This is a genomic window from Anoxybacillus sp. J5B_2022 (genome assembly GCF_026847645.1).
Lineage (GTDB): Bacteria > Bacillota > Bacilli > Bacillales > Anoxybacillaceae > Anoxybacteroides.
Genome location: NZ_JAPSMC010000004.1, coordinates 1 through 90,631, shown reverse-complemented (window position 1 = coordinate 90,631; position 90,631 = coordinate 1). Strand labels below are relative to the sequence as shown.

At 43.9% G+C, this 90,631-nt stretch carries 113 protein-coding genes, 1 tRNA gene and 1 pseudogene; 101 read left to right on the top strand and 14 right to left on the bottom strand.

Annotation, left to right across the window (positions count from 1 at the left end):
* The first annotated feature begins 5 nt into the window (after positions 1-5).
* From flgM to M4I42_RS02320, 10 genes and pseudogenes are all read left to right on the top strand, one after another.
* On the top strand, positions 6-269 hold the full coding sequence (gene flgM / locus M4I42_RS02365) for a flagellar biosynthesis anti-sigma factor FlgM (RefSeq protein WP_268850646.1): 264 nt from the start codon (positions 6-8) through the stop codon (positions 267-269).
* Between the two features lie 15 nt (positions 270-284).
* On the top strand, positions 285-752 hold the full coding sequence (locus M4I42_RS02360; RefSeq protein ID WP_268850637.1) for a flagellar protein FlgN: 468 nt from the start codon (positions 285-287) through the stop codon (positions 750-752).
* 11 nt (positions 753-763) lie between these two features.
* On the top strand, positions 764-2,302 hold the full coding sequence (gene flgK / locus M4I42_RS02355) for a flagellar hook-associated protein FlgK (RefSeq protein WP_268850636.1): 1,539 nt from the start codon (positions 764-766) through the stop codon (positions 2,300-2,302).
* A gap of 9 nt (positions 2,303-2,311) precedes the next feature.
* On the top strand, positions 2,312-3,196 hold the full coding sequence (flgL, locus tag M4I42_RS02350; protein WP_268850635.1) for a flagellar hook-associated protein FlgL: 885 nt from the start codon (positions 2,312-2,314) through the stop codon (positions 3,194-3,196).
* Positions 3,197-3,205: 9 nt separating this feature from the next.
* Positions 3,206-3,751: a DUF6470 family protein gene (locus tag M4I42_RS02345; protein ID WP_442864063.1), complete on the top strand. Its 546-nt coding sequence runs from the start codon at positions 3,206-3,208 to the stop codon at positions 3,749-3,751.
* A 19-nt stretch (positions 3,752-3,770) separates the two neighbouring features.
* Positions 3,771-4,205 carry a flagellar assembly protein FliW gene (gene fliW / locus M4I42_RS02340; RefSeq protein ID WP_268850633.1) on the top strand — a complete coding sequence of 145 codons (435 nt, stop codon included), beginning with the start codon at positions 3,771-3,773 and terminating at the stop codon, positions 4,203-4,205.
* A gap of 11 nt (positions 4,206-4,216) precedes the next feature.
* Positions 4,217-4,465: a carbon storage regulator CsrA gene (csrA, locus tag M4I42_RS02335; protein WP_268850632.1), complete on the top strand. Its 249-nt coding sequence runs from the start codon at positions 4,217-4,219 to the stop codon at positions 4,463-4,465.
* Positions 4,462-4,647, top strand: a complete 186-nt coding sequence (locus M4I42_RS02330) for a hypothetical protein (protein WP_183184084.1) — start codon at positions 4,462-4,464, stop codon at positions 4,645-4,647. Before csrA ends, M4I42_RS02330 begins: the two co-directional genes overlap by 4 nt.
* Positions 4,648-4,784: 137 nt before the next feature.
* Entirely contained in the window at positions 4,785-5,516 is a 732-nt protein-coding gene (locus tag M4I42_RS02325) for a flagellin N-terminal helical domain-containing protein (protein ID WP_268850631.1), read from the top strand.
* A gap of 351 nt (positions 5,517-5,867) precedes the next feature.
* A pseudogene (locus tag M4I42_RS02320) lies at positions 5,868-5,981 on the top strand (flagellin); the annotation flags it as partial.
* A 418-nt stretch (positions 5,982-6,399) separates the two neighbouring features.
* On the opposite strand, the gene M4I42_RS02315 reads toward M4I42_RS02320, so the two are convergent.
* Positions 6,400-7,329: an endonuclease gene (locus M4I42_RS02315; RefSeq protein ID WP_268850630.1), complete on the bottom strand. Its 930-nt coding sequence runs from the start codon at positions 7,327-7,329 to the stop codon at positions 6,400-6,402.
* Between the two features lie 327 nt (positions 7,330-7,656).
* On the opposite strand from M4I42_RS02315, the gene M4I42_RS02310 reads away from it, so the two are divergent.
* The 8 genes from M4I42_RS02310 to M4I42_RS02275 all read left to right on the top strand — a co-directional run bounded on the left by M4I42_RS02310 (position 7,657) and on the right by M4I42_RS02275 (position 12,459).
* Positions 7,657-8,127: a hypothetical protein gene (locus M4I42_RS02310; RefSeq protein WP_268850629.1), complete on the top strand. Its 471-nt coding sequence runs from the start codon at positions 7,657-7,659 to the stop codon at positions 8,125-8,127.
* Between the two features lie 91 nt (positions 8,128-8,218).
* Positions 8,219-8,623, top strand: coding sequence for a hypothetical protein (locus M4I42_RS02305; RefSeq protein WP_268850628.1), 405 nt, complete (start codon positions 8,219-8,221; stop codon positions 8,621-8,623).
* The gene (locus M4I42_RS02300; RefSeq protein ID WP_268850627.1) at positions 8,620-9,135 is read left to right on the top strand and encodes a hypothetical protein; all 516 of its coding nucleotides are present in this window, start codon (positions 8,620-8,622) and stop codon (positions 9,133-9,135) included. Before M4I42_RS02305 ends, M4I42_RS02300 begins: the two co-directional genes overlap by 4 nt.
* A gap of 126 nt (positions 9,136-9,261) precedes the next feature.
* Positions 9,262-9,636, top strand: a complete 375-nt coding sequence (gene flaG / locus M4I42_RS02295; protein ID WP_268850626.1) for a flagellar protein FlaG — start codon at positions 9,262-9,264, stop codon at positions 9,634-9,636.
* A gap of 12 nt (positions 9,637-9,648) precedes the next feature.
* Entirely contained in the window at positions 9,649-11,142 is a 1,494-nt protein-coding gene (locus M4I42_RS02290; RefSeq protein WP_268850645.1) for a flagellar hook-associated protein 2, read from the top strand.
* 163 nt (positions 11,143-11,305) lie between these two features.
* Positions 11,306-11,707 carry a flagellar export chaperone FliS gene (fliS, locus tag M4I42_RS02285; protein ID WP_268850625.1) on the top strand — a complete coding sequence of 134 codons (402 nt, stop codon included), beginning with the start codon at positions 11,306-11,308 and terminating at the stop codon, positions 11,705-11,707.
* Positions 11,707-12,060, top strand: coding sequence for a flagellar protein FliT (locus tag M4I42_RS02280; RefSeq protein WP_268850624.1), 354 nt, complete (start codon positions 11,707-11,709; stop codon positions 12,058-12,060). The genes fliS and M4I42_RS02280 overlap by 1 nt, the downstream gene beginning before the upstream one ends.
* Positions 12,061-12,069: 9 nt before the next feature.
* Positions 12,070-12,459, top strand: coding sequence for a hypothetical protein (locus M4I42_RS02275; protein ID WP_268850623.1), 390 nt, complete (start codon positions 12,070-12,072; stop codon positions 12,457-12,459).
* Between the two features lie 124 nt (positions 12,460-12,583).
* Here the strand turns inward: M4I42_RS02275 and M4I42_RS02270 are convergent, their stop codons facing one another.
* Positions 12,584-13,666 carry an HD-GYP domain-containing protein gene (locus M4I42_RS02270; RefSeq protein WP_268850622.1) on the bottom strand — a complete coding sequence of 361 codons (1,083 nt, stop codon included), beginning with the start codon at positions 13,664-13,666 and terminating at the stop codon, positions 12,584-12,586.
* Positions 13,667-13,851: 185 nt separating this feature from the next.
* On the opposite strand from M4I42_RS02270, the gene hpf reads away from it, so the two are divergent.
* From hpf to M4I42_RS02220, 10 genes are all read left to right on the top strand, one after another.
* A complete protein-coding gene (gene hpf, locus M4I42_RS02265; protein ID WP_268850621.1) occupies positions 13,852-14,400 on the top strand; it encodes a ribosome hibernation-promoting factor, HPF/YfiA family in 549 nt (182 codons plus the stop codon).
* A gap of 66 nt (positions 14,401-14,466) precedes the next feature.
* Positions 14,467-15,045: a hypothetical protein gene (locus tag M4I42_RS02260; protein ID WP_268850620.1), complete on the top strand. Its 579-nt coding sequence runs from the start codon at positions 14,467-14,469 to the stop codon at positions 15,043-15,045.
* Positions 15,046-15,179: 134 nt separating this feature from the next.
* On the top strand, positions 15,180-17,687 hold the full coding sequence (gene secA / locus M4I42_RS02255; protein ID WP_268850619.1) for a preprotein translocase subunit SecA: 2,508 nt from the start codon (positions 15,180-15,182) through the stop codon (positions 17,685-17,687).
* Between the two features lie 77 nt (positions 17,688-17,764).
* Positions 17,765-18,869 (top strand): peptide chain release factor 2 gene (gene prfB / locus M4I42_RS02250; protein WP_442864062.1). Its coding sequence is split into 2 segments (ribosomal slippage): positions 17,765-17,839 and positions 17,841-18,869, totalling 1,104 coding nucleotides; the frame shifts between segments, so codons are not numbered across the junction.
* A 124-nt stretch (positions 18,870-18,993) separates the two neighbouring features.
* Complete coding sequence (locus M4I42_RS02245; protein WP_268850618.1) at positions 18,994-19,857, top strand: YitT family protein; 864 nt, start codon at positions 18,994-18,996, stop codon at positions 19,855-19,857.
* A gap of 62 nt (positions 19,858-19,919) precedes the next feature.
* Positions 19,920-20,246 (top strand): cytochrome c551, encoded by a 327-nt coding sequence (gene cccB, locus M4I42_RS02240; protein ID WP_268850617.1) that lies wholly within the window; start codon positions 19,920-19,922, stop codon positions 20,244-20,246.
* Positions 20,247-20,409: 163 nt separating this feature from the next.
* Positions 20,410-21,096 (top strand): cell division ATP-binding protein FtsE, encoded by a 687-nt coding sequence (ftsE, locus tag M4I42_RS02235; RefSeq protein WP_268850616.1) that lies wholly within the window; start codon positions 20,410-20,412, stop codon positions 21,094-21,096.
* Entirely contained in the window at positions 21,086-21,979 is an 894-nt protein-coding gene (gene ftsX, locus M4I42_RS02230) for a permease-like cell division protein FtsX (RefSeq protein ID WP_268850615.1), read from the top strand. Before ftsE ends, ftsX begins: the two co-directional genes overlap by 11 nt.
* A gap of 38 nt (positions 21,980-22,017) precedes the next feature.
* A complete protein-coding gene (locus tag M4I42_RS02225; RefSeq protein WP_268850643.1) occupies positions 22,018-23,259 on the top strand; it encodes a murein hydrolase activator EnvC family protein in 1,242 nt (413 codons plus the stop codon).
* A 188-nt stretch (positions 23,260-23,447) separates the two neighbouring features.
* Positions 23,448-24,113 (top strand): phosphatase PAP2 family protein, encoded by a 666-nt coding sequence (locus M4I42_RS02220; protein ID WP_268850614.1) that lies wholly within the window; start codon positions 23,448-23,450, stop codon positions 24,111-24,113.
* Between the two features lie 347 nt (positions 24,114-24,460).
* On the opposite strand, the gene M4I42_RS02215 is transcribed toward M4I42_RS02220, so the two are convergent.
* Positions 24,461-25,219, bottom strand: a complete 759-nt coding sequence (locus tag M4I42_RS02215) for a COG4705 family protein (RefSeq protein WP_442864064.1) — start codon at positions 25,217-25,219, stop codon at positions 24,461-24,463.
* Between the two features lie 921 nt (positions 25,220-26,140).
* On the opposite strand from M4I42_RS02215, the gene M4I42_RS02205 reads away from it, so the two are divergent.
* On the top strand, positions 26,141-27,589 hold the full coding sequence (locus tag M4I42_RS02205; protein WP_268850613.1) for a S41 family peptidase: 1,449 nt from the start codon (positions 26,141-26,143) through the stop codon (positions 27,587-27,589).
* A gap of 53 nt (positions 27,590-27,642) precedes the next feature.
* Here M4I42_RS02205 and M4I42_RS02200 read toward each other — a convergent pair whose 3' ends face one another.
* From M4I42_RS02200 to M4I42_RS02190, 3 genes are all read right to left on the bottom strand, one after another.
* Positions 27,643-28,623, bottom strand: coding sequence for a glycosyltransferase family 2 protein (locus M4I42_RS02200; protein WP_268850612.1), 981 nt, complete (start codon positions 28,621-28,623; stop codon positions 27,643-27,645).
* 14 nt (positions 28,624-28,637) lie between these two features.
* Complete coding sequence (locus tag M4I42_RS02195) at positions 28,638-30,326, bottom strand: DUF6044 family protein (protein WP_268850611.1); 1,689 nt, start codon at positions 30,324-30,326, stop codon at positions 28,638-28,640.
* A gap of 164 nt (positions 30,327-30,490) precedes the next feature.
* A complete protein-coding gene (locus tag M4I42_RS02190; protein ID WP_183252885.1) occupies positions 30,491-30,991 on the bottom strand; it encodes a MerR family transcriptional regulator in 501 nt (166 codons plus the stop codon).
* A gap of 206 nt (positions 30,992-31,197) precedes the next feature.
* On the opposite strand from M4I42_RS02190, the gene M4I42_RS02185 reads away from it, so the two are divergent.
* From M4I42_RS02185 to M4I42_RS02045, 29 genes are all read left to right on the top strand, one after another.
* Positions 31,198-32,391: a PDZ domain-containing protein gene (locus M4I42_RS02185; protein WP_268850610.1), complete on the top strand. Its 1,194-nt coding sequence runs from the start codon at positions 31,198-31,200 to the stop codon at positions 32,389-32,391.
* Between the two features lie 16 nt (positions 32,392-32,407).
* Positions 32,408-32,629 (top strand): CsbA family protein, encoded by a 222-nt coding sequence (locus M4I42_RS02180; protein WP_268850609.1) that lies wholly within the window; start codon positions 32,408-32,410, stop codon positions 32,627-32,629.
* A gap of 128 nt (positions 32,630-32,757) precedes the next feature.
* The gene (gene uvrB / locus M4I42_RS02175) at positions 32,758-34,737 is read left to right on the top strand and encodes an excinuclease ABC subunit UvrB (RefSeq protein ID WP_268850608.1); all 1,980 of its coding nucleotides are present in this window, start codon (positions 32,758-32,760) and stop codon (positions 34,735-34,737) included.
* Positions 34,738-34,747: 10 nt separating this feature from the next.
* Positions 34,748-37,612, top strand: coding sequence for an excinuclease ABC subunit UvrA (gene uvrA / locus M4I42_RS02170; protein WP_268850607.1), 2,865 nt, complete (start codon positions 34,748-34,750; stop codon positions 37,610-37,612).
* A 79-nt stretch (positions 37,613-37,691) separates the two neighbouring features.
* Positions 37,692-38,021, top strand: coding sequence for a DUF4870 domain-containing protein (locus M4I42_RS02165; RefSeq protein WP_268850606.1), 330 nt, complete (start codon positions 37,692-37,694; stop codon positions 38,019-38,021).
* Positions 38,018-38,215 (top strand): PspC domain-containing protein, encoded by a 198-nt coding sequence (locus M4I42_RS02160; protein ID WP_268850605.1) that lies wholly within the window; start codon positions 38,018-38,020, stop codon positions 38,213-38,215. The genes M4I42_RS02165 and M4I42_RS02160 overlap by 4 nt, the downstream gene beginning before the upstream one ends.
* On the top strand, positions 38,212-38,556 hold the full coding sequence (locus M4I42_RS02155; RefSeq protein WP_268850604.1) for a phage holin family protein: 345 nt from the start codon (positions 38,212-38,214) through the stop codon (positions 38,554-38,556). The genes M4I42_RS02160 and M4I42_RS02155 overlap by 4 nt, the downstream gene beginning before the upstream one ends.
* An 85-nt stretch (positions 38,557-38,641) precedes the next feature.
* Positions 38,642-39,577 (top strand): HPr(Ser) kinase/phosphatase, encoded by a 936-nt coding sequence (gene hprK, locus M4I42_RS02150; RefSeq protein WP_268850603.1) that lies wholly within the window; start codon positions 38,642-38,644, stop codon positions 39,575-39,577.
* A gap of 17 nt (positions 39,578-39,594) precedes the next feature.
* The gene (gene lgt / locus M4I42_RS02145; RefSeq protein WP_268850602.1) at positions 39,595-40,404 is read left to right on the top strand and encodes a prolipoprotein diacylglyceryl transferase; all 810 of its coding nucleotides are present in this window, start codon (positions 39,595-39,597) and stop codon (positions 40,402-40,404) included.
* A 17-nt stretch (positions 40,405-40,421) separates the two neighbouring features.
* A complete protein-coding gene (locus tag M4I42_RS02140) occupies positions 40,422-41,357 on the top strand; it encodes a nucleoside recognition domain-containing protein (protein ID WP_268850601.1) in 936 nt (311 codons plus the stop codon).
* Complete coding sequence (gene ppaX, locus M4I42_RS02135; RefSeq protein WP_268850600.1) at positions 41,357-42,004, top strand: pyrophosphatase PpaX; 648 nt, start codon at positions 41,357-41,359, stop codon at positions 42,002-42,004. Before M4I42_RS02140 ends, ppaX begins: the two co-directional genes overlap by 1 nt.
* Positions 42,001-42,498, top strand: a complete 498-nt coding sequence (locus tag M4I42_RS02130; protein ID WP_268850599.1) for an acyltransferase — start codon at positions 42,001-42,003, stop codon at positions 42,496-42,498. Before ppaX ends, M4I42_RS02130 begins: the two co-directional genes overlap by 4 nt.
* Positions 42,499-42,903: 405 nt before the next feature.
* Entirely contained in the window at positions 42,904-43,314 is a 411-nt protein-coding gene (locus M4I42_RS02125; RefSeq protein WP_268850598.1) for a hypothetical protein, read from the top strand.
* A gap of 282 nt (positions 43,315-43,596) precedes the next feature.
* Positions 43,597-44,187 carry a VanZ family protein gene (locus M4I42_RS02120; protein ID WP_268850597.1) on the top strand — a complete coding sequence of 197 codons (591 nt, stop codon included), beginning with the start codon at positions 43,597-43,599 and terminating at the stop codon, positions 44,185-44,187.
* 331 nt (positions 44,188-44,518) lie between these two features.
* Positions 44,519-45,700 carry an ATP phosphoribosyltransferase regulatory subunit gene (locus M4I42_RS02115; protein ID WP_268850641.1) on the top strand — a complete coding sequence of 394 codons (1,182 nt, stop codon included), beginning with the start codon at positions 44,519-44,521 and terminating at the stop codon, positions 45,698-45,700.
* A gap of 3 nt (positions 45,701-45,703) precedes the next feature.
* The gene (hisG, locus tag M4I42_RS02110) at positions 45,704-46,339 is read left to right on the top strand and encodes an ATP phosphoribosyltransferase (RefSeq protein WP_183252913.1); all 636 of its coding nucleotides are present in this window, start codon (positions 45,704-45,706) and stop codon (positions 46,337-46,339) included.
* The gene (gene hisD / locus M4I42_RS02105) at positions 46,336-47,604 is read left to right on the top strand and encodes a histidinol dehydrogenase (RefSeq protein WP_268850596.1); all 1,269 of its coding nucleotides are present in this window, start codon (positions 46,336-46,338) and stop codon (positions 47,602-47,604) included. The genes hisG and hisD overlap by 4 nt, the downstream gene beginning before the upstream one ends.
* Positions 47,601-48,188, top strand: a complete 588-nt coding sequence (hisB, locus tag M4I42_RS02100) for an imidazoleglycerol-phosphate dehydratase HisB (RefSeq protein ID WP_268850595.1) — start codon at positions 47,601-47,603, stop codon at positions 48,186-48,188. Before hisD ends, hisB begins: the two co-directional genes overlap by 4 nt.
* The gene (hisH, locus tag M4I42_RS02095; RefSeq protein ID WP_268850594.1) at positions 48,189-48,824 is read left to right on the top strand and encodes an imidazole glycerol phosphate synthase subunit HisH; all 636 of its coding nucleotides are present in this window, start codon (positions 48,189-48,191) and stop codon (positions 48,822-48,824) included.
* A complete protein-coding gene (gene hisA, locus M4I42_RS02090) occupies positions 48,824-49,558 on the top strand; it encodes a 1-(5-phosphoribosyl)-5-[(5-phosphoribosylamino)methylideneamino]imidazole-4-carboxamide isomerase (protein ID WP_268850640.1) in 735 nt (244 codons plus the stop codon). Before hisH ends, hisA begins: the two co-directional genes overlap by 1 nt.
* Entirely contained in the window at positions 49,555-50,313 is a 759-nt protein-coding gene (hisF, locus tag M4I42_RS02085; RefSeq protein ID WP_268850593.1) for an imidazole glycerol phosphate synthase subunit HisF, read from the top strand. Before hisA ends, hisF begins: the two co-directional genes overlap by 4 nt.
* Positions 50,310-50,939 carry a bifunctional phosphoribosyl-AMP cyclohydrolase/phosphoribosyl-ATP diphosphatase HisIE gene (hisIE, locus tag M4I42_RS02080; protein WP_268850592.1) on the top strand — a complete coding sequence of 210 codons (630 nt, stop codon included), beginning with the start codon at positions 50,310-50,312 and terminating at the stop codon, positions 50,937-50,939. Before hisF ends, hisIE begins: the two co-directional genes overlap by 4 nt.
* Positions 50,940-51,065: 126 nt before the next feature.
* Complete coding sequence (locus M4I42_RS02075) at positions 51,066-52,529, top strand: tetratricopeptide repeat protein (RefSeq protein ID WP_268850591.1); 1,464 nt, start codon at positions 51,066-51,068, stop codon at positions 52,527-52,529.
* Positions 52,530-52,619: 90 nt separating this feature from the next.
* Complete coding sequence (gene trxB / locus M4I42_RS02070; protein WP_268850590.1) at positions 52,620-53,567, top strand: thioredoxin-disulfide reductase; 948 nt, start codon at positions 52,620-52,622, stop codon at positions 53,565-53,567.
* A 225-nt stretch (positions 53,568-53,792) separates the two neighbouring features.
* A complete protein-coding gene (locus M4I42_RS02065) occupies positions 53,793-54,251 on the top strand; it encodes an NUDIX hydrolase (RefSeq protein ID WP_328284578.1) in 459 nt (152 codons plus the stop codon).
* Positions 54,252-54,264: 13 nt separating this feature from the next.
* Complete coding sequence (gene rapZ, locus M4I42_RS02060; protein WP_268850589.1) at positions 54,265-55,158, top strand: RNase adapter RapZ; 894 nt, start codon at positions 54,265-54,267, stop codon at positions 55,156-55,158.
* Positions 55,155-56,117 carry a gluconeogenesis factor YvcK family protein gene (locus M4I42_RS02055; RefSeq protein WP_268850588.1) on the top strand — a complete coding sequence of 321 codons (963 nt, stop codon included), beginning with the start codon at positions 55,155-55,157 and terminating at the stop codon, positions 56,115-56,117. The genes rapZ and M4I42_RS02055 overlap by 4 nt, the downstream gene beginning before the upstream one ends.
* Positions 56,118-56,170: 53 nt before the next feature.
* A complete protein-coding gene (gene whiA / locus M4I42_RS02050; protein WP_268850587.1) occupies positions 56,171-57,124 on the top strand; it encodes a DNA-binding protein WhiA in 954 nt (317 codons plus the stop codon).
* A 15-nt stretch (positions 57,125-57,139) separates the two neighbouring features.
* The gene (locus M4I42_RS02045) at positions 57,140-57,397 is read left to right on the top strand and encodes an HPr family phosphocarrier protein (RefSeq protein ID WP_268850586.1); all 258 of its coding nucleotides are present in this window, start codon (positions 57,140-57,142) and stop codon (positions 57,395-57,397) included.
* A 172-nt stretch (positions 57,398-57,569) separates the two neighbouring features.
* Here M4I42_RS02045 and clpP read toward each other — a convergent pair whose 3' ends face one another.
* Positions 57,570-58,160 (bottom strand): ATP-dependent Clp endopeptidase proteolytic subunit ClpP, encoded by a 591-nt coding sequence (gene clpP, locus M4I42_RS02040; RefSeq protein WP_004892507.1) that lies wholly within the window; start codon positions 58,158-58,160, stop codon positions 57,570-57,572.
* Between the two features lie 222 nt (positions 58,161-58,382).
* Between clpP and M4I42_RS02035 the strand changes: the two genes are divergently transcribed.
* Positions 58,383-58,454 (top strand) — tRNA-Arg (locus tag M4I42_RS02035).
* 140 nt (positions 58,455-58,594) lie between these two features.
* Here the strand turns inward: M4I42_RS02035 and M4I42_RS02030 are convergent.
* From M4I42_RS02030 to M4I42_RS02005, 6 genes are all read right to left on the bottom strand, one after another.
* Positions 58,595-59,728 (bottom strand): tyrosine-type recombinase/integrase, encoded by a 1,134-nt coding sequence (locus tag M4I42_RS02030; protein WP_219986119.1) that lies wholly within the window; start codon positions 59,726-59,728, stop codon positions 58,595-58,597.
* Positions 59,729-59,786: 58 nt separating this feature from the next.
* Positions 59,787-60,299 carry an ImmA/IrrE family metallo-endopeptidase gene (locus M4I42_RS02025; protein WP_064214199.1) on the bottom strand — a complete coding sequence of 171 codons (513 nt, stop codon included), beginning with the start codon at positions 60,297-60,299 and terminating at the stop codon, positions 59,787-59,789.
* A 77-nt stretch (positions 60,300-60,376) separates the two neighbouring features.
* The gene (locus M4I42_RS02020) at positions 60,377-61,096 is read right to left on the bottom strand and encodes a DUF5131 family protein (RefSeq protein ID WP_064220770.1); all 720 of its coding nucleotides are present in this window, start codon (positions 61,094-61,096) and stop codon (positions 60,377-60,379) included.
* 52 nt (positions 61,097-61,148) lie between these two features.
* Positions 61,149-62,207: a three-Cys-motif partner protein TcmP gene (locus M4I42_RS02015; protein WP_268850585.1), complete on the bottom strand. Its 1,059-nt coding sequence runs from the start codon at positions 62,205-62,207 to the stop codon at positions 61,149-61,151.
* A 212-nt stretch (positions 62,208-62,419) separates the two neighbouring features.
* On the bottom strand, positions 62,420-63,022 hold the full coding sequence (locus tag M4I42_RS02010; protein ID WP_268850584.1) for an HIRAN domain-containing protein: 603 nt from the start codon (positions 63,020-63,022) through the stop codon (positions 62,420-62,422).
* A 23-nt stretch (positions 63,023-63,045) separates the two neighbouring features.
* Positions 63,046-63,462, bottom strand: coding sequence for a helix-turn-helix domain-containing protein (locus M4I42_RS02005; protein WP_268850583.1), 417 nt, complete (start codon positions 63,460-63,462; stop codon positions 63,046-63,048).
* Between the two features lie 173 nt (positions 63,463-63,635).
* Between M4I42_RS02005 and M4I42_RS02000 the strand changes: the two genes are divergently transcribed.
* From M4I42_RS02000 to M4I42_RS01990, 3 genes are all read left to right on the top strand, one after another.
* Positions 63,636-63,881 carry a helix-turn-helix transcriptional regulator gene (locus M4I42_RS02000; protein ID WP_019417157.1) on the top strand — a complete coding sequence of 82 codons (246 nt, stop codon included), beginning with the start codon at positions 63,636-63,638 and terminating at the stop codon, positions 63,879-63,881.
* A 51-nt stretch (positions 63,882-63,932) separates the two neighbouring features.
* Positions 63,933-64,097: a hypothetical protein gene (locus M4I42_RS01995; RefSeq protein ID WP_268850582.1), complete on the top strand. Its 165-nt coding sequence runs from the start codon at positions 63,933-63,935 to the stop codon at positions 64,095-64,097.
* Positions 64,098-64,264: 167 nt separating this feature from the next.
* Positions 64,265-64,561 (top strand): hypothetical protein, encoded by a 297-nt coding sequence (locus tag M4I42_RS01990; RefSeq protein WP_064214193.1) that lies wholly within the window; start codon positions 64,265-64,267, stop codon positions 64,559-64,561.
* Here M4I42_RS01990 and M4I42_RS01985 read toward each other — a convergent pair.
* Positions 64,558-64,923 carry a hypothetical protein gene (locus M4I42_RS01985; protein WP_064214192.1) on the bottom strand — a complete coding sequence of 122 codons (366 nt, stop codon included), beginning with the start codon at positions 64,921-64,923 and terminating at the stop codon, positions 64,558-64,560. The genes M4I42_RS01990 and M4I42_RS01985 overlap by 4 nt on opposite strands.
* Positions 64,924-65,065: 142 nt before the next feature.
* On the opposite strand from M4I42_RS01985, the gene M4I42_RS01980 reads away from it, so the two are divergent.
* The 39 genes from M4I42_RS01980 to M4I42_RS01785 all read left to right on the top strand — a co-directional run.
* The gene (locus tag M4I42_RS01980) at positions 65,066-65,332 is read left to right on the top strand and encodes a DUF771 domain-containing protein (RefSeq protein ID WP_328284577.1); all 267 of its coding nucleotides are present in this window, start codon (positions 65,066-65,068) and stop codon (positions 65,330-65,332) included.
* An 83-nt stretch (positions 65,333-65,415) separates the two neighbouring features.
* A complete protein-coding gene (locus M4I42_RS01975; RefSeq protein ID WP_268850581.1) occupies positions 65,416-65,937 on the top strand; it encodes a helix-turn-helix domain-containing protein in 522 nt (173 codons plus the stop codon).
* A gap of 15 nt (positions 65,938-65,952) precedes the next feature.
* A complete protein-coding gene (locus tag M4I42_RS01970; protein ID WP_268850580.1) occupies positions 65,953-66,177 on the top strand; it encodes a hypothetical protein in 225 nt (74 codons plus the stop codon).
* Positions 66,178-66,190: 13 nt separating this feature from the next.
* Positions 66,191-66,361 carry a hypothetical protein gene (locus M4I42_RS01965; RefSeq protein WP_192954086.1) on the top strand — a complete coding sequence of 57 codons (171 nt, stop codon included), beginning with the start codon at positions 66,191-66,193 and terminating at the stop codon, positions 66,359-66,361.
* Between the two features lie 267 nt (positions 66,362-66,628).
* A complete protein-coding gene (locus tag M4I42_RS01960; RefSeq protein ID WP_268850579.1) occupies positions 66,629-66,883 on the top strand; it encodes a hypothetical protein in 255 nt (84 codons plus the stop codon).
* A gap of 613 nt (positions 66,884-67,496) precedes the next feature.
* The gene (locus M4I42_RS01950) at positions 67,497-68,489 is read left to right on the top strand and encodes a DnaD domain-containing protein (protein ID WP_268850578.1); all 993 of its coding nucleotides are present in this window, start codon (positions 67,497-67,499) and stop codon (positions 68,487-68,489) included.
* A gap of 9 nt (positions 68,490-68,498) precedes the next feature.
* The gene (locus M4I42_RS01945) at positions 68,499-68,699 is read left to right on the top strand and encodes a hypothetical protein (protein WP_268850577.1); all 201 of its coding nucleotides are present in this window, start codon (positions 68,499-68,501) and stop codon (positions 68,697-68,699) included.
* 5 nt (positions 68,700-68,704) lie between these two features.
* Positions 68,705-68,848 (top strand): hypothetical protein, encoded by a 144-nt coding sequence (locus tag M4I42_RS01940; RefSeq protein WP_268850576.1) that lies wholly within the window; start codon positions 68,705-68,707, stop codon positions 68,846-68,848.
* The gene (locus M4I42_RS01935; protein WP_268850575.1) at positions 68,848-69,435 is read left to right on the top strand and encodes a dUTP diphosphatase; all 588 of its coding nucleotides are present in this window, start codon (positions 68,848-68,850) and stop codon (positions 69,433-69,435) included. The genes M4I42_RS01940 and M4I42_RS01935 overlap by 1 nt, the downstream gene beginning before the upstream one ends.
* A gap of 1 nt (position 69,436) precedes the next feature.
* Positions 69,437-69,697, top strand: a complete 261-nt coding sequence (locus M4I42_RS01930) for a hypothetical protein (protein ID WP_268850574.1) — start codon at positions 69,437-69,439, stop codon at positions 69,695-69,697.
* Positions 69,694-69,831: a hypothetical protein gene (locus tag M4I42_RS01925; RefSeq protein WP_268850573.1), complete on the top strand. Its 138-nt coding sequence runs from the start codon at positions 69,694-69,696 to the stop codon at positions 69,829-69,831. Before M4I42_RS01930 ends, M4I42_RS01925 begins: the two co-directional genes overlap by 4 nt.
* Positions 69,832-69,893: 62 nt before the next feature.
* Positions 69,894-70,103: an XtrA/YqaO family protein gene (locus M4I42_RS01920; RefSeq protein WP_064220528.1), complete on the top strand. Its 210-nt coding sequence runs from the start codon at positions 69,894-69,896 to the stop codon at positions 70,101-70,103.
* Positions 70,104-70,378: 275 nt separating this feature from the next.
* Complete coding sequence (locus tag M4I42_RS01915; RefSeq protein ID WP_268850572.1) at positions 70,379-70,585, top strand: hypothetical protein; 207 nt, start codon at positions 70,379-70,381, stop codon at positions 70,583-70,585.
* 83 nt (positions 70,586-70,668) lie between these two features.
* A complete protein-coding gene (locus M4I42_RS01910) occupies positions 70,669-71,397 on the top strand; it encodes a Rha family transcriptional regulator (protein ID WP_268850571.1) in 729 nt (242 codons plus the stop codon).
* A gap of 132 nt (positions 71,398-71,529) precedes the next feature.
* A complete protein-coding gene (locus tag M4I42_RS01905; RefSeq protein WP_035064609.1) occupies positions 71,530-71,724 on the top strand; it encodes a hypothetical protein in 195 nt (64 codons plus the stop codon).
* Positions 71,725-71,747: 23 nt separating this feature from the next.
* On the top strand, positions 71,748-72,191 hold the full coding sequence (locus tag M4I42_RS01900) for an ArpU family phage packaging/lysis transcriptional regulator (protein WP_268850570.1): 444 nt from the start codon (positions 71,748-71,750) through the stop codon (positions 72,189-72,191).
* The gene (locus M4I42_RS01895) at positions 72,188-72,730 is read left to right on the top strand and encodes a site-specific integrase (RefSeq protein WP_268850569.1); all 543 of its coding nucleotides are present in this window, start codon (positions 72,188-72,190) and stop codon (positions 72,728-72,730) included. Before M4I42_RS01900 ends, M4I42_RS01895 begins: the two co-directional genes overlap by 4 nt.
* Positions 72,731-72,881: 151 nt before the next feature.
* Positions 72,882-73,175, top strand: coding sequence for a hypothetical protein (locus M4I42_RS01890; RefSeq protein WP_268850568.1), 294 nt, complete (start codon positions 72,882-72,884; stop codon positions 73,173-73,175).
* 161 nt (positions 73,176-73,336) lie between these two features.
* Positions 73,337-73,660, top strand: coding sequence for a hypothetical protein (locus tag M4I42_RS01885; protein ID WP_268850567.1), 324 nt, complete (start codon positions 73,337-73,339; stop codon positions 73,658-73,660).
* Between the two features lie 130 nt (positions 73,661-73,790).
* Complete coding sequence (locus M4I42_RS01880; protein WP_021095446.1) at positions 73,791-74,288, top strand: hypothetical protein; 498 nt, start codon at positions 73,791-73,793, stop codon at positions 74,286-74,288.
* Positions 74,289-74,630: 342 nt separating this feature from the next.
* Entirely contained in the window at positions 74,631-74,777 is a 147-nt protein-coding gene (locus M4I42_RS01875; RefSeq protein ID WP_157667395.1) for a hypothetical protein, read from the top strand.
* On the top strand, positions 74,777-75,124 hold the full coding sequence (locus M4I42_RS01870) for an HNH endonuclease (RefSeq protein WP_081253696.1): 348 nt from the start codon (positions 74,777-74,779) through the stop codon (positions 75,122-75,124). Before M4I42_RS01875 ends, M4I42_RS01870 begins: the two co-directional genes overlap by 1 nt.
* A gap of 120 nt (positions 75,125-75,244) precedes the next feature.
* Positions 75,245-75,631, top strand: coding sequence for a phage terminase small subunit P27 family (locus M4I42_RS01865; RefSeq protein ID WP_268850566.1), 387 nt, complete (start codon positions 75,245-75,247; stop codon positions 75,629-75,631).
* Between the two features lie 6 nt (positions 75,632-75,637).
* Positions 75,638-77,365, top strand: a complete 1,728-nt coding sequence (locus M4I42_RS01860) for a terminase large subunit (RefSeq protein ID WP_268850565.1) — start codon at positions 75,638-75,640, stop codon at positions 77,363-77,365.
* Between the two features lie 15 nt (positions 77,366-77,380).
* Positions 77,381-78,541 carry a phage portal protein gene (locus M4I42_RS01855; protein ID WP_268850564.1) on the top strand — a complete coding sequence of 387 codons (1,161 nt, stop codon included), beginning with the start codon at positions 77,381-77,383 and terminating at the stop codon, positions 78,539-78,541.
* Positions 78,538-79,113: an HK97 family phage prohead protease gene (locus tag M4I42_RS01850; RefSeq protein WP_192952951.1), complete on the top strand. Its 576-nt coding sequence runs from the start codon at positions 78,538-78,540 to the stop codon at positions 79,111-79,113. Before M4I42_RS01855 ends, M4I42_RS01850 begins: the two co-directional genes overlap by 4 nt.
* Positions 79,110-80,387 (top strand): phage major capsid protein, encoded by a 1,278-nt coding sequence (locus M4I42_RS01845; protein WP_268850563.1) that lies wholly within the window; start codon positions 79,110-79,112, stop codon positions 80,385-80,387. Before M4I42_RS01850 ends, M4I42_RS01845 begins: the two co-directional genes overlap by 4 nt.
* 32 nt (positions 80,388-80,419) lie before the next feature.
* Positions 80,420-80,662, top strand: a complete 243-nt coding sequence (locus M4I42_RS01840; RefSeq protein WP_268850562.1) for a head-tail connector protein — start codon at positions 80,420-80,422, stop codon at positions 80,660-80,662.
* The gene (locus tag M4I42_RS01835) at positions 80,643-80,969 is read left to right on the top strand and encodes a phage head closure protein (RefSeq protein WP_268850561.1); all 327 of its coding nucleotides are present in this window, start codon (positions 80,643-80,645) and stop codon (positions 80,967-80,969) included. Before M4I42_RS01840 ends, M4I42_RS01835 begins: the two co-directional genes overlap by 20 nt.
* Positions 80,969-81,358, top strand: coding sequence for an HK97-gp10 family putative phage morphogenesis protein (locus M4I42_RS01830; RefSeq protein ID WP_044744871.1), 390 nt, complete (start codon positions 80,969-80,971; stop codon positions 81,356-81,358). The genes M4I42_RS01835 and M4I42_RS01830 overlap by 1 nt, the downstream gene beginning before the upstream one ends.
* A complete protein-coding gene (gp17, locus tag M4I42_RS01825) occupies positions 81,355-81,678 on the top strand; it encodes a tail completion protein gp17 (RefSeq protein ID WP_044744872.1) in 324 nt (107 codons plus the stop codon). The genes M4I42_RS01830 and gp17 overlap by 4 nt, the downstream gene beginning before the upstream one ends.
* Before the next feature lie 11 nt (positions 81,679-81,689).
* Entirely contained in the window at positions 81,690-82,259 is a 570-nt protein-coding gene (locus M4I42_RS01820; RefSeq protein WP_268850560.1) for a major tail protein, read from the top strand.
* A gap of 51 nt (positions 82,260-82,310) precedes the next feature.
* Positions 82,311-82,598, top strand: a complete 288-nt coding sequence (gpG, locus tag M4I42_RS01815; protein WP_268850559.1) for a phage tail assembly chaperone G — start codon at positions 82,311-82,313, stop codon at positions 82,596-82,598.
* Positions 82,599-82,609: 11 nt separating this feature from the next.
* On the top strand, positions 82,610-82,777 hold the full coding sequence (locus tag M4I42_RS01810; RefSeq protein ID WP_155732709.1) for a hypothetical protein: 168 nt from the start codon (positions 82,610-82,612) through the stop codon (positions 82,775-82,777).
* A 13-nt stretch (positions 82,778-82,790) separates the two neighbouring features.
* Positions 82,791-85,919, top strand: coding sequence for a phage tail tape measure protein (locus tag M4I42_RS01805; protein WP_268850558.1), 3,129 nt, complete (start codon positions 82,791-82,793; stop codon positions 85,917-85,919).
* A complete protein-coding gene (locus M4I42_RS01800; protein WP_268850557.1) occupies positions 85,916-86,698 on the top strand; it encodes a distal tail protein Dit in 783 nt (260 codons plus the stop codon). Before M4I42_RS01805 ends, M4I42_RS01800 begins: the two co-directional genes overlap by 4 nt.
* Positions 86,699-86,797: 99 nt before the next feature.
* Positions 86,798-87,460 carry a hypothetical protein gene (locus M4I42_RS01795; protein WP_268850556.1) on the top strand — a complete coding sequence of 221 codons (663 nt, stop codon included), beginning with the start codon at positions 86,798-86,800 and terminating at the stop codon, positions 87,458-87,460.
* Between the two features lie 61 nt (positions 87,461-87,521).
* Complete coding sequence (locus M4I42_RS01790) at positions 87,522-90,008, top strand: phage tail protein (protein WP_268850555.1); 2,487 nt, start codon at positions 87,522-87,524, stop codon at positions 90,006-90,008.
* A gap of 13 nt (positions 90,009-90,021) precedes the next feature.
* On the top strand, positions 90,022-90,631 hold a 610-nt coding region (locus tag M4I42_RS01785; protein ID WP_268850554.1), incomplete at its 3' end, for a hypothetical protein.

Below are 90,631 nucleotides of genomic sequence, written 5' to 3'. Positions count from 1 at the left end.
GCATGATGAACATTCATCGCATTGGCTCAACAAACGTCAATCCATATCAACGGCAAGTCAATAAAACCGAACAGGTGGCGAAATTAACCGGCAAAAAAGATAAAGTCGAAATTTCCCAAGCGGCAAAAGAACTGCAAGAAGCGTCCAAGTTAGAAGCTGCTCGCCAAGAAAAAATCGAACAGCTGAAACAACAAGTGCAAACTGGTACGTATACCATTGACGCAAAAGCAGTCGCTGACAGCGTCTGGAACTACTATTTCAACAAATAATTGGGGAGAAAAAAGATGACGTTTACCGAATTAGTTTCTCTCTTAGAAAAACAGGTCAAACTGCACAAAAGCCTTTACCAACTGGCGTTAAAGAAAACAGAAGCGTTAAAGAAACAAGACATCGACACGCTAACGGCATTAATGAACGACGAGCAAAAACATATTTTCGCGATTCAACAGCTGGAAAATAACCGATTGCGCCTCCTGCAACACCACGGTCTTATGGAAGCGACGATGACCAGTTGCATCGAGCGTGCGGAAGAGCCTGAGCGTTCGCGACTTGCCGAATTATACGACGAACTGTCTTCCGTAATAGCCAGCATGAAACAAGCGAACGACGTCAACCGGCAGCTGACCGAACAATCGCTCCAATTCATTTATTTAACGCTCGATATGCTAATGCCGCAAACGCAGCCAATCACTTACAGCAAAAACACGTACGACGAGCCATTGGACCGCTCGATGTTCGAGTCAAAGGCATAAGGGGGAGTATCATGCTTTCTACATTTGGAGGATTAGAAACGGTACGGCGCGGCATGACCGCTCAACAACAAGCGCTCTATGTTACAGGCCATAACATCGCCAATGCGAACACGCCTGGCTATTCGCGCCAGCGCGTCAATTTCGTCCAGACGCCGCCGTATCCGTACCCGTCCCAAAACCGCCCAGCCATTCCGGGCCAAATCGGAACGGGGGTCGAAGGCGGAACGGTACAGCGGATGCGCGAAGAATTTTTAGACGTGCAATACCGCGGTGAAAATATGAAATACGGCTATTGGAACACGCGCTCCGATGCGCTAAAAAAAATGGAAGAAATTATGAACGAACCGTCGGACGAAGGGCTAGCGAAAACGCTTGACCGTTTTTGGCAGTCGCTGCAAGACTTAGCGGTCAACCCGTCGAACTCTGGTGCCCGCTCAGTCGTTCGCCAGCGCGGCATCGCGGTTACGGAGACGTTTCATTATTTGTCCTCTTCATTAAAATCGATTCAAAACGATCTAAAAAATGAAATAGATGTCACCGTCCAAGCGATTAACTCGCTAGCGACCCAATTGAACAACTTGAACCAACAAATCGGCGAAACGGAAGTGCACGGCTATTTGCCAAACGACTTGTATGATGAACGCAATCGATTGTTAGACGAGTTGTCGCAATATGTGAATATTAAAGTAACGCCTGTATCCAGCGGCGGCAGTGCACTAAAAATTGCCGAAGGGCGGTTTACGGTGGAGCTTGTCGATAAAACGAGCGGCGCTACCATCGGAACGCTCGTCGATGCGAAAAACGGTACTGTGCAAAAATTCGATGTCCAATACAAAGACAACGTAACAAAAGAAGGACCAGTCGTGTCGTTTTCGCTCGGCAATCAGACGGTAAACTCCTTCATGAATATAAAAGAAAACGGCAAAATCGGGGCGCTCCTTTATTCATACGGATATAGCGAAGATGGCGGCACGACGGTGAACGGATTGTATCCGGAGATGCTGAACAATTTAAATGAGATGGCAAAAGCGTTTGCCGAAAAATTTAACGAAGTGCATGAAAGCGGCTGGAGTGTCGCTGAAATCAACAGTAACACGAAATTGGCGAGCAATCCGTTTTTTACGTTTGATGTGAATGATCCAGCCGGAACGCTCGATTTGGCGCAAAATATTAAAGATTCATTGGACTATATTGCCGCATCCAAAACAGGCCAGCTTGGCGACGGAAGCAATGCGACAGCGCTTGCGGAAGTGAAAAACACGACGATGTCCATCGCTGGCAGTACGACGACGATTCAAAACTTTTACGAAAGCGTCATCGGACAAATGGCGGTCAATGCGCAAGAAGCAAAACGGCTTGCGGATAATAGCGATACTCTTCGCCAGTCGGTCGATGAACGCCGCATGTCGGTCAGCTCCGTATCGCTTGGTGAAGAAATGACGAACATGATTAAATTCCAGCACGCCTATAACGCGTCGGCCCGCATGATTACGATGATTGACCAAATGCTAGACAAGATTATTAATAATATGGGGATAGTTGGAAGGTAGGTGGAATAAATGCGCGTAACCCAACTTATGCTTACGAACAATTCGTTGCGTAATGTAAGTAAAAGCTACGATCGGCTCGGCGTATATCAAGAACAATTATCGACTGGAAAAAAAATTCAACGTCCATCCGATGATCCGGTTGTGGCGATGAAAGGAATGTATTACCGTACAAGTTTAACGGAAATCGAACAATACCAACGGAACTTGTCCGAAGTTTATACGTGGATGGACAACTCCGAATCGGCGCTTGACCATACGACACAAGTATTGCAGCGCGTACGGGAACTTGTCGTGCAAGGGAAAAACGGCACGTTGACGCCGGAAGACCAGCAGGCGATCGCCCGCGAAATTGAGCAGCTGAAAAGCGATCTCGTGCAAACGGCGAACACGAAAGTAGCCGGAAAATATATTTTCAACGGAACAAACATCGCACAAGCACCCGTAACGGAGCAAACATCACCGAACGCACCACTTGTGCAAAACAATACGGATGATTTTACGGTAGAAGTGTCGAAAGGCATTAAATTAAAGGCGAACATTAATCCGAACAACGTATTTAGCCAAGAGTTGTTTAATACGTTACAACAACTCGAAAACACATTTAAAGGTACGTCTTCAGGAAATTTGGACAATTTATTAAAAGATTTGGACGATCGTATGAATAGCGTCCTCGCCGAACGTGCCGAGCTTGGCGCGCGCGTCAACCGGCTCGAGCTTGTCGAGCAGCGTCTTTCCACGCAGCAAGTCATCGCCCAACAAATGATTTCCGACAACGAAGACGCCGATATCGAAAAAGTCATTACCGACTTAAAAACGCAAGAAAGCGTCCATCGTGCGGCACTGTCCGTCGGGGCGCGCATCATTCAGCCGACGCTCGTTGACTTTTTACGTTAGGTGATGGCGATGAGACTCGAAATGCAAGCAACGTTCCCGCAGCTGGCGATTTCGATTGAGCGGGCGCAAATGGAAATACGTCAGCCGCCCGCGGACGTTTCGATCGAGCAGCCGCCGGCGCAACTAGAGATGAAAACAACGCCGCCGCGCTTGACGATCGATCAAACGGAAGCGTGGGCGGATATGGATTTAAAACATATTTTTCGTCGCATCGCCGAAGCAGCGCAAGAAGGGTATGAAAATTGGCTATCCTATTTAGAAACCGTATCGGCACAAGGCGATGAATTGATGCGCATCGAACAAGGCGGCGATGTGCTTGCGGCGCAGGCGCAGGCGAACAGCGAACCACCACCGCTGGAAGTGAACATTGGGCTTGTACCGCGGCCGTTCAGCGTGAAAATCGGCTTTGAACCGGGGCGTCTTGAGCTGAATTGGCAAACGTACGGCGCGCGCATTCATATCGAGCCGCGCCCTGCGCAAATCGACTACAAACCGGGTGCTGTCCATTTCGATTTAGCGCGGCACAACTCGTTGCGCATTGATGTCGTCACATAATGAATTGAGGGGTAAGCGTATGAATATTGCTACAAAATATCATGGAGAGGTCGACATTCACGAAGCGGACATCATTCGTTTCGAACAAGGTGTCCCCGGCTTTTTCAACGAAAAGCAGTTCGTCTTATTGCCGCTTGATGACACGCCGTTTGTCATTTTGCAGTCTGTTCAGACGCCGGAGCTTGGGTTTGTGATGATTGAACCGTTTTCGTATTTTCCGACGTACGAAATCGAGCTGGATGACGCAACGTGCGCACAGCTGTCGCTGAAAGCGGAAAAAGACGTTGCCGTATACGTCATTTTAACCGTCGCGGAGCCATTTGACGACACGACAGCAAACTTGCAGGCGCCTGTTGTCATTAACGTGTGCGAACGAATCGGAAAACAAGTCATTTTACTAAACAGCCCATACAAAACGAAACATCGGCTTTTTCCAGAAAAAGTGGCGAAATAGGGGGCGAGAACATGCTTGTGTTGACACGCAAATTGAAACAAGCGATCCAAATTGGCGATGACATCGAGATTACCGTTCTCGCCATCCAAGGCGACCAGGTGAAGCTTGGCATCCATGCGCCAAAACATATTGACATTCATCGAAAAGAAGTATACCTCGCCATCCAAACAGAAAATAGCGCCGCTTCGCATGCCTCCGTTTCGTCGCTAAAACAGCTGACGGAGCAATTAATGCAACGGAAAGGAGGGGAGCAAGCATGAGTGTAAGCATCGGTGGCGTCCAAATTCCAGGCGTCATCGCGCGCATCGTCGAAGACAACAAACAAATCGCCGAACAAGCGCTAAACGAAATCATTAACAAACACAAAGACGACCCTGCGCGCATCGTCAAAGAAATCCAACAGCCATCTCCATTTTCACAGTTTCTTGACATTAAAATCTAATTTTTTTACAAAAAACTATTAAACTTTTAACCAACCAAACCGATAATAAACGTGAGAGCAAGAAAGAAGGGCGGCCGACTTCTCTCTTGCCAGACAAACCACAAGGACGTGGACAACCATTCAAGGAGGAATGAACAATGAGAATCAACCACAACATCGCGGCGTTGAATACGTACCGCCAATTAGCAACAAACAACGTTAATACTTCGAAATCTATGGAAAAACTTTCTTCGGGTCTTCGCATTAATCGAGCAGGTGATGATGCGGCTGGACTTTCTATCTCTGAAAAAATGCGTGGACAAATTCGTGGATTAGAACAGGCTTCTAGAAATGCACAAGATGGTATCTCTATGATTCAAACAGCTGAAGGTGCTTTGAATGAAGTACACTCTATTATACAGCGTATGAGAGAATTAGCTGTTCAGTCTGCCAATGATACTAACGTTGCAGCTGATAGAACAGCATTGAAGGCTGAATATGATCAACTAGCAACAGAGATTGGTAGAATTAAGGATAATACGCAATTCAATACTCAGAAGTTGTTAGACGGTAGTGCTGGGGCAACAGTAAAGATTCAAGTAGGGGCTAACTCAAATGAAGAAATGACGCTTGATTTTACAACAGCAGGAATTGATTTAACAGCTGTGCAAACGGCTTTAGCTGGATATGATATCTCAACTCAAGCTGGTGCAGCTAGTGCAATCGATAATATAGAAACTCAATTAAGAACTGTATCAAGTGGTCGTTCTACTTTAGGTGCATGGCAAAACCGACTTGAACACACTATCAACAACCTTAATAATGCTGCAGAAAACTTAACAGCCGCAGAATCTCGTATCCGCGACGTAGATTATGCTTTAGCCGCTTAAGCGGTGACAAGCACAGTCGTCCTAACTGGAAACGGTTAGGAGTATGACCGGGTGAATTGCTGGAAACCCCTGAGAGCCTTTGACGCCACAACGAAGCTGGAAACGGCAAGCGTGACGGCTTAAAAAGTCAAAGGATTGGGCAACCGAGCAGCCAAGCTCCTGTGACGAAAGTCTGGAGAAGGTTCAACGACTAGGACATACCACCTAAGGCAAGCGCTATGGTGATGAAGTCCGTAGGGTGAGTAGGATGCTCCATCGTCCTACATCATTCGAAGTGCCCGGCCCCTACCTAGCGAAAAGCTAGCGGGTGAAGAGATAGTCTAGTCATTTGCGAAAGCAAATGTTCGCACGATGGCGAAAGAAATGATGGAGTTTACGAAAAACAACATTCTTTCTCAAGCAGCACAAGCAATGTTGGCTCAATCCAATCAAATGCCACAAGGGGTATTGCAATTACTTCGGTAATTTGATTGGAAGGGCGTCTTAGCTGGAAACGGCTAAGAGGATGACTGGGTGAATTGCTGGGAAGCCCTAAAGCTTTCCTCGCCACAACGAAGCTGGAAACGGCAAGCGTGACGGCTTGAAAAAAGGAAAGATGCAACAATGGGTAATCAGCAGCCAAGCTCCTGTGAGGAAACTCTGGAGAAGGTTCAACGACTAGGGCAGACCACCTAAGGCGAAAAGCTATGGTGATGAAGTCCGTAGGGGGAACCCCCGAAGTGCCCAGCCCTTCGCTAGCCAAATGGCTAGAAAGGTGAAGAGATAGTCTACACAACGATCGAAAGACGTTGCGGCATGGCAAGCCAACCAACAACCACAAGGAGTATTACAATTACTCCGCTAATAAAACGAAAAGAGGCCTTAGGTTTTCTAAGGTCTCTTTTTATATATTATGGATAGCGCACAGGTGTACAACTTGACTTATCGTTAGACCTGTTATTTGCCTACAAGCATTGATTAGTTCCATATGTTTTTGGGTTAGTTCAATTTGATAAGGTTTGGCTGTTGTTTTGTTTATTTTTAATATCGGAAATTGTTCTGCAAAAAATTTTTTGTACGTATGTTCATCTAATAGCTCGTTATATAAATCAGGAAGTTGCTCTAATATTGCGTGAATATCTTTAGTAGGTCGAGTAACATGGAGCATGGTTGGTAAGTAAATAGTCGTTCTCTTTTTAGCAGCTTCTTTTAAATTGGAAGGAATAGTAATTTTACGTTTCATACTTTTATGTACATATGGTTTAACTAAACGGATAAAATAAAAAATTTGCGGTTTATCGTAAAGAATAAGCCTGTTTTGTTTGTCTAAAGAAAAGTTTAAATTGTATTTTTGACTTATCAATTGAATTAGTTGCTCGTTCTCAGTTTTTGTAAATCCATCTGTTGACAAAATGACTTTTTTCACTTGATTGTTTTCGATTTTTAAATGTCCATCATCTTGATACCACCATGCCAAGCAAATAGGTGTAAATGAATAAGCTAAAAGTTCAAACGGAATGGTTTTGCGATCATTCGGATACCAAAATGATTTTAGTTGAGCGACTATTTTTGATTTTAATGATTGAATATAGTATTGTTCCGTAAAACCGTTTTTAACGCGATTGTCCAAGACTTTTCGATATTTTGGTTTGGAAAGAGGGAGATGTTTGTTTAGTTGTTCATAGCAATAAAAACACCATTCTTGATCATGAGTAGAATGAGCGAAGCGAAATCGTGGATGGCGATTTTTTTCTATACTAATATTTGCATCCCCAAGTAATTTTCCATTAATCATACTTAATGCTTCTATCGAAAGTTGTTGGAGTGTCCTCATGTTTTTATTCACCTCGAAAAAGAACGTTTGTTCTTATTTTAGTGTATATGAATAGATTTAGCAATTGATCTTGCTTGAAGGAGAATAGGGAGCAATAATTTTTATGTACCTTTGCTCAGTCTAATCTGTCTTTTGTCAAGCAGTAGTCATCATGAAATCCTTGATATAACAGCATTTTGGGCATTTCCATTTGCCTAAAATGGTCTCCAAACTGTCGAACTCAGGCTTTATAAACAAAATTTTCTGAAAAGTGTTTACAAAATGAAAATGAAGCGATACCATTAGATTAAACTAATAGTAAAAACTAATAATAAGAGGTGGATAAAAATGGCGCAAGTTTTTTCGCCGAGAAGAGCAATTTATATCCCTGCATCTGGGGGACATCCAAAAAATACAGAATACCGTGTAGCTTGGGGATTCGAACAATGGGGCGAATCTCCTGTGGCAGTAACAAAAGTTCAAATGGTTTACAATGGTCGAGTTGCAGGGATGTTAAGTCCTTCGTATCCAGACGACACTCTTGATGAGAAGGCAGTTATCTTTGCGTTAAAGTTGTTAAAAGAAGGGTGGGGGACTAGTTCGAAAAAAAGTAAGGATGTGCTTGTATTAGCACAAGTTGACTCTATTGAGCAGTTAGAAGGCGAGATAGAAAAAATGCAAGATGCCATTTATAATATGCATCTAGAAATATATACACCACCATCGGGAGTCTCCCCTATCGTGAGCGTTGTGTTCAAAGAAAAATTTCTTGTTGAAAAGTCTTTGTACGCATTATTGTTTAAGGTAGATGTATCATAACATCTATCTTAGCAATGCCTTATACACTTTAAACTATAAAGGGAGTTGAATGCAAATGTCCGATAAGTACGATTTTTTGCGAGACGATGACATGGAAGAAAAGCAAATGAATTGGACAGAAGTACGAGAACACTGGCTTCAAGACATAAACGCGTTATATGAAAAAGTAAAAGAATGGTTACAAGAACCGTTGGCTGAGCAATTAGTTTTGATTGGTTGGACGGAACATACGATTTCAGAAGAAGGATTAGGGACATATAAAGCACCTGGGTTAAAGATTTTTGCGAAAATGAAACAAATTGAATTTATTCCTGTCGGCAGATTGATTATCGGTGCACAAGGAAGGATCGATATTTTTACAGATAAAGGAGATTTGATGTTGTTAAAGACTGAAAATGAAGGGGAGTGGATCCTAAAAGAAAAAAAACGAGGTGGATTGCATGAAAAATGGGATGAGAAATCATTCCTTGAGATGATGAGGTGGGCAGTCGCATGACAACGGCTTTATCCAAAGTGATGGATTGGTATGAAGCGACTGCAGAAATGCAATTTTTAGCTCAGAGGCAATTGTTACTAAGAGGATCGATATTAAGCCCGAATAGTAAATTTATTGATTTATCACACCAAGAAATTTTTGAGAAAATGAAGCAAATAAAAATGGAACTTGATGATTTAGCTATCGTTTCACTCGTTTCTGTTTTTGAATCGCTCGTGCTAGAATATGTTACGCAAATGATTTCTTTTTCAAAAGAGAATGAAACATTAACAGCTTTTGAAGAAAATTGGATTCGTTATGCGAAAAATCAAGTGGAGAGAGGCAGATTTACAGATATTCTTGATTTATTCAAAGGAACGATTGATTCACAGTTGGTTGGTAACGTAAAGAAGGCATATCAATATCGAAATTGGGTAGCCCATGGAAAAAAAGGTGCCAAAAAAGAAAGTATGGATCCATTAACGGTGTATGATATGTTAAGAGCTTTTTTAGAAAACATGTGGCTAATTTAAAGTCCTCATAACTCTCATAAGCAACAACCCATTATTTTGACGGGTTGTTTTTCTTTGTCCCCTTCAAACTTCCTCTTCTTCATCCGATATAAACAATAGGAGTGTATTATAAAGGAGCGAAAAATGATGACGATTGACCGTATTTTTTCTCAACCTTCTTTTTCGTTTGTAGATATAAACAATCAAAAGGCTACGGATGTACCTTTGACGCAAAAGACGGAGGATCAGCCAAAAACAGACGTGCCAAAAGAAGCGAAAGATGAGGCAAAAGAGTTGCCAAAAGAACAGTTAGAGCACATTATTAAAGGGATGAATGAGTTTTTACAACCGAGCCAGACGTCGATTAAGTTTGAATTGCACGATGAGTTAAAGGAATATTATGTGCAAATTGTCGACGAGCGGACGAAAGAAGTCATTCGCGAAATTCCGCCGAAAAAACTGTTAGATATGTACGCAGCGATGATGGAATTTGTTGGGCTGATTGTCGATAAGAAAATTTAAGGACGGTGAACAATCATGAGCACAATGCGTATTAGTGGTTTGGCGAGCGGCATGGATATTGACAAACTCGTCAGTGATTTAATGAAAGCCGAGCGGATGCCGCTTGATAAACTAAAACAAAAAAAGCAAATTTTAGAATGGCAGCGGGATGATTATCGCTCGATGAATACGTTGCTTCAAGATTTAGATAGCTATATTTTTAATAATTTAACATTACAAAGCAATATGTTAAAAAAGAAGACAACGAGTTCGGATGAGAGTGTTGTTACGGCGACAGCAAATACTTCGGCAGCCAATATTAGCACCAATTTAACGGTTACGCAAGTCGCCACCGCAGCAACTTGGGTCTCTGCAGCTGCTTCTAGTTATACACCAAGCGGTACAGATACGACATTGAAAATTAACGTGACAAACGGTGACGGCACGAGACCAACAAACCCTGTAACGATTACGATCGCAGCGAATTCGTCGTTAGATGCTGTTATCTCTCAATTAAACAGCAATAGCGACCTTGGCATTACGGTGTTCCGCGATACACAGACAGGGAAAATTTCAATTACAAAAAAAGATACAGGAGCCTCAGCAAGTCTAATGATGTGGGACGCAACGACTGCTTCGTTTTTCCAAAGCCTCGGATTTACAGGAGTTACAGGTGGTGCAGAATTGACAGGAAAAACAGCGGGAAAGAATGCGCAATTTACGATTAACGGTCTTGCGACATCGCGTTCAACAAATACGTTTACGATTAATAATGTCACTTATACGCTCAAAAAAGCAGGAACCGCTTCTGTCACTACGACAAACGATACAGATGCGACGTTTAATGCGATCAAAGGCTTCGTCGACAAATATAACGAAATTATTAGTAAAATTAATGCGAAAATATCAGAAGAACGCTACCGCGACTATCAGCCGCTGACGGATGAACAAAAACAGGCGATGTCGGAGAAACAAGTCGAGCTTTGGGAAGAAAAAGCGAAAAGCGGGCTTCTCCGCCGCGATTCGATTTTATCTAGCGGCTTAAGCCAAATGCGGCTTGACGTCTATAGCAAAGTCAGCGACCCATCGATTAATACAAACTATGATACCCTTTCGGAAATCGGCATTACGACGTCGAGCAACTATTTAGAAAACGGCAAACTCATTATTAATGAAACAAAGTTGCGTGCGGCGATTGAAAACGATCCGAATTCGGTGTATCAGCTATTTAACGCGAACGGCACGACGTTTGATACGAAAGGCATCGCCCGCCGTCTGCGGGACACGATTAAAGGCACGATCGGGAAGATTGAACAAAAAGCCGGAAAAACGGTTTGGACGAACCAGCAGTTTTCGATTGGTCGCGATTTGAATCAAATCAATAGCCAAATCGATGCATTCAACGACCGCCTCAAGCAAATCGAAGACCGCTACTATCGGCAGTTTACGGCGATGGAGGAAGCGATTAATAAAGCGAATTCGCAAAGTGCGTACTTAATGAACGCCTTTGGCGGCGGAACGAAATAGTCAACCACCCACCACTTAAAGCCTCTGGCTTTGGAAGTGGGGGGCTTGTAAAAAGCCCTAACATTGTTAATCGAAAGTAGGAAGGGCGATTCCTCCCCGACTTTCGTTTTCGCTTAGAAGTCGTGGTCTCCTCGCCCGATTATGATGAAAAGGAGTGTTGCCAATGGCTACAAATAATCCATATCAATCGTATCAAGCCAATGCGGTGCAGACGGCATCGCCGGGTGAGTTAACGCTTATGCTTTATAACGGTTGTTTGAAATTTATTAAGATGGCGCGCAAAGCGATGGAGGAAAACAATGTCGAGGAGCGCCATACGAATTTGTTAAAGGCGCAAAAAATTATTCAAGAGCTCATGGTGACGCTCAACATGGACTATGAAGTGGCGAAGTCGATGATGACGATGTACGACTATATCTATCGCCGGTTAGTGGAAGCCAATATTAAAAGCGATGCGGCGATTTTGGACGAAGTCGAAGGGTATGTGACGGAATTCCGTGATACGTGGAAACAAGTCATTCAAATCAATCGTCAGCGGCAATATGCGCAAGGTGGGCAAGCGTAGTGAGCGTCGTAGCGGAATTATGGGAAGTGACGAAAACGTTAGTAGCGCTGCTCGAAAAGCCGGTTGCTAAAGAAGCGCGCGAGGAAACGATTGCGGCGGTCGAGCAGTGGCTTGAGCGTCGCGAGGAGTTAATCGCCCAGCTATCGCCACCGTATAGCGAAGAAGAGCAGCGGCTTGGGCAAGAGATCGTTGCGCTCAATCGAACGATTGGACAAAAGCTTACACAACTTAAGCAACAAATCCAGCAAGACTTAAGAGCGTTAAAGCAAAAAAAGAAAGCGAACGAAAATTATACGAATCCGTACCAAGAAACGTTTTCAATGGACGGGATGTTTTATGATAAAAAAAGGTAGGTTATGAATATGGTGAATTTAACTCCTGAGCAATTGGCAGTCGTCCGCCAATATGCGGCGCTGCTTGACACGATGGAAGAAGGATTTGCTTATGTGGTGGAAAGTTTTCGAAATTATGAGCGGACACAAGGCGATGTCGTATTAGCGGATATTTTTACGGCGCTTGGACAAATTGATATGACGAACCAGCAGTCGTTTACCTCCTTCTTTGCGGAAGATTCAGCGATCATGGCGGAAATTGAACGATTTTCCGCTGTCACGGACGAAGCATGGAAGCTAGACGGCAAATTGAACGACCAAAATGTAAAACAGTACATTGTTGAAAAGCATTTAGCCCCTGCGTTCGAAGCATGGAAAACAAGCATCTTACACCACTTGCGTTCATACGTCGAACAATAAGGAGAAAGGGTGTCCCAAAAGTAACAGGACACCCTTTTTTATAACCGCATATACGCACCAAATATTGCGTAAAACTTTGGAGAAAGATCTTTTAAGACAGCCTCTTTTTGCTCCCTGTAAGCAATCAAACCGCCCTTATAATCGTCACGTTCATTTCTTTCCGCAAGTCGATTTCGTACGGGCTTTTGAGTTCTTCGCCGTATGGGTTTTGGATGATGCGGACGAGCGGCCGGAGCGGAAAATCAGGGAAAACTTTAGCGACGACGCCGATGTAGCCGGTGTTGAGTACAACAGTTGTCGCCACTGGGTAAATCGCGACATGGGAAAGAAAGAGCTTAATGAGTTCGTAATCGAATAAAATGTTTCCGGCAGCCGATAAATATTCTGCTGCTTCGTGCGGCGAATATTGTTTCCGATGATAACGCGCCGATGTCAGCGCATCAAACACGTCAGCAATCGCGACGATTTTCGCGTATTCGTGCATCTCCTGTCCCTTGATCGCGCGCGGGTAACCGCTTCCGTCGTACCGCTCATGATGCTGTAGCGCACAATGGGCGGAGGCGAGTGAAACGTTGCCTTGATTTCGTAACATCTCAAAGCCGAGCACGGTGTGCTGATGGAGAGCCGCTCGTTCCTCCGGCGTTAAAAATCCTTTTCTCTTCCAAAGCGCCTCCGGAATTTGCGTCATGCCGATATCGAATAAAAGGGCGCCGACCCCAAGCTCAAACAATTGTTCCATCCGATACCCTTTGGCGAGGCCGATGACGGCCGCGATCGTCGCAACGTTGACGGCATGATGGAAAAAATATCCGTTGGAAACAACTAAATCGGATAAATTGATCATCAAGTCTTGTTTATTTAACACATCTTCCAATATTTGTTTAAAAATCTTTTCGTATGCTTTTCCTAAATTAAACGACGAAACGCGATTCATCAATGATTTTTCATTAATGAGCGACGTCATCGTTTCATATACTTTTTTTACAGCCTGCTTCCGGATTGTGGAGTTGAGCATCGGCCATGCCGTGATATCAAACGTATACCGGTCATCGATGTAAAGATATTGAATCCCTTTTTGCCTTAACGCGTGAATATACGGATCTGTCAATTTGACGCCTTTTGACAATAAAATCGCACCGTTCGCGCCAAAAATGTCGACAGCTAGTATATCGCCGCTTTTCGCTTCCGAGATGTGTAACTTGCGCATGGTCAAACACTCCGTATATAGTAAAATTGAACTAGAATAAACGAATGATTGCCTAAGTAAATATTACCACATAAACACCTTTGTTTCACAAAATTTTCAAAAAAACATTCGACGTTTGAAGAAGGATTTTGTAGGGTATTGTAGAATTATATATATAACCTTTTATTAAAGGAGGCATACAGCGTATGAAGTACAACATTCGCGGTGAAAACATTGAGGTGACCCAAGCATTGCGGGAGTATGTCGAGAAAAAAATCGGCAAATTAGAACGCTATTTTGAATCAACGGAAGGAGTAACAGTACACGTTAATTTAAAAGTATATAACGATAAACAAGCTAAAATTGAAGTAACAATCCCGATGCCGCAATTAGTGTTGCGCGCCGAAGAACGCCATGATGATATGTATGCGGCGATCGATTTAGTGACGGATAAATTAGAACGCCAAATCCGGAAACATAAAACGAAAGTCAACCGGAAATGGCGAGATAAAGAGGCGAAACATGTGTTTGCGCCAAACGACGTTTCGGCTGCGTCGGTAGAAACGGAAGAAGAAGAATTCGAGCTCGTGCGGACGAAGCGATTCAGCTTAAAGCCGATGGACAGCGAAGAAGCGATTTTGCAAATGAATATGCTTGGCCATAATTTTTTCGTCTTTACAAACGCCGAAACGAACCGTACGAACATCGTCTACCGCCGCAAAGACGGTCGGTACGGCTTAATTGAAACGAACTAACGCACACACCCTCTGTCGCTTTTCGACAGAGGGTGTTATACTACTATTGGAAGGAGGTGAGGGAGGATGGAGGCCATTTTGCGCGAAATTTTAGCGAAAGTGACGAATATTGAAAGTAGTTTTTCGTCTTTTCAAGAAGAAGTGCGCGACCGGTTCACCCAGATTGACAAGCGATTTGAGCAAATGGATGCCCGGTTTGCGGAGATTGATAAGCGGTTTGCGGAGATTGATAAGCGGTTTGCGGAGATTGATAAGCGGTTTGCGGAGATTGATAAGCGGTTTGCTCAGATTGACGAACGGTTTGCTCAGATTGACGAACGGTTTGCTCAGATCGACGAACGGTTTGCTCACATGGAAACTCGATTAGGTGCGCTTGAACAAGAGATGAAAGAGACAAATAAGCGCATTAGCCGTCTTGAGGCGGATATGCGTGACGTCAAGGCGCGGCTTGAGCACGTAGAAACGCAATTAGGCGAGGTAAAAGAAACGGTGCAGCGCCTAGAAATTCAACTAGCCGATGATGTACATGCATTATTGCAAAGCATTTATAGAAAGATCGATGAAAAAGGATTTGAAATCTATGCTCTTAACAAACGTCTGTTGCGAGTTGAAGCAACGATCGAGCAACTGCAATCTCAAGTGTAAACAATTCCAGCGAGAACGCTGGCTTTTCTTTTTTCCACTTTATCCCCACTCCTTTCCGCGTCTTAGTTGTCACCTATTCCTGTAAATGATATCATGTAAATTAGTGATTCTATATGAAATAAGGAGCGTTCAGTATGCTTGGAGTATTAAAAAAGGTGTTTGATCCGAACAAGCGCCAAATCCACCGGTTAGAAAAAATGGCAGAGCAAGTCGATGCGCTCGGTCCGGAAATGGCGAAGCTTTCCGATGAAGCGTTGCGCCAAAAAACAGAGGAATTTAAAGCGCGCTACCAACAAGGGGAATCGCTTGACGATTTATTAGTCGAAGCGTTTGCGGTTGTGCGCGAAGGGGCGAAGCGCGTCCTTGGCTTGTATCCATATAAAGTGCAAATTATGGGCGGTGTCGTCTTGCATGAAGGCAATATCGCTGAGATGAAAACAGGGGAAGGGAAAACGCTAACGGCGACGATGCCGGTCTATTTAAATGCGCTTACGGGAAAAGGCGTGCACGTTGTAACGGTGAACGAATACCTCGCTAGCCGCGACGCAACGGAAATGGGCCGGTTGTACGAATTTTTAGGCTTAACCGTTGGGCTGAACTTAACGGGCATGTCGCGCGAAGAAAAACAAGCGGCGTACAATGCCGATATTACGTACGGAACGAACAACGAATTTGGCTTTGACTATTTGCGCGACAACATGGTGCTTTATAAAGAGCATATGGTGCAGCGGCCGCTTCATTTTGCCGTCATCGACGAAGTCGACTCGATTTTAATTGACGAAGCGCGCACGCCGCTTATCATCTCCGGAACGGCGCAAAAATCGACGAAATTGTACATTCAAGCGAATGCGTTCGTTCGCACGTTGAAAAAAGACGTCGACTATACGTACGATGAAAAAACGAAAAGCGTACAGCTAACGGAAGAAGGAATTACAAAAGCGGAGCGGGCGTTTGGCATCGACAACTTGTTCGATTTGAAACATGTGACGTTGAACCACCACATTAACCAAGCGTTAAAAGCGCATGTGACGATGCACCGCGACGTTGACTATGTGGTCGAAGACGGAAAAGTCGTGATCGTTGACCCGTTTACCGGCCGCTTGATGCGTGGCCGCCGCTACAGCGACGGCTTGCATCAAGCGATTGAAGCGAAAGAAGGACTCGAAATTCAAAACGAGTCGATGACGCTCGCGACGATTACGTTCCAAAACTACTTCCGCATGTACGAAAAACTAGCCGGAATGACCGGTACGGCGAAGACGGAAGAGGAAGAGTTTCGTAACATTTACAACATGCAAGTTGTCGTTATTCCGACAAACCGGCCGGTTATTCGTGAAGACCGTCCAGACTTAATTTATAAAACGATGGAAGGAAAGTTCCGCGCCGTCGTGGAAGATATCGCGGAACGCCATGCGAAAGGGCAGCCGGTGCTCGTCGGGACGGTGGCGATTGAAACGTCTGAACTAATTTCCAACATGTTAAAGAAACGCGGCATTCCGCATAACGTATTAAACGCGAAAAACCATGCGAAAGAAGCGGAAATTATCGCGCAGGCAGGTCAAAAAGGCGCGGTGACGATTGCGACGAACATGGCCGGTCGCGGAACGGATATTAAACTAGGCGAAGGCGTGAAAGAATTGGGCGGGCTGGCCGTTATCGGCACGGAACGGCACGAAAGCCGCCGCATTGATAACCAATTGCGCGGCCGTTCTGGACGCCAAGGCGACCCAGGGGTGTCCCAGTTTTATTTATCGTTAGAAGACGAGCTTATGCGCCGCTTCGGTTCGGAAAACTTAATGGCGATGATGGACCGGTTAGGCATGGACGATTCGCAGCCGATTCAAAGCAAAATGGTGACAAAAGCGGTCGAATCGGCACAAAAACGGGTCGAAGGCAACAACTTCGATGCGCGTAAGCAGTTGTTGCAATATGACGACGTTTTGCGTGAGCAGCGCGAAATTATTTACCGCCAACGCTTTGAAGTGCTAGATTCAGAAAACTTGCGCGACATTGTCGAAAAAATGATTCAATCGGTCATTGAACGGGTCGTGAACGCGCATACGCCGAGTGAAGAAATGCCGGAAGATTGGGATTTAAAAGGAATTATCGACTATGTCAACGCGAACCTTTTACCGGAAGGCGATGTCACGGTCAATGACTTGCGCGGCAAAGAGCCGGAAGAAATGATCGAACTCATTTGGCAAAAAGTAAAAATGCGCTATGACGAAAAAGAGCAGCAAATTGCGCCAGAGCAAATGCGCGAATTTGAGCGCGTCATCGTGCTTCGCGCCGTCGATATGAAATGGATGGACCACATTGACGCGATGGAGCAACTGCGCCAAGGTATTCACTTGCGAGCGTACGGTCAAGTCGACCCACTTCGTGAATATCAAATGGAAGGGTATGCGATGTTTGAAGCGATGATCGCTTCCATCGAAGAGGAAGTAGCGAAATACATTATGAAAGCAGAAATTCACAGCAACCTTGAACGGCAAGAAGTCGCCAAAGGCGAGGTGGTTCATCCGAAAGAGGATGAAGGGGAAGTGAAGAAAAAGCCGGTGCGCAAAGCGATGGATATCGGACGAAACGACCCGTGCATTTGCGGTAGCGGCAAAAAGTATAAAAACTGTTGCGGACGATAAGTGAGGGATTTTCCCTCGCTTTCGTTATGTTGCGTTCGTCGTAACGTTTGAATACAATAATGCTTGAGGTGAAGGTCATGATTGATTTAGTAGAAGTGAAGCAAGAACTAGAAAAAATGGCTAAGCGATTAGCGGATATTAGGGGGTCTCTTTGACCTCGATGCGAAAGAGGCGCGCATTCAAGCGTTAGAAGAGCAGATGGCCGCACCAAGCTTTTGGGATGACCAAAAAGCGGCGCAAGCTGTCATTAGCGAAGCGAATGCGCTCAAAGACTTAGTAGGCGAGTTTCGCGCGCTTGAAGAGCGGTTTGAAAACTTAGAAGTCACTTATGAACTTGTCAAAGAAGAGCCGGATGAAGACTTGCAGCAGGAGCTTGTTGTGGAGGCAAAAAAGCTAGCGAAAGATTTTAGCGAATTTGAGCTTCAGCTGTTATTAAACGAGCCGTACGATAAAAACAATGCGATTTTAGAGCTGCATCCGGGAGCAGGCGGCACGGAATCGCAAGACTGGGGCTCGATGCTTTTACGCATGTATACAAGATGGGCGGAGAAAAAAGGGTTTAAAGTCGAAACGCTCGATTATTTGCCGGGCGAGGAAGCAGGCATTAAAAGTGTGACGCTTTTAATTAAAGGACATAACGCTTACGGCTATTTAAAGGCGGAAAAAGGAGTGCACCGGCTTGTGCGCATTTCGCCGTTCGATGCGTCGGGACGCCGTCATACGTCGTTCGTTTCGTGCGAAGTGATGCCAGAGTTTGACGATGATATTGAAGTGGAAATTCGTCCGGACGAAATTAAAGTTGATACGTACCGTTCAAGTGGAGCGGGCGGCCAACACGTCAATACGACCGACTCGGCTGTTCGCATTACCCATCTTCCAACCGGCATTGTCGTGACGTGCCAATCGGAGCGGTCGCAAATTAAAAACCGCGAAAAAGCGATGAATATGTTAAAAGCGAAGCTCTATCAGAAAAAAATAGAAGAGCAGCAAGCCGAACTTGCGGAAATTCGCGGCGAGCAAAAAGAAATCGGTTGGGGCAACCAAATTCGCTCGTACGTCTTCCATCCGTATTCGCTCGTCAAAGACCATCGCACGAACACGGAAGTCGGCAACGTCCAAGCGGTCATGGACGGCGAAATTGATGTGTTTATTGACGCCTATTTGCGCTCCAAATTAAAGTAAAGGGTGATCGTTTGATCGCCTTTTTCTTTTTTACTTTATTATAGTAAACCGTTATTGCGTTAATCGGATGGCATTTACTTGAAAAAAAGGGCATGCTATACTCACAAAGGAAGGTGGGGAAAGCATGGGAAAAAAGAGAGACAAAACGTTGCATCCAACAATTGAAACGATCATCGAATACGTATACATATTGATCGGTTCGGCGATTGTCGCGGTGGCCTTCAACCTATTTTTATTGCCTAACCGTGTCGCTTCCGGTGGGGTTAGCGGCCTTAGTACGATTTTGCACGCGACGCTTGGCTGGCAGCCGGCGTATGTGCAGTGGGCGTTTAACATTCCGTTGTTTATCGCGGGGGTCGTATTGCTCGGCCGGCAGTTTGGGGTAAAAACGCTCGTGGGAACGATCTTTTTACCGTTTGTCGTCTATTTGACAAAAGATGTCGAACCGGCGACGCACGATCCGTTACTCGGCTCGCTTTTTGGCGGCATTGGTGTCGGCATCGGCTTAGGCATCGTGTTTCGCGGCAAAGCCTCCACAGGAGGGACGGATTTGGCCGCGCAAATCATTCATAAATATATTGGGCTATCGCTTGGCACGTGCGTCATTCTCATCGACGGCTTCATCGTGCTCACCGCTGCGATCGTGTTTGATATTGAACGGGCGCTGTATGCGCTAATCGGTTTATTTGTGACGAGCAAAACGATTGATTTCGTCCAAGTCGGTTTCGGCTATTCAAAAATGGCGATGATTATTACGACGAAAGAAGAAGAAGTACGAGCAGCGATCTTGCATAAAATTAACCGCGGGGTGACGAAGCTGTCCGGCTTCGGCGGCTATACAGAACATGAGCGCCCGGTGCTGATGTGTGTCGTTGAGCAAACAGAGTTCACGAAATTGAAACAATTAGTGAAAAGCATTGATCCATCAGCGTTTGTCGTCGTTATGGACGCCGCGGAAGTGCTTGGCGAAGGATTTAAACGTGCGTAAAAAATGCAAAAATCGGTTATAATAGAAGCGTATGCAATTTTTTCGCAGGGGGGAGTTCATTCATGAAGGGAAAACTAGTTGGCCTATTCGTAGGCGCGTCACTTGTACTAGCTGCATGTAGTGGGGGGAATAGTGCGAGCGACAATAAAGACAACGGCGGAAGCTCAACTGCATCCGCAGCAGAGCAAATTTTCCAACAAAGCTGCGCCAGCTGCCACGGTCAAAACTTAGAAGGAAAAGTAGGACCGAACCTCCAAAAAGTCGGCAGCAAATACTCGAAGGACGAAATTAAACAAATTATTGAAAAAGGGCGCGGCGGCATGCCAGCTGGCGTCATTCAAGGCGATGACGTCGACAAAGTCGCGGAATGGCTAGCGTCCAAAAAATAAGCCACAAGCAATCCAGTGCCAACAGGTGCTGGATTGTTTTTATTTTGAAATATAAATGTAAACGAAAAATAAATCGAACCATGTTATAATAGGTCTTGTGGAATTTTGTATAAATAGCGCGAGGCAGCACGAAAAATGACAACTACAAAATAAGGTGATTAAAATGATCGAAATGAAAGATGTATATAAAACGTATCCGAACGGCGTCATTGCACTGAACGGCATTAGCGTCCGCATTAAGCAAGGAGAATTTGTGTACGTCGTCGGTCCGAGCGGTGCTGGGAAATCGACGTTTATTAAAATGATGTACCGCGAAGAAAAGCCAACGAGCGGCTCGATTATGATCAACGGGGTCAATCTTGCGAAAATGAAGGACAGCCGGGTGCCGCTTTTACGCCGTCATATTGGGGTAGTATTCCAAGACTTTAAATTGCTTCCTAAGCTAACGGTATATGAAAATGTAGCGTTTGCTTTGGAAGTAATTGAAGAATCGCCGAAAGTCATTAAAAAGAAAGTAATGGAAGTGCTCGATTTAGTTGGCTTAAAACATAAAGCCCGCTTTTATCCGAACGAGCTTTCCGGCGGCGAGCAGCAGCGCGTATCGATTGCCCGCTCGATTGTCAATTCGCCAAAAATCGTCATCGCCGACGAGCCGACAGGAAACTTAGACCCGGAAAACTCGTGGGGCATTATGGAACTGTTTGAAACGATTAACGATCGCGGCACGACGATTGTGATGGCGACGCATAACCGCGAAATTGTCAACACAATCAAAAAGCGCGTCATTGCGATTGAAAACGGAAAAATCGTCCGTGATGAGGCAAGGGGGGAATACGGCTATGAGAATTAATACCCTCCGCCGCCACATGCGGGAAAGCATCAAAAGCCTTGGCCGCAACGGCTGGATGACGTTTGCCTCCATTAGCGCCGTGACGGTGACGCTGTTGCTTGTCGGCGTGTTTCTCGTCATTATGATGAATATGAATCATTTTGCGAATAAAATCGAAAGCGATGTCGAAATTCGCGTCTATATTGACGTGACGGCAACTGATAAAGATAAGCAAGCGCTGAAAGCGCAAATCGAAGCCATTCCGGAAGTCAAAGATGTGGAATATTCATCGAAAGAGCAAGAGCTGCAAAACTTAATTAAAAGCTTTGGCGAAGAAGGAGCGTCTTTCCGCCTCTTTGAACAAGATAACCCGTTAAGCGATGTGTACGTCGTCAAAGCAGCGAAACCGACAGATACAGGCAAAGTGGCGAAAAAAATTGAAACGTTTAAGTTTGCCCATAAAGTGAAATACGGGCAAGGACAAGTAGAGAAGCTATTTAAAACGTTGCGCGTCGCACGAAATGTCGGGATTGGCTTAATTGTCGGTCTGTTGTTTACGGCGATGTTTTTAATCTCGAACACAATTAAAATTACGATTTTTGCGCGTCGGCGTGAAATTGAGATTATGAGATTAGTAGGAGCAACGAATGGGTTTATTCGCTGGCCGTTTTTCCTTGAAGGATTATGGCTTGGCATTATCGGTGCGATTGTGCCGATTGTGTTGATTTCGTTCGTGTACTATAACATGTACGAATTTTTAAAGCCAAAGGTAACTGTTCCGTTTTTGCAGCTTCTTCCGTTTGATCCGTTTATGTGGAAGATTAGCGCAGTTTTATTAGTGCTCGGTGCGTGCATCGGCGTATGGGGAAGCATGATGTCGGTTCGGAAATTTTTAAAAGTTTAGTAGAGGGAAAGGGGAATAAAGTCGTGAAGCAAAAGGTAATGTCGTTAGCGGTAGCGGCCGTGCTTGGTGTGACAAGCTTTTCGCCTTATGTGGCGGCTGCGGTGAGCAATCAAGAAATTCAACAGAAGCGAAATGCGATTAACAGCATTCAATCGAAACAGTCTTCTTTGCAAGGAAAAATGAGCAAAGCCGATCAACAAATTGAACAGTTACAGACACAGCAAGCGCAACTCGCGGAAGAAATGAAGAAGTTAGATATGGCCGTATCCGAAACGAGTGAAAAAATTGGTAATTTATCGCAAACGATCGATGACACGAAGCAAGACATTCAAGTGTTGAAGAAAGAAATTGCCGAAGTGCAAGCGCGTATTGAAAAACGAAACGAACTGTTGAAAGAGCGGGTTCGTTCGTTGCAGCAAAGCGGCGGGGTGATTAGCTATCTTGATGTATTATTAGGTTCGCAAAGCTTTGGCGACTTTATCGACCGCATTAGCGCGGTGACGACGATTTTTGAAGCGGACAAGCAAATTATTCAAGAACAAGAAGAAGATAAAGCGTTGAAAGAAAAGAAAGAAAACGAATTAACGTCGAAATTGACGACGCTGCAAAACGATTTGCAAGAGTTGGAACAATTAAAACAAACGTTGAACCGACAAATGGATGAAAAGGAACAGCTCATCGCGCAGTTAAAACAGCAGGAGCAACATATTAGTGAAGAAAAACTAGCATTGGCGGAGGAACAAGAATTGCTTGAAAAACAAGAAGCAGCGATTCGGGCGCAGCTTCAGCAATTGCTTGCGCAAAAGCAGCGAGAATCAGCGGGGCAACGTTCCTCAAGTGCAAGCAATCATTCTAGCGGCAATGTTCCGCAGGTGACAGACGGTGCGTTTATGCGTCCGGCGAACGGGCCGATTACATCCGGCTTCGGTCCGCGCGGTGGGGAATTCCATTACGGTGTTGATATCGGCAAACGGGCGGCGGAAGTGCCGGTCGTCGCGGCAGCCGACGGTTACGTGTTCCGTTCCTACTATTCTTCTAGTTATGGAAACGTCGTGTTTATTACTCATGTCATTGATGGGCAAGTATATACAACTGTCTATGCCCACTTAGAATCGCGGCTTGTCAGCGAAGGACAGACGGTAAGCAAAGGACAGATCATCGGTTACATGGGCAATACGGGCCAATCAGAAGGGTCGCACCTTCATTTTGAATTGCATCGTGGCCCGTGGAATGCCGCAAAATCGAACGCGGTGAATCCGTTAAGCTATATTAATTTTTAAATGTTGTAGAGACACAAAAAGAATAAAAATTAAAAATTAATAGTATAAAAATACACAATTTGTCTGGATCGCTATGATGGCAAGTTGTGTATTTTTTTTCAATAATGAATGATATAGTACACATGATGTTAGAGAACAGTAGCCTATATTAGATATGGAAAAGATGCTTAGAATAGAGGTGGAATCAAATGAACTTAAAACTTGAACTTACACGAGCTTTTTTCTTGAGTCTATTTTCAGCAATTATTTTCGGCTTGACGGCTTTTCTTGTCAGTGGTAGTCAGGTGGCCCATTTTGACGGCGCTATCATATCTTTCATTCAAAGATTTGAATCGCCTGCCTTAACTTCAGTGATGAAATTTTTTAGTTGGATCGGATCAGGACGAATCGTAACCATGATTTCGTTGATTGCCCTGTTTGTTCTATACAAAGCATGGAAGTATCGTTCTGAGTTGGTGTTATTTGTTACTGTCGTTGCGGGATCATCCATCTTGAATCAGCTGTTAAAAAGCCTGTTTCATCGTGCTCGTCCGAGTTTGCATCGCCTTGCTGAAGCGAGTGGATTTAGTTTTCCAAGTGGACATTCAATGGAGGCAGTTGCCTTATATGGTATTCTAGCGTTTCTTCTATGGCGTCGTATAGATCATCGTTTCGGAAGAGTTTTTCTTATTTTTATTAGTTTTTTCATGATTATGGGCATCGGTGTCAGTCGTATTTATTTAGGTGTCCATTATCCAAGTGACGTTATTGGCGGGTACTTTGCCAGCAGCTTTTGGCTCTTTGCAGCTATCTGGTTTTATCAGCGTTACAAGGAGAGGAATTTTGAGAAAACCCAGTTTGAAAAAACTCACTAATATATTTGCGTGTATTCATAAAAAATTAGCCGGCGTATTGATTAACTATAAAAAAACTGTTGACATCGCTTGATTCCTAGCTTTTCTGCCGTAGTCGGCTAAGCACAGCTTGCCGACTGGGAGTATTAGCATGCCCTCCTCGAATGAACGCTTTGCGGGCAAATTACATTTGCCCGCCGGCGTTCTTGTTCGAGGGAAGAGGCAGAAAAGCTCGTGTTCAGTCATATGATTCTGTATTTTTTGAGTAAAATAATGGATAATCAACATTTGTCATCTTTCTTGATTTTTAACATCAGTCAGTCTAAGAAAACAGATAGTAAGCCGGTTTGAAGCGAGCGGGCCCTCCTTTACTCTTCAGCTGAGCTCGGGAGCGGGATCTCGTCTTTTCTCGTCTTGGTCAGATAGATGACCAAGCTCAAGATCGTTATGAGGAAGACCGCACTGGTTCCTATCGTACCCAGACCAAGGCCACCCGCATGGCGAGGCTGTGACAGGTAGTCGCCAAGAGAGGCACCGAGAGGACGGGTCAAGATGTAGGCGATCCAGAAGGCCAGTACTGCATTCAGCTTGAAGAAGTAGTGAGCGATGGTGACCGCCCCGATCAGTGCAGCGAACATGAGCGCTGACTCCCAGTAACCTAAGTTGAGGCCCTCTGCTGTGAGATCACCGGCTGCAGTACCTAAGGCAAAGGTGAACAGGATAGCCGACCAGTAGAACGCTTCCCGCTTGACCGTGTAGATGGAGTGAATGGACAATGTCTTTTCACTCGCGTACCAAGCCGCAAAGGTCACCAACAGCGCGAAGGTGAAGATAGTAGTAGTAGTCTCAAGACTGACGCCGAGGTTGTCCACAAGGTTGTCAGAGATAAGTGTGCCGACAACGCTGATCAGCACGACTGCAAGCCAGTAGATCCCTGGTACGTACTTTCTTGATCTGAACTGGAAGAACAACGTGATGAGCAAGAGGCCACTCATGACAAAGGTCGTGTTGGTCAATCCCAAGTTCAAGTTTGCATTCAAGAAGTCTGCGGCCGTCTCGCCTACGGTGGTTGTCAGGATCTTGATGATCCAGAAGAAGATTGTGATTTTTGGCACCTTGTTCAACATCTGCCGATCTCGTAGTGGGGCGGCCGTAATTTCGTGAGAAATGGATCGATTTGTTGCCAATGAATTCATCTCCTTTTTGTTGTAATGAAACGAATCATGAATGTCTCCAAACCCATTCATGATTTGTTTTTATTCATTTGATGATTGTTAAAAGACCGAGACCTTACTTTGATATGCTAATATGCTTTAATGAAATTCACCTAGAAACCTAATTAAATTTAAATTAGAAGTCCATGAAAAAAACTTGTTTTTAAAGCCTTTGCTATGTATGGATTTGAGGATCGACCCATTTCAATTGTTTTTTATTGGTTAATCAACACACTTGAATGAACGTAATGTTAATGATTTTGGGAGTACTTATGGAAAAATCTCGTGTTTTCTCAAAATGTCCAAAAAAACTTCTATCGCTTTCGTATAAATCGACAATTTCTTTGGAATTTCCAATCGTAATCGTCGGCTTAATCAATGGATACCGTTTATGCAACTCCGCTATGATATCGGGAAGTATGTACTCATCGTACGTGTAGCTTGCTCCTGCTAGTTCAGATGCGCTTAGTTTGTTGGCGAAATTAGGCAGGGCGTTTCTACTCGTTCCTCTTAGTTTTATCCTAATGTATTGGATGAAGCGACGCAGATAGTTTATTTTATGGTGATGAGTGTTTTGGAGCTATGTGCTCGACAAACATATCGTAGTTCCTAACCGTGTCATAAACTTAGGGAAGAGGTGCTCTTTATACATAGTCATACTATACTTCCTAAGTAAAACATCCATATCAGTTGAGAAAATGGCCGCAACCGTGTAAACTGATATTGCGTACATGTGATCATACTTTGTACAAGCCATTCATATAATGATGATAAAAGGCATCGCACGGCACGTTGTGTGGTGCCTTTCCTTGCATGGTGTAGGGAGGAGAAAACATGAAGAAGCAAACGATAGCACTACTTATGGCTTTATCGATGTTGATCGGAGCGGGTGGAACGTATGCCGGCATGCAGTTTGCCGAGCGAAATGCGGACCGCACCTTCTCTATTCAATCCGAACAAGCAGCAAAAGAAACGACGAAAAGCGAGGAGGAAGAGTTAAAGAAAGTAGAACAAGCCTATAAACTCATCAAAAATCGGTACGTGCAAAAAGTGGATGACCAAAAGCTGGTTGAAGGCGCTATTCAAGGAATGATCAGCACGTTAAACGATCCGTATTCCGTCTACATGGATGAAAAAACGGCCTATCAATTTAACGAATCGTTAAATTCTTCGTTTGAAGGAATCGGCGCTGAGGTGAGCATGGTCAATGGAAAAGTGACGATTGTCGCACCGTTTAAAAACTCTCCGGCGGAAAAAGCAGGGTTAAAGCCAAACGATCAAATATTGAAAGTGGACGGTCAAAGTCTTGAAGGACTTGATTTGTATGAAGCCGTATTGAAAATTCGCGGAAAAAAAGGGACAACCGTTCGTTTAGACATTCTCCGTCCCGGTGTGAAAGATGTCATTAAAGTGAGCGTCGTTCGCGATGAAATTCCGATTGAAACCGTCTATGATTCGGTAAAAATGTACAACGGTAAAAAAGTGGGCTACTTAGAAATCACGTCGTTCTCGGAAAATACGGCCGAAGATTTTAAAAAGAAACTAGCGAAGTTAGAAGATGAAAAAATCGACGGGTTGATCATCGACGTGCGTGGTAATCCGGGCGGATATTTACAGAGCGTCGAAGAGATTTTGAAACAGTTCATTCCGAAAAATAAACCGTATGTGCAAATTGAAGAACGCAACGGCCATAAGCAGCAATTTTACTCCGATTTATCGGTGAAAAAACCGTATCCGATCGTCGTGCTCATTGATAAAGGAAGCGCTTCGGCATCGGAAATTTTAGCAGGTGCGATGAAAGAAGCGGGCGGTTACAAGCTTGTCGGTGAAACATCGTTCGGGAAAGGAACGGTGCAACAAGCGATCCCGATGGGAGATGGCAGCAACATTAAACTTACGCTTTATAAATGGTTGACTCCTGACGGACATTGGATTCATAAAAAAGGAATTAAACCGGATGTAACGGTACAGCAGCCGGAATACTTCCGCGCCACTCCGATTGATATCGACAAAGAGCTTGTATACGATATGAATAATGAACAAATTAAAAGTGCGCAACAAATGTTAAAAGGGCTCGGATTTGATCCAGGACGCGAAGACGGATATTTCAGCAAACAAACGGTCGCGGCTGTGAAGGAGTTTCAAAAAGCAAACAAGCTACCGATAACCGGAAAAATTGATAAACAAACGGCCGAATTGCTCGAAACAAAAGTGCTCCAAGCCGTTCGTGATGACAGCAACGACGCACAATTAAAAGCAGCGATGAAAGTATTGTTTCAATGAACAATAAAGGGCCTATCCAATCGGATAGAGCCCTTTGTTGCAAAAGAAAGCATTCATACGTTCACCCGTTCTTTCTGCTGCGTATTATTGTATAGATTTTCTTCAATCGTAAACCGTGGCCGACGCTTCACTTCTTGATAAATTTTACCGATATATTCTCCAATTAAACCCATACTCATTAATAAAAGCCCTCCGATCAACCAAATCGAGATCATCAACGATGTCCATCCTGATTGGGCATGTCCTAATAGTTTGACGATTAACGCATAAATGCCGGCGACACTGCTGAGAAGGAATGAAAGGAAGCCGATGAGCGTAATGAAACGAATCGGCGCCACGCTAAACGATGTCATTCCATCAAAGGCAAAGGCCAACATTTTTTTCAACGGGTATTTCGACTCGCCAGCGAAACGTTCTTTCCGATCGTAGAATACTTCCGTCGAGCGGAACCCGAGCAATGGAACGATTCCGCGCAAAAACACATTCGCTTCGCCGTAGCGGCTTAGTTCTTCTAAGGACCGTTTGCTCATTAAACGAAAATCGGCGTGGTTGTAAATAAGGTGAATTCCGATTTTTTTCATCAAACGGTAAAAACCTTGTGCAGTTGCCCGTTTGAAAAATGTATCGGTTTCCCGGCTGCGGCGTACACCGTACACAATATCGAAGCCTTCCCAATATTTCACGACAAACTCTCGAATGACGCGAACATCGTCTTGTAAATCCGCATCAATCGAAATGACGCAATCGGAATATTCTTTTGCTGCTTCAAGCCCAGCAAGAAGCGCCCGTTGATGTCCGAAATTGCGCGATAGTTTTACGCCGGTCACAAACGGGTTTTTTTTGCTCTCTTCCACAATGAGTGACCATGTTCGGTCACGGCTTCCATCGTCGACAAACAGAAGCTTGCTTTCCGGCGCAATAAGGTGTTCTGTTTGCAAATTTTGTAACACTGCTGTTAGTTGTCTTGCCGTTTCTTGAAACACATCTTCCTCGTTATAACATGGTACAACGATCGTTAACACCGGTTTTTTCACAAGATCTCCCCCCTTTACTCGACTTGATATAAATAAATTTTCCAGACAGATTGTGAGTCTTCAAACGTTTTCAGTAAGCGAAGATGGTTTTCTTTTGCATTCATAATTGGCACGGACGAAAAGAGGTAGCGTCCTCCCATTTTTTTAAATACGGCTGTATTCAATTCTAAATGGCGAATTTTTTTATGGGACGTTTTGCGAAAATCGTAATGTTTTCCTAACTCAGCCGAAAAAATGTATACGCGATTCCCCCAATGATCGAAGTAGTCTTTCAGCTCTGGACTTTTATCCAGTTCTTTTGCAATGATTTTGCGAAATTCATGTTTGTAAGACAACGGGTAAAAGTTGTTATACGTATCAAGCGTATAAAAGCCATTATATTGCGCAATGACCGGATGCAGCCCGATGCTGGCGACACGATAAGAACTTTGCGGTTTTCCAATATACTGTTTGATTTCACGAAACAAATGTTCGGCATAAAATTGTTTAAACGACGGAGTGCCGATGATTCGATAGCGAATTTCTTCGTTAAACGCCCCAAGCAGCACCGTTTGCAAAATAAGGGCAATAATGGCCATCTTCCGCCATTTTTCTTTTCGTTGCCAAAGAATTTGCAACGCTAACGCAAAATCTAAATAGATGACGAGCGGACGCAGAAAGTGAAAACGCGCAAAATTAAACGTATTTAACAACGCAAACCGCTCTTTCAACGGCTGCCATCCTTTATAAAACCAAAACGCATACCAGACCGATAAGACGAAATTCAAAATAAATAAAAATAAGAACCGTTTTTCCAGTGTTCCTTTTTGGTTTTTGATCACAAAAGCGAAAGCAATAAACAAAACAGGCAAAATGATAAAGGTGTGCAACGTCATCACATGAGTATGACCGAGCAAATAGTTTTTAAAGACAAGACGGATTGTATGCCAAAAGCTGAGTGTCGAAGAAACAAACTCGTTCCGACTTGTTGGTTCTTCCCCGAACAGCAAGGAATGAACAAGGCGATATTCAATCGCTAAAAACACGCCTGTCATGAATGCGATGCTACCGAGAAACGGAAAATTCCATTGCTTTTTGACAATCGCATCACGCAACCAAAGAAGAAACATCGCCGTTAAAAAGAAGAAAAAGCCAAGCACAAAACTTGCGTAAAATGGAAGAAGGGCAAGAACGAGCCATTCTTTCCATGATGCTTGCCGCCGCCGAATGGTTAGAAACGCCCAAAGCGCAAGCGGCATGCCGAGCGTACTTAACATGCCGGACGGCCAAAATGGGGTCAGAGCGAACGTCAAGGCTACTCCGACACGAATGAGATACGACTCTTTTTCCGGCAAGAAATGACGTCTTAATAACCAATACATGCCTAAAAACGCGAACACGCGCGTAATCGTTTGGCTTAAGGCATACGCGACCATGGATGGAAATAGCGCATGGAGCCAGACGATGCCGCTAAATTCGGTTCCGTAAGCGTTACGTGGCAATCCGTTGATGACTTGCGGAATTTTTGCATCGATAGGTCCGAACAACTCCCCGCTTCGTGTGAGCACCTTATACCAAGCAATATTGGAATCTAAATTATCGTGAACGCGAATGTGAGCATTTTCCCCAAGAATATAAAGTGGAGAAAGATAAAGAGCTAAAAGGAAGATTGCGATCCATATGGTCATTCGTTCTTTTCTTTCGAGTGGGTAGTTGTCTTGCATGAACGTTCTCCACCCCTTTCTGCGTTATATTAGTTTTTCACAGAGCGGGATTCATTATAAATAAAAATGATTAAAAAAAAATAAGAAATGTATGAGAAAAAAAGAAGAACCCTCTCAATTTTTTGTGAAAAGATTGTGAGGGCATATGGGTGAGAAGTGATCGTTTAAACAAACATGTTCATAATCCGGCTCATGCCGCGGCGTTTTTGTTTTTTTGACAAGGTGTCATCAGTTTCTTGCTTTTGATTCATTTGTTCTAACAGAGCAAGACGTTGTTCTAATTGACGAATGTAAGCGTTGAGTTCTTCAATTTCTTGGCGGTGCTGCAAAATCTGGAACGAAACGACTTCGTCTGCTTTTTGGTCCATCTGTCGTTCGACGCGTTGCAGGCGTGAGGTGAATTTGTCAAGGTGCGGTTGGATATAGGTGGAGAAAAATGTTTCTGGACATAGAACTTTTTCCTTTTCTTCTTCGATCTCAAATTCTTCGAGAACGGCACCGTGTTCAAATTTAATTTGTTCGAGCAATGCGATCGTTTCGGCATCAAATACGTAATGGCCGGCCTCATTTTTTTGGCACGGAATGTTATACCTTTTCACCCAGCGCTGAACGGTTTTTGGCGACACCCCAAGCCGTTTGGCGACATTGCTTGTTTTCAATTCCATTGTTCTTTCCTCCTCTTTATTTTCTTGTTTATATCATTTTTTCATCGGAATGATATTTCCTTTCAGCTTGACAAAACTAGTGTTCATTCGGCAAAGAAAGTGGAAATAGGAAACGATTCGCCAATAATTTGAAAAATGTATGCAGGCAGTTGGCGGATTTGATAGAATGGATAGTAAGAGAAGCGTTCACTACAGGGGGGAAACAAATGGCGTCGGAATGGATAAGGGAGTTGCTGACTGGTATCGGCCGGGGATTGCTGCAGCCGTTATTATATTACGGTATTTTGCTCGCGGCGTTTGTCGGATGGCGTCGGGTGAAACGGGAGCGCCGATCTTTTCATATTCGCGTCTATGATTGGTTTCATGAAAGCAAGTTTTTTTGGCGGAGCGGACTTGGCGTCGGTCTTTTGCTTTCGCTTCTGACGGTTGTAGTAGGCGTGGTCGTTCCACCTGATGGGGGATTGTTGCTTTTTTATGTGACGGCTTTGCTCGGCTTGACGTTGCAAATGCGACTATTATCTCCCGCTTATACGCTCGGGTTGACGATGTTGGCAGTAGCGGTTTTCACCAAATACGAAAAAACAAAACCGTTTTTTTCGGTTTATTTTCCGAAGCTGCAAGAAACGAACGGCGCGTCTTTCGCGGTGTTGCTGGCGTTGCTTTTATTGGCAGAAGCGTGGCTTATTTTGCGCAACGGAGCGGAAGGGACGTCACCGCAATTGGCGAAAAGTAAGCGCGGGTTAGTGGTCGGCGAGCATTGGACAGAGCGGCTTTGGCTTGTGCCGGTGTTGTTGCCAATTCCAGACGGGTCCATTTCTTCTCCGTTTTGGTGGTGGCCGTTGTTTCCAGCCGGCGATGGTTCGTATTCGTTTTTGCTTGTGCCGTTTTTGCTCGGGTTTTCGCAGCGCGTGCAAGGCATGCACCCGCATACTTCCATTCAGCTTGCAGGTCAGCGAGTGCTTCGATTAGCTGTGGTCGTCGGCGCTTTGGCCGTCGCCAGCTATTGGTACCATTCGCTCGTCATTGTAGCGGCGGCTGTTTCGTTATTTGGGCGCGAATGGATCGCGTTTTGGCAGCATACGCAAGACCAGGCGCAACCGCCGTATTTTGCGAAGCGGGCGCATGGGCTTGTCATTTTAGGTATTCTGCCAGACTCAAAAGCGGAAAAAATGGCGTTGAAAATCGGGGAAATCATCGTGAGAGTGAACGGAACGCCAGTGAAAACAGAAGAAGAGTTTTACGAGGCGCTCCAGCATAACCGAGCCTATTGCAAACTGGAAGTGTTGGATGAAAACGGGGAAATTCGGTTTGTTCAAGGGGCGCTATATGAAGACGAACACCATGAGCTTGGGTTATTGTTTGTACGAGATCGGGAAAAATGGACATCGGAAGCGGTGTAGAGAAGGAGTTTTTTATATGTGGTTTATCATTGCATTAATTGTGCCGTTTTTATTAGTGTTGTTATTTACGCGCGTCACGTACAACCATTATGTCGGGACGTTGCTGACGGTAGCGCTGTTAGTGACCTCTTACGTGAAAGGTTATACGAACGAGCTGCACGAAATTTTGGCAGACATCGCCTCGACGGCGGCAGGGTTTTTATATGCGGAAAAAATGGTAAGAAATCTTAAAAAATAACGTGCTTTCCGGTTTGGAAGGCACTTTTTTTTGAGAAAAAACGAATGTAAGTTCGTGTTTTTGTGCATCTTCCTGTTGGATATGATACAATGAAACATAGGATAAATGCGCATAGGAGGATTGGTGCAGTGAACGATCAGTTTGAGTTAGTGTCCGCCTACGAGCCGCGAGGCGATCAGCCGAAAGCGATCGCTAAACTCGTCGAAGGAATACGAAATGGCGTCAAGCACCAAACGTTATTAGGAGCGACGGGAACAGGAAAGACGTTTACGATTTCGAACGTCATTCAACAAGTGAACAAACCGACGCTTGTCATCGCTCATAATAAAACGTTGGCCGGCCAGCTTTACAGCGAGTTGAAAGAATTTTTTCCGAACAACGCGGTTGAATATTTTGTCAGCTACTACGATTACTACCAGCCGGAAGCATATGTCCCGCAGACGGATACGTATATCGAAAAAGATGCGAGCATTAACGATGAAATCGATAAACTTCGGCACTCAGCGACATCGGCGCTGTTTGAACGGCGCGATGTCATTATCGTTGCGAGTGTGTCATGTATTTACGGCTTAGGTTCGCCGGAAGAATATCGCGAACTCGTCGTTTCGTTACGCACTGGCATGGAGATTGAACGGAACGAGCTATTGCGCCGCCTCGTTGATGTGCAATATACACGAAACGATATTGATTTCCATCGCGGTACGTTTCGCGTGCGCGGTGACGTTGTTGAAATTTTCCCAGCGTCGCGCGATGAACATTGCATTCGCATCGAATTTTTCGGTGATGAAATTGACCGGATTCGCGAAGTGGATGCACTGACAGGCGAAGTGATCGGAGAGCGGGAACATGTCGCGATTTTTCCGGCGTCCCACTTCGTCACGCGTGAGGAAAAAATGCAGCTAGCGATTCAAAGCATTGAACAGGAGTTGGAACAGCGGCTGCAAGAACTACGGGAGCAAGGCAAGCTGTTAGAAGCGCAGCGGTTGGAGCAGCGGACGCGCTACGACTTGGAAATGATGCGGGAAATGGGGTTTTGTTCCGGGATTGAAAACTATTCCCGCCATTTAGCGTTGCGTCCGCCCGGTTCGACGCCGTATACGCTGTTAGATTATTTTCCAGACGACTTTCTCATCGTCATTGATGAATCGCACGTGACGGTGCCGCAAATTCGCGGTATGTATAACGGCGATAAGGCGCGCAAGCAAGTGCTCGTCGATCACGGCTTCCGCTTGCCGTCGGCGCTCGATAACCGCCCGCTCACGTTCGAAGAGTTTGAGCAAAAAATCAACCAAGTCATTTACGTATCGGCAACGCCAGGTCCATACGAGCTTGAGCATAGCCCAGAAGTTGTTGAGCAAATTATTCGCCCAACCGGCTTGCTTGACCCGACAATTGATGTTCGTCCGATTCGCGGGCAAATTGACGATTTAGTCGGAGAAATTCACGAGCGCATTAAGCGGAATGAACGAACACTTGTGACGACGCTCACGAAAAAAATGGCTGAAGATTTGACCGACTATTTGAAAGACATCGGCATGAAAGTAGCGTATTTGCATTCCGAAATTAAAACGTTGGAACGGATTGAAATTATTCGCGATTTACGGTTAGGTAAATACGATGTGCTCGTCGGCATTAACTTATTACGGGAAGGGCTAGATATTCCAGAAGTATCGCTCGTGGCGATTTTAGATGCCGACAAAGAAGGATTTTTGCGCTCGGAGCGCTCGCTCATCCAAACAATTGGTCGCGCCGCCCGCAACGCGAACGGCCACGTCATTATGTACGCGGATACGATCACGAAATCGATGGAAATCGCCATTAACGAAACGAAGCGGCGCCGGGCGATTCAAGAAGCGTATAACCGCGAACATGGCATCGTGCCGCAAACGATCAAAAAAGGTATTCGCGATGTTATTCGCGCCACGTACGCAGCCGAGCAGCAAGAAACGTACGAATCGAAACAAGACTACAGCAAACTGACGAAAAAAGAACGGGAAAAACTCATTGCAAGCTTGGAAAAAGAGATGAAAGAAGCGGCCAAAGCGCTTGATTTTGAACGCGCGGCCGAACTGCGCGATTTAATTTTTGAGCTTAAAGTGGAAGGATGATCGGAAGCGTATGGCAATGGATAAAATTATTATTAAAGGAGCACGGGCGCACAACTTAAAAAATATTGACGTCGAAATTCCGCGCGATCAGCTCGTTGTGCTGACCGGCTTATCCGGTTCCGGAAAATCGTCGCTCGCCTTTGATACGATTTACGCCGAAGGGCAGCGCCGCTACGTCGAATCGTTGTCGGCGTATGCCCGCCAGTTTTTAGGGCAAATGGATAAACCCGACGTCGATGCGATTGAAGGGTTGTCGCCAGCGATTTCGATTGACCAAAAAACGACAAGCCGCAACCCGCGATCAACGGTTGGGACGGTGACGGAAATTTACGACTATTTGCGCCTCTTGTTTGCCCGTATCGGCCGCCCCGTTTGTCCGGAGCACGGCATTGAAATTACGTCGCAAACGATTGAACAAATGGTCGACCGCATTTTAGCGTATCCGGAACGGACGAAAATTCAAGTATTAGCCCCGATCGTTTCTGGACGGAAAGGGACGCATGCGAAAACGCTTGAAGACATGAAAAAGCAAGGATACGTGCGCGTGCGCATCAACGGGGAAATGCGCGAACTAACGGATGACATTGTCCTAGAAAAAAATAAAAAACATTCGATTGAAGTCGTCGTTGACCGCATTGTCGTGAAAGAAGGCATCGCCTCGCGCTTAGCGGATTCGCTCGAAACAGCGTTGAAATTGGCCGACGGCAAAGTCATTATCGACGTCGTCGGCGAAGAAGAATTGCTGTTTAGTGAACGCCATGCGTGTCCGTATTGCGGCTTTTCGATCGGTGAGCTAGAGCCGCGCCTCTTTTCGTTCAACAGTCCGTACGGGGCATGTCCGGAATGCGACGGCTTAGGAGCGAAATTGGAAGTCGATCGCGATTTAGTCATTCCGAATGAGGAATTAACGTTGCGTGAGCATGCGATCGCTCCGTGGGAGCCACAAAGCTCGCAATATTATCCGCAGCTGTTAGAAGCGGTATGCCGCCATTACAACATCGATATGGACGTTCCGGTGAAAGAGCTGCCTAAAGCGCAACTCGACCGCCTTTTATACGGCAGCAACGGCGAAAAAATTTATTTCCGTTATGAAAACGATTTTGGCCAAGTTCGCGAAAATGACATCGAATTTGAAGGCGTCATTCGCAACATTGAGCGGCGCTACCGCGAAACGAGTTCCGATTATATTCGCGAACAAATGGAAAAATATATGGCGGAACAACCATGTCCGACATGTAAAGGCAATCGGCTGAAAAAAGAAAGTTTAGCCGTATTGGTCGGCGGCAAGCATATCGGAGAAGTGACGGCGTTTTCCGTCACGGAAGCGCTCGAATTTTTCCGAACGCTAAAGCTGAGCGAAAAAGAGCAAAAAATCGCCCACATGATTTTGCGTGAAATTATCGAGCGGCTCGGCTTTTTGCAAAACGTCGGCCTTGATTATTTGACGTTAAACCGTTCAGCGGGCACGCTGTCAGGCGGAGAGGCGCAGCGCATCCGCTTAGCTACGCAAATCGGCTCGCGCTTAACCGGCGTGCTGTACATTTTGGACGAGCCGTCGATCGGCCTTCATCAGCGCGATAACGACCGCTTGATTACGACATTAAAAAGCATGAGAGATCTCGGCAATACGCTTATCGTCGTCGAGCATGACGAAGATACGATGCTGGCGGCAGATTATCTCATTGACATCGGCCCGGGCGCTGGCATTCACGGCGGTCAAGTGGTCGCAGCTGGAACGCCGCAAGAAGTGATGAACAACCCGAATTCGCTGACAGGGCAATATTTATCAGGGAAAAAATTTATTCCGCTTCCGCCGGAGCGCCGCAAGCCGGACGGGCGCTGGATCGAAATCATCGGTGCAAAGGAAAACAATTTAAAAAACGTATCCGTCAAAATTCCGCTCGGCATGTTTGTAGCTGTTACCGGCGTGTCTGGTTCCGGGAAAAGCACGCTTGTGAATGAAATTTTGCATAAAGCATTGGCGCAAAAGCTGCAGCGCGCAAAAGCAAAACCGGGTGAACATAAAGAAATCCGCGGCATCGAGCATTTAGATAAAGTCATCGATATCGACCAATCGCCAATCGGGCGGACGCCGCGTTCAAACCCAGCGACGTACACGGGCGTCTTTGATGACATTCGCGAAGTGTTTGCGGCGACGAATGAAGCGAAAGTGCGCGGCTATCAAAAAGGAAGATTCAGCTTTAATGTGAAAGGCGGGCGCTGTGAGGCGTGCCGCGGTGATGGCATTATTAAAATTGAAATGCACTTTTTGCCGGATGTGTACGTTCCATGTGAAGTATGCCACGGCAAACGATATAACCGGGAAACGCTCGAAGTGAAATATAAAGATAAAAACATCGCCGAAGTGCTAGAGATGACGGTCGAAGATGCGCTTGCGTTCTTCGAAAATATCCCGAAAATTAAGCGGAAATTGCAGACGATTTACGATGTCGGCTTAGGCTATATTCAACTTGGCCAGCCGGCGACGACTTTATCCGGCGGGGAAGCGCAGCGGGTGAAGCTCGCTTCCGAATTGCACAGACGCTCGACCGGCCGCACGCTCTATATTTTAGATGAGCCGACAACTGGGCTACATGTTGATGATATTGCTCGATTGTTAAAAGTGTTGCAGCGGCTCGTCGATAACGGGGATACGGTGCTTGTCATCGAGCATAATCTCGATGTCATTAAAGCGGCGGACTACATTATTGACCTTGGTCCAGAAGGCGGCGACCAAGGTGGGCAAATTGTTGCGGTTGGAACGCCGGAAGAAGTCGCACAAGTGGAAAGTTCTTATACCGGCCAATATTTAAAACCGATTTTAGAGCGCGACCGGAAGCGGATGAGCGCGATGTACGAAGTGCCGAGCGTATAATGCTCGGCGTTTTTTATATGATTGAAACTTTTATGAACGTGCATCGTATGTATAAGTAAAAAGAAAGGAGTTGGAAATAATGGAAGGAAATAAATTAGTAGCGGCATTATGTTATTTTAGTGTCTTGTTTGCTCCATTTTTATTCCCGATTATCGTCTATTTTGTCACGAAACATGAGCGAGTAAAGCGGCATGCGAGAACATCGTTGCTTTCGCATTGCATTCCAATCGTCCTCTTTGCCTTTAGTGCGATTATGGTCATCGTCCTTGGAATGAGTGAAAACGACACCTTTTTCGCTTGGTGGCTTTTTGGAATGATTGGCGGAGGAATTGCGCATGTCATCGTCGCAATTTGGAACATTATAAAAGGAATTAAAGTATTGCAAGAACCAGGAGGAAATTACCAATGAAAAAATTAGTTCGTCCGTTGCATGACCGGATGTTCGCCGGAGTATTAAGCGGCATTGCCCAATATGTGCAAATGGATGCCGCCGTTGTTCGGCTGATTTTTATCGCCCTTCTTCTCCTCACTGGTGTAATGCCGTTTGCCTTGTTATACGTGCTGGCCGTTTTTGTCATACCGAATGAGGGGATGGAGTCATGAAGTGGTTGGCGCATATTATTGTCAACGCTGTGCTGCTAATGGCGCTGGCGGGTTACTTTCATTCGATTCATCTGTCGGGCATCGGTGCCGCGCTTTTGGCTAGTTTCTTGCTGTCGCTACTAAATATCGTAGTGAAGCCGGTTTTAATTTTGCTGACGCTCCCTGTGACGATTTTGACGTTCGGATTATTTCTATTTGTGATTAATGCGTTGACCCTTTTACTAACGTCATGGTTGATGGGAGACTTGTTTACGATTGATGGGTTTGGCGCCGCCTTATTCGCTTCATTAGCCCTTTCTCTATTCCACGTCGTGATTGATGCGATCAGCGATCAAGATTAAAACGTTCCGCATGTGCGTGAACGTTTTCTTTTTTCACACGCGTCTCAAAAAGTGTTAAAATGGAAAAAGCAAAGGAGGGATTTGGATGCCAAAAGTGCGGACAAAAGATTTGATCGAAAAGTTCCAGCTCGAATTAATTAGCGGGGCGGAAGGAGTGCATCGTCCGATTACAACGAGCGATTTGTCGCGCCCGGGCATTGAAATGGCGGGGTATTTCGCTTATTATCCGGCGGAGCGGATTCAATTGTTAGGAAAAACGGAGCTTTCTTTTTTTGAAAAATTAAATCCGCGTGAAAAGAAAATTCGCATGGAAAAGCTTTGTACCGATATTACGCCAGGCATTATTGTATCGCGCGGGCTCGATGTTCCTCAAGAATTAATCGAGGCATCTGAGCGCCATTCTGTTCCTGTCATGCGTTCGACGATGAAAACGACACGCCTTTCAAGCCGGCTCACAAATTTTTTAGAAAGCAAGCTGGCGCCAACGACCGCTGTGCACGGCGTATTAGTTGATGTGTACGGGGTCGGTGTATTGATTACCGGAAAAAGCGGAGTTGGGAAAAGTGAAACAGCGCTTGAATTAGTCAAACGTGGGCACCGGCTTGTCGCGGATGATTGCGTCGAAATTCGTCAAGAAGATGAAGGGGTTCTCGTCGGAAGCGCGCCAGAACTCATTGAACATCTGCTGGAAATTCGCGGGTTAGGCATTATTAATATGATGACATTGTTTGGTGCCGGAGCGGTCCGGACGCATAAACGCATTTCGTTAGTCGTCGATTTAGAGCTATGGGACCCGAACAAACAATACGACCGTTTAGGTTTAGAAGAGGAAAAAGTGAAAATCATTGATACGGAAATTACAAAGCTGACGATTCCTGTAAGACCTGGGAGAAATTTAGCGGTCATCATTGAAGTAGCAGCGATGAACTTCCGATTGAAGCGAATGGGAGTCAACGCAGCGGAAGAATTTTCTGCGCGTTTAACCGATGCGATCGAAGACGGAGAGCATGATTACGAATAAGCGAGGAGGAGATATTGTTGGATACATCAATTCAGCCATTAGATCGCGTATTTTTACATCTCGGTCCGATTACAATTTATTGGTATGGGGTGATTATCGGAACAGGGGTGCTGCTTGGATTGTGGCTTGCCACAAGAGAAGCCGTCAAGCGCGGATTATCCAAAGAAACGTTCGTTGATCTTGTTTTGTTGGCAGTGCCGATTGCGATTGTTTGCGCGCGTACGTATTACGTCATTTTTGAATGGGATTACTATTCGAAACATCTTTCTGAAATTCCGAAAATTTGGGAAGGTGGGCTGGCGATTCACGGCGGATTAATTGGAGCGATCATCACGGGAATTGTGTTTGCGAAGCGGCGCGGATTGTCGTTTTGGAAGCTGGCCGACATTGCCGCACCGAGCATTATTTTAGGGCAGGCGATCGGCCGTTGGGGAAACTTTATGAATCAAGAGGCGCACGGCGGACCGGTGACGAGGGAGTTTCTTGAAAGCTTGCATTTGCCGGAATTTATTATTAATCAAATGTATATTAACGGTCAATATTACCACCCGACGTTTTTATACGAATCCATTTGGAATTTTATTGGATTTTTGTTACTTTTGATGCTCCGTCGCGTCAATTTACGGCGCGGGGAACTGTTTTTAAGCTACCTTATTTGGTATTCGATCGGCCGCTTTTTTATCGAAGGTATGCGGACGGATAGTTTAATGTTAACAGCCCATCTTCGCATCGCCCAAGTGATGTCGATTTCGTTGATTTTGCTTGCAGTAAGCATTTGGATTGTCCGAAGAGCAAAAGGATTAGCGGAGGCGCGTTATTTAGACTAGAAAAGGAGAGAACGAGGTTGTTGGGGACGATCAAAAAAGGGTTGGCTGTGGGGGCCAAAACGACGTGGACGCTTGGTAAAATCATTTTCCCAGTTACGTTAATCGTATCGCTGTTGCAGCATACGCCGATTTTGCAGTGGCTCATTCGGTTTGTTACTCCATTGATGAAATGGATCGGCTTGCCCGGCGATGCGGCGATTCCGCTTGTACTTGGGAATTTTTTGAATTTATATGCTGGAATCGGCGCGATCTTGACGCTCCATTTGACGGTGAAAGAAGTGTTGATTTTGGCTGTCATGCTTTCGTTTTCGCACAATTTGCTTGTTGAAGTGACTGTTGCGGGGAAAGTCGGAGTCAACGTCGTGTTAGCCGTAGCTGTTCGTGTAAGCTTAGCGATCGTCTCCGCTTTTTTCATTCATCTTGCTTGGCAGGGCGGGAACGACATCGCCCAGTACGGCTTTATTTCTAATTCAGGAGAACAATTCACGAGTTGGAGCGATGTCATTCTCGCTGGTGTTCAAAAAGCGTTTGTTGGTATCGTTCAATTAGCGATGATCGTCATTCCATTAATGGTCGGCATTCAAATGCTAAAAGATTTGAAATGGCTTGACGTATTCTCTCGCTGGATGGCTCCAGTCACGAAAGCGCTTGGAATGAAAGAAAATACGTCGATGACGTTGGCGGCAGGGCTTTTATTCGGGCTGGCGTATGGAGCAGGAGTGATGATTCAAGCGGTAAAAGAAGACGGCGTATCGAAAAAAGATGTCACGCTCGCGTTCCTTTTTCTTTCCGCTTGTCATGCTGTTGTCGAAGACACGTTATTGTTCGTGCCGCTCGGCATTCCGGTATGGCCGCTGTTGCTCATTCGCCTCACAACGGCTATTATATTGACGGTTGCCGCTAGCTTCACTTGGAATCGCATTGTACAAACGAGAAGAAAGGAAGCTGTCTGATGAATATTCGCACGATTTTATTTGATTTAGATGGCACGTTAATCGATACAAACGAACTCATTATTCAATCGTTTTTGCATACGTTAGAAACGTACTATCCTGGAAAATATAAGCGGGAAGACGTGTTGCCGTTTATCGGCCCGCCGCTTTATGATACGTTTGCCGCACTGGATGAGGCGCGCGTGCAAGAAATGATCGCAACGTATCGCGCCTTTAATCATGCGCAGCACGATGCACTGGTGAGGGAATACGAAACGGTGTATGAAACGATTGAAGCGTTGTATCGTAACGGATTTCGCTTAGGGGTCGTGACGACGAAAATCAATGCGACGGCGATCATGGGATTAAAGCGAACGAAGCTCGATCCGTTTTTTCATTGCGTCGTCGGACTCGATGATGTAAAAAACGCTAAGCCGCATCCAGAGCCGATTTTAAAGGCGCTCGAGCTGTTGGACTCCAAGCCGGAGGAAGCGATAATGGTCGGCGATAATTATCACGATATTTTAGCGGGAAAACAAGCGGGAACGAAAACAGCCGGCGTGGCATGGACGATTAAAGGACGGGAATATTTAGAGAAGTACGAACCGGATTTTATGCTCGAAAAAATGAGCGATTTACTGCGCATTGTAGGGGTGGAATCAGTTTGAGACGAACGACGAAATATCCGGTATCCGGCGCGAATTCGCTTTGGCAAATTTACCGGACGGTTTCCTTTTGGAAAGTGTTTAAAAATGTGATCGTCATTCAAATCGGGCGCTATACGCCGTTTATGCCGCTGAAAAATTGGCTGTATCGCACGTTTTTAGGCATGAAAATCGGCGAAAAAACAGCGCTTGCTTTTATGGTCATGCCGGATATTATGTTTCCGGAAAAAATTAAGATCGGCCGCAACTCGATTATCGGTTATAATACGACGATTTTGGCGCACGAATATTTAATTGACGAGTATCGGCTCGGTCCGGTCGTCATCGGGGATGAAGTGATGATCGGTGCGAATACGACGATTTTGCCCGGCGTGACGATCGGGGACCGGGCGGTTGTCGGCGCTGGCACGCTCGTTCATAAAGACGTACCGGCCGGCGCTTTCGTAGCCGGCAATCCGATGCGCGTCATCCGCATAAACGAACCGCCTTCCAATTAAGCGGGAGGCGTTTTTTCATTTCGGGAAATAGGAAACAAAAGAATCGAAAAAATAGAGAGTCTGCTTTTTCGTCAGCCATAAGTTAAACCTCCCAGTTGTATTTATATAGCACCAATGGTTAAAGTATTAAACTTTTGGTGACAGGACAAAAAAGTGTTGATTCTATTTTTTTTTTGTTTTTATAATTTATATAAATATTTCTTTTAATAGAAATAAATGGCTCTTCACCACAAAATGTACTTGACAAAGAAAAATGTTCATGATACGTAAAATTAAAACGATCATTTTTTTCATTTTTTACCATTCGTCTTATTTGAATAATGTCGATATCATAATTTACTTTAAAAGTCAAGTACATCTTTCGGTGATGAACCAAATAAATTGATTAAAAGGAGATGAGAGTATATGAAAAAACTATTTTCGCCAATTGCACTTAGTTTATTACTAGTGCTACCCACAATAGCTTTGGCCGCAGGAAGTAGTTATTCTATATCTTACTTTTTTGAAACAGGTTTAACAGGTCAAACAAGAAGTTTCACAGGTGGTAAAGATTTAGTCGGAGTGTTTTACTCGGTAGCGTGTCGTGATTACAATTGTAATAATACTTTTGACACTACAGATACATTTAACGTAGCCCTATATAGAGATGGATTTTGGTCGGATGATTATATTGGCTCTAATAAAGCTCCCCGCTCGGGAAATAAAACGATTACTTGGAGTAATGTAGGAGAAGGTGACTATTATATAAAACTATCTAAAACATCAGATGGCACATATGTTAAGAGTCAATCCGGTTCCAAATTATATATAAAATAACAGGCGTGTTGATTAACCATTAAAAACCAGTTGACATCGCTCTATTCCTAGCTTTTCTGCCGTAGTCGGCAAGCGGTTCGCTTGCCGACTGGGCATGCTGTACGCATGCCCTCCTCGAACAATGAACGCTTTGCGGGCAAATGTCATTTGCCCGCCGGCCTTCTTGTTCGAGGGAAGAGGCAGAAAAGCTTGTGTTCAGTCATATGATTCTGTGTTTTTTAGTAAAATAATGGATAATCAACACTCGTGATAAAATAAAAACGATGTTTAGGGGGAAGTTGTTTGTTAACCTTTGATATCCCAATAGTTTTCCTGTTTTTTATTCCTTTATTTGTTTTGCTTATTAAAAGAAATCGTAAAAATATACCACTTTCAAAAAGTTTAATTTTTGTTATCTTTTACATTCATGTTGTTGTTGTTATTGGTATTACCTTGTTCCCCATTCCCTTCCAAAAGGAGTTGTTACATGACTTAAAAATAAGTAATATCGAGAGTTCAATGAATTTCGTTCCTTTTTTGTCTATTGCAAAGATATTATCGTTACACTCACTTGGAACAAGTTTCGTACAAATAGGGGGCAACTTTTTGTTGTTGCTTCCTTTAGGAATATATCTACCACTTTTATTTTATAGAATGAATAGCTTTAAAAGAGTATCTTTCATCGTTTGTTTATGCTCATTAATGATTGAATCTATGCAGTTCTTAATTTCTTTGATATTAAATTATCATTATAAAGCAGTAGATGTCGATGATGTGATATTGAACACATTGGGAGGACAATTTGGTTACCTGATATATCGGATAACTATTCCTTCAATTAAAAGGAATATTGATTTATCTCGTTTTACGAACAATTTGAGATTCAAGGAATAGCTTATCATTTTGTCTGTTCTTTTTTAGAAGGACAGTGTTGCGGAAAAATCAAGTACAGCTTTTGGTGAAGAACCAATCGACCATGCGAATGGAAAACTTAAAAAAGTCTTATAAGGATGATAGGAATTTACCAAACATATCAAACATTTATATGGGGTTATAGAGAAAGTGGATAGAGGCGGGCAAGTGCTGTTTTTTTGGCGGCAGTCTTGCCCGTTTCATTGTTTAGGCGACGTTCCCCCTTGACGCTGCGGCCGCAAAGGAGTAAACTACAAATAACTTCACTTCTCTACCATATTAGCAAACTAAAGTATCGAAAAAAGGACGTGTGATCATGTCAAAGTTGTTTATGTTTGAAAAACCGCTCGGCATGCGCGATACATTGCCGTTTTTATATAAAGTCAAAAAGCGTGTCCGTCAAGCGATGACGAACGAAATTGAACAATGGGGGTACGAGTTTATTGAAACGCCGACATTGGAATATTACGAAACGGTTGGTTCGGCTTCAGCCATTGCCGACCATCGATTGTTTAAACTTTTGGATCAACAAGGGCATACGCTTGTGTTGCGTCCTGATATGACCGCACCGATTGCCCGATTAGCAGCATCAAGACTTTATCAAAACGGAAACCCGCTTCGCCTTGCGTACCATGCGAACGTGTTTCGCGCTCAGCAACGTGAAGGCGGCCGTCCGGCAGAGTTTGAACAAATCGGCGTTGAGTGCATCGGTGATGGCACCGTGACCGCTGATGCGGAAGTGATTCGTTTAATGATTGCCGCTTTAGAACAAACGGGATTGCAGCGTTTTACAGTAGCGGTCGGCCACATTGGCTATGTGAACGCTTTGTTTTTGGAGATTTTAGGGAACGAAGAACGTGCCAACGTGCTGCGCCGGTTTTTATATGAAAAAAATTACGTCGGTTATCGCAACCATGTCAAATCGTTGCCGCTTTCATCGATCGATCAGCAGCGCCTCCTAAAACTTCTTGACTTGCGCGGAGACGATACAGTGCTTTCGAGCGCTCGCGAACTCGTTCATACCGAAGAAGGAATCAATGCGGTGGAGGAGCTTTCTGCGCTGTGGCATGCACTCCGGTTGTTTGGTGTGGCCGATACCGTGAAAATGGATATGACGCTCGTCAGCCATATGAGCTACTATACGGGCATTTTGTTTGAAGTATATGCAGACGGTGTCGGGTTTCCGCTCGGAAACGGCGGGCGTTACGATGAGTTGTTAGAAAAATTTTCGTGCAAAGCGCCGGCAACAGGTTTTAGCATCCGCCTTGACCGCTTAATCGAAGCGCTTCAGGAGATGGACGTGGAAGAGAACATCGAATGCATCATTTTCAGCCAAGAGCGATTTGCCGAGGCGATTCAGTTGGCGAACGAAAAACGACGCGAAGGAAAAAAAGTCGTGTTGCAACATATTGCCGGCATTCGCGATATTGACGCCTACAGCAAGCGGTACGAACCGATTACGTATTTGCTTGGAAGCAATGGAAGGGAGGAATAGGCGATGCTGACGATTGCTATGCCGAAAGGACGCATCTTTGAAGAGGCGCTCGAGTTGTTGCGAAAAGCAGGATATGCGCTTCCGCCTGAATTTGCCGAGTCGCGTAAACTCATGATTGATGTTCCAGAAGAAGGAATGCGCTTCATCCTCGCAAAACCGATGGATGTTGTCACATATGTCGAACATGGCGTCGCCGATTTAGGGATCGCTGGAAAAGATGTGTTGCTTGAAGAAGAGCGCGATGTATACGAACTATTAGATTTACACATTAGTAAATGTCATTTAGCGGTGGCTGGCCTTCCGAACAGCCGCCTGAACGATATCGCACCGCGCGTTGCGACGAAATATCCGAACATCGCTTCGAGCTATTTTCGCGAACAAGGAGAGCAAGTCGAGATCATTCCGCTAAACGGGTCGATTGAGCTTGCTCCGCTGATCGGTTTGGCGGATCGGATTGTTGACATTGTCTCAACCGGTCGAACATTAAAAGAAAACGGTCTAGTCGAATTTGAAAAAATTTCCGATGTGACTTCACGATTAATCGTCAATCCCGTTAGCTACCGGATGAAAGATGACAAAATCGATGAAATGGTCGAACGGTTATCAGCGGTGATTACGAACGAGGAGGATGAATCATGAAAATTGAACGAGTAACGGGACGTCTCTCATTGCGGCGGACGATTGAAACAGGTACGGAAGAGCAAAGACGGGCCGTTCAAAACATCATTCACGATGTTCGCACACATGGAGACACCGCATTAAAAATGTATACCGAGAAATTTGACCAAGTAACATTGGATTCTTTGCTTGTATCGGAGTCGGAAATCGAAGCAGCTTACAAAGAAATAAGCGAGGACATGCTGGCGATCCTTCGTGAAGCAGCAGCGAATATTCGTGATTATCACGAGCGGCAAAAGCGCGAATCATGGATGACGACAAAAGAAGATGGAACGATTCTTGGGCAAAAAATCACGCCGTTGGATGCGGTTGGACTGTACGTTCCGGGGGGGACGGCAGCGTATCCATCGTCTGTCTTGATGAACGTCATTCCGGCGCAAGTTGCGGGAGTGAAGCGGATTGTCATCGTTTCTCCGCCGAACAAGCAAGGCACGTTGCCGGCCGGCGTGTTAGTGGCGGCCCATGAATTAGGAGTGAAAGAAATATATAAAGTGGGCGGCGCCCAAGCGATTGCGGCGCTTGCTTACGGAACGGAAACGATTCAGCCGGTCGATAAAATTTTTGGTCCAGGCAACATTTACGTGGCGCTCGCGAAGCGGGAAGTGTTCGGGCAAGTAGCCATTGATATGATCGCAGGGCCGAGCGAAATTGTCGTATTAGCCGATGAAACCGCGAAAGCGAATGAAATTGCAGCGGACCTTTTGTCACAAGCGGAACACGATGAGCGCGCTTCAAGCATTTTGGTCACGCCGTCAATGAAATTGGCGATCGAAGTGGCAAATGAAGTGCAAAAACAGCTTGAAACGTTGCCGCGAAAAGCGATTGCGGCAGCTTCCATTGCGCGATACGGAGCGATTTATGTGACGGATACACTCGAAGAAGCGATTGCGGTCGTCAACGAGCTGGCGCCAGAGCATTTAGAAATAATAACCGCAGAACCGATGCTCGTTCTCGGACAAATTCGCCATGCCGGAGCGATTTTTTTAGGCCGCTTCAGTTCCGAACCTGTCGGCGATTATTTCGCAGGACCGAACCACGTATTGCCGACAAACGGCACCGCTCGATTTTCTAGCGGCTTAAGTGTCGATGAGTTTGTCAAAAAATCAAGCATCATTTTCTATAGCGAGCAAGCGTTAAAAGAGAACGGGAAAAAAATTGCCGCGTTTGCTAGAGCGGAAGGGTTAGAGGCGCATGCGCGGGCAATTGAGGCAAGGGGGACGGTGTGATGCGAAAAGCAGCCATTTCACGAACGACAAACGAAACAGACATTCAACTGGAACTAACGATTGACGGCGAAGGAAACGCTCAACTAGAAACAGGGGTGCCGTTTTTAACCCATATGCTCGATTTATTTGCGAAGCACGGGCAGTTCGACTTACACATTCGAGCAAAAGGCGACACCGATATCGATGACCACCATACGACAGAAGATATCGGCATTTGCTTAGGACAGGCACTGCGCGAGGCGCTCGGCGATAAAAAAGGGATTAAGCGGTACGGCAACGCATTTGTGCCGATGGATGAAGCGTTGGCGCAAGTTGTCGTCGATTTAAGTAACCGGCCGCACTTTGAGTTTCGTGGCGAGTTTAAAAGCCAAAAAGTCGGAACGTTTGATGTCGAGTTAGTGCATGAATTTTTATGGAAACTCGCCTTAGAGGCGCGCATGAATTTGCACGTCATCGTTCATTACGGCCGCAACACGCATCATATGATTGAAGCGATGTTTAAAGCGTTAGGGCGCGCCTTAGACGAAGCTACAATGATCGACCCGCGCGTCAAAGGAGTTCCATCAACGAAAGGAATGTTGTAAATGATCGGTATTATTGACTATGGGATGGGCAACTTATACAGCGTCAGCAAAGCGTTAGAACGACTAAACTATGAATATGTCATTTCGGGCGACCCGCAGCAACTGAAACAAACGAAAGGCCTCATTTTGCCGGGTGTCGGCTCGTTTCGCGATGCGATGCACATTTTAAACGAAACGGGCTTGGCGTCCTTTATCCGCGCTGCTGTCCGTGAGGGAATGCCGCTGTTTGGCATTTGCCTCGGGATGCAGCTGTTGTTTGAAGAAAGTGAAGAAAACGGCTTGACGGAAGGATTACAGCTGTTAAAAGGTCGCGTCGTTCGTTTTCCGGGCGTCACCGCAAACGGCGAAACGTACAAAGTGCCACACATGGGCTGGAACCGCCTGCAATTTCGCCATCCGTCCCCGCTGCTTACGAACGTCGAAGAAGGGTACGTGTATTTCGTTCATTCGTATTATGTCGATACCGATGACGATTCGGTTGTTTTGGCCAGCAGCACATATGATGTCGACGTCCCGGCCGTTGTCGGCAAAGGGCATGTGTTTGGCACGCAATTTCACCCGGAAAAAAGTAGCGAAATCGGCATGAAAATATTAAAAAACTATGCGATCATCGTCGAAGGCGAGGGAAAAGCGTGATGGCGGCATTTACGATTTATCCAGCGATTGATATGCGCGGCGGCAAATGTGTCCGTCTACTGCAAGGAGACTATAATAAAGAAACGGTCTACGGCGATTCACCGTTTGAAATGGCGCGCTTGTTTGCAGAACAAGGCGCACAATGGATCCATATGGTCGATTTGGATGGGGCAAAAGAAGGAAAGCGCGTGAATGACCGCTTTGTGCTCGAAATTGTTGAACATTTAAACGTGAATGTACAAATTGGCGGCGGCATTCGCACGGAAGAAGATGTCGCGTATTATTTGGAAAATGGGGTTGCCCGCGTCATTTTAGGCAGTGCCGCCATCGCCAATCCGGCGTTTGTGAAAAACATGCTTGCGACGTATGGCGAACGAATTGCGATTGGCATTGATGCGAAAAACGGGTTTGTGGCGACGGAAGGATGGCTGAACACATCGAACGTGAAGGCGACAGAACTGGGAAAAGAGCTGGCGAGCGCGGGAGCCGAAACATTCATTTTTACAGACATCGCAACCGATGGGATGCTGTCGGGACCGAATGTAAAAGCGGTAGTCGAAATGGCGCGCGCGACGGGAAAGCGCGTTATTGCTTCCGGCGGGGTCAGTTCACTTGAAGATTTGCGGACGTTGGCGGCATATACGGCGGACGGCGTCGTCGGGGCGATTGTCGGTAAAGCATTGTATACGAAGCAATTTACGCTCGCAGAAGCGTTAAAGGTGGTGCAGCAATGATTACAAAGCGGATTATTCCATGTTTGGATGTAAAAGACGGCCGCGTCGTGAAAGGCGTGCAATTCGTGCAATTGCGCGATGCCGGCGATCCAGTGGAATTGGCGAAGTTTTACGATGAACAAGGCGCCGATGAGTTAGTTTTTTTAGACATTTCCGCTTCGCATGAAGGACGGAAAACGATGGTGGAAGTCGTGGAGCAAGTGGCGGCGCAGCTGGCAATTCCATTTACGGTTGGCGGCGGCATTCATTCGCTTGACGATATGAAAAAAATTTTGCGCGCCGGAGCAGACAAAGTGTCGCTCAATACAGCAGCTGTGAAAAATCCTCAGCTCATTAATGAAGGCGCCGACTTTTTTGGTTCGCAATGCATCGTTGTGGCGATTGATGCGAAATATGATGAAACAATCGGTTCTTGGCGTGTATATACGCACGGCGGGCGCAACGCTACCGAACGAGAAGTCGTCGAATGGGCGCAAGAAGCGGTAGCGCGTGGTGCTGGCGAAATTTTATTGACGAGCATGGATTGTGATGGCGGGAAAAACGGCTTTGATTTAGCATTGACGAAAACGGTGAGCGAAGCGGTGTCCGTTCCGGTTATCGCCTCCGGCGGAGCAGGAAGCGCGGAACATTTTCTCGCTGCGTTCGTCGAAGGAAAAGCGGATGCCGCGTTGGCTGCCTCGATTTTTCATTATAAAGAAACGTCGGTGCGCGAAGTGAAACATTATTTGCGCCAGCAAGGGGTGAACGTCCGATGAACGAAGTCAACATTCGCTTTAACGAACAAGGGTTAGTGCCTGCCATCGTCCAAGATGCGCAAAGCAAAGAAGTGTTAACATTAGCTTATATGAATGAAGAATCGTTGAAAAAATCGTTAGAAACGGGAGAAACGTGGTTTTACAGTCGCTCGCGCCAAGCGCTTTGGCATAAAGGGGAGACGTCCGGTCATACGCAGCGCATTGTCGAGATGCGCTACGATTGCGATTGCGATGCGTTGCTCGTTCTCGTGGAACCGGCGGGACCGGCTTGCCATACAGGAAGTTATTCGTGCTTTTCGAACCGGCTCAATGGGGAACACGTTGAGCGATCGGCGCAGCGCTTTGCGATTATTAATGAACTAGAAAAGGTGATCGCGGCAAGGGAAGCGGAACGTCCAGAAGGGGCTTATACGACGTATTTGTTTGACAAAGGTGTCGATAAAATATTAAAGAAAGTGGGCGAAGAAGCGGCGGAAGTGATTATTGCCGCGAAAAATCGCAACCCGGAAGAGCTGAAATGGGAAGTAGCCGATTTATTGTATCATTTGCTTGTGTTGTTGCGTGAACAAAAGCTGCCGCTTGATGCCGTGTTGGCGGTGTTAACGGAACGGCATGCGGGCAAATGAGCGGAAGCTGGCTCATCATCCGGTGATGGTGAGCTAGCTTCTTTTATTTTTTTGGAAATGTTCCAGTTGGACGAAAGAATGTGATATACTTCTTTTCGGTGAATTCAACGGAGTATGGAGGATTAGATGAACAAACGATTCAAACCGAAGCGATCGACAACGAAGATTATTCCGTTCATTCAGAGCGGAGATTATTATTTTACGAAAGGATTAAACGCATATCGTCGCCGCGATTTATATAAAGCGAAAAAGTATTTGGAACGGGCGGTACATTTGGATGCGCACGAGGCGATGTTTGCCTGTCAGCTCGCGGTAGTGCTCGCTGAATTAGGCGAATATCAAGCATCGAATGAGCTGTTGTTGAAAATTATTGCGGAATTGGATCCGGACATGAACGAATGTTTTTATTTTTTAGCGAACAACTACGCCCATCTCGGGTTGTTTCGCGAGGCGATGAATTATGCACAAACGTATTTAGAGCGTGAGCCGGACGGTGATTTTGCCGAAGACGTGGAAGATTTAATGGATCTGTTAAGCATTGAGCACGAAGGGGGCGATATGGGCGATCAAGAAGATTTAATTACGAAACAAGAAAAAGCACGGACGTTGTTAGAAAAAGGCGAGTTTATGGCCGCGATTGACGTATTGGAGGCGATCGTGGCAGAATATCCGGAATTTTGGTCGGCTTACAATAACTTGGCGCTTGCCTATTTTTACATGGGGAATGCCGAGCGAGCGCAGCAAATTCTTCATGACGTGCTAGAAAAAAACCCGGGCAACTTGCATGCGCTTTGCAACCGTCTTGTCTTTTCGCATTATTTGCACGAGGAAGAAAACGTGCAGCGCCTCGCTGAACAATTGGCATGCGTTCATCCATTTTTAATGGAGCATCGCTATAAACTAGGTGCGACGTTTGCGCTCGTCGGCCGATTTGATCTTGCCTTCAAATGGTTGCGCCATTTATATAAAATCGGCTTCGACGGCGACTATTCGTTTTATTACTGGCTTTCTTATTCCGCTTACTATAACGGGCATGAGCAACTGGCGAAAACGGCGTGGGAAAAAGTGATCGAGCAAAGTCCAGAAAAGCGCGGACAAGAGCCGTGGGCTGTGCCTTTTGCAGGGAAAATGGCGCAATGGCTGACCGGCGCGGATATGGCGGAAGTGTTATACGGACTATATATGATGAGCAAATCGCTTACTGATGATGAGTTGGTCGCCTATCGCGATTTAAAAAAAGAACTGCCGGCTCAATCATTTGTCCGTGAGTTTGCGGATTACGTTTTTTCGCCGTCTTTAGAACCGGTGCCGCTGTACATTGCCGACAGCTACTCCGTTATGGACGAATTATGGCAGAAAAATTTGCTCGCAGACGAACAATTGCATATCGCATGGTTTCGAGTGTTTATTCACGCGTTAGAAACAGAGCAAGATTTCTCGAACCATCGAGCGTGGGCAGCGGCGACCGAATACGTATGGAGACAAAAGCAGGGCGAGCCGATCACGCAAAAGATGATGTCTGAAAAATACAGCATTTCTTCCTCCACTGTGCAAAAATATGTGAAAAAAGTACGGCAATGGCTGTTTTGAGCAAATTAATAGACGTTTGCTTGCTTGTTATATACGATAGAAGGTAAGGAAACAATAAACAGGCAAGCAAATCATAAGGGAGTGGAAATCGTGTCAGAAGAAAAAATTTATGATGTCATCATTATCGGGGCAGGTCCTGCGGGAATGACCGCAGCGGTATATACATCTCGCGCGAACATGTCGACATTAATGATCGAGCGCGGCGTTCCGGGCGGACAAATGGCGAATACGGAAGATGTGGAAAATTATCCGGGCTATGAGCATATTTTAGGTCCAGAATTAGCGACGAAAATGTTTGAACATGCGAAAAAATTCGGCGCGGAATATGCGTACGGCGATGTCAAAGAAGTCATCGACGGCAAAGAATATAAGACGATTGTAGTCGGAAACAAGCAATATAAAGCGCGCGCGATCATTATTGCGACAGGAGCTCAATATAAAAAGCTCGACGTTCCGGGCGAAGCCGAGTTGAGCGGTCGTGGTGTTTCGTACTGCGCCGTTTGCGATGGAGCCTTTTTCAAAGGAAAAGACCTTGTCGTTGTTGGCGGCGGGGACTCGGCCGTTGAAGAAGGCGTGTACTTAACTCGCTTTGCTAATAAAGTGACGATCGTTCACCGCCGCGATAAGCTGCGGGCGCAAAAAATTTTACAAGATCGCGCGTTTGCCAATGAAAAAATTGATTTTATTTGGAATCATACCGTCAAGCAAATTAACGAAAAAGACGGGAAAGTCGGCAGCGTCACGCTCGTAAATACGAAAACGGGCGAAGAACGGGAATTCCCTTGCGACGGCGTTTTTATTTACATTGGCATGGTGCCGCTATCGCAGCCGTTTGCCACCCTCGGCATTACGAACGAGAACGGCTATATTGTAACGAATGAGCAAATGGAAACGAAAGTGCCGGGCATTTTCGCAGCCGGCGATGTCCGTGAAAAAATGTTGCGTCAAATCGTGACCGCGACAGGCGACGGAAGCATTGCGGCGCAAAGCGCGCAGCATTATGTCGAAGAGCTAAAAGAAGCGTTAAAAGTGAAATAATTTGTTAACGAAAACGTAATATAGGTTTAACTCGGCTGTAACACGAATGAAATAATTTTCCTGTATGCTAAAGATAAGTAATTGACCCCCTTTTATATAAATCCTTTTCATGCACGGGTACCCTTTTCCCGTGCTTCTTTTTATAGTGGAATCCAACTAGCACCAGCTGGTTCAAAATAGTATAATAAAGTAAATGGGATTGTAGAGGATGTTGAGGTGAGCTAGTTGCAACGTGTGACAAACTGCGTCTTACGAAAAGATGGGAAAGTGTTGTTGCTGCAAAAACCGCGGCGCGGCTGGTGGGTCGCTCCCGGTGGGAAGATGGAGCAAGGGGAAACGGTTCGGGAAGCGTGCATCCGCGAGTATCGTGAAGAAACAGGCATATATTTAAAAAATCCAGAGCTAAAAGGTGTGTTTACAATTGTTATTAAAGACCAGGACCAAATCGTTTCCGAATGGATGATGTTTACGTTTTTTGCTGAGCAGTTTGACGGCGAACTCGTTCCTTATTGTGAAGAAGGAACACTTGCGTGGCACGCGGTGGAAACGATTCACGAACTTCCGATGGCGCCAGGTGACTATCACATTTTGGATTATGTGTTAAAAGGTTCAGGAATGATGTATGGCACATTTGTGTATACCGAAGATTTTCAACTGCTTTCGTACCGGCTGGACCCAAGTTAAGGGGGGAATCGAGATGAGTACAGGCTCAACGAGCGATATTCAAATGGTCATTATCACCGGAATGTCAGGCGCGGGAAAAACGGTGGCGATTCAAAGCCTTGAAGATTTAGGGTTTTTTTGTGTTGACAACTTGCCGCCAACGTTGTTGCCGAAATTTTTGGAATTAATGAAAGAATCCGGGAATAAAATGAATAAAGTCGCGCTTGTTATGGACTTGCGCAGCCGCGACTTTTTCGAAAGTTTATTTACAGCGCTCGATGATTTAGCGGAGCGCTCATGGGTAACGCCGCAAATTTTATTTTTAGATGCGAAAGACGCTACGCTTGTTGCCCGCTACAAAGAAACGCGGCGCACGCATCCGCTCGCACCGAACGGCCTGCCGTTAGAAGGTATTCGGTTAGAAAGGGAGCTGTTAGAGGAGCTGAAAGGCAGGGCGCAAATCATTTACGATACGTCCGATTTAAAACCGCGGGAATTGCGAGAGAAAATTTTACAGCAATTTTCTTCCAATAAACATCAAACGTTTACCGTGAATGTAGTGTCATTCGGCTTTAAATACGGTCTGCCGATTGATGCGGATTTAGTCTTTGATGTGCGCTTTTTGCCGAACCCGCATTATATTGACCATATGCGTCCAAAAACAGGGCTTGATGAAGAAGTAGCTTCCTATGTGCTAAAATGGAATGAAACGCAAAAATTTCTTGACAAAGTCACTGATTTATTGGCGTTTATGTTGCCGCATTACAAGCGGGAAGGCAAAAGCCAGCTCGTCATCGCCATCGGTTGCACAGGTGGTCAACATCGGTCGGTGGCGCTTGCCGAATACATCGCGAAACATTTTTCGGAAGACTACAAAACGCACGTATCTCATCGTGATATGGAGAAAAGAAAGGAAAAACATTCATGAGCACGAAACAGCGTCCGAAGATTGTCATCATTGGCGGCGGAACGGGGCTGCCTGTACTGTTGAGAGGCTTGAAGCAATATGCGGTGGACATTACCGCGATTGTGACGGTCGCTGACGACGGAGGAAGTTCGGGAAGGTTGCGCGATGAACTTGATATGCCGCCGCCGGGCGATATTCGTAACGTGCTCGCTGCGCTCTCCGATGTCGAGCCGCTCATTGTGGAATTATTTCAGCACCGGTTTGAAAACGGAAACGGCTTATCAGGGCATTCGTTAGGCAATTTGATTTTAGCGGCGATGACGTCGATCACCGGCGATTTTGTCCGCGCGATTCGCGAAATGAGCAAAGTGCTGAACGTCCGCGGCAAAGTGTTGCCTGCCGCGAATAAAAGCGTCGTTTTACATGCGGAAATGGAAGATGGAACGGTCGTATCTGGTGAGTCGAAAATTCCGTATTCAGGAAAACGGATTAAAAAAGTGTTTTTAACCCCAGAGCAGATTGATCCGCTTCCAGAAGCGATTGAGGAAATTCGCCAAGCGGATTTGATCGTGATCGGCCCGGGAAGTTTATATACGAGTATTTTGCCGAATTTGTTAGTTCCGAAAATTGGGCAAGAAGTATGCGAAGCGAAAGCAAAAAAAATTTATGTATGCAACGTGATGACCCAAGCAGGGGAAACATTGCATTATACGGCGAGTGATCATGTGAAAGCGCTGTACAACCATATGGAATGTGCGTTTTTAGATTTCATTCTCGTCAACAGTGGCCATATTCCGGAAGAGATTCAACAGCGCTACGCGGAAGAGCGCTCCGAGCCGGTGAAAGACGATGTTGACCAATTAGAGGAGCTAGGGCTAACGGTCATTCGCGATCCTATTGTCAGCTACGAAGACCGCGTCATCCGCCATGATACAAAAAAGGTGGCGGCGTTGCTCGTTTCGCTTTTAGAAACGCACTGAAACCGCACCTCCTTAATACCGGCTATTGATGATGAAAGATGGAGGTGAGCATGTTGTCGTTTGCATCGGAAACGAAAAAAGAGTTAACGAACTTAGAAGTGAAACCGTGCTGCTTAAAAGCGGAGCTGTCCGCTCTATTGCGAATGAACGGTTCCTTGTCTTTTTCGAACCGTAAGCTGACCGTTGATGTGCAAACGGAAAACGCCGCAATTGCTAGGCGGATTTATACGTTAATGAAAAAAGGATACACCGTCACGGTAGAGCTGCTTGTTCGTAAAAAAATGCGTTTAAAGAAAAATAATGTCTATATCGTTCGCGTCGTGGAAGGTGCGCGTGAGTTATTAGAGGATTTAAAAATATTAGAAGAACCGTTTTCTTTTATTCGCGTCATCTCACCGGAATTAGTGAAGAAAAAATGTTGCAAACGTTCGTATTTGCGCGGAGCCTTTCTTGCTGGCGGTTCCGTGAATAATCCAGAAACCTCTTCCTATCATTTAGAAATTTTTTCGCTTTATAAAGAACATAACGATTCGTTATGTGAATTAATGAACAGTCATTTTTTGCTGCATGCGAAAACGTTAGAGCGAAAAAAAGGGTTTATTACGTATTTAAAAGAGGCTGAAAAAATTTCCGAGTTTTTAAACATTATCGGGGCGCATCAGGCATTGCTCCGCTTTGAAGACGTTCGCATCGTCCGCGATATGAGAAACTCGGTCAATCGGCTCGTCAACTGCGAAACAGCGAACTTAAATAAAACGATTGGCGCGGCGATCCGGCAGGTGGAAAATATTCGCTATATTGATGAAACGATCGGCTTGAGCGCACTGCCGGACAAATTGAGGGAAATTGCGGAGCTGCGTGTCACATATCAAGACGTGACGTTAAAAGAGTTAGGGGAAATGGTGTCTAGTGGGAAAATTAGCAAATCGGGTATTAACCACCGGTTGCGAAAAATTGATGAAATTGCTGAAAAGCTTCGTGCAGGTCAACCAATTGATTTTAAATAAAGGGGAGAAAGAAATATGGTGGAAAAACAAGTGGAAGTGTTGTTGAAAACGGGATTGCAAGCGCGTCCAGCAGCGCTCTTTGTTCAAGAAGCGAACCGTTTTTCATCGGATATTTATTTAGAAAAAGACGGGAAAAAAGTAAACGCGAAAAGCATCATGGGGCTCATGAGCCTAGCCATCAGCTCCGGCTCGGTCATTACGCTGATTGCCGATGGTCCGGATGAAAAAGAAGCGCTTGAAGCGTTAACAAAATATGTTCAGCGGGAAGGATAAACAGATGAGGCTGCTCTCTTTTTAGAGAACAGCCTCTTTTTTATTATGATAATCTGAACCGCTGTCTAACACCAAGCGCCATCGGTGTGATGCGCGCTCCGCCCCTTCTTTCGGCGGCTGAGCCTCCTTCGGAGGGGCTTATGCGCTTATCGCCGATAGGCGGGCGCTTTTCTTATTTCTCATCGACACGCGTTAAAACACGGTCGATTAAGCCGTATTCTTTTGCTTTTTCTGCGGTCATAAAGTTGTCGCGATCGGTGTCGCGCTCGATTACTTCGATCGGTTGGCCTGTATTTTCCGAAAGGATACGGTTTAATTTATCGCGCAAGAACAAAATGCGTTTGGCAGCGATTTCGATTTCGGTCGCTTGACCTTGCACGCCGCCAAGCGGTTGGTGAATCATAATTTCGCTGTTTGGTAGGGCAAACCGTTTTCCTTTTGCGCCTGCGGCAAGCAAAAAGGCACCCATTGATGCGGCCATGCCGATACAAATCGTCGATACGTCCGGCTTAATAAATTGCATCGTATCGTAAATCGCCATTCCGGCCGTAATCGAGCCGCCCGGGCTGTTAATGTACAGCGAAATGTCTTTCTCTGGATCTTCTGCTGCTAAAAATAAAAGCTGAGAAACGATCGAGTTAGCGACATGATCGTCAATCGGACTTCCTAAAATGATAATGCGGTCTTTTAATAAACGGGAGTAAATGTCGTATGCGCGCTCCCCGCGGCTTGTTTGCTCAATAACTGTAGGGATTAAATTCATAAGCTTTCCTCCTTTGCCAATTTGGCTAAATCGTATGTATTTTTATGATACATAATTGGTCAATGAAGGTCAAACGAAAAGCGTTTTCCCTTCTATAGTATTCGCTACTCTCCCATCGCATCCCTTTTCCATCATATCCTCTTTTCTATTTTTTAAACGCATATTTTCCTCTTGCCAAACGGACTGGTCTTGATTATAATTGAATATGCAACTGAGCATTGTGCCCTCGTAGTGTAGTGGATAGCACGAGAGATTCCGGTTCTCTTAGCGTGGGTTCGAATCCTGCCGAGGGCGTTTTTTTTATCTCGATGGTTCAGATTAAAAATCACCAAACCCTTGATACGACTGCGTTTGCGGTCGTTTTTTATTTTTCGAAAATCCGATTGAAAACGATAGAATTCGAAAAAATTTTGCACGAATTTTGCACGGCTTTTTTATTTTGCATTGTACAATTCTGTCATCGTTAAGTCTACTTGTCGGGACTCTTTTTGTTCCATCTCATCTAAAATGTGCGAATATGTTTGCAAGGTGGTTACAATATCTTTATGGCCAAGCCGTCTGGACACATACTTAATGTTTATCCCCTTGTATAAAAGCATAGAAGCGTGCGTATGGCGCAGTCCGTGGCAGGTGATAGGTTTAACCCCAACCTTTTTACATAACGCTTGTAGCGTCTTGTTTACCGCGTTATTTGTGATGACTCCCATTTTCGTGTTAACGAACACTAAGTTCTTTGAATTTCGCAATCCAGTTTTCATCGCCAACTCGTTTTGGTGTTTCCGCAGCTCTTTTAGCATGTTTAACGTTTCGTCATCAATCGTAATCGTTCGTTTTGAATCAAAAGTCTTCGTGTCGCTAAAATCATGTTTATCTTTAAAGTCCCACGTTTTATTGATTGTAATCGTTTTGTTTTTAAAATCAACGCAATCCCATGTAAGTCCCATAATTTCAGAGAACCGTGCACCGGTGGCAATCGCGAACAGAATGATGTATCTGGAGATGTATTTTGGCTTCATGTCTTTTTTAACTTCGACTACCAGCTTTTTTACTTCATCGAAATTAAGGTACTTTAATTCCTCTGATTTTGTTTCTAATTCGCCTTTTATAATGACTTTATATGTCGGATCGCGCGTAATAATTCCGTCCTCGATCGCGTCCCGGAGACACGATTTAATGTACGTGTGCCGTTTCTGGACCGTCGCCGTCGTGTGGTTTTTGCTGATTTCGTTAATAAATTTTTGGTACATGTCACGTGTAATATCTTTCAATTTTACGCCAGCGAAATGTTCCTCAACCAACCGGACGGATAATTCGATATTTCGTTCATGCGCCAAGCTGTATTTCCCTTTCTTATACACCTCATACCAATTCCGCATATACTCCGAAAACAGCTGATCGCCAGCGTTGATGTCGTATCCTTTGTGTAATTGTTTTTCTAGCTCCGCAGCAGCCAATTCTGCTTCTTTTTTGGTACGAAATCCTCCCTTCGTTTTCGTTTTGTATTGCCCATTTTCTTTGTATGAAACACGATAACGCCAACCGTTTTTCATTTTTTGAATGCTGGCCATATGTATTCACCCCTTTCTTTATTATTTTAAGCGTTTTGTCGTCCGGTGCTGGTATAATTCAAGCAAAACACATAAAGTGATTGCTAAAGCATGAATGATTGACTAATATGCGATTTTGAATTTGTGTTAAGCGCTCTTCGCATAACTTCGGTGTCACCTTAAACATGTGAGCCATTTGCTCTATTATGTATCGTTCATTCCAGTCGATGAGCTCAAGCATATGATATGGGATGGCTGCGTATTTCGTGAAAAGCTTTGCATCACGTTCTTGCAGTTCGCGGAACGCCTCTGGCATCATGCTTTGCACGCCGACATGGCGAAGAATATGGCAAAGCTCATGGAAGAAAGCTTCGCGCTTTTCCTCTTCTGTCAATCGTGAATCGACAACGATACAACGGAATCGCCCGAAAACTTGATGCGTGGACGGAAACGGTTTCTCACGCAAGAAAATATTCATCCGTCGCGCTATGTATTCAATATCAATGTGTGAAGGATGGAAGATACCTAATCGCTTATAAAGATTCGTTACCCAATCCTCGAGCGCTGTAGTATAGTAGTGACATAATTGCATAAAATCCCCTCCCTAGAGGAGATTATACGAACAAATGTTTGTTTTAGCAAGAAAAAGAAAAAGCCCTAGTGTTAGGGCTAAGTAGTAACTAATGTTGGATATTCATCGTATGTTTTGTTATCTAGTATACGACCTGTTCTGTGCTTCTGAACTCCACCCCATTGTTTGAAGAAAAATGCTACATTCTGCTGATGACATTGATCCCTGATACTTCGAACCCATTCAATTTTCATTGGTCGTGCCCCAGGACCGGATTCGCCACCGACAATGACCCAGTGTATATTTGTAAGGTCTAGGTTGTCTAACGGACCGATAAGTGGCTCACAAGATAAAAATCTGATTTGAGCAGGAACTTGACGTAACAAATCAATTCGCGATTTCACTTGTTCATTCTCTACACTTGTTCCCATCCAAATGTTTGGAGTGAAATTCAGAGATGGCGAGAGTTTCAAAAGTCTTTCGGGACGCTTAGTGAGAATTTGATAAGTATGGTGCGGCGTTTCGTTCATCGTTTGAAATACCTGTTGAATAAATTCAAGCGGAACATCTTTGTGAAATAGATCTGACATGGAATTCACAAAAATTTTCCTTGGTTTCTTCCAACTGCGTGGCAGATCAATGAGATCGTGATGTAGTGTTACATTAAAACCGTTTTTATAACGCGGATTTCCCATTGCGTGCAGTCTGTTTGCCATGCGTAACGCATAGCAGTTGCGACAACCTTCAGAAACTTTTGTGCATCCAGTGACAGGGTTCCAAGTGGCTTCTGTCCATTCAATATTTGAGCTCCCAGCCATGTTAATCCCTCCTTCTTTACATTTTATCACAAAACAAGGAGGAACGCACGTTCTATAACGCTGGGAAGAGAATCTTTGTTCCTTCTATAAACCCTTTTCGGCTGCCATTTGGACGAGAAACTCGGATTACTCCTCTCTTTTCTAATGGAGCTAAAGTTTTTTGTCTAATGTGACTTTTTAAGAAAGGGGTTTCAATCAATACATATCTTTCAATCTCTTCAATTGATGCTGTTTTACCTGCAAAATTTCTTAATAGTTGATTTTTCAACGGGGTTAGGTCTGGCTCTAGCTCAAATAAGACTAATTGATTAGGATTCGTTTTATCACGAAAAACAAAGTTTCCAGAAGGATCTGCTTTCCACATTGCTTCCTTCATTTTTTCTAATCCTTTAAGATTATTAGTGGCATAAATTAAATCAAAAATAGGAGCATTTTTTCGATTTCTCACTTCAAAACTTCTTGTATATAACACATTAGCTTCATTTTTTAACTGTTCTGAATAAAAATACGTTAAACCACCTGGTTTATCGACATAATTAATCCATTGAGTTGAACCGTATAATGACGAATGGTCAGATACATATTGGGATCTAGTCACACCGGACACCATATGGTTAATAAAAACTTCGCATTTTGGATACGACATGATTTTTTTTACTATTTCAAATGGTATTCCTTTTGTTCCAAAGGGATCGATAAATGCAAAGGAGGGAGCTAAACTTGCATTTGCATCATCCAAAACAGAAAAAATCTCTTTCATCGAATCTTCGAAACTTTTATTTACTGAGAGGATTTTAAACTGTTCAGGTATATCTAAACACTTAATTTCGTTCATAAGAGATTCATAATGCTCTGTATCTGCTTCAATAAAAACAAAAACAAACGTCTTATCTTTAAGTCTTTGATAAAATCTCTCAAAAATTTCTTTTGCTATTTTTAGTGCGTATATAGGTGAACCATCTTCACCATTGAGGTATCTCCCTGGTCCAGCAAATCCATCAATATAAATTATTTTTGGATTTGAAAATGCCATAATTGGGAACCATGCCCCTAAATAGTTTTTAAGAATAGTGTGTTTTGCTTTTGTGTGTTCTTTAATTTCCCAACTCATATCTTTTCTCCCCTTTATGTATTTTTTGCTTGTTGTTGCCTTTGATTGTTTTTCAACTTCGAGCAATGAGGGAAATTTTAAAAATAAAGACACCCAAAACTAAACTAGTCTTAGGTGCCTTCTCGTGGTGATTTGTTCTTTTCTTTCGCCTTATGAACAACCAAATCAAAGTGCTTGATTCATCGATTTCTTTCCCGGCAAATTTAACTTTATTAAAAAATAATGTTAATTATTGCAATAATCACTATGATGATAAAAACCAAACATCCACACCCTAAACAGCTGAACTTTGTTTTCTCTTTTGTTTTTTTTGTGATACCGGTATTTTGCTGTTGTTGAGGTATGGAGTCTTTAACCACGTGTATTCGCGTATCTTGATTTGTATTTGTAACATCCATTGCCGTTTCTTTATTATTGATTGGATAGACGAAACTATTCGGTTTGCTCTCGTTAATGAATGTGTTGTCCTTTTCTTCTGGATCTAAAATAAGTTTGATGTTACAACCATAAGATTTATCGTCGTAGCCACCAGTAACAGCTGTCACAAAACATGCAACGCGCATCCCTTTATCCATCTGAGGAGCTAGTCTAGATGCTAAATCTTTATTTATATACCCTAGCTGTTCTCCGTATTCATTCCATACTGAAATAGCGTTTGGGTCATGCTCGTTATCAGGTTCTCTTTCCAAAAATAATTCTTCTCCCTCATAGCATTCAGCGATTAGTTCTTGACGAGATGTACCATCTTCGTTTTTTCGTGTAACGCCTACAATTTTTGTGTTAATAACTCTTTCTATGGTTATCCCCTCCTGCAAAATAAAAAAGACACCTTGTCTATTTATTCTTCGGTGTCTTTTCCTGGTGACTTATTTTTTTGTGCAGCTTTATGCGCTACCCACTCGAAATGTTGAATAATCTCCCTAATTTCGTCTTCGGTTAGATGCTTCCACTTCTCAATATCAAAGAATCCCATCTGCTCGATTCCATACTCTTTGATGAGCTGGTTAATCCTCGCCAGCGTGCCTAATTCCTCATTGTCGCTCTCTGGCGGATTTGGATCATCCGTGCGACCGAGTAGGTAGTCGGTGGTGACGTTGAAAAACTGCGCTAACTTATTGATAGTATCAATGTCCGGTTGACTTTGACCGTTTTCGTACTTCGAATATCCTTGGCGAGTTATCCCTAAAAATTCAGCCATATCTTGGTGTGTTAGTTTCTTTTGCATTCTTAGTGCTTTGAGTCTAACAGGGAACATGCAGAATCCCCTTTCTTATGCATCTGTTTTTTATTATAAGGCAACATAATGTTGCTATAAACAAAAATTGATTAAAGGTAACAAAAAATTGCTATTATGTATTGACAGTAACTTTTAGTTGCGTATAATTAAAGATAACAAAGCAACTTTTGGTTGCTAGGAGGTGAATTTTTATGACTAAAGAGCAACTTAGAAAAATCCTTGTGCAAGCAAGAGAAAGTAAAAATTTAACCCAAGAACAAGTTGTAGAACTATCTGGGTTAAGTATTACGCGACAATACTACGGAATGATTGAAAACGGCGATCGAAGACCTTCCGTAGATGTTGCTAAAAAGATTGCTCCTGTCCTCGGAGTGAGTTGGACAATTTTTTTTGAAGTTGATAGCAACCAAAAGTTACGTAGTATACCATCGGTGTAGCAAGTATTACTTGACAACTCAATCCCCATGACATGAAAGGAGGTGAGTAAGATGAGCGTTCTAAACAAATACGTGATTATCGCCCATTTTCATATCATGTTAAGACAAAACAATTTTAGTGAAGCAGACCTAAAAGAAGCGGTCGATCTGCTTCACAAAGAGCTGTTCCCGGAATTTTGGGCGAAGATTAACGATTCGAATGATAGCAAAGCTTAATTTGAGTTAATGACTTGTTCAAAATTTGTCTGCCAACTTGCTGAGCATTTTTGTAACTCTCAACAGACCAAAGATGGTGTGCACCCATCATGAGTTCAACTGTTCCTTGTGTCTTTGTGTTTTTAAACTCCTTAACACCCCAATCCATTGTAAGGAGGTGAAACCGAATGACAATTGAGCAACAAACGAATAAAGAGATTGTTCAAGCCATTGAACAATATGTCGAACAAGAGTCTGAAGAGTGGGTGCAACATGTTCTCAGCAATGCAAAAACGGTAGGCGATTTAATGACGGCTCTCTGGGAGCATGGCAAAGTAAAAAAAGACGGAACCGAAGTTGAACGTATGTTACATCGCTTAATTTATGAGCGCGGCGCATCCACAATAAAAGCTTTGATTAGAGAAATGGAGTGCCTTGTGTCCGAAAAAGCACTGTCTCACTTTGGAGACAGCGCAATACGCTAATTTAGTTGCTGAATTTGATCTTTTAGCATACGTTCAACAATCTCATGTTGTCTTTTGTAGTTTTCAAATTCTGAATATAACCAAGATGTATTTCGATCCCGTTGCTCAATCACTTCCTTTAATTCAAAGTAAACATCATTCCAGAAGTTGAACAGTGAAGTGATTTCATAATGAGCAAGCTCTTCGTTCATTGCTAAAAATAATTTAGCTTTTTCACTAAGTGTATAAATCTCTGATAAGTAAACGCTGACGATTGGCGACGGATTTTTAGGATCGTTTACCGTTTTTTGATACAAAGAATTTGTTTTATGAAAGAGCTCAGTGCAATTGTTCAGAAACTCAATCAAGCGATATTTATCCATTTGTTTTTCACCTCCTTCCTGCCGTATTCATTCGCCAAGAAGGAGGAAATTCCTACAAAAAACGACCTGACTGAAACAAGGTTTACGAACAACCATAGTAACGGAAATGAGCGATGTTTTAATGCAAAGGAGGTAGGTTTAATTGGATAAAATCTGGTGGTCCATGCAAGACCTCAAAGAACGAACGGGCTATAGCGAGGATTGGCTCAAAGAGAACATCCTCTTGCATCCTCGCTATCGGCAAATGCTTGATTTAGAAAATGGTGGGTTTGTGTATTACCCAGAGAAAAAAGGAGAGCGTTGGTGCTTTATCGCATCGCGTATGGAGGAGTTCTTGCAAAAGTATTTCTGCGACATATTCATGAGAAAAGAGACAAAGACCAACATAAAAACACGGATTGCTCAATGAGCTTCCACTGTTCACGCTGGTTGTTCTAATGATACTGTAACATGCCATTCTCAATGGTGATGGTAGAAGGGGGAGAGCAGGAAATGAAACGTGGTAGAGCGGCCGATGCGGTGAAGTCGGCGCGGCAGGCGACAGGGATGACACAACAACAACTTTCGTTTGAAATCTATGAATCTCGCGAAGCAGTTTCACAGCAAGAAAACGGACGGTATCGAGTGCAGCCGAACATATCGAAATATTTTGCCGAGAAGCACAACAATCCGTGGGTGGCACTGGAAGCGGCTGCGGAGTACACAGGATGGGGACCAGTCAAGCTTGACGGTGAGGTGGTCGATCTTCATCGTGCGAGTGTCGCAATGAAAACAAAAGAGGAACTAACCGAAGCGCTACAGGCAATAGAAAATGTATGTGTAGCAAACCATCCTCGAGCGATTAGGGAGTACGATAAACAACACCTCGAAGAAGCGATTTTACAAACGATTGATGCGATTGTAGCGCTTACGCAATATGTTGCGGTGATATGTGTTGATTACGGTTTTTCGTGGATTAAAATGTGGCAAAAGCATCGTACGAAATTGCAGGCGAAGGGATTTATTCGGAAATAGAGGAGGAGAAGCGAAATGGATCATGCGATCGATAGATTAAAAACGTTTTTGGCAGCCGAATTGGAGTGGTTGCGTGAAGAATGGAGAGACGGAAAAGGAGGATACAAAAAACTTTCTGATTGCCCAAGTTACAAAGCATGCAAAGCATATGTTGATGCAATCAATGTTCTTGTGAAGGCTTACTATCATCCAGAGTACGTGGAGCAATATAAATGTCCATCTGTAAAAGAATTAATTTGAGGAGGAGAGAACAATGAGTTTTTGTCTAACAGCAAGCCGTTTAATGAAAGCAAGCGAGGTCAGAAAGCTTTGCGCGGAGTTGCGCAATGATCCAGCAATATTGGTGTTAGAAATGGAGTTAAAAAAGGAATGGTACAAAAGAAAAATGGCCAGTGCGCCAACACTAGCCATCGCTCATAAATAATCATCCTTTGACCTAATCATATTCTAGCATAAACGATTCGAGAAAGGAAGGGCAAGCGCATGCTTGCCGATTGGAGTACAAGCAAAAGATATCTCCCATCTTGAAAGTGGGTGTGTCCCCCAGCCCACGAGCTTGTACTTCAATCGGTGCGTATGCACACTAGACCGAGCGAGAGCGGGCGAAGATCCGAAAGGGGAGCCGCGCCAAAATACATGCATATGGTCATTGCGAAGACGTCTAGAAATTCATTTGGAGGAGGAAAAGATTATGCACGATACGCTCTTTTTGCAAGAAGTGGATTTGTTACAAAAAGCATCGCGGTGCGTCGAATACATACAAGAATCGCTTCAAAACCGCGACTATGAAACGGCGAAAATTGAAATGTCGGAGTTGCGTTTTTTATTAGAAGAACTGCAGGCAATTGAACAAAAGAAATTACGTCGCGCGCAGTTGTTCGAAATTGTCGCTGACATGAAAAACCGCGGCATCCAAATCGACTTTGTGTCAAGATTGCTGGGGTGATGGTGTGACAAGGCAAGAGAAAAAGCAAATTCGGCTACAAATTTTGAAATTGCTAGATACACAGTGTGCAGGATGTAAAGAACGGCATAGTGGTACACAAAGCACATGTGTAATCAGTTGTCCGATCGGCAAGCAAATGCAACAGCTATCTGTGTTGTTATCGAAAGAAAGCCCTCGCATAAAAAGAGGTAAATGGACCGAAGAGGAAGAGTTTTACCTATGGCAACATAAAGATATTTTCGATGTTCCAGAGCTTGCTGCACGCTTGGAACGAAGTGAATTATCTGTGTATTCAAAGTTGCGCCAGCTTGAGAAAAAGAATGTTTTACCTTGCTAGGAGGGAGGTTACGAAGCATCAATACATTGTATGCTTCATGCGTGTAAATATGCTATTTGAAGTAGAGTTCGCAGCAAAGAAGAACGGCTATTTCGAAACGATCCATACGGCACTCATTCACGCGCTCACTGTGTCCGAGTGCCGCCAAATCGCGTTAGAAATAGCCGATCAGCTAGGAAAAGGTGATATACAGGTTTTTATTTCAGACTTCTAGGTTTTATCATGCCACAACATACACTATTTTGCAAGGTTTTGCAAGGGAGGAAGGGGATATACATGGCAAGACTTCTTTTGGATGAAGAGCCGTTAGTGATTTTACCGTCACTAGCGGCTACGATCGGCTTAAATGAAAGCATCGTGTTACAACAGTTGCACTACTGGCTTGAGCGCAGCAATCACATTCACGAAGGGCATAAGTGGGTATATAACACATACGAGGAATGGCAAGAGCAATTCCCATTCTGGTCGGAAAGCACGATTCGCCGCATTATCACAAAACTTGAAAAGCAAGGGCTCATTATTGCAGGCAATTTCAATCGCTCCAAGATCGACAAAACGAAGTGGTATCGGATCGACTATGACAAATTGGCACAATTAGAAAATCCAGTCTATGAAGTGAGTGTTCAAGGTGAACAAACGACTGTTCAAAATGACACCTCGACTGCTCAAAATGAACAGACGATTGACGAAATCGACAGTCCATCTGCTCAAAATGAACAGTCCATCTGGTCAAAATGGACAGACGAAGCGCTCAATTTGAACAGACCAATACCAGAGAATACTACAGAGATTACTACAGAGAAAAAAGAAGAAGTAGAAGAAGACGAGCGCGTGCGCGAAGAGAATCCGTTCACTTTTTTCGAACAAAACGGCTTTGGTGCAATCGGAAGCTACATAAGTGAAAAAATTTCAACATGGATCGACGACACATCCGAAGCGCTAGTTTTAGAAGCGATGAAAATTGCAGTAGAAAATGGCGTCAAGACATGGAAGTACGTTGAAACCATTTTGCGCGACTGGGTAGACAAGGGATATCAAACCGTCGAACAAGTGCATGCAGCGCAAAAAGCATTTAAAGAGCAGCAATCCAAGAAACGTAATGGTTCTAGCACGAATGGGAAAAAAGCCGTTCGAACGGAAGTTATTCCAGACTGGCTTAACACCGATTATTCGCAATATGAACAAAAAGCCGAGACGGATCAAGAAGCGCTCGAACGCAAACGGCGTGAGTTAGAAGAGCGACTGAAAAAATATCGCAATGATGACTAGGTGAACGCTATGCCGTACCCGATTTGGATTCGGTTGGAGTATCGAAACGACGTTGGGCGAATCGTTGGTTTCACTGGAAGCATTCAATCCGAAACAGCGTTACGTGATGTATTAGAGCGATACGGGATTACTAGAGAACGACTTGTGTCGCTTGAAATCAACGGCAAGCCATATTCGCCGTCAAAACTTGATCGCTTTTTGCGGAGGTGAAGCAGTTGCTTTTGCTCAAACATGTATTAACGCCAGAAGAGCTTGAAGCGTATCGGAACCGTCCTCGCAAGAAATATTACGACGAAGATAACCGCCGAGCAATTGACTGGCGTTGGCCGCAAAACAGAAAGAAAAGGGGAGCAAAATAATGGATTTATCCAAACTTTTTGAGATGCAGCGGGAACTGGATGAGAGGATTGTACGTGAAAAAGGGTTGGAAGGGCAAAGCCTTTTACCAAACAAAATTCTAGCTTTGCAAGTGGAGTTAGGCGAGTTGGCAAATGAATGGCGCGGTTTTAAGTATTGGTCAAAAAACCAGCAACCGAGATTGTGGGCATACCGAAAATGCCCGTGTGGTGGTGAATGGTGCGATGAGTATGGTTGTCAAGATGGTGGTCTTTTAGCGTACAATCCGTTACTTGAAGAATACGTAGATGCGCTACATTTCGCATTATCAATTGGATTGGAAATCAAGCATGATGTGACTCAATACAACTACTATTCTTGGGATAAATATGTGAGTATAACTGAACTGATTTCAACGTTGATAAAAACATGTTATGTCATAGGCGAAGAGTTGCATCACGACTTGCAAACGCAAATACAAATGTACATTTTGTTTTTGTGTCGGTTCATCACACTCGGCGAAAAGCTTGGCTTCACCTGGGAACAGGTAGAAGAAGCGTACATGAAGAAAAACGCCGTTAACCATCACCGCCAGGAGAGTGGGTATTGAGATGGATGCAAAGCATTGGATGGAAGAACTAAACAAGAATCAAATACTTCGCAACGTACAAAAATTGCTCGAAACACAAACCGAAAAGGGAATTGAAAAATACGGAACAACCGTCAACCCAAGTGACTACACATTGGTTGGATGGCTGGAACACTTGCAGCAGGAAATGATCGATGCCATCGTCTATTGCGAGGTGCTGAAATTTAAATTTGTGCACTTAATTGCGCTTGAGAAGCTAAATTCGGACGTGAATGACGAATGAAACGTCGTAAACGAAAAGCCAGATGGTATTTGCTATATCGCAAGGAAAACCGCGATGCAGTTTATGTGTACGAACCGTTGCGCAAGTATGAGCTACAAAGCAGACTCCGACGCGGATGGAAAGTGATTAGATAAAACAAAAAAGCCGGGATCTCTCCCGACAGTCCACCTCAATTATACCACATGGAGGGATTCCGGTGAGTAAAAGAGCGCAAGAATTACAGATTGATATAGATAACATGACGGTCTCTCACCCTGTTGTTCCAGGAAAAGTGCTTGTCGTTGTGATTGACGGCGTGCAGGGGAAAGCAAAGGTAGCGGAAGCGGTTGAGCATGGATATACGATCATTGAAACAGCAAAAGGAAAAACCGCACGGATAAAATACGAGGAAAGCGAGTTGTTTTGAGGTGAAAATTGCGGTTCATGTGTATGAATGCGGGAGCTGCGAGGTAATCTTCGCAGTTTCCCAAGACTTTGAAGAGCAGCACTTGATACAATGTCCTGTTTGCAAAACGGACAGAAGCATGGAGGAAATATCATCGGGTGAATTGCGTGTGCAACGAAAAGAACAACAAAATGTTGTTCCGAGAGGACAAACTGATATTTATGAGTTTTTGGAGCAATGATGAATTGTGTTTCATAGTTGACACAAACTATGAAATAGGAAAGGGGACAAATCAAATGGAATTTATTAAAAAAGTTAAAGATGTTGCTTTTTATTATGAAAGATGTTCCGATGGTAGTTTTAAAGTTATTGCTGATTCGGAACTACAACAAAAGAGCGCGATACTTGCTTATGAGAATAGTATTGAAGGTGTTTTCAACTGTGTAAATGTATTTTCTTGTGGTTTTAACTTAAATGGTTTTGAATTAAATATTTCGAAGTAAAAAAGAAACGCCAAAGCAATCGAATTTTTGTTGCATAGATGGTTGGTTTCGGTTTCTTTGAAGATTGAGTGAGGTGAAGAAGGATGAACCAATTAGTTTTCATTGATAATGGTCGTGCTGTCACGGATAGTTTAACGGTAGCGGATTGTTTCGGAAAGCGACATGCAGACGTTTTACGAGATATCGAAGTGCAACTTGAGAAACTTAATCAAGCTGGTGAAAGAAAATGGGGGTTGAGCAACTTTGCGCAGACCCATTACCAGCATCCTCAAAACAAGCAGTTTTATCGCAAATACTTGCTAACAGAAGATGCATTCGCTTTGGTGGCTATGAGCTATGTGACTCCAGAAGCGATGAAGATGAAGGTGAAATTCATTCAAGAATTCAAACGAATGAAAGAACAGTTGCTTGTACTAAATGCGCCGTCATATATGATTGAAGATCCAATCAAGCGAGCAGAGCGATGGATTGAAGAGCAACGAGAAAAGCAAGCGCTGGAACAAAAACTTGCTTTGGCACAACCGAAAATTGAGCAACATGATCGGTTTCTTAGTGGTGAAAATTATCAGAAGGTTGGAGAGGTTGCGAAAATTCTCGGATATGGCCGCAATAACTTTTTCAAGAAGCTACGGCAAATGGGATTACTGATGAACGATAATACACCTTATCAAAAGTACATTGACAGAGGTTACTTTGTTGTTAAGGAAAAGCCGATTCAAATGGGAGACCAAGTTATTAATAAGCCACAAACGTATATTACGGCAAAAGGAATTGCATACATTGATAAGCTTTTACATCATCAGCCAGCTTGATATAATGGAATTAAAACCAAATATGTCCAAGACCGAGAGCGTGAGGACACCGATTGTACAGAGTAGCAAGGCTATTTCTGTATGATTGGTGTCCTCTTTTGTTTTATCAGAAAAATGAGAGGGAGAGGAACAATGCGAACAATCCAGCAAGAGTTGAAAAAATGGATGAAAGTCAATAAAGTTCAGCAACGCCAAAATAAACGCAAGAAAGCACGGAAAAAGAAAAGAGATAAGGAGCGGCTGACGGAGCGAGAGATTAAGGAGCTAATGGGCGCCTATCGTCCGATTTATCGACGCGGCAAGGGTGGCGCATTTCGCCAACGATAATCACTATTTCGGAGGTTGAGAAGATGGAATTTATGCTACCTGAAATCGACAGAAAAGCGACGAAAAAAGCGGTGGAAGCGGCGCTCGAAAAATATCGCATTTTCTTGCTGACGTTGAAACTCGACCAGCTGCCAAAGGTGACTCAACATTACTCGCTCGTTCCTGTAAAAACAAATCAGTTCCACTCCTCAACCGAAGAAATGGCCATTCGCAACGCAGATTACGAGCGGGAGCGTGCGGAGTACATTCAGCGCATCGTTGAGGCTGTGAACCGTTTAGATTACTGGGAGCGGGCAATTATTATTCAACGATACATGAATGGAGAAGAGGTATTTGATTACGCCGTTTACAACGAGCTGGGAATGAGTCATCGGCATTACTATCGGCTCAAGTCCAGGGCGTTTTATAAGTTAGCATTCGCCCTTGAAATCGAAGTGTATCGAAAAAGAAGGAGGGACGAGCCATGAACTTTGTTCAACCCATTCGCGATCCTGAAAAGATTGCCGCAATGAAAAAGTATTTGCTACAAAGAAGCAAGCGCAATTATATTTTGTTCGTTATCGGAATTAATACAGGCTTGCGCATATCGGACATATTGCAGCTGAAGAAGGAAGATTTGCTTCAAACGCATTTGAAATTACGGGAGAAGAAAACAAGGAAAGAGAAGCGGATTCGCATTCCACCAGCGATACGGAAAGAGTTGATTGAGTACGCGAAAACGCTGAAGGATGGCGAATATGCTTTTCGAAGCCGACAAGGAGGAAATCGTCCTATTGACCGTTCAACAGCGTATCGTATTTTGCGTGAGGCAGCTGAGTACGTGTCGCTGGATGAGGTGGGCACGCATACGCTTAGAAAGACGTTCGGCTATCACTTCTATCAGCAAACGAAAGACGTTGCGATGCTTCAGGAGTTGTTTAACCATTCAAGTCCGCATATTACATTGAAATACATCGGTGTTAACCAAGACGCTATGGACAAGGCAATGATGAAATACAAGATATGATTTTTCTTTTTTTGGCTATTAGTACAACATAAAAAATCATGGTGTGCACTCGTTTTGGAAAATGGTTTGAAGCTAGAAATATCAAGGGGTTCATGAAAAGGGCGAGTGCATCAGTCTGTAAATTGAAGTGAACTCACTGGAGGGAAAGTGAATGTTGGTTGAAGAAGCGAAAAAGCGGATCGAATATTTGCAAGGATACATTCAGATGCTTGAAAGCTACACACCAAAAACAATGGAAGAAGAAGCCGTGTATTTATATGTCCAGCTAGAGAGTGTCACAAAAGTAGTGCAAGAACTAAACAAAAAAGGCTATCGGATCGGGAACAGGAAACTAACAACGGTGGATGTGTCCAATATCATTCGAAGCAAGCCGAAAGATGAGATGCATGAGATGGCGAAGCGGATGTTTACGAAAAACAGAAAGCGAGGGAGTCGATACTGGTGAGCGGGTGATGGCACAATCGTGGCACTTTTTTGGCACAATTATGGCACAATGTTTTCGTTTAGAGATGTTATGATGATATCGTGAAAGACTTTGGTTGAAGCGGGGCGCCACTTCGTATGGGGTGGCGTTTTTATTTTAAATTTGAAAAGGAGTGTTGCGACATGGCAGAAATGCGCGAGTCGAACAAATTGGTTGTGAAAATGGATGTTGATGTATCCGATGCATTGAAGGGATTGAAGGCGTTACGACGAGAGGCGAATAAGACGTTGAAGGCTCTCGAAAAAGTACAGCAAAAAGCAAACGAAATAAACATATTCGAGTATGCAGCTACGGTAACGATGCAGGATGCAATGGATAGTGAGCAATTTGCGGAGGAAATACGTAAAGAAATTGAAGAACAAAAAAAAGAAATGGAAGAACGTCGTAAAACATTCAGAGAAAGATTCGAAACTGCGCAGGAACGTATAGATCGTCTGTCTAAATGACAGGCTTTTTTATTTGGAGTTGATATTGGTGAAAGAGTGGGCTAAACACTTTTAATTGTCGAGATTTGACGAACGAATATTGTAGGAATATGCCTCCTTTTGCCGAATGGAGTAGGTGGGGGGTGATATAATGCAAGAAGATTTCCAACTGAATGAATCTGATATGATCTTCATTCAGAATTTAATCGAAGCGACCAGAAAAGATAAGGAATTGAAGAAGTTTATTGATTCTTACTTATTTGCTAAAAAATCTTCACTAAGTTTGGAGAATATCAATAGAAATATTAAGTCGTTGAAAAAGATGGATGATACTCAGCAGTTAATTGTTAAAGCAAGAGCAAGAGAGTTTTTGGAATTAAATGACCCATCAAAGCACCTAGGTACACTCGTTGGATTTTTTGGTATGATAATCGGTGTATACAAAGCACTAGCAGAGATATTTAAAATGATTGATTTTAAAATAGTTGATTCATCTTTGGTATTTTCATTTTTGGTACTTATAGTTAGTTTGATATTGGGGACATATGTTGGAAGGTTACTCATTAAAAATATGGAAACGCGTTCCACAGCATTGTTTTTTTACGAACTGATAAGTAATTTAAATTATGACATGAAAAATAAAGGCTGATAAGGAGTGGATTATTGATAACTTGATGTTTTGAAGGAAAAACTTTTGTTGATTTCTACTTAGGGAAAGGGGAAAGAATAGTTTGGACGAGGTAACAGCAGTTGCCCAAAAAACGATGTGGTTATTAGCTCTAAAACTTGTTTGGCTTATACTATTAATGTTTGTGTTTTATGCATCTGCTTTTTTCTTGGCAAGGTCAATTCGGTTGTCGCATAAGATAGCGAATACATTGGGGAGTTTTTCAAGCTTGATTGGATTTTATGTTTGGATTCAATATTTTCTTTCTTAACTGATTAGCATCCTTCGGGGTGCTTTTTTATTTTATGAAAGGAGCTGATATACATGCAAATCATTCGGGAAACGGCTACGCATATTCAAAAGTGGGATTCAGAAAACAAGCGAGTCGTAATGGAGCGAAAAGACGAGGTGGCAGAGAAGAAACCGGTACAAAACAAAACAACGACTAAAAACAAAGTAGCTGATAAATGATGCGGTATTGCAACTATAACGGCTGTAATCGTCGCATTGATCGTGGTTTGTATTGCGATGAACATAAGCCAAAGCGAAAGCATCAGTCGAAAAACAAGCCGTTCTACCGGTCGCCGGAGTGGCAGCGAATGCGTGAATATATTTACGAACGTGATGGAGGTTGCTGCAAAGAATGTGGACGATTTGTGTTTGGTAGGCAGGCGCACATCCATCATATTGTGCCGATAAGTGAAAATCCTTCCCTTAAACTCGATCCTAACAATCTCATTTTGCTTTGTGAATCGTGCCATAAGAAAGTTGAAGAAGGAAGTCGGAAGTGGGAAGATCGACCGTATTTCTTTTGTTGATATAATGTATATTTATTACATTTAGCCCCCCTACCCATGATTTTTGGTAGGTTGTGGGAAAAAGACCGCGGTCGGCCGTAAACGTGTGCCAAAATGAAATTTTCAAAGGGGGTGTGAAATTTGGATAAGAAAATAAAAACTGCAATGACGAAAAAACGAAAAAAAGAGAGGGAGCGAATTGTTGGTTTACTCAAAGAAAATGGCACTTATAACAAGTCGCTTGAACCGTTGCTGGAGTTGTACTTAGATGCCTACATGGTTTATTCGCAAGTGTATGAAAAGTGGCAAGAGGAAGGATTTCCTGCGACAAAATCACATACAAACAAGGCTGGTGCGACAAATGAAATGAAGCATCCACTTGCTCAGCAAACGGCCGATTGGAATACGAAAATGAGCAAGTTGTTGGAACAGTTAGGGTTGACACCAAAAACACAAAAACAGATTACTGGAGAAGTGGCAAACGCCACAACAGATGCTTTTCAAGCATTTGCGAATAAATGGGATTGATGCTCCATGATTGAACGTGGTGTAAATTACGCGGATCTGTTTGTAAAAAAGGTAAAGAGGAACAAGAAAAAATATCCCAAAACAGTGCTAAAAGCAGTAGAGCGTTATGAGCGCTGGAAAAAACGTAAAGATATTTGGCTAGATTTAGACGCAGCGAACAAGGCAATGGATTTTATGGAAACGTTCTGTATTTATGCAGAAGGCGAAGTTGCGGGTCAGCATTATGAATTGAAAGATTGGCAACGGTTTGCATTCACAAACATTTACGGTTGGAAAAAGAAAGACGATAACGGTCAAGATGTGCGAGTGATTCGTACAAGCTATATTCAAGTTCCGCGGAAAAATGAAAAAACAACGATTGCAGCTGGTGCGGCAACATATGCGTTATATGCAGACGGTGAGTTTGGTGCTGAATGTTATACAGCTGCGGTAGATAAAGAACAGGCGAACATATCTGCGAAAAAAATAGCGATTACGATTGAAAATAGCCCGGACTTGAATCAACGAACACAAATTTATAAGGGACCAAAAGGTGGCGTCAATGCGATCGTCTATTCTTTTACTGTCAATGGCAAGAAGTTTAAAAATACATTACAACCATTATCGCGAGAGACAAAAGGACTAGACGGAAAAAACCCTCATTTTGTCCTTTTAGACGAGGTGCATGCGCAAGGAAATGCGGATATGTACGATGTTTTAAAGTCTGGCATGGGTGCAAGGAGACAGCCGTTAATGATGATCGTTTCGACAGCTGGCAAAGGTACAACGTCTGTCGGTTTACAAATTTATGATTACTGCAAAAAGATTTTGAATGGTGAAATTGACGATGATTCTTGGTTTGTGCTCATTTATGAGCCAGATAAAGGCGATCGATGGGATGATCCTACAGTTTGGGCGAAAGTGAATCCAAACTACGGGATTTCGGTGAAAAAAGACTATTTGATGAATCAGTTTAAAGAGGCGCAAGTGTCCGCGGAAAGAAAAGATGAGTTTTTAGCAAAGCATTTAAACATTTTCGTTCGTTCTAGTGGTACTTATTTTGAAAGAGATATTGTTGAAAGATGCTTAGTCAATGACTTAGGCGATTTAACGGGCATGACGTGCGTGGTCGGTTTGGATTTATCGAAAACAACCGACTTAACGTGTGTGAGCTTAAACTTTCCTGTTGTAGACGAAAGCGGAAAAGCAAAATTGAAAGTAAAACAAATGTATTTTATTCCATCGGAAGGGCTAGAAGCTCGTGAAAAGATGGAGAACATCCCTTATCGCCATTTAGTGGAGCGTGGTTTTGTGACTTTGTGCGAGGGGAAAACGATCGATTACGATATGGTGTTTGAGTACATTAAGGAACAATCGCAAATGTATGATATTAAACAAATTAATTATGACCCAGCGCATGCAGTCAAGCTAGTTGAAAAGCTAGAAATGGAAGGTTTTGATTGCGTAGAAGTGCGGCAATATCCTTCCACACTTAATGCACCTTTCGATGATTTAGAAATTTTAATGTATGAGGGGCGCGTTGAAACCGATAATCCATTATTGATTTACTGTACCGAAAATGTCGTTGCTTTTATTAATACCCAAGGGCTCAAAGTACCATCTAAAAAGCAAAGTCAGTATAAAATTGATGGCTTTGTGGCCATGCTTACAGCTCATAAAGAAACGATGAACATGATGATAGATGTTAGTGAAGAAGAGTATATGGCAATGATCGAAGTGCTTTATAAGCGGTGAAGGAGGTGAGGATGATTGGGATTATGGCAGCGACTTGCTGGGTGGTTTAAACGCTCTAAATTCAATGTTTTTAACAACTTTTATTGGAACTACGGTGGTTATGTGACCGACGAAAACATCCTTCAATCCTCCGACATTTATAATTTGATGAAACTAATCAGTGACCAAATTGCGCTCACTGATTTTTTTATTGAGGACGAGGCAGGAAACGACGTTAGTGACCCATATACGTTACGGATTTTGCGCAATCCGAATCAATATTTGACTGAATTTGAAATGAAAAAGCTTATCGTCAACACGCTTTTAATACGTGGAAAAGTCTACATTTTCAAAAACGAAGATGAATGGCACGTATTAAACGGTGTCTACTCCGAATTGTTAGAGGACGGAAGCAAAATTTACAGCGTTGGTGGTGTTCAAATCCCTGCGGAAATGATTGTTCACGTCAAAAATATTGGGACAAATCATTTAGACGGTGTGGGATTGTTAGATTTAGCACGCCAAACGCTTGAAGGTGTCATGAATGCGGAAAACAGTTTAACAGACAAGTATCGAAAAGGCGGCTTGCTTGCGTATTTGCTGAAATTGGATACGCATATTGCACCGAATAACCAAGCACAAAATGCAATGATTATGGCCATTCTTGACAAGTTAGAACAGACTGGACAAGGGAATAAAATTCAGCTAATTCCACTTAGCAAAGGATATGAGATTGAAGCGTTACAAAGTCCAGTGGATGACGAGAAAATCCTTAAATATCTTTCGGTGTACAAAAAAGACTTAGGCAAATTTTTTGGTGTGGACTTGGAACATTTGCTTGAGTTGCAAAAGACGGATATGGAGCAATTCATGATGATGCTTTATACGACTGTACTGCGTCCGATTATAAAAAATCTTGAGCAGCACTTGTCAAAGTTATTTTTCCCTCAAGGCGGGCGCCGGATTCGCTTCAAGATTAACCCGTTAGATTATGTGACAATGAAAACGAAAACGGACATTGCTTACAACTTGGTGCGAACGTCCATTGCGACACCGAACGATGCGCGCGAAATGCTTGGATTTGATCGTTTAGAGCAAGAAGAAGCGAAAAAACTATACATTTCAAAAGATTTAATCGGTCTCGATAATCTGGAGGCGACGTTAAAAAAGGTGATTAAAGGAGGTGAGACGCCATGAATGAGAAAGAAAAGCGAATTTTTACGCTCTCGAACATTGAAATACGCGCTGGAACCGAAGGAAGCTCGCAAGTCATTGAAGGATATGCGAGCATTTTTGATTCTCCGACGATGATTGGTGATATGTTTCAAGAAACGATTGCGAAAGGAGCATTTGCCAAATCATTAACGGGAAAAGCGGATGTCCGTGCGCTCTTTAACCATAATTGGGATTATGTTTTAGGGCGGACGAAAAGCGGTACGCTTACGCTTGACGAAGATGAGAAAGGGTTGAAATTTCGTGTCACGCCACCAGATACGAGTTGGGCAAAAGATTTAATGATTTCTATGCAACGCGGTGATATCAATCAATGCTCATTTGGATTTCAAGTCGTTCGGGATTCATGGAACTGGGACGTAGAGCCAGCACAGCGAACGATTCAAGAAGTAAAGCTTTATGAAATTAGCATTGTCAGCCTTCCAGCTTATGAGGATACAGAAGCATATGTCCGCGATCGGTTCACAGAACAGCGCGAACTTCATTATGAAAGACAAAAACTAATTAAACAAATTGAGGAGGCGTTAAAGCGATGAAAAAGTATTTATTACGGCGTAAAGCACAATTGGAAAAACGATTAAAACAGCTTAAAGAGTTATTAGAAAAAGGTTCCGAAACTCGTTCGATGGAAGAAGTACAGGCAGAAGTCGATGAATTGACAGCTGATTTAGATGCGGTAAACGAGGCTCTCGTAGAGTTTGATGAGACAGACGATAATACTGAAAACGGAGCTGGTGAAGGAGAAGAAGATGACGAGAACGAGGACGATGAAGAACAAGACGGGGGTGAGGGAGAAAAACGCTCCATCTTAACGCAAGAGCAGCGTGCTGGCTTAACAAATATGATTAATCAATCTCTTTCCTCTCGTGTCCAAGTAAAAACAAATGAAATGAAAACGCGCAATGCCTTCTGCCGATATCTTGTAGGGCAAATTAGTGAAAGTGAAGCGCGGGCAATGGGAGTTCAGACGCACGGCGGCAATGTACTTGTTCCAGAGTCGTTGGCGAAAGAAATTATTGCCTATGCCCAAGAAGAAAACTTGTTACGAAAATACGGGAAGGTTGTACAAACAAAAGGGACACAGGGCTTTCCTATTTTAATTAAAAAAGCGAAAGCAAACCGTGTGAAAACAGAGCGTGCATTGAACCAACCAATCCCAGAGACGGATATTGAATTTGATGAGTACTATTTGAATCCAACGGAAACGGATGCGCTTGTGCTTGTCACAAAGAAACTTCTTGCCATGAGCGAGATGAATGTAGAACGAATCGTTATGGACGAATTAAAGAAAGCTTACGTGCGTGAAGAAGCTGAGTTTTTCTTCAATAGCGCTGACAATCCTGGCGCGTTGCTTCGCAAGGCAGTAGCTTTTACACCGACAGCAACAGACATTTACGACAAGTTTGTGCAACTGAAAAACAGTTTGCCAACGTCCATGCTTAAAAATGCGCGTTGGATGATTAATCGTGCTGCATTAACGGCAATCGAAACGATTAAAACGGCAGATGGCTTCCCACTTTTGCGCCCAGATATCGGACTAGAAGGTGGCTTCGGCTATCGCTTACTCGGTTTCCCGGTTGATGTGACAGATTTCGTGGATGCAGGTACACCAAACATTCAACGCCTGTATTTTGGTGACTTTTCAACGTTCTACATTCAAGATGTTATTGGTACGATGGAAGTGACGAAATTAATTGAAAAATATGCAGATACAAACCATGTCGGTTTTAAAATTTGGCATCTAAACGACGGTCAGCTTGTCTACGGTCCGTTTGAGCCATCTGTCTTTAAGCTTGAGCTAAATGCATAAGCTGGTGAAGAGATATGGGAGTCTCTGTTGACATGTTAAAGGAACATTTACGAATTGACGGGAGCATGGAAGACACCATGCTCTCTTTCTATTTAGAAACAGCCAAAAAGTATGTAAAAAATGCGACGGGAACGGAAGCAGATCATTTAGTACTCATCGTCGCTTCTATTTTTTACGAATATCGGGTGAGCGAAGAAGAAATGGAAAAAGCCCTTCATGCGTTGACGCCATTTTTTGTGCAGGAGGCAATGATAAATGGCGCGACGACTGACTAACCAATTTAAACATCGAATTACAATCCAGCAGCGAGCAGAGGAACAAAACGAAAATGGCTTTTCGTCAGAGGAATGGCAAGACCGTCATCACTTATGGGCAGCAATCAAAACGTTGCGTGGGCGAGAGTATTACGAAGCGGCGACAACGCAAAACGAAAATACAGTTCGTTTTGTCGTGCGCTACACAGCGGGGATTACACCCGATATGCGTATTCAATATAAAGGACGCACGTTTGAAATTTTGTCTGTCATTAATGATGATGAGCGTAATGTCACGATGACGATTGTGGCAAAGGAAGTGATGTGATGGGCTTTAAGTTAGAGGGAATGCAAGAGTTGTTAAAGAAGTTGGAGACGTTGGGGAACGAAGCTGAGCAAGTCAAACAAGAAGCACTTATTGCCGGTGCAAAGGTGGTTCAGCAAGCAGCCTCACAGAAAGCACCACGAGATACGGGGAAACTCGCCGAAAACATTGTGATTTCTGATATGAAAGAAGATGGAACTGTCGATATCGGACCGGATCGCGATCGTTTTTACGGACTGTTTGTCGAATTTGGTCGAAAAGCAGGGGCGAAGAAAGGACGAAAATATCCGAAAGCAGACCCTCATCCCTTTTTGCAGCCAGCTTTTGAGGAGAACATTGATCGGGTGCAGGATGAAATGGCTGATGTCATCCGGCGGGAGTTGAGGCTATGAGCTTAAATAAGATGATCATTGACACACTAAAACCTCTCGGTGTTCCAGTCGCGTTTCAAACGTATGAGGGAAAAGAAAAGACGTATATTACCTTCTTTGAATACAATCAGTTTTCAGCGCTGAATGCGGACGATGAAGAACAACAAACGGCACACTTTTTTCAAATTGACATTTGGAGTAAGACGGACTATACCGATCTAACGCAACAAGTCAAAGAAAGAATGATAGCAGCAGGATTTCGTCGCACATCGGAAGTGGATTTATTCGAACAAGAAACAAAAACATACCATAAAGCAATTCGATTTTCTTATGTTTGTTAGGAGGGAATACGATGGCAGTAATCGGTTTGAAACATCCATATGTAGCTAAGTTGATTAAGGACAATTTCACTGGGGTTCAGTACGATACGCCGAAGCGGTTGGCGAAGGCGATTGAAGCAAAAATTAGCCCGAAGGTAAACACAGAAACGTTGTATGCGGATGACGGACCAGCTGAAGTTGCTTCGTCTCTTGGTGAAATTGAAGTAGAAATCGGAGTGGATGACATTTCAACAGAGATGCAGGCATTTTTGTTAGGCGCAACGATTAATGATGATGGCGTCGTTATTCAAAAAAGCGACGATACAGCACCATATGTCGCACTTGGGTTTATTCTTCCTCTTTCGAACGGGGGACAGAAATATGTGTGGCTGTATAAAGGGAAATTTGAATTGCCTGAAGAGCAATACAAAACAAAAGGAGATAAAGTTGAATTTCAGACACCGACGCTAAAAGGGAAATTTGTAAAACGAGAATTCGATGAGGCTTGGAAAGCATCGGTCAATACGAAAGATCAAGGTGTTGATCCAGCAGTAATTCAAAATTGGTTTAGTGCTGTATATCAAGAAACAACAACGCCATAAGGGAAAGGGGAAGCCCTTTCTCTTTCAAATTCATAACATGGAGGAATGAATATGCAAGTTACATTATTAATCAATGGCCAAGAAAAAACATTTACCGTTCCGTTCGTAAAGGCGCGTATGTTTCGTCGCGCATTGGAACTACGTAAAAAATATGACTTTAACAATATTGATGTGGAGGCGCTGGATTCCATCATTGCCTTCATCGTCGAATTGTTTAACGGGCAATTTACGGTCGATGAATTTTACGATGGCATTGCGGCGGATCGCCTCATTCCAACCATTTCAGATTGTATGAACAAAGTCATTGGAGTGGCGAAAACGAATGACCCAAACGTGTAACGGGGTCTGAAATGGACCCATATGACGCGGTGAAAGAGTTTTACCTAACGCACATTAAGAACGGAATACCGATGTACCTCGTGGATGAGATGGACATCGGCTTTTATTTTGAGCTTCTGGACTATGCGGAGGAAAAAGAGACGCGAAAAGAACGGCTGATGATTGAGCAGTTGTTGTAAAGGTGGTGAAACGATGGCGGAAGTTGGTACGTTGCGAGTGTCGCTTGGTTTAGATAGCGCAAATTTTACGACGAGCATTGAGGCAGTCAATCGCAAGCTGAGGCTTGTTGACGCTGAGTTTAAAGCGGCTACCGGTGGGGTGAAGGATTTTGAAAATGGTTTGGAAGGATTGCAAATTAAAGCGGAATCCCTCACACAAAAGCTACAGTTACACGAGGCGAAAGTCGCTGAGTTAAAGCGCAGATATGAAGAAAGTGCGCAAACGAAAGGAAAAGACGCAGCTGAAACCGAGAAGCTTCTTATTGCCTATAACAAAGCTGTCGCAGAGATGAAAAAGACCGAGGCGCAGCTGCAGCAGACAAATAAAGAGATTGAAAGGCAAACGAACGGCTTTACTAAGCTGGAGCAAGCGGTAACACAAAGTTTACAAAAAATTGACCAGCAGTTGAAAGTGATTGACTCCGAATTTCGCGCTGCAACAGCAGGTATCGAAAATTTTGGCTCAACGTCTGAACAATTGCGTACGAAAGCAAATAGTTTGGCTCAAACACTTGAACTACAGAAAACGAAAGTATCGGAATTAAAGCGACTATATGATGAAAGCGTAAAGGCAAAAGGAGCGGATGCGAAGGAAACAAATGACCTCATAATTGCCTACAATAAAGCGACCGCGGAAATGAAAGAAACTGAGGCGCAACTACGACAACTAAACCAAACGATTCAACAACAAGAAACAGCTTGGGGGCAACTACAAACAAAACTGAACGAAACAGGGCAGCGGTTGCAAGACGTCGGAAATAATCTTCAATCATCGGGAGCGCAAATTGCTGCATCATTCGGTGTAGCAAGCGCCGCAATTAGTGGTGCATTAGGTGTTTCTGTCAAAAAATCGATGGATTTTGAAGCGCAATTGTCTCGGGTAGGGGCGATTGCAGGGGCGACGCCGAATGAATTAGAGAAACTCAAACAGGCTGCTCTTGATCTTGGTTCATCGACGTCTAAGTCAGCTACTGAGGTTGCACAAGGTATGGAAATCATGGGCGCGATGGGGTACAACACGAATCAAATTCTCGCAGCTATGCCTGGTATCATAGCTGCAGCAGAAGCATCCGGGGAGGACATGGCGCTTGTTGCTGACACAGTATCATCAGCACTCAATGCATTTGGTCTCGAAGCAGGAGAGGCGTCAAGAGTAGCGGATGTTCTAGCGCAAGCTGCAAACGACTCTGCAGCAGGTGTGCAGGATATGCAGTACACGTTCAAGTATGCAGCCCCAATTGCAAAAACATTAGGTATTTCCCTTGAGGAACTTGCGGCAGCAACAGAAATTATGGCCAATAACGGTATCCGTGGCGAGCAGGCTGGTACAACATTGCGTGGTGCGCTCATTCGATTATCGGATCCCCCAAAGGAGGCACGAGAGGCATTAGCTTCATTAGGCATTCAAGTGACGGATGCGCAAGGAAGAATGTTACCTTTTGGCGATATTATTGGACAGCTTTCTGAGAAAACAAAAAATATGAGTAATGCCCAAAAACTTGCGGCACTTTCAACTATTTTCGGAACAGAAGCAGCAAGTGGTATGTTGACGGTGATTGAAGCTGGGCCACAAAAACTAGACTCTTTGACAAAATCCCTTCAAAACTCAAGCGGGGCGTCAAAAGAAGCGGCCGAAAAAATGAAGGATAACTTAAAGGGGGCTCTTGAGGAACTAGGCGGCGCTATTGAAACCGCACAAATTTCTATTGGAGATGCGTTAGCTCCAGCAATACGTATCGTTGCTGAGGCTCTACAAGGTCTATTTAATGCTTTTAACAGCTTACCAACAGGTATGCAGCAATTTATCGTAATCGGAGCGGCTATTTCAGCTGTTTTGCTCGGGATCGTTGCATCCATTGGCATTGTATTGTCGATTGTAGGAACTGCCATGCAAGGATTTGGAGCGTTGGCAGGCGTGCTGGCTAGCGCTGGTGGAATGGCAGGAGTTTTTTCAAGTGCGATAGCTGCTATTACTGGTCCGATCGGAATTGCAATCGGAGCAATTGCCGGATTAGTAGCTATCGGTGTTGTGCTATATAAGAATTGGGATGAAATCAAAGAGTTTTTGTCGGCAACATGGGAAGGAATAAAAGCAGTAGCTGTGGCGGTCTGGGATGGGCTAAAAACGTATTTTACAACGGTCTTTAACATTTATAAAACGATTTTTACAACCGTATGGGAAGGTATTAAAACGGTAGTCACAACCGTTTGGGAAGGACTAAAAACGGCGGCCACAGCCATTTTTGAGGGGATAAAAGCGTATTTTACGACTGTACTCAATATATACAAAACGATTTTTACGACTGTTTGGAACGTCATTAAGACAACTGTTATCGCCGTTTGGGATGGGTTAAAAACAACAGCAACGACTATTTTTAATGCGATAGCGTCATTTTTATCAAATTTATGGGATGGCGTAAAAAATACTGCTACTAATGTGTGGAACACGATCAAAATTAGCGTTAGCAATATCGTTAGTGGTTTATCTTCTGCCGTACAAAACACATTCAACAGCTTAAGAAGCGCGGTTTCTAATATCTTTGGTGGTGTAAGAGACACGTTAATCAGCATATGGGAAGGAATCAAAAATACGGCAAGAGGCTGGGCAAGTAGTTTTGTAGAAATCGGGAAAGACTTGCTTCGTGGTATATGGAACGGTATGAGTAGCATGGCAGATTGGTTATGGGATAAGGTTAGATCTATGCTCTCTGGGCTAACAGACAAAATCAAAAACTTTTTCGGCATTCGCAGTCCGAGTCGTTTGTTTGCGGAATATGGCGGATATTTGTCACAAGGTTTAGCAATCGGTATTACTGACGATGCAAAGCTCGCTGAGAATAGCGTTGTTGATATGGCAAAACGAGTAGCAAAAGCCGGTCAACAAATCGGCAACATCGCCCTGCCAAGTATAAAGCCAGCGGCGATTCAGCATGTTGTTGAAACGAATGTGGTTGGTGATATGGCAAAGGACAGGCAGACTGAAGGAGTGACAATTGTCATTGAAAATATGATTGTACGAAATGACAGGGATATCATTCGATTTAGCCGTGAATTAGAAAATTTAAGGCGTATAAGTAAGCGGAGTCGAGGAGAGCGATTATGAAATATTTTGTTTTAGATGGAAAGAGCAGCAAGGATTTTTCCTTACGCATTTCTCATGTTTCACGATCTGTATTACCTGAAATACGTGACCACTATGAACAAATCCCAGGGCGACATGGATCATACCTTTTCCCACAGCCCTTCGGCGATCGAATTGTGAGTGTGTCTTGTTTGCTAAAAACGCATGAAAAATCGGAGAGGATGCAGACGATAACCCGTATAAGTGCTTGGCTATCATCCGATAGAAAAAGAATGCTTGTATTTAGTGATGAACCAAATGTTTTTTATATGGGGAAAGTGAAATCCTCACCCAATTTTGAAGAAATATTTACTTTTGGTAAATTAACCATTGAATTCGTTTGTGATCCATTCAAATATGCAATGGAGGCTCAAGAGATCTTATTTGAAATGGACTCCAATAGTGTGCAGTACATTTCAAACGGCGGAACGGCAGAAACTTATCCCTCTGTTGTGATTCAAGCGGCGTATGGGGAAATCCAAAACCCTAAAATCACAATCAATGACAAATATTTGTTGTATAGCGGCGTTCTAACACCTAACTCTTCAATTGAAATCAACACGGAGAGCTTTTTAGCAACGAAAAGCATGGAACGAGATATTGTCACAACCGGAGCATATGACACTGCGGAAAATAATATTCTTTCGATGATTGATGGCGAATTCGGGGCGTTTTTTCCTGGCGGCAACACATTGGCATATAGTAGCGCAAATGGACGGAAGGCTCGAATTCGTCTTGTTTGGCAAGAACGATATCTATAAGGAGGATAACGCATGCCACAGCAAAACGGGAGATTGAATACAGATTTAGACAATAAACTGACCTCATCATATTATGATGGCGCCAAGTGGCACATGTTCATGAAGGCGTTGAATGGGGATATCGAGGCGCTGGGCTCGACAACCGATCCAGCTACAGCACAAACAGTCATTGGGTTGCTGAAAGCGTTAATCGCGAAGCTACCGAGCACGCTACAAAACGATGCCTTTAAAAGCGTCTTGAGTGCGCCGATTCCCACCGGAACGAATAAAATCGGGTCTGTTGATATAGCTAATAGCCCAACCGTTCGTGTAGACAGTGCAACAGCGGTAAATGTTAATATGGCCGGTGCCCTGCCTGCTGGGAGCAACAAAATCGGGTCCGTAGACATCGCGAATAATCCGACTGTCCGCGTAGATAGTGCAACGCCGGTCAATGTGAGTATTGCGCAACCGTCTGTGTTACAAATAGCGAAAGTGTCGCCAACGAACATGAAATCAGTAGTTAAGTCGGCGGGGAGCGCTAATACAAGCGAGTTGATTATATCCTTGTCGTCTGTACAAGGACGGATTGTAGAATATATCATCACCGCCGATGCAACAAACACAGCTCCTGTTTACATTGGTGAAAATGGTATCGACAGCACGAAAGGAATCCCTTTAGCTCCTGGACAACAATTCCGTTTGGAATACGGAAAGGAGCTATATTTTTATGCTCAAAATACGACAGATAAAATCAGGGTAACAGTGATCAGTGCAACATAAAGGGGCGTATGTATACGCCTTTTTTTTTTATATTTTTTAGGGAGAGGGGGGAGTATCTTACGTGATTTTGTCTGAATTGAACAAACTATTTCAAGAACAGCAATGGAATCAAGGAACGACCAACAACCTTGTTTTAAGTCCGAACGGTCTCACGCTTGAAAGATATCAAGTGAGCGGGATTGGTACGGTTATAGATGATTTTGAGGGTGAACAGCGGAAATTTACGTTCAAAGGCGATTGGCAGCGAACAACCGCGCGGAAGGCAAGCGGATCATATTCTTACACCAATAAAGATATAGGGGACAACCAAGCAAGCGCGACGGAAATAACCATTAGTTTGCCGCAGGGCGGGCGTATTGAATTTGACTATTTAGTTAGTAGTGGAAGCGGTTATGATTATTTAAGGTTTTATATTAACGGCGTAGAACAATTTAAAGACAGCGGCAATAATACAAGTTTTAAACACTTTGCAAAAGATTTAACATCGGGGACATATACATTTAAATGGCAGTATAGCAAAGATGGAAGCGTAAGCAGCAATGATGACCAAGCGTATATTGATAATCTTTCCATCACTGGCGTAGATACAACGATGACAAAGTATCGAACAAGAGGGACTTGGCTTGCCGCGATTACGAATGATATGGTGCGAAATGTAACGGGAAGTCGAGTGATAATTGACTATGAAGTGCCAGTAGGTACGGCCGTAATCGTAGAAGTATCGACAGACCAAGAAGAATGGTATGAAGTTGTCAATGGTGGAGAATTGCCGAATGAGATACAAAATTTTCAACGACTAATGATTAGGGCGACGCTACAAACACAAAATGAGCAGGTAACTCCGATACTAAAAAGCATAGGTATATCTATATGGGAAGAAGCAAGAGGTGTTCGAACGCTAGGACGTCACTCGAATGTGTATCGAGATATTATACGCGTATATACGCTTGATGGAAGTCTTGCTGCGTATCTAGAAAACGCGAAGAACATCTATATCGACGACTTCCTAAATGACAAATCCATTTTATATTTTGAAATGCCGTTCAATGATCCAAAAACGAGACTCATTCAGTACGATGGGCAACTAGTTTATAAAAATCGGCGCTACATTGTCACAGAAATTGAGGATGGTATGGATGAAGATGGGCAGTTTACTTTTGCTGTCACGGCGGAATTGGCGTATATTGAATTACTTAACAGGGTTTTTCCTACAATCGAAATCAATACAGAAGAATTGAGGAATGGACTGAGCAAAATTTTGATCGGAACTGACTGGAAAGTAGGTATCATCGAAACAGGATATGAAGATGAAGTGTTCAGCCTGAAAGAAAGTCGAAAAACAGCTCTTTGGCTTGTTCGACAAGTAGCCAAAATTGTTGGTCTGGAAATTCAGTGGGATAGTATGAACCGACTGGTGCATTTCGTGAAGCGGATCGGCAGCAATCGTGGTGCATCTTTTCGCTACCGAAAAAATCTCAAGAGTGTTAAGAGAACCATCACTCCACCGGAGGCGACAGTCATCATCCCATACGGAAAAAATGGGCTGACAATCGCAGACGTGAACGATGGAAAAAACTATGTAGAAAATTACGATTGGTACGTTTCACAAGGCGTGCCACTTTCAGAAGCCCGTCAGAAATACAGAAAAGAATACATCCTTGAAGATGAACGATTCATCTTGCCCGGCAACTTGAAGAGGTATGCCGAGGACATGCTCAAGGAAATGGCTTTCCCGCGGATCAGCTACCAAGTCACGGTATTAGATTTATCCGCGATCACCGGCCTAGAGGAAGACCGGTTTTATCTAGGCGACGATGTGAGAATATACAACGAGGACCTAAATTTAGATGTTACAACGCGGATTTTACGCATGAAGGTTTACCCGCAGGAACCGTGGAGGAACGAGGTAGAGCTGGGCTTTTTGGAGCCAGGTTTAGGGGATGTGTCAAGTGAGAGTATCAGTAGCGACGTACAAGCGGCGCAGCCCGATTTGCTTTTTGCAACGTCCGGGGCCGCGAAAACGATAGGGACGAGCCCGCTTTTCCCGTTGCAAATAAGCATAACGAATTTTGGTAGCACTAACGCCCAAATTGGCTTAATGTTAATTTGCGAGGCAAAGACAGCGTTAACCGTTACAGTTAAAATAATGATGAACGGTACCGACATAGGGCCGCCGATCAAACAATATATGCCGGCGGGTTGGCATAGTATAGGGCTGCCGTTTATCATTGCGCAAATGCCAAGCGGTACCGGTATGCTAGAAATACAAATGTTTACAAGTACAGGCACGATCGACATACCACAAGACGGCCTGCAAATGTTTGTATATGCACAAAACTTGTTAGGCGGTCTATCGTCTGAAGTACCGCGGCCGAGCATTGCGGAAATGTATAGTTTTAATAAAGCAAGTTACACGACGATCCAAACGCACCAAGCCGTCACTATTGCTTTGGATGGCCCGGACCGCGTGAATGTAGGAGAACACCACAGCCTAGAATATGAAAACAGCATAGCTACACATGCAGCGATCAATATAACCAAACGATAAAGGAGGTAAAACTATGATCCGACAAAGTAAAGCGACAAAACGTAATTTTTTAACCGGCGAAGCGATCGAAATAATTAAAGAAAAGCCTATAAAAGGCGTTAGGGGAGTTCACACTATCGAATTATTTGACGCTTTAACCGGCAAGTTAGTCGAACGGGTAGAAAGTGAAAACTTTATCTCTAAAGTCATGGAAGAACTACAACGACAAGCCGCTTTATTTGCTTTTCTTACTGATTCGATAGAATATGCGAGCGGATCATTTATTAAATACTACGGACCGCTTTATAATTTAGCGAGGTATGATGTAGTATTTAAAAACCCAGATATGTCTTGGTATACTGTTGGCGATTTTCCTATGAGTTGGTTAGTTTTAACTGATTACGACGGCCCGGAAGATCCCGAAAACGAAATTATTATGCGGGGGCGCATTATCGGATATGCCGACCGATATAACACATATGTAGGTAGTGACACTAAACTCGGATCATTAAACACCGCAGAAAGTTTTGTAGAGCCTCAACATATTCATTTAGTTTACGATTGGCCGACACATGCGGCGAACGGAACTTTTCAAAGTGTTTATTGGAATTACCATTATGAAAGAAATACTTCTATAGCGGTTA

What these genes read in the sequence shown, in the direction of transcription:
- M4I42_RS01875 (WP_157667395.1), top strand. Translation starts at nt 74,631, where the DNA reads ATGCAAATCATTCGGGAAACGGCTACGCATATTCAAAAGTGGGATTCA.
- M4I42_RS02300 (WP_268850627.1), top strand. Translation starts at nt 8,620, where the DNA reads ATGACAACGGCTTTATCCAAAGTGATGGATTGGTATGAAGCGACTGCA.
- M4I42_RS02180 (WP_268850609.1), top strand. Translation starts at nt 32,408, where the DNA reads ATGTGGTTTATCATTGCATTAATTGTGCCGTTTTTATTAGTGTTGTTA.
- M4I42_RS01840 (WP_268850562.1), top strand. Translation starts at nt 80,420, where the DNA reads ATGTTAAAGGAACATTTACGAATTGACGGGAGCATGGAAGACACCATG.
- M4I42_RS01805 (WP_268850558.1), top strand. Translation starts at nt 82,791, where the DNA reads ATGGCGGAAGTTGGTACGTTGCGAGTGTCGCTTGGTTTAGATAGCGCA.
- hpf (WP_268850621.1), top strand. Translation starts at nt 13,852, where the DNA reads ATGAAGTACAACATTCGCGGTGAAAACATTGAGGTGACCCAAGCATTG.
- ppaX (WP_268850600.1), top strand. Translation starts at nt 41,357, where the DNA reads ATGAATATTCGCACGATTTTATTTGATTTAGATGGCACGTTAATCGAT.
- M4I42_RS01990 (WP_064214193.1), top strand. Translation starts at nt 64,265, where the DNA reads ATGACAATTGAGCAACAAACGAATAAAGAGATTGTTCAAGCCATTGAA.
- M4I42_RS02270 (WP_268850622.1), bottom strand. Translation starts at nt 13,666, where the DNA reads ATGCGCAAGTTACACATCTCGGAAGCGAAAAGCGGCGATATACTAGCT.
- M4I42_RS01995 (WP_268850582.1), top strand. Translation starts at nt 63,933, where the DNA reads ATGAGCGTTCTAAACAAATACGTGATTATCGCCCATTTTCATATCATG.
- M4I42_RS01845 (WP_268850563.1), top strand. Translation starts at nt 79,110, where the DNA reads ATGAAAAAGTATTTATTACGGCGTAAAGCACAATTGGAAAAACGATTA.
- M4I42_RS01930 (WP_268850574.1), top strand. Translation starts at nt 69,437, where the DNA reads ATGGATGCAAAGCATTGGATGGAAGAACTAAACAAGAATCAAATACTT.
- M4I42_RS01795 (WP_268850556.1), top strand. Translation starts at nt 86,798, where the DNA reads ATGAAGGCGTTGAATGGGGATATCGAGGCGCTGGGCTCGACAACCGAT.
- M4I42_RS02215 (WP_442864064.1), bottom strand. Translation starts at nt 25,219, where the DNA reads ATGTTGAACAAGGTGCCAAAAATCACAATCTTCTTCTGGATCATCAAG.
- M4I42_RS02315 (WP_268850630.1), bottom strand. Translation starts at nt 7,329, where the DNA reads ATGAGGACACTCCAACAACTTTCGATAGAAGCATTAAGTATGATTAAT.
- M4I42_RS02220 (WP_268850614.1), top strand. Translation starts at nt 23,448, where the DNA reads ATGAACTTAAAACTTGAACTTACACGAGCTTTTTTCTTGAGTCTATTT.
- M4I42_RS01880 (WP_021095446.1), top strand. Translation starts at nt 73,791, where the DNA reads ATGCAAGAAGATTTCCAACTGAATGAATCTGATATGATCTTCATTCAG.
- M4I42_RS01935 (WP_268850575.1), top strand. Translation starts at nt 68,848, where the DNA reads ATGGATTTATCCAAACTTTTTGAGATGCAGCGGGAACTGGATGAGAGG.
- M4I42_RS02310 (WP_268850629.1), top strand. Translation starts at nt 7,657, where the DNA reads ATGGCGCAAGTTTTTTCGCCGAGAAGAGCAATTTATATCCCTGCATCT.
- clpP (WP_004892507.1), bottom strand. Translation starts at nt 58,160, where the DNA reads ATGAATTTAATCCCTACAGTTATTGAGCAAACAAGCCGCGGGGAGCGC.
- M4I42_RS01810 (WP_155732709.1), top strand. Translation starts at nt 82,610, where the DNA reads ATGGACCCATATGACGCGGTGAAAGAGTTTTACCTAACGCACATTAAG.
- M4I42_RS02075 (WP_268850591.1), top strand. Translation starts at nt 51,066, where the DNA reads ATGAACAAACGATTCAAACCGAAGCGATCGACAACGAAGATTATTCCG.
- M4I42_RS01895 (WP_268850569.1), top strand. Translation starts at nt 72,188, where the DNA reads ATGAACTTTGTTCAACCCATTCGCGATCCTGAAAAGATTGCCGCAATG.
- hprK (WP_268850603.1), top strand. Translation starts at nt 38,642, where the DNA reads ATGCCAAAAGTGCGGACAAAAGATTTGATCGAAAAGTTCCAGCTCGAA.
- secA (WP_268850619.1), top strand. Translation starts at nt 15,180, where the DNA reads ATGCTTGGAGTATTAAAAAAGGTGTTTGATCCGAACAAGCGCCAAATC.
- M4I42_RS01835 (WP_268850561.1), top strand. Translation starts at nt 80,643, where the DNA reads ATGGCGCGACGACTGACTAACCAATTTAAACATCGAATTACAATCCAG.
- flaG (WP_268850626.1), top strand. Translation starts at nt 9,262, where the DNA reads ATGACGATTGACCGTATTTTTTCTCAACCTTCTTTTTCGTTTGTAGAT.
- M4I42_RS02155 (WP_268850604.1), top strand. Translation starts at nt 38,212, where the DNA reads ATGAAGTGGTTGGCGCATATTATTGTCAACGCTGTGCTGCTAATGGCG.
- gp17 (WP_044744872.1), top strand. Translation starts at nt 81,355, where the DNA reads ATGAGCTTAAATAAGATGATCATTGACACACTAAAACCTCTCGGTGTT.
- hisF (WP_268850593.1), top strand. Translation starts at nt 49,555, where the DNA reads ATGATTACAAAGCGGATTATTCCATGTTTGGATGTAAAAGACGGCCGC.
- M4I42_RS02190 (WP_183252885.1), bottom strand. Translation starts at nt 30,991, where the DNA reads ATGGAATTGAAAACAAGCAATGTCGCCAAACGGCTTGGGGTGTCGCCA.
- M4I42_RS02025 (WP_064214199.1), bottom strand. Translation starts at nt 60,299, where the DNA reads ATGCAATTATGTCACTACTATACTACAGCGCTCGAGGATTGGGTAACG.
- M4I42_RS02055 (WP_268850588.1), top strand. Translation starts at nt 55,155, where the DNA reads ATGAGCACGAAACAGCGTCCGAAGATTGTCATCATTGGCGGCGGAACG.
- M4I42_RS01985 (WP_064214192.1), bottom strand. Translation starts at nt 64,923, where the DNA reads ATGGATAAATATCGCTTGATTGAGTTTCTGAACAATTGCACTGAGCTC.
- M4I42_RS01830 (WP_044744871.1), top strand. Translation starts at nt 80,969, where the DNA reads ATGGGCTTTAAGTTAGAGGGAATGCAAGAGTTGTTAAAGAAGTTGGAG.
- fliS (WP_268850625.1), top strand. Translation starts at nt 11,306, where the DNA reads ATGGCTACAAATAATCCATATCAATCGTATCAAGCCAATGCGGTGCAG.
- M4I42_RS01965 (WP_192954086.1), top strand. Translation starts at nt 66,191, where the DNA reads ATGAGTTTTTGTCTAACAGCAAGCCGTTTAATGAAAGCAAGCGAGGTC.
- M4I42_RS01900 (WP_268850570.1), top strand. Translation starts at nt 71,748, where the DNA reads ATGGAATTTATGCTACCTGAAATCGACAGAAAAGCGACGAAAAAAGCG.
- M4I42_RS02030 (WP_219986119.1), bottom strand. Translation starts at nt 59,728, where the DNA reads ATGGCCAGCATTCAAAAAATGAAAAACGGTTGGCGTTATCGTGTTTCA.
- M4I42_RS02015 (WP_268850585.1), bottom strand. Translation starts at nt 62,207, where the DNA reads ATGAGTTGGGAAATTAAAGAACACACAAAAGCAAAACACACTATTCTT.
- M4I42_RS01960 (WP_268850579.1), top strand. Translation starts at nt 66,629, where the DNA reads ATGCACGATACGCTCTTTTTGCAAGAAGTGGATTTGTTACAAAAAGCA.
- flgK (WP_268850636.1), top strand. Translation starts at nt 764, where the DNA reads ATGCTTTCTACATTTGGAGGATTAGAAACGGTACGGCGCGGCATGACC.
- M4I42_RS01915 (WP_268850572.1), top strand. Translation starts at nt 70,379, where the DNA reads ATGGAATTTATTAAAAAAGTTAAAGATGTTGCTTTTTATTATGAAAGA.
- hisH (WP_268850594.1), top strand. Translation starts at nt 48,189, where the DNA reads ATGATCGGTATTATTGACTATGGGATGGGCAACTTATACAGCGTCAGC.
- hisD (WP_268850596.1), top strand. Translation starts at nt 46,336, where the DNA reads ATGAAAATTGAACGAGTAACGGGACGTCTCTCATTGCGGCGGACGATT.
- M4I42_RS02195 (WP_268850611.1), bottom strand. Translation starts at nt 30,326, where the DNA reads ATGCAAGACAACTACCCACTCGAAAGAAAAGAACGAATGACCATATGG.
- M4I42_RS02160 (WP_268850605.1), top strand. Translation starts at nt 38,018, where the DNA reads ATGAAAAAATTAGTTCGTCCGTTGCATGACCGGATGTTCGCCGGAGTA.
- M4I42_RS02360 (WP_268850637.1), top strand. Translation starts at nt 285, where the DNA reads ATGACGTTTACCGAATTAGTTTCTCTCTTAGAAAAACAGGTCAAACTG.
- uvrA (WP_268850607.1), top strand. Translation starts at nt 34,748, where the DNA reads ATGGCAATGGATAAAATTATTATTAAAGGAGCACGGGCGCACAACTTA.
- M4I42_RS01850 (WP_192952951.1), top strand. Translation starts at nt 78,538, where the DNA reads ATGAATGAGAAAGAAAAGCGAATTTTTACGCTCTCGAACATTGAAATA.
- M4I42_RS02005 (WP_268850583.1), bottom strand. Translation starts at nt 63,462, where the DNA reads ATGTTCCCTGTTAGACTCAAAGCACTAAGAATGCAAAAGAAACTAACA.
- gpG (WP_268850559.1), top strand. Translation starts at nt 82,311, where the DNA reads ATGCAAGTTACATTATTAATCAATGGCCAAGAAAAAACATTTACCGTT.
- M4I42_RS02045 (WP_268850586.1), top strand. Translation starts at nt 57,140, where the DNA reads ATGGTGGAAAAACAAGTGGAAGTGTTGTTGAAAACGGGATTGCAAGCG.
- M4I42_RS02275 (WP_268850623.1), top strand. Translation starts at nt 12,070, where the DNA reads ATGGTGAATTTAACTCCTGAGCAATTGGCAGTCGTCCGCCAATATGCG.
- M4I42_RS01950 (WP_268850578.1), top strand. Translation starts at nt 67,497, where the DNA reads ATGGCAAGACTTCTTTTGGATGAAGAGCCGTTAGTGATTTTACCGTCA.
- hisIE (WP_268850592.1), top strand. Translation starts at nt 50,310, where the DNA reads ATGAACGAAGTCAACATTCGCTTTAACGAACAAGGGTTAGTGCCTGCC.
- M4I42_RS02225 (WP_268850643.1), top strand. Translation starts at nt 22,018, where the DNA reads ATGTCGTTAGCGGTAGCGGCCGTGCTTGGTGTGACAAGCTTTTCGCCT.
- ftsX (WP_268850615.1), top strand. Translation starts at nt 21,086, where the DNA reads ATGAGAATTAATACCCTCCGCCGCCACATGCGGGAAAGCATCAAAAGC.
- fliW (WP_268850633.1), top strand. Translation starts at nt 3,771, where the DNA reads ATGAATATTGCTACAAAATATCATGGAGAGGTCGACATTCACGAAGCG.
- M4I42_RS02165 (WP_268850606.1), top strand. Translation starts at nt 37,692, where the DNA reads ATGGAAGGAAATAAATTAGTAGCGGCATTATGTTATTTTAGTGTCTTG.
- M4I42_RS02205 (WP_268850613.1), top strand. Translation starts at nt 26,141, where the DNA reads ATGAAGAAGCAAACGATAGCACTACTTATGGCTTTATCGATGTTGATC.
- M4I42_RS02330 (WP_183184084.1), top strand. Translation starts at nt 4,462, where the DNA reads ATGAGTGTAAGCATCGGTGGCGTCCAAATTCCAGGCGTCATCGCGCGC.
- cccB (WP_268850617.1), top strand. Translation starts at nt 19,920, where the DNA reads ATGAAGGGAAAACTAGTTGGCCTATTCGTAGGCGCGTCACTTGTACTA.
- M4I42_RS01860 (WP_268850565.1), top strand. Translation starts at nt 75,638, where the DNA reads ATGATTGAACGTGGTGTAAATTACGCGGATCTGTTTGTAAAAAAGGTA.
- M4I42_RS02185 (WP_268850610.1), top strand. Translation starts at nt 31,198, where the DNA reads ATGGCGTCGGAATGGATAAGGGAGTTGCTGACTGGTATCGGCCGGGGA.
- flgM (WP_268850646.1), top strand. Translation starts at nt 6, where the DNA reads ATGAACATTCATCGCATTGGCTCAACAAACGTCAATCCATATCAACGG.
- flgL (WP_268850635.1), top strand. Translation starts at nt 2,312, where the DNA reads ATGCGCGTAACCCAACTTATGCTTACGAACAATTCGTTGCGTAATGTA.
- M4I42_RS01890 (WP_268850568.1), top strand. Translation starts at nt 72,882, where the DNA reads ATGTTGGTTGAAGAAGCGAAAAAGCGGATCGAATATTTGCAAGGATAC.
- M4I42_RS01975 (WP_268850581.1), top strand. Translation starts at nt 65,416, where the DNA reads ATGAAACGTGGTAGAGCGGCCGATGCGGTGAAGTCGGCGCGGCAGGCG.
- M4I42_RS01970 (WP_268850580.1), top strand. Translation starts at nt 65,953, where the DNA reads ATGGATCATGCGATCGATAGATTAAAAACGTTTTTGGCAGCCGAATTG.
- M4I42_RS02305 (WP_268850628.1), top strand. Translation starts at nt 8,219, where the DNA reads ATGGAAGAAAAGCAAATGAATTGGACAGAAGTACGAGAACACTGGCTT.
- M4I42_RS01800 (WP_268850557.1), top strand. Translation starts at nt 85,916, where the DNA reads ATGAAATATTTTGTTTTAGATGGAAAGAGCAGCAAGGATTTTTCCTTA.
- M4I42_RS02000 (WP_019417157.1), top strand. Translation starts at nt 63,636, where the DNA reads ATGACTAAAGAGCAACTTAGAAAAATCCTTGTGCAAGCAAGAGAAAGT.
- M4I42_RS02325 (WP_268850631.1), top strand. Translation starts at nt 4,785, where the DNA reads ATGAGAATCAACCACAACATCGCGGCGTTGAATACGTACCGCCAATTA.
- M4I42_RS02345 (WP_442864063.1), top strand. Translation starts at nt 3,206, where the DNA reads ATGAGACTCGAAATGCAAGCAACGTTCCCGCAGCTGGCGATTTCGATT.
- M4I42_RS01925 (WP_268850573.1), top strand. Translation starts at nt 69,694, where the DNA reads ATGAAACGTCGTAAACGAAAAGCCAGATGGTATTTGCTATATCGCAAG.
- M4I42_RS02260 (WP_268850620.1), top strand. Translation starts at nt 14,467, where the DNA reads ATGGAGGCCATTTTGCGCGAAATTTTAGCGAAAGTGACGAATATTGAA.
- M4I42_RS01910 (WP_268850571.1), top strand. Translation starts at nt 70,669, where the DNA reads ATGAACCAATTAGTTTTCATTGATAATGGTCGTGCTGTCACGGATAGT.
- ftsE (WP_268850616.1), top strand. Translation starts at nt 20,410, where the DNA reads ATGATCGAAATGAAAGATGTATATAAAACGTATCCGAACGGCGTCATT.
- M4I42_RS01870 (WP_081253696.1), top strand. Translation starts at nt 74,777, where the DNA reads ATGCGGTATTGCAACTATAACGGCTGTAATCGTCGCATTGATCGTGGT.
- M4I42_RS02125 (WP_268850598.1), top strand. Translation starts at nt 42,904, where the DNA reads ATGAAAAAACTATTTTCGCCAATTGCACTTAGTTTATTACTAGTGCTA.
- hisA (WP_268850640.1), top strand. Translation starts at nt 48,824, where the DNA reads ATGGCGGCATTTACGATTTATCCAGCGATTGATATGCGCGGCGGCAAA.
- csrA (WP_268850632.1), top strand. Translation starts at nt 4,217, where the DNA reads ATGCTTGTGTTGACACGCAAATTGAAACAAGCGATCCAAATTGGCGAT.
- M4I42_RS02020 (WP_064220770.1), bottom strand. Translation starts at nt 61,096, where the DNA reads ATGGCTGGGAGCTCAAATATTGAATGGACAGAAGCCACTTGGAACCCT.
- M4I42_RS01905 (WP_035064609.1), top strand. Translation starts at nt 71,530, where the DNA reads ATGCGAACAATCCAGCAAGAGTTGAAAAAATGGATGAAAGTCAATAAA.
- hisG (WP_183252913.1), top strand. Translation starts at nt 45,704, where the DNA reads ATGCTGACGATTGCTATGCCGAAAGGACGCATCTTTGAAGAGGCGCTC.
- M4I42_RS02245 (WP_268850618.1), top strand. Translation starts at nt 18,994, where the DNA reads ATGGGAAAAAAGAGAGACAAAACGTTGCATCCAACAATTGAAACGATC.
- M4I42_RS01820 (WP_268850560.1), top strand. Translation starts at nt 81,690, where the DNA reads ATGGCAGTAATCGGTTTGAAACATCCATATGTAGCTAAGTTGATTAAG.
- M4I42_RS01945 (WP_268850577.1), top strand. Translation starts at nt 68,499, where the DNA reads ATGCCGTACCCGATTTGGATTCGGTTGGAGTATCGAAACGACGTTGGG.
- M4I42_RS01885 (WP_268850567.1), top strand. Translation starts at nt 73,337, where the DNA reads ATGGCAGAAATGCGCGAGTCGAACAAATTGGTTGTGAAAATGGATGTT.
- rapZ (WP_268850589.1), top strand. Translation starts at nt 54,265, where the DNA reads ATGAGTACAGGCTCAACGAGCGATATTCAAATGGTCATTATCACCGGA.